This is a genomic window from Embleya sp. NPDC020630 (assembly GCF_044334985.1).
In the GTDB taxonomy this organism is placed as follows: Bacteria; Actinomycetota; Actinomycetes; order Streptomycetales; family Streptomycetaceae; genus Embleya.
In genome coordinates this window covers 1-95,567 of sequence record NZ_JBIRUB010000028.1, presented here as the reverse complement: position 1 = coordinate 95,567, position 95,567 = coordinate 1, and the positions used below count along the sequence as shown (strand labels likewise).

The 95,567-nt window shown below is 70.4% G+C and carries 71 protein-coding genes and 2 pseudogenes; 39 read left to right on the top strand and 34 right to left on the bottom strand.

What is annotated here, in order from left to right; translation table 11 throughout:
- Positions 1-8,418 (top strand): SDR family NAD(P)-dependent oxidoreductase (locus tag ACH4XV_RS43525; protein WP_395799273.1); only part of this gene is annotated, 8,418 nt, incomplete at its 5' end.
- A gap of 75 nt (positions 8,419-8,493) precedes the next feature.
- On the opposite strand, the gene ACH4XV_RS43520 is transcribed toward ACH4XV_RS43525, so the two are convergent.
- Genes ACH4XV_RS43520 through ACH4XV_RS43510 form a run of 3 tightly spaced genes read right to left on the bottom strand, consistent with a single transcriptional unit; the run spans position 8,494 to position 11,426 of the window.
- On the bottom strand, positions 8,494-8,718 hold the full coding sequence (locus ACH4XV_RS43520) for an acyl carrier protein (RefSeq protein WP_395799271.1): 225 nt from the start codon (positions 8,716-8,718) through the stop codon (positions 8,494-8,496).
- Complete coding sequence (locus tag ACH4XV_RS43515) at positions 8,718-10,622, bottom strand: HAD-IIIC family phosphatase (protein WP_395799269.1); 1,905 nt, start codon at positions 10,620-10,622, stop codon at positions 8,718-8,720. Before ACH4XV_RS43515 ends, ACH4XV_RS43520 begins: the two co-directional genes overlap by 1 nt.
- A gap of 33 nt (positions 10,623-10,655) precedes the next feature.
- The gene (locus ACH4XV_RS43510; protein ID WP_380001889.1) at positions 10,656-11,426 is read right to left on the bottom strand and encodes a BTAD domain-containing putative transcriptional regulator; all 771 of its coding nucleotides are present in this window, start codon (positions 11,424-11,426) and stop codon (positions 10,656-10,658) included.
- Positions 11,427-12,017: 591 nt separating this feature from the next.
- Between ACH4XV_RS43510 and ACH4XV_RS43505 the strand changes: the two genes are divergently transcribed.
- The 4 genes from ACH4XV_RS43505 (at position 12,018) to ACH4XV_RS43490 (ending at position 15,533) form a co-directional block, all read left to right on the top strand.
- On the top strand, positions 12,018-12,560 hold the full coding sequence (locus tag ACH4XV_RS43505) for a hypothetical protein (RefSeq protein WP_395799267.1): 543 nt from the start codon (positions 12,018-12,020) through the stop codon (positions 12,558-12,560).
- Between the two features lie 107 nt (positions 12,561-12,667).
- Positions 12,668-13,771, top strand: a complete 1,104-nt coding sequence (locus ACH4XV_RS43500) for a sensor histidine kinase (RefSeq protein ID WP_395799281.1) — start codon at positions 12,668-12,670, stop codon at positions 13,769-13,771.
- Positions 13,768-14,460 (top strand): response regulator, encoded by a 693-nt coding sequence (locus tag ACH4XV_RS43495; protein WP_395799265.1) that lies wholly within the window; start codon positions 13,768-13,770, stop codon positions 14,458-14,460. Before ACH4XV_RS43500 ends, ACH4XV_RS43495 begins: the two co-directional genes overlap by 4 nt.
- A gap of 800 nt (positions 14,461-15,260) precedes the next feature.
- A complete protein-coding gene (locus tag ACH4XV_RS43490) occupies positions 15,261-15,533 on the top strand; it encodes a hypothetical protein (RefSeq protein WP_395799263.1) in 273 nt (90 codons plus the stop codon).
- 247 nt (positions 15,534-15,780) lie between these two features.
- Here the strand turns inward: ACH4XV_RS43490 and ACH4XV_RS43485 are convergent, their stop codons facing one another.
- Entirely contained in the window at positions 15,781-15,996 is a 216-nt protein-coding gene (locus tag ACH4XV_RS43485; protein ID WP_395799261.1) for a hypothetical protein, read from the bottom strand.
- A gap of 397 nt (positions 15,997-16,393) precedes the next feature.
- Between ACH4XV_RS43485 and ACH4XV_RS43480 the strand changes: the two genes are divergently transcribed.
- The 3 genes from ACH4XV_RS43480 (at position 16,394) to ACH4XV_RS43470 (ending at position 19,062) form a co-directional block, all read left to right on the top strand.
- Positions 16,394-16,561: a hypothetical protein gene (locus tag ACH4XV_RS43480; protein ID WP_395799259.1), complete on the top strand. Its 168-nt coding sequence runs from the start codon at positions 16,394-16,396 to the stop codon at positions 16,559-16,561.
- 185 nt (positions 16,562-16,746) lie between these two features.
- Entirely contained in the window at positions 16,747-17,976 is a 1,230-nt protein-coding gene (locus ACH4XV_RS43475; protein WP_395799257.1) for an FxsB family cyclophane-forming radical SAM/SPASM peptide maturase, read from the top strand.
- Between the two features lie 180 nt (positions 17,977-18,156).
- Positions 18,157-19,062 (top strand): aminoglycoside N(3)-acetyltransferase, encoded by a 906-nt coding sequence (locus ACH4XV_RS43470; RefSeq protein ID WP_395799255.1) that lies wholly within the window; start codon positions 18,157-18,159, stop codon positions 19,060-19,062.
- A gap of 91 nt (positions 19,063-19,153) precedes the next feature.
- Here the strand turns inward: ACH4XV_RS43470 and ACH4XV_RS43465 are convergent, their stop codons facing one another.
- Together ACH4XV_RS43465 and ACH4XV_RS43460 are read right to left on the bottom strand one after the other, a co-directional pair.
- Positions 19,154-20,857 carry a type IV secretory system conjugative DNA transfer family protein gene (locus ACH4XV_RS43465; RefSeq protein WP_395799253.1) on the bottom strand — a complete coding sequence of 568 codons (1,704 nt, stop codon included), beginning with the start codon at positions 20,855-20,857 and terminating at the stop codon, positions 19,154-19,156.
- Positions 20,858-21,924: 1,067 nt separating this feature from the next.
- Positions 21,925-23,292: a hypothetical protein gene (locus ACH4XV_RS43460; RefSeq protein ID WP_395799251.1), complete on the bottom strand. Its 1,368-nt coding sequence runs from the start codon at positions 23,290-23,292 to the stop codon at positions 21,925-21,927.
- 47 nt (positions 23,293-23,339) lie between these two features.
- Here ACH4XV_RS43460 and ACH4XV_RS43455 point away from each other — a divergent pair, with 47 nt between their 5' ends.
- From ACH4XV_RS43455 to ACH4XV_RS43440, 4 genes are all read left to right on the top strand, one after another.
- A complete protein-coding gene (locus tag ACH4XV_RS43455) occupies positions 23,340-23,753 on the top strand; it encodes a hypothetical protein (protein ID WP_395799249.1) in 414 nt (137 codons plus the stop codon).
- Positions 23,754-24,208: 455 nt separating this feature from the next.
- Positions 24,209-24,889 (top strand): DedA family protein, encoded by a 681-nt coding sequence (locus ACH4XV_RS43450; RefSeq protein ID WP_395799247.1) that lies wholly within the window; start codon positions 24,209-24,211, stop codon positions 24,887-24,889.
- A complete protein-coding gene (locus ACH4XV_RS43445) occupies positions 24,886-25,497 on the top strand; it encodes a phosphatase PAP2 family protein (RefSeq protein ID WP_395799245.1) in 612 nt (203 codons plus the stop codon). Before ACH4XV_RS43450 ends, ACH4XV_RS43445 begins: the two co-directional genes overlap by 4 nt.
- Complete coding sequence (locus ACH4XV_RS43440) at positions 25,476-26,927, top strand: sensor histidine kinase (RefSeq protein WP_395799243.1); 1,452 nt, start codon at positions 25,476-25,478, stop codon at positions 26,925-26,927. Before ACH4XV_RS43445 ends, ACH4XV_RS43440 begins: the two co-directional genes overlap by 22 nt.
- Positions 26,928-27,041: 114 nt before the next feature.
- Here ACH4XV_RS43440 and ACH4XV_RS43435 read toward each other — a convergent pair whose 3' ends face one another.
- Positions 27,042-27,263 (bottom strand): hypothetical protein, encoded by a 222-nt coding sequence (locus ACH4XV_RS43435; protein ID WP_395799241.1) that lies wholly within the window; start codon positions 27,261-27,263, stop codon positions 27,042-27,044.
- 269 nt (positions 27,264-27,532) lie between these two features.
- Between ACH4XV_RS43435 and ACH4XV_RS43430 the strand changes: the two genes are divergently transcribed.
- From ACH4XV_RS43430 to ACH4XV_RS43415, 4 genes are all read left to right on the top strand, one after another.
- A complete protein-coding gene (locus tag ACH4XV_RS43430) occupies positions 27,533-28,261 on the top strand; it encodes a response regulator transcription factor (protein WP_395799239.1) in 729 nt (242 codons plus the stop codon).
- 6 nt (positions 28,262-28,267) lie between these two features.
- Positions 28,268-28,429 carry a hypothetical protein gene (locus tag ACH4XV_RS43425; RefSeq protein ID WP_395799237.1) on the top strand — a complete coding sequence of 54 codons (162 nt, stop codon included), beginning with the start codon at positions 28,268-28,270 and terminating at the stop codon, positions 28,427-28,429.
- Positions 28,430-29,585: 1,156 nt separating this feature from the next.
- Positions 29,586-30,536 (top strand): alpha/beta hydrolase, encoded by a 951-nt coding sequence (locus ACH4XV_RS43420; RefSeq protein ID WP_395799235.1) that lies wholly within the window; start codon positions 29,586-29,588, stop codon positions 30,534-30,536.
- 554 nt (positions 30,537-31,090) lie between these two features.
- Positions 31,091-31,585: a TetR-like C-terminal domain-containing protein gene (locus ACH4XV_RS43415; protein ID WP_395799233.1), complete on the top strand. Its 495-nt coding sequence runs from the start codon at positions 31,091-31,093 to the stop codon at positions 31,583-31,585.
- Between the two features lie 1,170 nt (positions 31,586-32,755).
- Here ACH4XV_RS43415 and ACH4XV_RS43410 read toward each other — a convergent pair.
- Entirely contained in the window at positions 32,756-34,000 is a 1,245-nt protein-coding gene (locus tag ACH4XV_RS43410; RefSeq protein WP_395799231.1) for an alpha/beta hydrolase family protein, read from the bottom strand.
- Positions 34,001-34,166: 166 nt separating this feature from the next.
- On the opposite strand from ACH4XV_RS43410, the gene ACH4XV_RS43405 reads away from it, so the two are divergent.
- From ACH4XV_RS43405 to ACH4XV_RS43395, 3 genes are all read left to right on the top strand, one after another.
- Complete coding sequence (locus tag ACH4XV_RS43405; RefSeq protein ID WP_395799229.1) at positions 34,167-35,306, top strand: sensor histidine kinase; 1,140 nt, start codon at positions 34,167-34,169, stop codon at positions 35,304-35,306.
- Positions 35,303-36,055 (top strand): response regulator, encoded by a 753-nt coding sequence (locus ACH4XV_RS43400; protein ID WP_395799227.1) that lies wholly within the window; start codon positions 35,303-35,305, stop codon positions 36,053-36,055. Before ACH4XV_RS43405 ends, ACH4XV_RS43400 begins: the two co-directional genes overlap by 4 nt.
- Before the next feature lie 426 nt (positions 36,056-36,481).
- On the top strand, positions 36,482-36,835 hold the full coding sequence (locus tag ACH4XV_RS43395) for a beta/gamma crystallin domain-containing protein (protein WP_395799225.1): 354 nt from the start codon (positions 36,482-36,484) through the stop codon (positions 36,833-36,835).
- 790 nt (positions 36,836-37,625) lie between these two features.
- On the opposite strand, the gene ACH4XV_RS43390 is transcribed toward ACH4XV_RS43395, so the two are convergent.
- The gene (locus tag ACH4XV_RS43390) at positions 37,626-37,955 is read right to left on the bottom strand and encodes an ATP-binding protein (RefSeq protein WP_395799223.1); all 330 of its coding nucleotides are present in this window, start codon (positions 37,953-37,955) and stop codon (positions 37,626-37,628) included.
- A pseudogene (locus ACH4XV_RS43385) lies at positions 37,946-38,464 on the bottom strand (CHASE3 domain-containing protein); the annotation flags it as partial. The gene ACH4XV_RS43390 and the pseudogene ACH4XV_RS43385, both read right to left, overlap by 10 nt.
- 18 nt (positions 38,465-38,482) lie before the next feature.
- Here ACH4XV_RS43385 and ACH4XV_RS43380 point away from each other — a divergent pair.
- The 3 genes and pseudogenes from ACH4XV_RS43380 to ACH4XV_RS43370 all read left to right on the top strand — a co-directional run bounded on the left by ACH4XV_RS43380 (position 38,483) and on the right by ACH4XV_RS43370 (position 40,030).
- A complete protein-coding gene (locus ACH4XV_RS43380; protein WP_395799221.1) occupies positions 38,483-39,229 on the top strand; it encodes a phosphotransferase family protein in 747 nt (248 codons plus the stop codon).
- An 82-nt stretch (positions 39,230-39,311) separates the two neighbouring features.
- Positions 39,312-39,539: pseudogene (locus tag ACH4XV_RS43375) on the top strand (arginase family protein); the annotation flags it as partial.
- 59 nt (positions 39,540-39,598) lie between these two features.
- On the top strand, positions 39,599-40,030 hold the full coding sequence (locus ACH4XV_RS43370) for a MarR family winged helix-turn-helix transcriptional regulator (protein ID WP_395799279.1): 432 nt from the start codon (positions 39,599-39,601) through the stop codon (positions 40,028-40,030).
- 629 nt (positions 40,031-40,659) lie between these two features.
- Here the strand turns inward: ACH4XV_RS43370 and ACH4XV_RS43365 are convergent.
- Positions 40,660-41,349, bottom strand: coding sequence for a response regulator (locus ACH4XV_RS43365; protein ID WP_395799219.1), 690 nt, complete (start codon positions 41,347-41,349; stop codon positions 40,660-40,662).
- Positions 41,346-42,542, bottom strand: coding sequence for a sensor histidine kinase (locus ACH4XV_RS43360; protein WP_395799217.1), 1,197 nt, complete (start codon positions 42,540-42,542; stop codon positions 41,346-41,348). Before ACH4XV_RS43360 ends, ACH4XV_RS43365 begins: the two co-directional genes overlap by 4 nt.
- 141 nt (positions 42,543-42,683) lie before the next feature.
- On the opposite strand from ACH4XV_RS43360, the gene ACH4XV_RS43355 reads away from it, so the two are divergent.
- Complete coding sequence (locus ACH4XV_RS43355; protein ID WP_395799277.1) at positions 42,684-43,430, top strand: ABC transporter ATP-binding protein; 747 nt, start codon at positions 42,684-42,686, stop codon at positions 43,428-43,430.
- An 82-nt stretch (positions 43,431-43,512) separates the two neighbouring features.
- Positions 43,513-45,921 carry an ABC transporter permease gene (locus tag ACH4XV_RS43350; protein WP_395799215.1) on the top strand — a complete coding sequence of 803 codons (2,409 nt, stop codon included), beginning with the start codon at positions 43,513-43,515 and terminating at the stop codon, positions 45,919-45,921.
- Between the two features lie 240 nt (positions 45,922-46,161).
- Here the strand turns inward: ACH4XV_RS43350 and ACH4XV_RS43345 are convergent, their stop codons facing one another.
- Positions 46,162-46,338: a LuxR C-terminal-related transcriptional regulator gene (locus ACH4XV_RS43345; RefSeq protein WP_395799213.1), complete on the bottom strand. Its 177-nt coding sequence runs from the start codon at positions 46,336-46,338 to the stop codon at positions 46,162-46,164.
- A gap of 963 nt (positions 46,339-47,301) precedes the next feature.
- On the opposite strand from ACH4XV_RS43345, the gene ACH4XV_RS43340 reads away from it, so the two are divergent.
- The 3 genes from ACH4XV_RS43340 to ACH4XV_RS43330 all read left to right on the top strand — a co-directional run bounded on the left by ACH4XV_RS43340 (position 47,302) and on the right by ACH4XV_RS43330 (position 49,491).
- Complete coding sequence (locus tag ACH4XV_RS43340) at positions 47,302-47,454, top strand: hypothetical protein (protein WP_395799211.1); 153 nt, start codon at positions 47,302-47,304, stop codon at positions 47,452-47,454.
- Positions 47,455-47,998: 544 nt separating this feature from the next.
- A complete protein-coding gene (locus ACH4XV_RS43335) occupies positions 47,999-48,733 on the top strand; it encodes a hypothetical protein (protein WP_395799210.1) in 735 nt (244 codons plus the stop codon).
- Positions 48,734-49,107: 374 nt separating this feature from the next.
- Entirely contained in the window at positions 49,108-49,491 is a 384-nt protein-coding gene (locus ACH4XV_RS43330) for a DUF2716 domain-containing protein (RefSeq protein WP_395799208.1), read from the top strand.
- On the opposite strand, the gene ACH4XV_RS43325 is transcribed toward ACH4XV_RS43330, so the two are convergent.
- The 5 genes from ACH4XV_RS43325 to ACH4XV_RS43305 all read right to left on the bottom strand — a co-directional run bounded on the left by ACH4XV_RS43325 (position 49,380) and on the right by ACH4XV_RS43305 (position 53,162).
- Positions 49,380-49,979, bottom strand: coding sequence for a hypothetical protein (locus ACH4XV_RS43325; protein ID WP_395799206.1), 600 nt, complete (start codon positions 49,977-49,979; stop codon positions 49,380-49,382). The two genes, ACH4XV_RS43330 and ACH4XV_RS43325, sit on opposite strands and share 112 nt — an antisense overlap.
- 400 nt (positions 49,980-50,379) lie before the next feature.
- A complete protein-coding gene (locus tag ACH4XV_RS43320) occupies positions 50,380-50,604 on the bottom strand; it encodes a hypothetical protein (protein ID WP_395799204.1) in 225 nt (74 codons plus the stop codon).
- A 203-nt stretch (positions 50,605-50,807) separates the two neighbouring features.
- Complete coding sequence (locus ACH4XV_RS43315; RefSeq protein ID WP_395799202.1) at positions 50,808-51,212, bottom strand: hypothetical protein; 405 nt, start codon at positions 51,210-51,212, stop codon at positions 50,808-50,810.
- On the bottom strand, positions 51,209-52,057 hold the full coding sequence (locus ACH4XV_RS43310; protein WP_395799200.1) for an IS5 family transposase: 849 nt from the start codon (positions 52,055-52,057) through the stop codon (positions 51,209-51,211). Before ACH4XV_RS43310 ends, ACH4XV_RS43315 begins: the two co-directional genes overlap by 4 nt.
- Positions 52,058-53,030: 973 nt before the next feature.
- A complete protein-coding gene (locus ACH4XV_RS43305) occupies positions 53,031-53,162 on the bottom strand; it encodes a hypothetical protein (protein WP_380014690.1) in 132 nt (43 codons plus the stop codon).
- 577 nt (positions 53,163-53,739) lie between these two features.
- On the opposite strand from ACH4XV_RS43305, the gene ACH4XV_RS43300 reads away from it, so the two are divergent.
- Positions 53,740-54,312 (top strand): DUF2716 domain-containing protein, encoded by a 573-nt coding sequence (locus ACH4XV_RS43300; RefSeq protein WP_395799198.1) that lies wholly within the window; start codon positions 53,740-53,742, stop codon positions 54,310-54,312.
- A 57-nt stretch (positions 54,313-54,369) separates the two neighbouring features.
- Here ACH4XV_RS43300 and ACH4XV_RS43295 read toward each other — a convergent pair whose 3' ends face one another.
- Positions 54,370-54,804: a hypothetical protein gene (locus tag ACH4XV_RS43295; protein WP_395799196.1), complete on the bottom strand. Its 435-nt coding sequence runs from the start codon at positions 54,802-54,804 to the stop codon at positions 54,370-54,372.
- Between the two features lie 351 nt (positions 54,805-55,155).
- Between ACH4XV_RS43295 and ACH4XV_RS43290 the strand changes: the two genes are divergently transcribed.
- Positions 55,156-56,199, top strand: coding sequence for a hypothetical protein (locus ACH4XV_RS43290; RefSeq protein ID WP_395799194.1), 1,044 nt, complete (start codon positions 55,156-55,158; stop codon positions 56,197-56,199).
- A gap of 442 nt (positions 56,200-56,641) precedes the next feature.
- On the opposite strand, the gene ACH4XV_RS43285 is transcribed toward ACH4XV_RS43290, so the two are convergent.
- The 5 genes from ACH4XV_RS43285 to ACH4XV_RS43265 form a co-directional block, all read right to left on the bottom strand.
- Positions 56,642-56,950 (bottom strand): immunity 53 family protein, encoded by a 309-nt coding sequence (locus ACH4XV_RS43285; protein WP_395799193.1) that lies wholly within the window; start codon positions 56,948-56,950, stop codon positions 56,642-56,644.
- Positions 56,947-59,013 (bottom strand): helix-turn-helix domain-containing protein, encoded by a 2,067-nt coding sequence (locus ACH4XV_RS43280; protein ID WP_395799191.1) that lies wholly within the window; start codon positions 59,011-59,013, stop codon positions 56,947-56,949. The genes ACH4XV_RS43285 and ACH4XV_RS43280 overlap by 4 nt, the downstream gene beginning before the upstream one ends.
- The gene (locus ACH4XV_RS43275; protein ID WP_395799189.1) at positions 59,010-60,269 is read right to left on the bottom strand and encodes an MFS transporter; all 1,260 of its coding nucleotides are present in this window, start codon (positions 60,267-60,269) and stop codon (positions 59,010-59,012) included. The genes ACH4XV_RS43280 and ACH4XV_RS43275 overlap by 4 nt, the downstream gene beginning before the upstream one ends.
- Positions 60,270-60,297: 28 nt before the next feature.
- Positions 60,298-61,086, bottom strand: coding sequence for a PIG-L deacetylase family protein (locus tag ACH4XV_RS43270; protein WP_395799187.1), 789 nt, complete (start codon positions 61,084-61,086; stop codon positions 60,298-60,300).
- 69 nt (positions 61,087-61,155) lie between these two features.
- Positions 61,156-62,508 carry a glycosyltransferase gene (locus tag ACH4XV_RS43265; protein ID WP_395799185.1) on the bottom strand — a complete coding sequence of 451 codons (1,353 nt, stop codon included), beginning with the start codon at positions 62,506-62,508 and terminating at the stop codon, positions 61,156-61,158.
- Between the two features lie 701 nt (positions 62,509-63,209).
- On the opposite strand from ACH4XV_RS43265, the gene ACH4XV_RS43260 reads away from it, so the two are divergent.
- The 6 genes from ACH4XV_RS43260 to ACH4XV_RS43235 all read left to right on the top strand — a co-directional run bounded on the left by ACH4XV_RS43260 (position 63,210) and on the right by ACH4XV_RS43235 (position 67,514).
- The gene (locus tag ACH4XV_RS43260; protein WP_380013937.1) at positions 63,210-63,338 is read left to right on the top strand and encodes a hypothetical protein; all 129 of its coding nucleotides are present in this window, start codon (positions 63,210-63,212) and stop codon (positions 63,336-63,338) included.
- A gap of 881 nt (positions 63,339-64,219) precedes the next feature.
- Positions 64,220-65,359 (top strand): acyl-CoA dehydrogenase family protein, encoded by a 1,140-nt coding sequence (locus ACH4XV_RS43255; RefSeq protein ID WP_395799183.1) that lies wholly within the window; start codon positions 64,220-64,222, stop codon positions 65,357-65,359.
- Positions 65,360-65,882: 523 nt separating this feature from the next.
- Positions 65,883-66,044 carry a hypothetical protein gene (locus ACH4XV_RS43250; protein WP_395799181.1) on the top strand — a complete coding sequence of 54 codons (162 nt, stop codon included), beginning with the start codon at positions 65,883-65,885 and terminating at the stop codon, positions 66,042-66,044.
- Between the two features lie 117 nt (positions 66,045-66,161).
- On the top strand, positions 66,162-66,323 hold the full coding sequence (locus tag ACH4XV_RS43245; protein ID WP_395799179.1) for a hypothetical protein: 162 nt from the start codon (positions 66,162-66,164) through the stop codon (positions 66,321-66,323).
- Between the two features lie 547 nt (positions 66,324-66,870).
- Complete coding sequence (locus ACH4XV_RS43240) at positions 66,871-66,999, top strand: hypothetical protein (protein WP_395799177.1); 129 nt, start codon at positions 66,871-66,873, stop codon at positions 66,997-66,999.
- 317 nt (positions 67,000-67,316) lie between these two features.
- Positions 67,317-67,514, top strand: coding sequence for a hypothetical protein (locus tag ACH4XV_RS43235; protein WP_395799175.1), 198 nt, complete (start codon positions 67,317-67,319; stop codon positions 67,512-67,514).
- 268 nt (positions 67,515-67,782) lie between these two features.
- On the opposite strand, the gene ACH4XV_RS43230 is transcribed toward ACH4XV_RS43235, so the two are convergent.
- Positions 67,783-68,181 (bottom strand): hypothetical protein, encoded by a 399-nt coding sequence (locus ACH4XV_RS43230; RefSeq protein ID WP_395799173.1) that lies wholly within the window; start codon positions 68,179-68,181, stop codon positions 67,783-67,785.
- A gap of 852 nt (positions 68,182-69,033) precedes the next feature.
- Between ACH4XV_RS43230 and ACH4XV_RS43225 the strand changes: the two genes are divergently transcribed.
- A complete protein-coding gene (locus tag ACH4XV_RS43225; RefSeq protein WP_395799171.1) occupies positions 69,034-69,393 on the top strand; it encodes a hypothetical protein in 360 nt (119 codons plus the stop codon).
- 690 nt (positions 69,394-70,083) lie between these two features.
- Here the strand turns inward: ACH4XV_RS43225 and ACH4XV_RS43220 are convergent.
- Entirely contained in the window at positions 70,084-75,108 is a 5,025-nt protein-coding gene (locus tag ACH4XV_RS43220) for an FG-GAP-like repeat-containing protein (RefSeq protein WP_395799169.1), read from the bottom strand.
- A 428-nt stretch (positions 75,109-75,536) separates the two neighbouring features.
- Here ACH4XV_RS43220 and ACH4XV_RS43215 point away from each other — a divergent pair, with 428 nt between their 5' ends.
- The 3 genes from ACH4XV_RS43215 (at position 75,537) to ACH4XV_RS43205 (ending at position 83,825) form a co-directional block, all read left to right on the top strand.
- The gene (locus tag ACH4XV_RS43215; protein ID WP_395799167.1) at positions 75,537-82,070 is read left to right on the top strand and encodes an RHS repeat domain-containing protein; all 6,534 of its coding nucleotides are present in this window, start codon (positions 75,537-75,539) and stop codon (positions 82,068-82,070) included.
- Positions 82,071-82,776: 706 nt separating this feature from the next.
- Positions 82,777-83,181 (top strand): hypothetical protein, encoded by a 405-nt coding sequence (locus tag ACH4XV_RS43210; protein WP_395799165.1) that lies wholly within the window; start codon positions 82,777-82,779, stop codon positions 83,179-83,181.
- A gap of 419 nt (positions 83,182-83,600) precedes the next feature.
- A complete protein-coding gene (locus ACH4XV_RS43205; RefSeq protein WP_395799275.1) occupies positions 83,601-83,825 on the top strand; it encodes a hypothetical protein in 225 nt (74 codons plus the stop codon).
- A gap of 47 nt (positions 83,826-83,872) precedes the next feature.
- On the opposite strand, the gene ACH4XV_RS43200 is transcribed toward ACH4XV_RS43205, so the two are convergent.
- From ACH4XV_RS43200 to ACH4XV_RS43165, 8 genes are all read right to left on the bottom strand, one after another.
- The gene (locus ACH4XV_RS43200; RefSeq protein WP_395799163.1) at positions 83,873-84,553 is read right to left on the bottom strand and encodes an ATP-binding protein; all 681 of its coding nucleotides are present in this window, start codon (positions 84,551-84,553) and stop codon (positions 83,873-83,875) included.
- Positions 84,550-85,947, bottom strand: a complete 1,398-nt coding sequence (locus ACH4XV_RS43195) for a TniQ family protein (protein ID WP_395799161.1) — start codon at positions 85,945-85,947, stop codon at positions 84,550-84,552. Before ACH4XV_RS43195 ends, ACH4XV_RS43200 begins: the two co-directional genes overlap by 4 nt.
- Before the next feature lie 140 nt (positions 85,948-86,087).
- Positions 86,088-86,762, bottom strand: a complete 675-nt coding sequence (locus ACH4XV_RS43190) for an ATP-binding protein (RefSeq protein ID WP_395799159.1) — start codon at positions 86,760-86,762, stop codon at positions 86,088-86,090.
- Positions 86,763-87,125: 363 nt separating this feature from the next.
- Positions 87,126-89,330, bottom strand: a complete 2,205-nt coding sequence (locus tag ACH4XV_RS43185; protein WP_395799157.1) for a transposase — start codon at positions 89,328-89,330, stop codon at positions 87,126-87,128.
- The gene (locus ACH4XV_RS43180) at positions 89,324-90,130 is read right to left on the bottom strand and encodes a TnsA-like heteromeric transposase endonuclease subunit (protein WP_395799155.1); all 807 of its coding nucleotides are present in this window, start codon (positions 90,128-90,130) and stop codon (positions 89,324-89,326) included. The genes ACH4XV_RS43185 and ACH4XV_RS43180 overlap by 7 nt, the downstream gene beginning before the upstream one ends.
- Before the next feature lie 219 nt (positions 90,131-90,349).
- Positions 90,350-91,477, bottom strand: coding sequence for a DNA-binding protein (locus tag ACH4XV_RS43175; protein ID WP_395799153.1), 1,128 nt, complete (start codon positions 91,475-91,477; stop codon positions 90,350-90,352).
- A 73-nt stretch (positions 91,478-91,550) separates the two neighbouring features.
- The gene (locus tag ACH4XV_RS43170) at positions 91,551-94,550 is read right to left on the bottom strand and encodes a Helicase associated domain protein (RefSeq protein WP_395799151.1); all 3,000 of its coding nucleotides are present in this window, start codon (positions 94,548-94,550) and stop codon (positions 91,551-91,553) included.
- A gap of 207 nt (positions 94,551-94,757) precedes the next feature.
- On the bottom strand, positions 94,758-95,213 hold the full coding sequence (locus ACH4XV_RS43165; RefSeq protein ID WP_395799149.1) for a hypothetical protein: 456 nt from the start codon (positions 95,211-95,213) through the stop codon (positions 94,758-94,760).
- Positions 95,214-95,567 lie beyond the last annotated feature (354 nt).

Genomic DNA, 95,567 nt, shown 5'->3' with positions numbered 1-95,567 from the left:
ACCGCCTGCACCCCCGAACACTGGTACACCAACCTCCGCACCACCGTCCGCTTCCAGGAGACCGTCGAAGCCCTCCTCACCGACGGACACACCCTTTTCATCGAGACCAGCCCGCACCCGGGGTTGACGGCCGCAGTCGACGAAACCATCGAGGCGCGCACTCCGAGCGTCCGGGCCGCCACCGTCGCCACCCTGCGCCGAGGGCAGGGTGATCTGCGCCAATGGCACATCGCCCTCGCGCACGCCCACGTACTCGGCGCCGATGCGATCGCGCCGACCTCCGCCGTGCCGGACGGCGACCTGCCCACCTACCCGTTTCGGCGGGACACCTTCTGGCTCACCGCGCCCCGGCGGCGGGACGCGGCCGGATCGGGCCGGAGCACGACGAGTCACCCGTTCCTCGACGCCGCCGTGCACGTCGCCGACACTGGCGCGCTCGTGCTCACCGGGCAGCTGTCCACGGCCGACCATCCTTGGCTCGCCGACCACGCCGTACACGAGACCGTCCTGCTTCCGGGGACGGCTTTCGTCGAGATGGCCGTCTTCGCCGGTGCCGGGGTCGGGTGTGATCGGGTGGCCGAGCTGACCCTGGAGGCGCCGTTGCCGCTGCCCGGCGCCGGGGCGGTGCAGCTGCAACTCGTGGTCGAGCCGCCGCTCGAGGAGGACGAGCGGCGGGTCGTGAGTGTGTACTCCCGGTCCGAGCCGGGTGAGCGCGACGCAGCGACCGACGTGCCCTGGACCCGGCATGCCACGGCGATCGTGGAGCCGGAATCCGCCGACGACCCCGGCCCGGCCGCGGCGCCGGTCGATGCCTGGCCCCCGGCGGACGCGCGGGTGCTCGACGTCGACGCGCTCTACCGCGACCTCACCGCGACGGGCTACGGCTACGGGCCCGTCTTCCAGGGGGTCCGGGCTGCCTGGCGGCTCGGAGACCGCGTGTTCGCGGAGATCGAGCGGACCGAGGAGGACGCCGACGCCGATCCGGCCTTCGTACTTCACCCGGCGCTGTTCGACGCGGCCCTGCACGCCGGGCTCGTGCCGGCGGACGACGCCCCGGCCCGACCGGGATCACCCCGGTTGCCCTTCGTGTGGAGCGGGGTGCGCCTGCACGGTTCGACGGCCACGGCCTTGCGGGTGCGGCTGAGTCCGACGGGTACCGACGCACTGCGGGTGGACGTCTTCGACACCGACGGCACACCCGTCGCCACGGTGGCCTCGCTCGCGCTGCGGCCTTTGCCGGCGGGGCAGTTGGCGGCGGCATCGGTCGGTGACGACCTGTATGCCCTGGACTGGCCGGCCCGGTCCGGCGGCGGAGGCCGACCGCCCGAGTCCTGGGCGGTGCTCGGGGACGACGAGCCGCGAACGGCCGCGCTCGCGGCGGCGGTGACCGAAGCGGGCCCGCCCGGGCGGTACCCGGATGTCGCCGCACTGGCCGAGTCCGTCGGTGCGGGAGCCACGCTCCCGGCGGCGGTGTTGTTCGCGGTGCCCGAGGGTGACCCGCGCCTCGATGTCCCGGCGCGCGTGGGCGCGGTCGTGCGGCAGGTGTTGGCGCAGACGCAGGCGTGGCTGCGCGAACCCGTCTTCGCCGAGACCCGGTTGGTCGTCGTGACGCGGGGCGCGGTGGCCACCGGCGCCGACGACCGCGTGCGCGACCTCGCCGGCGCGGCGGTGTGGGGCCTGCTCCGCTCCGCGCAGGCCGAGCAGCCGGGCAGGTTCGTACTGCTGGATCTGGACGACCACGAGGCGTCCGCCGCCGGCCCGGCCGGCGCGCTCACCGACCTCGACGAGCCGCAACTGGCCCTGCGCGCGGGGACGATCCGGGTGCCCCGGCTGGTCCGGGCCACCACGTCCGGGCCGGAGCCGGAGCGGCCCCCGGTGCGCTTCGACCCGGCCGGCACGGTACTGATCACCGGCGGCTCCGGCACCCTCGCCGCACTGACCGCACGGCATCTGGTCGCCGAACACGGCGTACGTCGATTGGTGTTGGCCGCCCGGCGCGGTGGGCAGGCGCCCGGCGTGGGTGAGTTGGTGTCGGAGCTCGCCGAAGCGGGCGCCGAGGTCGACGTCGTGGCCTGCGACGTGGCCGACCGAACGCAACTCGCCGCGCTGCTCGCGGGGATCCCGACCGAGCAGCCGCTGAGCGCCGTCGTACACGTCGCGGGCATCCTGGACGACGCCACGATCGACGCGCTCACCCCGGAGCGGGTCGACACGGTGCTGCGGCCCAAGGTCGACGCCGGGTGGTGGCTGTACGAGGCGACCCGCCGTCTCGACGGTGTGCCGCTCGTGCTGTTCTCCTCCGTCACCGCGACGCTCGGCAGCGCCGGGCAGGGCAACTACACCGCCGCGAACGCGTTCCTGGACGCGCTCGCCCAGCACGACGGGGCAGGCGGCCCGGTGCTGTCCATCGCGTGGGGCCTGTGGGCGCAGGCCGGCGGCATGACCGCCCACCTGGATCGGGTGGACACGGCCAGGATGGCCAGGAACGGCATCGCCCCGCTGCCCGCCGACCGGGGCCTGGCACTGTTCGACGCGGCGCTGCGCGGCGACCGGCCCGCACCGGTGGCGGCCGTGCTGGATCGGTCGGCGCTGCGTGCCCAGGCCGTCGCCGGGCTGCTTCCGGCCGTACTGCGCGAGATGGTGCGCATCCCCGCGCGGCGGGCCGCCCGAGCGGGCGCCGAGGGTACCTGGGCCAGCCGCGTCGCCGCGTTGGCGCCCGCCGATCGGCTCGCCGAGATCGGTGAGTTGGTCCGCGCGAACGTGGCCACGGTGCTCGGGCACACCGACGCCGGTCGCGTCGACGGCGCACGGGCGTTCAAGGAGGCCGGTTTCGACTCGCTGACGTCGGTGGAACTGCGCAACCGCCTCGCCGCCGCGACCGGACTGCGGCTGTCCGCGACGCTGGTCTTCGACCACCCCACCCCGGACGCGGTGGCCCGCCACCTGGCGGAGTCGGTCGTCGACGCGCAGCCGGTCCCGGCCGAGGCGACGCCGTCGATACGGCCCGCCGAGTGGGCCGACGAACCCATCGCGATCGTCGCGATGTCGTGCCGCTACCCAGGCGGCGTCGCCTCCCCCGAGGACCTGTGGGCGCTCGTGGCCGGCGGCGTGGACGCCATCGGCGAATGGCCGCGCGGACGCGGCTGGGACGCGACCGACCTGTTCGACCCGGACCCCGACCGGGCGGGCAAGAGCTACTCCACCCGAGGCGGCTTCCTGCACGACGCGGACCGATTCGACGCCGACCTGTTCGGGATCAGCCCGCGCGAGGCACTGGCCACCGACCCCCAGCAACGCCTGCTCCTGGAAACCGGCTGGGAGGCGTTCGAACGCGCCGGCATCCCGCACGCATCGCTGCGCGGCAGCCGTACCGGGGTGTTCGTCGGCGTGATGTACAACGACTACGGCTCACGGATCAGGCAGGCGCCTGCCGGCTTCGAGGGATACCTGGGCAACGGCAGCGCGCACAGCGTCGCCTCCGGCCGCGTCGCGTACACCTTCGGCCTCGAAGGGCCGGCGGTCAGCGTCGACACCGCGTGCTCGTCCTCGCTGGTCGCGCTGCACCTGGCGGTACAGGCACTGCGGCAGGGGGAGTGCTCGCTCGCGCTCGCCGGCGGGGTGACGGTGATGGCGACGCCGAGCGTGTTCATCGAATTCAGTCGCCAGCGCGGGATGGCGCCCGACGGCCGCTGCAAATCGTTCTCGGCGGACGCCGACGGCGCCGGCTGGTCGGAGGGTGTCGGCATGCTGCTGGTCGAACGCCTCTCGGACGCCCGGCGCAACGGACACCCCGTGCTCGCCGTGGTACGCGGCACGGCGGTCAACCAGGACGGCGCCAGCAACGGCTTGACGGCGCCCAACGGCCCCTCGCAGCAGCGGGTGATCGGGCAGGCGCTGGCCGCGGCCGGGCTCAGCGGCGCCGACGTCGACGCGGTCGAGGCGCACGGTACCGGCACCACACTCGGCGACCCGATCGAGGCCCAGGCGATCCTGGCCACCTACGGCCGCGAGCACACCGATGCCCGGCCGCTGTGGCTGGGTTCGCTCAAGTCCAACATCGGTCACGCGCAGGCCGCCGCCGGCGTCGGCGGGGTGATCAAGATGGTGTCGGCGATGCAGCACGGCGTGCTGCCCCGCACGCTGCACGCGGGCCGGCCGTCGCCGCACGTCGACTGGTCCGACGGGACGGTCCGCCTGCTCACCGAGGAACAGCCGTGGCCCGCCGCGGACCGCCCGCGCCGTGCGGCGGTGTCCTCGTTCGGGATCAGCGGCACCAACGCCCACGTGATCCTGGAGCAGGCCACGCGGGACCCGCGACCGGCCCCGCCGCGCGCGGACCCCGACCCCGCGACGTCGGCGTGGATCCTGTCCGCCCGCACCGCCGAGGCGCTGCCGGCCCAGGCCGAACGGCTGCTGGAGTGGCTGGCCGAGGAACCCGAGCCGCACCCGGCCGACATCGCGCTGTCGTTGACCACCACTCGCTCGCTTCTGGAACACCGCGCGGCCGTCGTCGGCACCGACCACGCGCAGCTGCTCCGGGGCCTGAGCGCCTTGGCCCGCGGCGAACGCTCGCCCGACGTAGTGCGGGCCGTGGCCGGGCCGCCCGGTCGCACCGCCGTGCTGTTCACCGGCCAGGGCAGCCAGCGCCCGGGCATGGGACGGGAACTGTACGAGAGCGAACCGGTGTTCGCCGCGGCGTTCGACGCGGTCCGCGCCGAACTCGACCCGCTCCTGGACCACCCCCTACGCGAGGTGGTGTTCGCCGAACCCGGCACCCCACAGGCGGCCCTGCTCGAATCGACCCGCTACGCCCAGCCCGCGCTGTTCGCCCTGGAGACCGCGCTGTACCGGCTGGTGGAACACTTCGGCTTCACCCCCGACGCGGTGATCGGCCACTCGCTCGGCGAACTGACCGCCGCGCACGTCGCGGGGGTGCTGTCGCTGCGGGACGCGTGCGTCCTGGTCGAGGCGCGCGGACGGCTGATGCACAGCGCGACCGAGGGCGGTGCCATGCTCGCCATCGGCGCCGCCGAACACCTCGTGCGCCCCCACCTGGACGCGTACGCCGGGGCGCTGAGCCTGGCCGCGGTGAACGGCCCCGAGGCGGTGGTGGTCTCCGGCGACGCCGAGGCCGCCGACGCCCTGGCCCGGACGTTCCGGGCGCAGGGGACGCGGACCAAGCGGCTGCGGGTCGGCCGCGCGTTCCACTCGCCGCACATGGACCCGATCATGGCGGCGTTTCGCCGCGTCGCCGAGGGTGTGGACTACCGCACCCCGGCCATCCCCGTGGTCTCCAACCTCACCGGCCGGATCGCGACCCCGCAGGAACTCGCCTCCCCCGAACACTGGGTGCGGCACGTTCGGGAAACGGTCCGCTTCCACGACGGACTGCATGCCCTGCGCGAGCACGGCGTCGACTCGTGCCTGGAGTTGGGCCCGGACCCGGTGCTCACGGCGATGGTCCGGGACACGTTCGACGAGCAGGGGCCCACATCCGTGGCGGTGCTGGGCGCCGGTCGGCCGGAAGGGGACACCCTGACCCGGGCGCTGGCCGCGGTACACCTGCGCGGGAGCGCCGTCGACTGGGCCGTGCCGCTCGCCCGGCGGGGCGCCCGGCCGATCCCGCTGCCGACCTACGCGTTCCGGCGCACGCGGTACTGGCTCGACCAGCCCGCCGCCGCCGACGCGGCCGCGGCCGGGCAGGACACCCCCGACCACCCGCTGCTCGGCGCGGCGATCGAGGTCGCCGACGGCGGCGAACTCCTGCTGACCGGTCGGCTCTCGCTCGCGGACCGGCCCTGGCTGGGCGACCACCGGTTGCACGGCCTCGCGCTGCTGCCCGCCTCCGCACTGGTCGATCTGGCGACGCGTGCCGCGGAGCGGGTGGGCTGCGCCCTGGTCGAGGAACTCACCCTGCACACACCGCTGATCCTTCCGGACGAGGGCACCGTGCGGCTGCAGGTGGTGGTTCGGGCCCTGGAGGCGGGTCGGCACTCGATCACCGTGCACAGCCGCCCCGAGGGCGCGTCGGTCGGACCCGACGCGCCGGCCTGGACGCGGCACGCCGACGGCGTACTCGCCCCGCGCCCCGTCACAGGCACGGCGGCGCAGCCACACACGACGCTCACCGCCGCGTGGCCCCCGCCGGGAGTGACACCGCTTGACCTCCGGGACCTGGACGAGCGGTTGGTCGAAGCGGGTGTGGACTACGGGCCCGCCTTCCAGGGGGTACGGGGCGTGTGGCGGCACCCGGACGGAAGTACCTACGCCGAGGTTCGGCTGCCCGCCGAGACCGCGCCGGAGGCCCGGACGTTCGGGATCCACCCCGCGCTTTTGGACGCCGCGCTGCGACCGCTCGCGCTCGGCGATCCGCAATCCGGGCCGGCGCAGGCCGACCGGGTACGCCTGCCCTTCGCGTGGAGCGGGGTGGAACTGTACGCGAGTGGTGCCGTCGAGGCCCGTGTGCGGATCGCGCCCGGCGTCGCGGAGGACTCCGTGGGCGTCGAACTGGCCGACGGGCAGGGCGCCTTGATCGCACGAGCCGAAGCGCTGGTGCTGCGCGCGCTGCCCGCCGACGGACTCGGCCCGGCCCACGCGGACGGCGCCGGGCTGTACCGGGTCGAGTGGAGTCCGGTGGCGGGCTTCGCCGGACGCGGAGACCGGCCCGCCACCGTCGTGGACCTGCGGTCCGAGGCTGCGGCCGGTCGGGGCGCACCGCCCGAGCGGACCCGCGCCGCGGCGTTGGTCGCGGTCGAGCGGTTGACGCGGTGGCTCGGTGACGACGCCGCATCCGACGTACCCCTGGTCCTGCTGACGTCCGGGGGAGTGGCGGTGCATCCCGGTGAGGTGGCGGATCCGGTCGTCGCCGCCGTGTGGGGACTGGTGCGCAGCGCGCAGGCCGAACACCCCGGCCGGATCACCCTGCTCGACCTCGAAGCGGGAGCCGAGACCGCGGACGGCATCGAAGCGGCCGCTGCGTCGCCGGAGCCACAGATCGCGGTGCGCGGCGGGGTGCCGTACGCGCCCCGCCTGGTGGCGCGGCGTCCCGAACCGGCCCGGGGCGAGGCGGTGTCGTTCCCGAGCGCGGGCACCGTCCTGGTCACCGGCGCCACCGGGCTCCTGGGCGGACTGCTCACCCGACACCTGGTGCACGCGCACGGCGTGCGTCATCTGCTGCTCGTCGGCCGTCGAGGGCCGCAGGCCCCGGGTGCGCGGGAGCTGCTCGCCGAACTCGCCGAGGCGGGGGCCGAGGTCACGATGGCGGCGTGCGACGTGAGCGACGCCGAGGCGTTGGCAGGGCTGCTCGACACCTTGCCGGCCGCGCATCCGCTGACGGCCGTCGTACATCTGGCCGGTGTCCTGGACGACGGCGTACTCACCGGCGTGACCGGGCCCCGGCTCGACGCGGTGCTGCGGCCGAAGGCGGACGCCGCCTGGAACCTGCACCGGCTGACCGAGGGACGGGACCTGTCGGCCTTCGTGCTCTTCTCCTCGATCGCGGCCACCGTGGGCACGCCGGGGCAGGCCAACTACGCCGCCGCCAACGCGTTTTTGGACGCGTTGGCCGGACAACGCGCCGCCGAGGGGCTGCCCGCGTTGTCGATCGGCTGGGGCCTGTGGGACGAGGGCGGGATGGCGGGTGCGCTCGGGGACGTCGACCGGGCCCGGTTGGCGCGCTCCGGCATCGCGCCGATGTCCGCGGCCGCCGGGCTGGCGCTGTTCGACGCCGCCCTGGGCGCGGGTGAGCCCACGCTGGTCGCGGCGCGGCTGGACACCTCCGGCGGCGCGGACGAGTCCGGGTTCCCGGGGTTGCCCATGATCCTGCGCCGGGCCGTGCGTACGCCGGTGCGAGGCCGTGCGGCGGACGCCGGCGAGGCGGCCGGGCCGGCGGGGCCGGTGCTCGCGGGTCTGGACGGCGAGCAGCGCGAGTCGGTGCTGATCGACATGGTCCGGCAGGAGGTCGCCGACGTGCTCGGGCATCCGGACCCCGGCACCGTGGACACGCGACGCGGACTCCAGGACCTCGGGCTCGACTCACTGACGGCGGTGGAGTTGCGCAATCGGCTCTCCGCGCGGGTGGGACTGCGGCTGCCGACCACGATCGTCTTCGACCACCCGAACGTGGCGGCGCTGGCGGCCAGGGTGGGCCTGCTGCTGACCCCCGAGGCCGGGCCCGGCGAGGCGGAGGTGTTGGCGGAGGAACTGCGCCGCCTGGAGGCGCTGTTGGCGCGGACCGGCGTGGACCGGCAGGAGCATGCCCGGATCGGGTCCCGGTTGCGGAGTCTGCTGCGCGTGTGGGACCGCACGATACCGGTCGGCGAGGCGGACACGGACGACGAGAGCGCGTTGGCCGACGTCGGCGACGACGAGTTGTTCCGGGCGCTGGACGACGAGCTGGGCGTGTCGACGCGGGACTGAGGAGGGGGCGCACGAAGCCGGGCCGCACCCGTGAACGCGGGTGCGGCCCGGCGAGTCATGCTCGCTGCCGTCGGTTCAGCCGACGACAGCGAGGTCGTAGATGTCCTTCAGCGTTCGCGCCTCCAGGGCGTCCGGGAGGGAAACCTGGCGACCGGTTTCCCGCTCCAACACGGTGACCAGGGCCAGCAGGTGTACCGAGTCCCAGCCCGGCACTTGGTCGAAGTCCTCCCGTACCACCTCGGCGGTGACCGGCAGGCCGAGCGAGTCGCGGAGCACCAGGACGAAGTCGTCGAGGGTCATCACAGTTGCGTCCTCCCGATGTTTCCGCTCAGCCGCAGGTGTCGCGGCCGCTCGGGGACGTGGATCAGGTCGTGCCGGAATCGGATCGTGCCGTCGTCGTCGACACTCTCCGTCTCGAAGCCGTTGCGCGGGTAGAAGTCCCGCACCTTGTCGTTCTTCGCGGACGGCCGGTAGGTCGCCAGCACCTGTCGCGCGCCCTCGGCGCGGGCGTGTTCGAGCAGGGCGGCCAGGCACGCCGACTCGATGCCCCGCGAGAACACCCGGCAACTGAGCAGGAAGTTCTCGATGCGCCAGACGCTTTCGTCCCGGTCCACGAACACCGCGCCGACCAGCCCGTTGTCGCCGAACCGGTCGGCGGATCGGATGCCGAGCACCAGTGCCCGCGCCGCCGCCGCACGCTCTTCCACGTCGGACTGTCCCAGACGTTCGGTCGTGAGGTTGAACTGGTTGGTGCGCAGCGTCAGTTGCGCGACGCGTGCCACCTGTGTGGGCGTCACCCGGGCGAATTCCACTTCGATGCCCAGGCCCGCCAGGTAGTCGTCGATCGAGGCGAAGCTGTCGAGGAAGTCCTTGCGCTGCGACTCCTCGCGATATCTGGCCGGGCGGGCGACGTCCTCGACGGTGACCTCGCGGACATCGAACCAGCCGTCCGCGAGCAGGCGTTGCACGTGCGTCGCCGGATCGCCGTCGAGCCGGACGACCGCCACCTCGGGCAACTCCCGGGCGACCAACCCGCATTCGTAGGGGCTGTCGTCGGCGAAGACGAGGCTGTCCAGGCCGATGTTGAGATCGGCGGCCAGGGAGCGCAGATTGTCGTGCTTGGGTGCCCAGTCGGCCACGATCCGAACGAAGTCCTCCTCGCCGAGGGTCATCTCGGGGTGCTCGCGCAGCACCTCCCGGACCGGTTCGAGATCGTTCTTGCTGACGGCGGCGAGCAGCACGCCCTGGGCGGACAGTTGCAGCGCGGTGCGCTGCACGGCGCGAAACGCCTCGCCCCGATAGCTCCCGGCGACCTCGATTCCCTCGGGTCCGTCGTCACCGAGCACACCTCCCCACACGGTGTTGTCCAGGTCGAGAACCAGACACTTGCGGGCGCGTCCGGACAGGCCGCGGGCCAGGTGGGCGAGTTCCCGGGTGTAGCCGGCGGTCAACTCGGGGGAGAGGTGCGTCCCGGTGTACGTGCTCAGCCGAACGTCCCGGCCGGGCAGCCCCGAGCCGATCAACGGTTCCAGATCGAGCACGATCAGCCGCGGATGGTCCTCCATCAGGCGCAACACCCGCGCGTTGGTCTCGCGCCACACCGCGCCCAGCCGGGCCCGTGAGCGGTGGTCCACCAACTGCGCGACGTACTCCCGGGGAAGCGGCAGCGTGTTGTACACGAGCGTGCCGTGCCCCACGGCCTCGAACGTGTCGGCCAGCGTGGTCAACCGGCGTTCGGTGGCCGCCAGCGCCGATTCCACGTGCTCCGGTCCCCAGGGCACCGGCACCTCGTCGAACACGACCGTGTGGTCGAGCAGACAGGCCACCAGGTCGGGGCGGGCCGCGTACAGCGCGCTGTTCGGATCGGACAGTTCGAAGACGTAGGCGTCGAAATCGGTGACGTGAGGACGCAACAGCAGTCCGTGTCGGGCCAGTTCGGCGGTGAGCGACGGGGTGACCCCGGTGACGGTGCCGTGGCCGGTGACCGCGACCGACACCACCGGAGTCCGTGGATGCAGCTCCACCACCTCGTCCACCGAAAGCCGGGACAACACCCGGCCCGCGTCGACGAGTTCGGGCGGCGGCAAGTCACGCAGCAGGCCGGGTATCCGGGGATACTCGGCGGCCAATCGGTGCTGTCGATGCAGGTCTCGGAAGGTGTATTCGAGCGGATCGCCCACCGGCGCGGCCGCGGTGCGGTTCATGTGAGAGACAACCCTTCGATCGTGCGACCGCGATCAGCTGGCCACCGGCTCGTCGAGGACATCGTCGGAGACGAGGATCGCCTGGTGCAGATTGCGCAGCGACCGGCACGGCTCCAACCCCAACTGCGAATGCAGCACCCCACGGGCCAACTGGTAGACCTGCAGGGCTTCGGCCTGCCGCTCGGAGCGGTACAGCACCAGCATCAACTGCCGGTAGAACGCCTCACGCAGGGGATGGTGCGCGGTCAGCCTGGAGAGCCGACTGAGGATCTCGCGGTGGCGGCCCAGCGCGATGTACGCGTCGATGCACATCTCCTCGCAGTCCAGCCGCTCCTGCTCGGCCCAGGTGGCGAATCCACTGACGATGGGACCCTCGCCCACACCGTCCAGGACCGGTCCCCGGTACAGCGCCAACGCCTTCTCCAGATCGACCACGGCATCGGCGAAGCGTCCCGCCCGGTGATGCGCGCGTCCGCTGTCGGCGGCGCGTTGGAAGTCGTGCAGGTCCGACTCGCCGTCCTCGACCCGCAGCAGATACCCCGGGATCCGAGTGGCGATGGCATCCGCGCGCCCACCCACGGCGGTGAGCAACTTGCGGAGCTGGCACACATAGACGTGCAGGGCGGGAGTCGCCCGCCGCGGTGGGTTCTCCCGCCACAATTCGTTGATGAGTTGGTCCTTGGTCACCACGCGCCCGGCTCCGATGAGCAGGGCGGCCAGCAACACCTCGGTCTTGGGCGCGCTGAGGATCGATTGGCCGCGCTCACCCGAGACGCGCAAGGGGCCGAGCAGTTCATAACGCATGGGCATTCTCCCCGTAAGAGACCACATTGCGAATGCCCTTCGAGTCTTCGGGAGTCGCCCACCGGGCGCATCGGTGAAACTACTTAGAGCCCCCCGTCGACCGAAAACCACCGTCCCGAAAGCCCTCGGCGCGGTCTCGATCATGCTCACGACCAGCGGTTGTCCCGCGTAGACCCCGGAAAGATGCCCGCTGCGGCGCTCCCGCGAAACCCCCGAAGATTAACCGCCGCGAAACAATCCGCGACACCACGTACGAGATTACGACGCGGGGAATCGAACGCTCCGCTTCCCGATACATCCCCTGAAACCCGGACACGGTCGGATCCGCCGCGCCGCCGAACCATTCCACCCCGAAAACATCCGCGCCGGGACCGTGCAGGTGCACATCATCGTGGAGGACGCCGCCGGCAGTGCCTGCGTCACACTGACGGCAGGCTCCACCTCGAACCGGAACGCCGCAAGAGGTCGGTACGTCCGCACGGCCGTCTGCCGACCCACACCGGGGTCCACCCGCGTCTGCACCCGCGTCTCCACCCGTGTTTCCACCCGTGGGTCCAGGTGCGGAACGGGCGACGGCGGCAGCCTGGGGACATGAACACCACAGACTGGATCACCGACATCCTTCTTGTTCTCATCGTCTTTCGGCAGTTGCGGGAAGACCGGCTGGACCGCAAGACCTTCCTCATCCCGTTGGGGATCGTGGCCTTCGTGGCGTGGAGGTACCTGGACACGATTCCCACCGCGGGCAACGACACGGTGTTGATCGGCGCCCTGATGGCGATCGGCGCGGCGCTCGGCGTGGCGGGCGGCATCTTCACCCGGATCCGCTCCGCCGGCGGGTATCTGCTGATCAAGGCCGGTGTGGTCTCCGCGGTGTTGTGGGTGGTGGGCATGGGCGCGCGCATGGGGTTCCAGGTGTGGGTCGACCACGGCGGTGCGGACGACGTCGCCCGCTTCAGCCTCGCCCACCACATCACCACCGCGCAGGCGTGGGTCGCGGCGTTCGTGCTGATGGCGCTCACCGAGGTCGTCACCCGGGTGGCCACAATCTTCGTACGGAGCCGGATGGTGGGCTCCGGGCGGCCGGCGAACACGGCGGCGCGTACGGCGTCGTCCCTGGACCGGGTGGCCTGACGGTGGGATATGGTCGCGCCGTGCCCGTATCCGAGAGCGTTCCCGTAGCCGGGTCGTCCTCGGGGCGCGGTCCCGGTCCGCGAGCGATGGTCCGGCACGACCCCCGGGTGCAATGGGCCTTCACCCTGGGCGTGATCGTCGTGGGAATCGCGACGATCCGCCCGATGGGCTTCAGCGGTCGCGGCCTGGCCGTCGTCGTCCTCGTCGCGTTGAACTCGCTGTTCCTGTTGGGCCGCAACGTCCCCCAGGACCGGGTCCCCGCACGGGTGGTCGTCGTATGGGCGTCGCTGGGCATCGTCGCGGCGGCCTCCCTGATCGGCGCCGCCCGTACCGGGACCGGTTACCTGTTCGCGTTCTTTCTCGTCGGCCACATCGGTTACCGGCTCCCGCCCGTATGGGCCGTCCCGCTCGCGGCGCTGGCCGGCGGGCTCTGCGGGGGAGTGCTGTATCTGCACCTGGGCCCGGGGCACGAGTCGTTGTCCTGGGGGGTCGGGTTGTGCGCCGCCCTGCCGGTGGTGGTGGGCATCGTCAGCCGCAGCCGGCAGCGGGCGATCGACGCCGCGATCGAATCCGCGGAATCCGCCGAACGCGCCGCCCGCGCCGAGGCCCGCACGGCCGCACTGGCCGAGCGCAGCCGCATCGCCCGGGACGTGCACGACGTCCTCGCGCACTCCCTGGCCGGCATCAACATGCAACTCGAACTGGTGGACGCCCTCCTCGACACGGGCGACCTGACCAGGATCCGCGAAGCCAACGACCGGGCGCACAGCCTGGTCAAGGAGAGCCTGAAGCAGGCCCAGTGGACCGTGCACGCGCTGCGCGAGGCCACGCTGCCGCTGCTGGGGAGCCTGACCGCGATGATCGAGTCGTCGGGCCACCGGGACGCGCTCACCGTCGACGGCACCGTTCGCGAACCACCGGCCCGCGTGGTCCAGCACCTGCTGCGGATCGCCCAGGAGGCGCTGACCAATGCCGCTCGGCACGCCCCCGGAGGCGACGTACGGGTGGAGGTGACGTTCGCCGCCGCATCCACGACACTGAGGATCCGCAACGGCCCCGCCACCCGGGAGGCGGCCGGGGCCGGCAGCGGCATGGGACTGATCGGGATGCGCGAACGCATCGCCATGGTGGACGGAACCCTGACCGCCGGACCGATCACCGAGGGACCGGACCGAGGCGGCTGGCAGGTGGAGGCGGTGATCCCGGAATGAGCGACACAGGCGACACCACGCGGCACGACGCGCCGTCGGCCGATGCGCCCCGGCGGCTGCGGGTGGTCGTGGCCGACGACCAGGCCGCCGTGCGCGAACCGCTCGCGGCCGTACTCGCGCTCTCCGAGGACATCGACGTCGTCGCTGCCGCCGAGGACGGGGACCAGGTGCTCGCCGCGGCTGCCACGGGCCCGGTGGACGTGGTGCTCATGGACCTGCGCATGCCCCGGACCGACGGCATCGAGGCGACCCGCCGACTCACCGACGAACACCCAGAGGTGGCCGTCGTCGTCCTGACCACCTTCGCCGACGACGACTCGATCCTGGCCGCGCTGAGCGCGGGCGCCCGCGGCTACCTCACCAAGAACGCCGGACGCCGCGACATCGTGCGCGCGATCCGAGCCGCCGCCGCGGGCCAGTCCGTCCTCGACCGCGAGGTCCAGGACCGCCTGCTGGCCACCGTCCGCACCCGGGCCGCGACGCCGAGCCACAACCTCCCCGACGACATCACACCCCGCGAACGCGAAGTCCTCGCCCTCATCGGCCAGGGCCTGCCCAACCGGGCCATCGCCGAAAAACTCTTCATCAGCGAGGCCACCGTCAAAACCCACATCAACAACCTGTTCGCCAAGGCCGGCATCCGCGACCGCGCCGACGCGGTACGCCGAGCCATCGCGGCCGGCCTGTAACACCGAAGCCGGACGACTGCTCCCGCCTCCGGCCGTCGCGAGGTGAGTCGGCGAGAGGCCGCCACCCGAGCCGTGGGTGGTGGGTGTGTATGCCGGGCGTGTGGGTCGGACCGCACGGTTGCAGGCCCGTCCCTCGAACCCACGACGCCCGACGATTACCCCCGGGCGTCGGGATCCGGCGGTGGTGACGCGTGTGTGGCGGGACCCGGATCGCGGAGGCGGCCACCGGCGACGAGGCGTGGAAGACGGTCCGAGCCCGGCGCCGCGTCCCGGCGATGAGCCTCGCACCCTCCTGGACGGCGGCCCTCGATCGCAGCCGCGCGCCCGCACTCGCCATCGAGCGGGAGCGTCAGACACCACCTGCCCACGCAGCAACGTCAGTTCGCCGCGGAAGCCTGCGCGTAACCACTGGCTCCGGACCACCTCACTCAAGGCCCGACGCGCAGCCGAAACAACGAGCTGAAAGCTCAGCAGGGAATGGCCCCGAAGACGAAGAAGTCGTCGTGCGGCCGGATGCCATCCCGGGCCCGAACTTCCCGCCGTATGTGGGCAATCCGGTGCTCGGTCGGAGTGAAAGCGAATTCGGGGGACGACGGTGCGGAACACACTCGGGCAGTTCCCGAACGGCTGTGCCTGGTACGCGGTGCCGGACCCGGCGGCCGCCCCTCGCGTGCTTGTCCCCGGCCGGCGCGACGGCCTACCGTGACGGGTGGGCCGCTGTGGGGTCGGCCCATTCGGCCGCCCGAACGCAGCGGCGGCACCGCTTTGTTCGCGTCCATAACCGAAAGAGCAGGTGACCCATGCGCCTGTCCCATCGCATCGCCGCCACAACCGGCATCCTGGCGCTCACCCTCGGCGGCCTCGCCGCCGCCGCACCCACCGCACAGGCCACTCCAACCCAGTGCGTCTCCTACCTCGCCGTCCGGGGATACACCTCGCCGATCAACGCGAGCGCCTGCGCGCTCGGCGCCAACGGCGCACCCGGCACGTACAACTGCGCGACCCTGCTCATCGCCGCGCAGACCATCCCCCGCGAGACCGCCTTGTGGGCCTGCACGATCGCGGGATGGTAGATTCCGCCGAGCCCGCGAGACGCCCGACGGCGCCGATCGCGCACCTCACGCGGTCGGCGCCGTTGTACGTCGCCGCGCCAGGACAACCCGTCGCCCTCGACGGCCGCTCACCCCTGTGGACGCGCAGTACCACCTCGGTCGGGGGCGACCACCCGAGGTACGACTACCCCACGGAATCGGGCCGTTGCCGATCGACGCCGGCGCACCACCAGGCCACGGGCGCCCAGCACCAGCACACCGGCCGCACTCACGCGCAGCGCGATATCGCCGGCCGGGTAGCCGTCCTCGTACTTCGCGCCTGTGCCGAGAACCCGCCCGGCTTGCCCGCCCGCAGGTAGGCCGAACCCGGCAACTTGTCGGCATACCAGCCGAACCCGCCGGCATCGACGACCTCCACGGGCGCCTGCGCCCGGTACGTCCCCACGGCGACGAACTCCGGGACCTCGTCCGGGCCATCAGTCACCGAAAGCCCTGGTGGCCACCCGGCGGCGAGCATCCGGGCCAGGCACTCGCGGATGCCATCGATGCCCCGGTCCGTCCCGGACGGGCCGCCGAAGGTGGCCTCGTCCTCTAGAGGCGGACGAGCCCGTCGAGGTCGCTCTCGCGGACGCGGGCTTCGTATTCCGGCATTCGACAGCCCCGGCCCCGTTCCGCCGTTCGCCGCCACCGCCACCGCCCCAATCAAGGGTCGGCCCGAGCGGGAGCCAGGAACACCGACCGGATCGGGATCTCGACGCGCGAGCGGGGTATGGGAGCGCGGAGGCGGGTCCGATCGCGCGAGTTCCGTTCGCGAAAGAGCCGGCGAAGTTCGGTTCTCCTAGGCTGTGTTCGCCCCACCGGATCGAACACAGGAGCCATTCGTGAACCCCGTGAACTCGACGCCCACCGTCACCGAAACCCCCGCCGTCCCCGCCGCGTTCGACCGCGCCGGCGAGTCCCCGCTGGCCATGGCGCTGCGTCGGGTCGCCGCCGAGTCCGAGGCGGGCGGTCCGCGCATCGGCTACAACAGCTTCGTCGGCGGCGAGTAGCGGCGAGCAGCGGCGAGTAAGCAGCCACCCCTCGATCGACCGGCACACGACGCCGGGAGATCGACGAAACGGCTGATGCCCCGGCGGTCCTCGGGCACATCGAGGACCGCCGTACCCGACCGGGTACACGCCCACCCGCACGGATCGCGCCGGTGCCATCCTCGGAACCACCCGGAGCAGACACTGTGGTCAACCTCGAAACTCCCGTACGCAGGTCGGCGGAATGGCCGGCCGACCTGCTCGATCCCGACAGTCCGGGTACGACGTGGCAGCCGGTGCCCTTCACCCACTTCGTGGTCAAGATGCACAGCCGCTGCAATCTCGCGTGCGACTACTGCTACCTGTACGAGATGGGCGACGAATCCTGGCGGTCGAGCGCCAAGACGATGTCGACGGCGGTCGTGGACCGTACCGCCGCCCGTATCGGCGAACACGTGCGCGCCCACGGGCAGGAGCGCGTGCAGTTGATCGTGCACGGCGGCGAGCCGCTGCTCGCGGGACCGGCCCTGATCACGCGGATGGCCGAGGCCGTACGCCGCGAGGTGCCGGCGAGTACACACGTGTCCTTCGGTGTGCAGACCAACGGTCTGCTCCTGAACGACCGCATGCTCGACGCCTTGCACGCACTGGACTTCCGGGTCGGCGTGAGTGTCGACGGCGGCGAACTCGCCAACGACCGCCATCGGCGCTTCGCCGACGGGCGCGGAAGCCACGCGGCGGTGACCGAGGCGGTCGCCAGGCTGCGCGATCCGTCGCGGCCGGGACTGTTCGGCGGGCTGCTGTGCGTCATCGACGTGGCGAACGATCCGGTCGAGGTGTACGAGTCGCTCCTGACGCACGCGCCGCCGATGCTCGACTTCGTGCTGCCGCACGGGAACTGGACGTCTCCGCCGCCACTGCGCGAGGAGGGGTCGAGTCGCACACCCTACGGCGATTGGATCGTGCGGGCCTTCGACCGCTGGTACGACGCACCGCGCCAGGAGACCCGGGTCAAGCTGTTCGAGGATCTGCTGAGTCTGGTGCTCGGCGGCCACACCCGGTCCGAACAGGTGGGGATCGGTCCCGCCACCACCGTGACGATCGACACCGACGGTGGGATCGAGCAGGTGGACACGATCAAGTCGGCGTACGACGGCGCGGCTTCCACCGGATTGTCGGTGCTCACCGACCCCCTGGACGCGGCGCTGCGGCACCCGGCGGTGGTGGCTCGCCAGATCGGGATCGAGGGCCTGTCGCCGACGTGTCGCTCGTGTGCGATCCGCGATGTCTGCGGTGGCGGCTTCTTCATCCACCGCTATCGCGCGGGCAGCGGATTCCTCAATCCCACGGTGTACTGCCCGGACATGAAGCGAGTCATCGCGCACGTGCGGACCAGGGTCGCCCAGGACCTGGCGAGCGCACCGCCAAGCGGGTGACGACACGCCTTCACTCACCGAGCGGACGCAGCAGCCCCGCCGTGGGTGGTTCGGATCGCGAGGCAGAGGTACGTGCCGTCCGGACCGCGCCCGACCGGCCCGTTCGCGTGGTCCGACGCAGTCGAATCGCGCACGCCACGAACAGGCGACGGGCCGAGCCGATTCCCCCATGAGGCAGCAGTGTTCGCGACACCCAGCTCCGACCCGTCCCGGTACACCGACTCGACACCGCGCCGCGCCGAGTCGGCCCGGGCCATCGAATTCGCCCGAGAACTGTCCCGGTTGGGTCTGCGAGCAGGCGACACGGTGATGGTGCACAGCTCCATGCGCGCCGTGCGCGGTCGAGGCCGACCCGGAGCCGAGTCGCGGGATCTCCGCTCGGCGTTCCGGTGCGTGCTCGGCGGCGACGGAACCCTGGTGGTACCCGCGTACACGCCGGAGCACTCGATCACCTCCCAGGCGTTCGCCGACGCGACCGCCGGCCGCACGGTCGAGGAGTTGGCCGAGTATCTGCACCGGCCACGGGACCCGCACGCGTCGGTGGCGGCGGCGATGGGCGCGTTCGCCGAGTCGATTCGTGCCGACGACGGTGCGCTGCGCAGCGACCATCCGCTGGCTGCGGTCGTGGCCTTGGGCGGCCGGGCGGAAGAGGTCACCCGAGGCCACGGAAGGACGCATTTCGGCCCGGACTCACCGATGGGCCGGTTGTACGACGCGCGGGCCACAGTGCTCGCGATCGGCGTCGGGTGGGGCGTCGTTTCCGTGGCCCACCTGGCGGAATACCGACACCCTCATCGGTCGCGCCGCCACTACACCTGCAAAGTCGCCGCTTCGGAAGGGAGTTCGTGGTTCTCCTTCCTCGACGTGGCACTGAGCGACCACGACTTTCCGGAGCTGGGGCGCGACTTCGAGGAGCGGCATCCCGAGGCGATCACTCGCGGTCGGGTGGGCGCGGCGCACGCGTTCTTGCTGCCGGTCCGGCCGTACGTGGATTTCGCGACCGCCTGGATGGGCGTCCATCGCGCACCGGCAGCGCCCTTCCGGTCGGCGTGCGATGAGACGCCCGACAGATCCGGGTCGGGCTGAGAGCACACGACAGGAGCGCCACCTTCCCGCGAGAGGGACGTCCACCACGCGCCCGCGTCCGTGCCCGTCGGTTGTCCGCGGCGCGGCGCTGTCACCGGCCGTGGAGCGCGATCGAGGCCCGGATCACGTCGGCGTACGGACCCTCCCACCACGGTACGGAGCGCACAAGCAGCGGCCTCCCGCCGCTGATCTGCACCAGCATGCGATCACGTGGCAACGCGGCCAGGTCCGCCACGTCGAGCACGACCTCGGGCCGGGTGGCCCTGGTCACCGTCGAGCCCCACCAGGTCGAGGACGCATACGTGAGCGCGGTGGTACGCGCCTCGAATCGGCCGGAGAACACCGACTGGGCCCGGAGCATCTCGCTCTCCGAGCCGCCGGCCCCGTAGACCCGCACCGAGCACGAGTTCCAGATCTTCGCCATGCCGGCCTCGCCCCACACGCGTACGCCCTGTGCCCAGGACTGGAGCATCATCATCACCACCACGCCCCGGGACCCATAGTGGGAGAGCCGATCGGGCAGGATCGGCAGCGGCGCGGTGTTGGCGGCCTCGTCCATCACCACCAGGAGGGGGACGGGCAGCCGCCCGCCCGAGCACGCCGCCGCACGATACTCGGCGGCGACCAACATGGCCCCGGTCAGCAGCGTGGCGGCGGGATTCGCCCTCGCGTCGTCCATGCCGGAAAGAATGTAGAGCGTGTCGGTGCCGGCGGCGAACTCCACGAAATCGAACTCCTCCCGCCCCTCGCCCGGAGTGATCCAGGGCAGCACCTCGGGAGCCGCCAACCAGGACACGAGCTGCGCGGCCCCTCCGTAGACGCCCGCCCGCTGGTCCGCCGGGAGCGCGCGGGTCGCCGCACACGCCTCGGCGGCCAGAAGGTGCCCCGCGCCGCGCAGGATGGTCTCCGGCTCGTCGTCGTCGGAACGCAACAACCAACGTCGCACCGCCGTGATCGGCTGCTTGTCCACATCGGCGGCGAGCAGGAACATCGCCAGCAGATTCTGCGCCGCCGGCTGGAAGTACCCGTCCGATCGCGCGTGCGTGTCGCGCTGGGTGAACGCGATCAGACCCGCGACACCGACCGCGTCCTTCAGGCTGCCGGCCACCATGCCCAGTGGATTCCAGAACCACGTGGGAGGTTCGCGTACGACCTCGTGTGGATCGAAGACCCACACCCGACCGTTGCGCCGACGCACCTCGCGGGTGGCGTCGACCACGTCCCGCTTACACGATGTGACCACCAACGCGCCCGGGGCGGAGACGATGTTGGGGATGACCCGGCAGGTGGTCTTGCCGGTGCGCGGACCGCAGATGTCCACCTGGACCTCCTCCCACGAGCCCCACACATCGCGCCCGTCGCGCACGCTGCGGCCGACGTACACCCCGGGCGTCGAGACGGGATACGCGATCCGTGCCGCCGCGGCGCGCACGCTTTGGGTGCCGACACGCCGAACATCGGCACGACGAGTCCACAGCCGAGCGGTCGAGTCCACGTGCCGCCGCCGATCGCGGCCGCGCAGGTATGCGAGCAAGGGCACGTCGATCGCGGCGAGCAGCAGCACAAGGCCGATCGAGAGCACGATCACGCCCGGCGGCGGAAAGCGGGAGTCGGCGGGGTCCCCATAGGAGCGAAGCAGTTCGGCTCCGGTCGGTTGTCGGCCGGCGAGGGAGGCCACGAGTAGCTCGGCCAAGGGCGGGAGCAGGAGCACCGTGACCAGGTTGCCGATGAGAAGAAGCGCCGCCAACCACGTGCCGGTGAGATCCGGGCCGCGGCGTCGGATGGTGCCGGTCATCTTTCTCCTTGTCCGGACGATGGCAAGGCCAGGGCCAGGGGATCCGGCCGGGGCGGCCGGAGCGATCTCGACGACGGGCCTTGGCCCCGCCCGCGAACCGAGTCGCGCGGCGAGCCCCACAAACCCGGTGTGAGCGAGGCGCGTGGACACACGGCGCAGCAAGACGGTCCCGCGAAGGGCCGCGTCGCGGCAGTATTTCGCGCGAACCGGTACCCCACCGCGCTTTCATACCTCCCCGACCACAGGAACCACACCGGTCACCGCCGGCGACCACGAGAATCGTCCGACACCCACCCCGCCGGCACCCGCACCGACGGCCCGGACACCGCCGAACCCGCCGACGCCGACCACATCGCCTTCGACACCCGAGCCCGAACTCCGCCGACCCGTGACCGAGTACTCGAGTCGTCGGACGCCTGACACGCGCCACACTCTCCCCACCGGTGTTGTCGGCAGCGAACTTGTCAGGGGATCTCGCCGCAGTGGGATTGTCGGTGACCAGGTCGACGCGCTGACCTGGCTGGGCCTGGACACCCGTAGAGTCTCCATGCTCGCGCTGCATCTCATCCAGGCCGAGTTGGTCCATGTCGATACCCTGCTGATCCAAAGGGTTTCCGGCCGAGCCGAAGTGGGCGGACACCCTGGACGAGGCCGACCGGCGGGCCCTTTCACCGTTGTTCTGGACGCATGTGAACCCGTACGGAGGGTTCGGGCTCGATATGAACACGCGCCTGGACCCGGCCGACGAACCGGCGGCTGCGGTGCCCGCTTCGCACGCACCGGCCGATGACGCGGAACCCGCGCGGGACTGGCACGACCGGCCCCGATCGAGGAGGCGACGGCGGTCCGGACCACCGGATGCCGGGGCACAGCCCGCACGGCCGACCACGAACGATACGACGTGTGGACCCCGGCACCGGTGGCCCGTGATCCCACCATCGCACCGGACGCCCCGCCCGTGCGTCGCGTCCGTGCAGGTTCGCAGAACTGACGCAACCGGGACTCGGCGGGTTCCCTGGTGCCGGCCCGACGGGTCGACGGCTCGGGCGGCGGACCGGGGCGGGAGGTCAGGCTTCCCGGGCACGCTCGGCGATTCGTCCCGCACGCGCGTCGGGAGGGCCACCGCGCTGATCGGTGCCGGGCGCGAGCGAGGGCAGCACGACCCGCGTCCAGTCCGAACTGCCGTTGACCGGTTCCGTGTCGCCGGGGCGCAGCGGCGCCGCCTGCTTGGACGCGCCGAAGCCCTTGGCCGCCAGGTGTGTCAGTCTGCCCGGCGCCGAGAGATCACCGTCCCGGATGTAATCGTGGGCGCGCCAGAAGGCTTCCCGAAGCCCCGCGTTGTAGGCGGCGATGCTTCGTCGTTCGTCGCCCGCCCGATCGTCCTCCCGGTAGCCGGCGTTGTCCCGGGTCAGCTTGTCCAGCGCTGCCGTGCGGGAGGCCTTGGTCGCCTCTCGCCATGATCGATGCAGTTCGGGATCGGTACGTGCCTGGGACAGATGGCGCGGCCCGGTGCTGCCGACCGTCATGCGTGCCACCTCGTATGCCCGCATCGGCGTCATACCGGCGACCACGGACGGCACCGGGAGGTAGACCGGCGGAACCGTGACCTCCGGCGCCGTTTTCGCCGTTCTCGGATCGCCGGGCTCGCGGGGCACGTGTCCGGCGGCCGTGAAGTGCGCGCCCAGTTGCGCTCGGAGGTCGGCTGCCGAGCCGAAGGCGTGCGTTCGGCTGTGCGCGGCGATGGCATTGATCCTGGGGTCCTGGTGTCCGCCGCCGTTCTCCTTCGCCGCGATGATGTCGTCGGCAGCGCGTCCGGAGCCTCGGTAGGCCAGCAGGATCGCGTCCTGGACGGGCCTGCCGTTCTCGGTCATGTCGTGGACGCGATGCGTCGCGTCCTGGACGGTGATCCCGCCGCCGTTGATCAGCACGGTGGCCGATCCCTGTCCCTGGGACAGGATCCGACCGGCCTGGGCAAGCGCCCAGGACTCGTCCCCGAAGTCCTGGCCCGGCACCACGAGGACCAAGTCCTGGTCGGGTTGCAGCGGTGCCTTCTTGTTCGGGTCGTAGCGCGATCCGGGAGGGGCCACCGTGCCCTCGGCCACGACACCGATCAGCGGGGCGTCCGCCATCGCCAGTCGCCCCTCGGCGAGCAACCGGCGCTTGGCCTCGCCGACTTCCTTGAGGCAGCCGGAATCGGTGCCTCCGAAGAACACCGCGGCCGAGAACCTCGCGGCGGTCAGCAGGATTTCCTCGTACATCTCCTGGTCCGCGGCCGTCGCCGCGCCGGCTCCCGCCGCCCCGCCGACGACGGTGATCACGGGCATCGAATCGGCCACCATGTCGTGCAGCGCGACACTCAGGTCGGCGTAGGAATCGACCTTGCGGACCGGGAACCATCGATGGTTTTCCCACCGGTCGGTGGGCGCGGTGAGCAACTCGCCAAGAACGAGACCGATCGTCCGCCCGCCGCTTCCCCGGCACGGTGAGCGCCCGGACCCACGCGGCGGACCACGTCGACACCGAGTCCGATGTGGTGCGCCGCGCCGTCGATCCCGACGCCCTCGACGTGTTCGCGCGGCACGACCGGCCCGCGCCCGTGCGCGAGGTCGACCCGGCCCTGGTTCCCGACCCGGCCCATCTCCGAACCGCCGCGTTCTCGGCCGAGTTCGCGGCGGTTGCCGCGACGGGGAACCCGTTGGGCGTGCGGTGGTGCAAGGCGCACCGGGACACCCGCCTGGTCACGGTGACCCACCAGGACTGGACCCTGATCGCCCGCCGGCCCGGCGGACCGTACATCGCGCTCGTGCGCGACGTCCCGCAACCTCTGGACGTCACGGGCCTGGACGCGCTGTCCGACCACCTCACCCGCCTCGCCGAGGACCGGACTCGACCGTGATCCGCCGCGTAGGGCATTCGTCCCGGGCGGCATGGCGCCGCACCTCGATCGCCTCGTCGACGCGACCCGACTCCTCCAACCGTTGCGCCAAGGACGACAAAGCCCAGCGGGCGTGCGGGCCGGCGGTGAGCAGCAGCAGCCGGAGTCGGGCAGGTCACTCGGTGCAGCCCACGTGCGGTGGCCGCAGCGACGGCCGGCTTCACGCACACGGCCCACGTCACGCCGCGGGCGCCCGGATCGCCCGGGGATCCACGACACGGAGCACGGCGTCTCGATCATGGTCCTCCACGCGGAGGCCACCGGGCCGGCCCACGCCGCCCCGCACCGAGCCGCCGGCGTCCTTGCTCTCAGCGTTCTCTCAGGCGTGATCCGCGATGGTTTCGGGGACAGAGCACCGGTGCGTCGATACGTGGTCGAAACGACGTCGGATCGGCGACATGTGAGAGGGGAGCGCTATGGCGCCGTCGGCCGTGTCCGGCCTGGCCGTGAACGTCCTGGACGCGAGTTCGTTGTTGTCCGCGTTCGGGGCGATCGGAATCGCCGTGGTGTTGTTCGCGGAGACCGGTCTGCTGATCGGCTTCTTCCTTCCCGGTGACTCGTTGCTGTTCACCGCCGGTCTGCTGTGTGTGTCGAGCTCCTCCGGGGTCCACCTGACGCTGTGGCAGGTCCTGCTCGCCGCCGTGGCCGGCGCCCTGATCGGCGCGCAGGTCGGGTACGTCCTGGGTCGCCGCGGCGGACGCGCGCTGCTCGCCCGGTACAGGAACAAGCGCCTGCACGAGGGTGTGCAGCGGGCCGAGGAGCTGCTGGCCCGGTACGGACACGCCAAGGCGGTGGTGTTGGCCCGCTTCGTACCGATCGTGCGTACCGTGCTGAACCCGCTCGCCGGCGTGCTGGAGATGCCGGTGCGCACCTTCACGCTGTGGCAGACCCTCGGCGGGGCGGTCTGGGCGATCGGACTGGTCATGGCGGGCTACGGCCTGGGTTCGTCGGTGCCCAACGTGGACACCTACCTGCTGCCGATCGTCGCGCTGGTGGTCCTGGTATCGCTGACTCCCATCGCCCTCGAAGTACTCAAGGCGCGACGGCGGAAGCCGAACACCGTACCTCGGCACGCCGGACACCGGGAGGAATCATGACCGAGTCGGCCCTCTCCGGCTCGTCCGTCGACGGCGGGCTGTACACGCGGGTGACCGAATGGGCCCGGCACGCGCCGGATTTCGTCAACCGGGTGATCGACGACTGGACCGCGTACGGCCTAGTCGTCTTCGCGGCGCTGATGGTGCTCGCGTGGTGGTCGGCGCGCGGGCAGGACACGGTACGGATGGCGCGGGCGCTGAGCGCGCCGCTGGTGGTGTCCCTGGTGTACGTGCTGGACACCGGGCTCAAGAGCCTGGTCCACGAGCAGCGGCCCTGCCAGACCATGGCGAACTCGTTCACCGTCGAGAGCTGCCCTGCTCCCGGCGACTGGTCGTTCCCGAGCAACCATGCGGTGATCGCGGCCGCGGCGGCGACCGTGATCTGGCTGCTGAACCGCGTCCTGGGCATTCTCGCGGCGGTCGCGGCACTGGCGATGGCGGCTTCCCGGGTGTGGGTGGGAGTGCACTATCCGCACGACGTGCTCGTCGGTCTCCTGGTCGGGGTGCTGTTCGCGTGGCCGCTGACCCTGGCGGCGGGTCGGGCCGCGCCCTTGGTGGAGCGAATGCGGGACTCGCGGATGCGTCCGTGGGTCGCCGCCGGGCGATGATCGGGCGCGGCCGCGCCGTGTTGGCGGGCCGGTGGGCGCAGGTACGTGGGTGGTACCGGCGGCACGCGGGCGTGCGCACCCGGTCGGCGCTGGCCGCCGCCGTGGTGGTGGCGCTGGTCCTGGCCGTCGCGATCGCCGCGTTCGTCCTGCTCTACCGGCGGTCCCTGGAACGCACGATCGACGCCGACGCGAGCCGGCAGGCCCGGACGGTCGCCGCGGACCTTGCCCGCACCGGCGTGCCGGAAGGCGAGTTCCCCACCGAGCGAGGTGGGTCGGCTCTGGTCCAGGTGCTGCGTCCGGACGGCACGGTGCTCGCGTGGTCGGGCGCGCTGAGGGGACGGCCGCCGATGTCGGCCGCCCGGCCGGCGGCGGGCCGGCTGGTGAACGAGGGCCGGCGCGGGATCATCGGCCACGAGGACCGATACCGGGTGGCCGCGATCGGCGTGGGCCTGACGGGCGGGACGTACACCGTGGTGGTCGGCGAGTCCCTGGAGCCGATCCGGGACAGCGTCGAGGACGCCGCCGCGCTGTTGATCGTCGGGTATCCGGTGCTCGTGGTCGTGGTCGCCGGCGCCACGTATGCCTTCGTGGGGCGATCGCTCGGACCGGTGGAGGCGATCCGGCGCAAGGTGGCCGGCATCGGCGCGGCCCGACTCGGCGATCGGGTCCCGGTGCCCGAGGCGCGGGACGAGGTGGCCCGGCTCGCCGAGACGATGAACGAGATGCTCGACCGCTTGGAGAAGCAGGTCGACGCGCGGCGCCGGTTCGTCGCGGACGCCGGGCACGAGTTGCGCAGCCCGCTGACCACGCTGCGCACGGGCCTGGAGGTGCTGGGCACGCACCCGCTCGCGGATCGGGACACGGCCGTGGTCGAACTGTTGACCGCGGAGACCGCGCGCCTGGAGCGCCTGGTCGACGACTTGATCCTGCTCGCCCGCGCCGATGAGCGCGAACTGCGACCGCGCTTGGCCGACGTGGATCTGGACGACCTGCTCGAAGCCGAGCGGCACCGGCTCGCCGCCCAGCATCCCGGCCTGGCCGTGACCGCGGCGATCACTCCGGTGCGGATGCGCGGCGACGCCCATCGACTCGGCCGAGTACTGCGCAACCTCGCCGACAACGCCGCCACGCACGCCGAGCAAAGCGTGCGGCTCACCCTGCGCGAAGTCGACGGCAACGCGATCGTCGAGGTGGTCGACGACGGGCCCGGCATCCCGGTCGAGGAGCGGGAGCGGGTGTTCGAGCGGTTCGTCCGATTGGACGAGAGCCGGCGCCGCGATTCGGGCGGCACCGGATTGGGGTTGGCGATCACCCGTGAGGTGGTCACCGCGCATGGGGGGACGGTGGAGGTGTTCGCCTCGGCGCGGGGTGGGGCGCTGTTCCGGGTGGTCCTGCCGGTGGATGCGGGTGACGAGGCCACCGGCCGCTGATTCGCCGGGGGTGGGCGACGGTCGATGCGGGCCGGGCTCGCGAAATGTGCACCGAGCCCTGGGCCCGCGGGGCCTTGGGGAGCCTGCGGAGCCTTTGGCGAGTCCGGCTTCGAGTCAGCAGGTGTTCATCGGCGTGGGGTGCGCATCGTGCGTGTGTCGGAGCTTGTCGACCAGGTTGTCCGCATGTTCGGCGGCCAGGTGCAGCGCGTGCGGTGCGTGCTCAGCGTCGGCCGTGCTGTCGCAGGGGCGCGGATTCGGCTCCTGAGCCGCAGTCGGCGGCAGCATCAAAATGGCCACCACAGCCGCAGCCAGAACCGCCGGCGCGATGAGTCGCATCCGCCCGCCACGCCGAGCACGCGGCGAACTCGAACGGGTGATCACTGCCTTTTCTCTCTCCGACGTCACACACCGGCGGCCCGGTCCGGCCACCCTCACCGGCAGCCAACCACCCGGCGGCTGAGAAGATGCTGAGAAGGCAAACGCCCCGGGGCGACACGGACGCGCGCACCGTTGCCCTGTCTCAGCGTCTTCTTGGGTTCGAGATGATGTGCTCGCTGCACGGTCGGCGGTCCCGGCGGCCGGTGCGCGGGCGGCGGAGGTGTCGGGTGCGGGTGCTGTTGGTGGAAGACGAGGTGCGGTTGGCGGAGACCGTGCGGCTGGGGCTGGTCGACGCGGGCTTCAACGTCGAGGTGGTCCACACGGGGACGGACGGCCTGTGGGCCGCGACCGAGAACACCTACGACGTGATCGTGCTCGACATCATGCTGCCGGGCATGAGCGGCTACCGGGTGTGTGAACGGCTGCGCGCGGCGGGCGTGTGGACCCCGGTACTGATGCTGACCGCGAAGGACGGCGAATACGACCAGGCGGACGCGTTCGACCTCGGGGCGGACGACTACCTCACCAAGCCGTTCAGCTTCGTGGTCCTCATCGCGCGCCTGCGCGCGCTGGTACGCCGAGGAGCGCCGGTGCGACCGGCCGTGCTCGAAGTGGGCGGCCTGACCCTGGACCCCGCGCGCCGCCGCGTCGAAATCGAGGGCGAGGAGGCACAGCTGACCCCACGGGAGTTCGCGCTGCTGGAGTTCCTGATGCGTCGGGCCGGCGACGCGCTGTCGAAGACGGAGATCCTGGCGAACGTGTGGGACGCGCACTACGAGGGGCCCGCGAACGTGGTCGAGGTGTATGTCGGCTACCTCCGGCGCAAGATCGGTGGCGAAGGTCGCGACCCGGGCGCGGGTTCCGCCGGCGCGTCGGGCGCGTCGGGCGCGCCCGGCCGGCGGCCCGTGATCGAGACGGTGCGCGGGGTCGGGTACAGGCTGGTCGTTACCGATTGACGCGCGGTGGCGGCCACGATCGTCCAGGGACAGGCCGATGCCCTGGCCGGTGCCGGTGACGCCCCGGTCGAACAGGCCGGCCGGATCGAGGGTGAACGTTCCCTCGCCGCGGATGTCGACGGCCACCGCGGCACCGAGTCGAGGATCTGCCGAGCCGCGCGTACGTAGATCAACCCGTCGTCGGTGATCCACCGCCGGTGCCACCCCATGCCGGCCAGGATCAGCACCGGAAGGGCCATGGCGAGATGGTCGAGGAACTGTGTCCCGGGGCGGATCGGATCATGGAAGTGCCGCTTGCCCAGGGAGGCTTCCGGCCCTGCGGCGGTATCCGGAAGCGCGTCGGGCGCGAGTGTGGGCGTGGTGGTGCCGGTCGTGTCCTCCTTGCGTTCCGGTGCGGTCGATGATCGCGTGTCCCGTTGCTCCTGTGGCTCTCCGCGCGGTTGCGCGAGCGCCGTCACGATCGAGGCTTCGGGGCGATCGAGAACGTGTGCGAACCGTTGATCCCGGCCGTCGGGTCTGCGGGCATGGTGTCGATGATGTCGCGTCTGAGTACGGTTGATGTCCACGCGACCGTCCCGATCGAGCGGTTCTCGTCGGGGCGAGTCAGCACCCCGCGTGAGCCGAGGAGGAGGCGACTTGGGGTCGCGGACAGCCGAACCTTCGTGCCGAACTCCGTCCCACCTGTGGAGGGTTCGAGCCCAGCACCACGAGCACATCGGGTCGATTCCGGGCTGCATGCGCCCGAATCCGCCGACCGCGCCTCGCGGCCGGAACCGGTACTCGACGTCGCCGACCTGACGGCTGGGCAGGCTTCTCGCGGTGCCGATGCCGATGCCGGTGCGGTCCTGGGTCCGGCAGCCCGGCCCCACTGCGACGACGCACCGCCTGGGTGCCCTGTGCCGCACTGGGGAGTGGGCGGGAACCTCGAGACTACTAATACGAGAGAACTAGCGTTAGTGTGGGCGCCGGGCCGGAAGTGCGTGCCACGCCGTACCCCGAAACTTCGCGAACGCACACGTCTCGAGCGAGGTTGGGCCCTTCGACGCCCGGGATGATCGTGTTCACACCTGGCACACCGATGCACGACAAGACACACGCGGGGCTCAAGGGTGTGGACGGTGCGGTCTCATTCAGTGATTCTTCACGGCTCCCGAGTTCTTCCGAGGGTTCGTCCACGGCTACGACACGCGGCACGCGCCGTGGCTGGATCGACGCTCGGAGCACGCGGATATCCCGGCCCCGGGGCCCGTACTGCCACCAACGCCCGGAGCTGTCCGACCAATCGCACGTTGATCACGGTCACGACTGTCGAAAGGAAGCGCGGATGCGCCAGGACATCGAGTTCGACTCCGACGGCACGACCCTTCGGGGCTGGCTCTACATTCCCGAATCCGGAGCGGCTCCGCACCCCGCGGTCGTGGTGACGCACGGATTGGGCGCGGTAAAAGAGCAGTACACCGACACCATCGCCGAGCATCTGGCGAGTGCCGGCATCGCGGTGATTCTGTACGACCACCCGTCGTTCGGGGCCAGTGACGGACTGCCGCGCCAGGAGGCGGACCCGGCCGCGCAGATACAGGGATACCGAAACGCCATCACCTTCCTGCAGTCCCGATCCGAGATCGACTCGGACCGGATCGGTGTGTTCGGCTCCAGCTTCTCCGGTGGCCATGTCCTGGTCGTCGGTGCCATCGACCGTCGGGTGAAGTGCGTGTACGCGCAGGTCCCGGTCATCAGCGGTGGGACGACCCTGTCCCGATTCATCAACTCCGAGGCCATGCGCGAGATTCGGCGCATGTTCGACCAGGACCGCCTGGCACGCTTCCAAGGCGCGGAGCCCGGTGTCATCCCGCTGATCACCGAGGATCCGACCGCGATGGCCGCGCTGGCGGACCGCGAAACCTGCGCGTGGTACCAGTCCATCGAACCCGAACGCCTCGCCACGTGGCGCAACGAGATCACCGTGCGCTCGATCGAACTGCTGTCGGGATACGAACCGGGGGACTACATCCGGCGCATCTCGCCCACGCCGCTGCTCATGGTCGTCGCACAGCAGGATATTCTCACGCACAGCGACCTCGCGTTCGCGGCGTACGAACGTGCGTTGCACCCCAAGCGGCTCGCCATCCTGCCCGGTGGCCACTTCGTGGTCTACAACGAGCAGTTCGCGGAGTCGCTGAAACTCATGACGTCGTTCTTCGAGGAACACCTCGCGGCAGGACCCGCATCTGTTCCCGCGCAATGGATGGCCGAGAGCGGCAGTCACTCCCGGTAGGTTCGCACCGCCTGACGCCGGCGCCTCGGAGGAATCACGAAAGCCACGCGTTGCGAGGGGCCCACCCGAGAGCGAACGTCTTCTCATCCGCGGAAGGACCGGAAGCCGTACGTGGCCACCGGTATCGGGCCCCTCCCAACCTCGGTGTCCGGGTAGCCGGGACCGGGCGCCGCCCCGATCCCGCGTCCGGCCGACGCGTGAAGTCGGCCGGACGCGCGGACCCAGCCGAAGTCGCCCGCAGATCGACCATCCGGCCCGCCGACGATGGACCGCGATCCGAGCGGCTAGGGTCACACGACCGAGTGGACGGCGGCCGCGGGGGTGGCCACCGTCGAACGCGGGTATCCCGCCCGTGTTCTGCCGGCGAGACCGTTCGACCGTTGTGGGGTCCAGTGTCAGCGAATGAGTCGACGCACACGCCCGGATCCGTGCGCCCCGGTGGACGCACGGCGCGCACCCGTGCCGAGGTATTGAGCGCCGTATTGGCGGAACTCGGTGAGCCCGACCAGGGCGGACTCACCATGGAGAACGTGGCTCGTCGCTCCGGTGTGCACGTGGCCACCATCTATCGGCGTTGGCGCACGGTCGAGGGCTTGATCGTGGATCTTCTGACGTGGATCAGTTTCAACGAGATCCCCTTCCCCGACACCGGATCGCTGGAAGGAGACCTTCGGACACTGTCGCGGTCGATCGTGGCCCTGTACCGGGACGACATCCGTTTCCGCACCATGATCGAGACCATCGTCGCGGGTGCCACCAGGGATTCGGCGGCAGAGCGTGCCTTGCACGACTTCTTCGCCGAGCGCAACGCCGGCGCCGCCGTGATCGTGGAACGTGCGATCGCACGCGGCGAGTTGCCCCCCGAAACCGACGGCATCGAACTCATCGCCGCGCTGGGGGCGCCGATCTACTACCGGATGCTCGTCATACGCCGATCACTCGACACCGCGCTCGCCGACCGCGCCGCGGCCGCCGCCCACGCCGCCGCCCTCGCCGGCGCCTTCGCAATTACCGACCAGACCGGCGCCACGCGCCCTTGGTCAGGCTGACCGCGTGCGTATGACGGCAGGACTGCGACGGTGAGATCGTGTTCGTCGACCACCGTCTCGGCGCTTCGTACGGTTGTGTATACGTGTTCGGGGTCGAGTGGCCGGCCTCCCGCGAAGTGGGCTCACAACCTCACAGCGCTGTAGGGCCGCCTTGCAGGTTCACTCGAAAACGATGAGCCCTTCCATGGCCTGTGGGCCGGAAGTTACGAAGACCCTTCGGGTCGGCGCGCCGTTCTCTGGGAGGCTCGGATCCGTCGTATCTCGGCCCCTTCGGGTCAGGGGCTGGTGCTTTGGCCTGTGGTGGAGGTGTGGTGGATTCGCTGCGCGATGTGCGTTTCGACGATGCGAGCGGCGCGATGATCGCGCTCGTCGGCGGAGTGATCCTCACCGCGCTGCGCACCGACGCAGCCTCGGCCGTCGCTCGAACCGTCAAGAGCCGATCCGACCTTCGCCCTTCGCGAAGGCGCCGAAGGGCACGATGTACCAGGGCTGCACTATCCATCTCTCGAACGCGGGAGAGGGCGCTCCGTCCAGGATCGACTGGGTGCCGAAGAAGGACGCCGTCGTCGCCTGGAAGTAGCCGCCACGGGCGCCACCCTTGCGCCGCCGGCGAAGACGGGACGGCGGGAGGTTCGCCCACGTGTCCGTGTCGAGCCCGGCACGAGCGGCAGGTTCGGCATCCCTATTCCGGGGGGCGCCGGCCGCACCCATTCGAGCCCATCCGCGAACGCACCATCGTGGGACGGCCGACAAGAGACCGACAGACGTCCGTCCCACCCGCCTCGCTCCCGGAACGCTGCGGCGGAGCGAGGCATTCGCGGACCGGGTGACACGGACGACGTCTCGTACGCAGCCGTCGACTGCTCCCGCCGCCTCCCGGCCTGGCCCACCTGCAAATCGAACATCACCCGCTACCGCGGCATCGATCGCGTGGAGGGCGAGTGGATCATGAGGATCTGCGGTCGCGCCGGCGTCAATACCGGCAAGTGGGTTCGGATCGGTGGCGGTTCCGGAACCCATGTCACGTACACCTCCCCCGATCAGGGCACCGTCTCGTGCGCCCAGGCCGAGCCTCCCCGGCGCCTTGTCCCTCAGCGTCGGCCCCCGTGTATGCGTGGGACCGGCCTGGTGTCCGAGGAATGCGGGGGAGGCAGTGGCAGCTGTCCTCGCTCAGTGGCATGCGGTGGGGCAGGTGTTCGTGGTGGGTGGGGGCGGTGAGTCGGTGCGGTTGTAGGTGACTTCCGGGAAGCGGGGCGAGGGGCCGTTCAGGAGTTCGCCTGGGTCGCCGCGCAGGTGGAGGTCGAAGAACGCGCGTGGAAAGGCCCGTTGGAAGGCCAGAGCGCGGGCTGTGGGAATCGTGCCGACCATGTCGATCAGGTCCCCGGGAGGCGTGCCGAGGATCGGGGCCAGCAGCGGGAGTAGTTGCGCGTCGTCGCCGAACGAATGATGCGCGGCGCCGGCCACGGTGAGTTCGAGCCGCCACCCGCGCAGGTTCGACCAGAAGGCGCGCAGCGCCGGATTGCTCGCCATGCCGCCCTTGGACGGCGTGTCCACCACGAGATACGGGCGATCCAGGCCCGCGGTGACGACCGGGCCGAGCGCCGCGCCGTCCAAGCCCGCACCGGCCTTGATGCGCGCATCGGCGAGCATCGCGGACGATGTGGCGGCACCGCCGAGCGAATGGCCGAACATGCCGATCCGGGTCATGTCGACGGCGCCGGCCAGGCCGCCCGGCAGGGGCCGCCGCTCGGCGTCGGGATTGTCGCCGGCGGCGATCGCGGCCAAGCGATCGAGCACGAACGTGGTGTCCGCCGCGCGTACTCGGACCGCCTTGGCGAAGTCGGTGACGCCTGCGGGTGGGCCCACCGCGAGGCGTTTGCCCGGGAATTCCACCACTGCGGCATCGTAGGTGTGGTCGATGGTGACCACCAGGTACCCGTGACTGGCCAGGTCCTCGGCCGTGCCGGTGCCGAACGCGCGGCTGGCGTTGGCGCCGGGCGAGTACAGCACCACCGGCAACGGGCCGCCCGAGCCCCGGTCCACCGGCGCGCCCTCGCGCCCGTGCGTGCGGCCCAACGAGACCCGACGCGGCGAGGCGCCGTTGTCGCGCAAATATCGCTTGGCCGCCGTGGCGGGCAACCAGGGTGCGCGCGGATGCCGATCGGCCTTGATGGTCGGGTACCACAGGCTGATCATCAACTCCCGATTCGCCGCGGTGGGTACCCACGGGTCCGGGCGGGCGTGATCGACCATGTGCAGCGTCACGGTGCCGATCGGGTGCGGACCCGACGGCGCGGGCAGGGTCAGCGTGGGGATCGGCGGGGATGTGGCAGCGGCGGGAGGGACGCCGCCGGCCATGGCGACCAGGGTGCCGATGAGCACGACGAGCGTGGTCGGAAATCGTGTTCGAGTCATGGATGCCACGGTGCCGGCGCAGGGGTTGGCGATCGTCCTGCGCGAGGACCGGTCGCGAGTCGGCCCACCGGTCGTGTTCGGGCTCCTGCGGGCGACGGAGTAGGTCCGTGGGATGACGTTCTCAGGGCGGATCTCGACGACTTCGCGTTTGAATACGGTGGTTCCCGTGAACGATCGAGACCGACGTCCCCTGGTGGTTCGGCGGCTGCAGCCCGGTCACTGGGTGTTTGTCGATGTCGCCCTGGCCTTCGGAATGTCCGCCGTCTGCGTTGGCGTCGACCTCGTCCTGCGCGGGTCGTGGCTCACGGGCACGGTTGCCGTGCTGTTGTGGTCGCCGATCGCGGTCCGCCGCTTGTGGCCGCTTCCGGTCTTGGCGGCGATGCTGGTGGCGACCGTTTGCGCGGCGGCCCTGGCCCTGCCGGAGACCTCCTACGCGATCGGCTTCGCGCTGTTCACCGTCGGGCGCCTGGAGCCGTGTCGACGCGCGGTCGCGGGCCTTTGCGCGGCGGTACCCACGGTCGCGGTGTCCGTGTTCATCGCCGCGGCGGCGCCTTGGTGGCAGCGCGCGATGGAGGCCGGCACCGCAGCCGTGTTCGCGGCGCTGACCTGGGTCTGCGGTCGCGCGCTGCGCGAGACGGGGGAACTGGCCCGACTCACCGCCGCACAGGCGGCGGCGCACGCGGTGACCGAGGAACGGTTGCGGATCGCCCGCGATCTGCACGACGTGGTCGCGCACGGCATGAGTGTGATCACCCTCCGGGCGGCCGTCGCGGCCGTGGTGTGCCAGACCCGCCCGGAGGAGGCCCCTGCGGCACTGCGGCTGATCGAACACACCGGCCGGAGCACGATGGTCGAACTACGCAACCTGCTGGGCGCGCTGCGCACCGGGACCACGACCGATCATCCCGAGACCGAACCCGTGCCCGGGCTGCGCGATCTGCCCCGACTCGCGGCCCGCGCGCAGGTGTTCGTCGACCTGCGCATCCCGCCGGACGTGCGGCTGCCCGAAGGCTTGGAACTGACGGTGTATCGAATCGTCCAGGAGGCCCTGACCAACGTGGCCAAGCACTCCTCGGCCACGTCCTGTCAGGTGACCGTCCGTGCACCGGCCCCGGGCGTCATCGAGGTCGAGGTGCTGGACGCAGGCCCCGGCAAGGTCGCCGTACTCACCGGCGGCGGATACGGCCTGGTCGGTATGGCGGAGCGAGTCCGCACCCACGGTGGCGTCCTGAACGCCGGGCCGCGCCCGGACGGAGGCTTTCGGGTGCGCGCGCGGTTGACCCACGACGGGGCGGTCCCGCGGTGAACGTGTCCCCGATCCGGGTACTGGTCGCAGACGATCAGGAACTGCTGCGGGTGGGCCTGCGGATGCTCATGGAGACCACCGCGGACCTGCGTGTGGTCGCCGAGGTCGCGACCGGCCACGACGCGGTCGAGGCCACTCGACGAACGGGCCCCGACGTGGTGTTGATGGACGTCCGGATGCCCGGCATGGATGGCCTGGAGGCGACCCGGCGGATCTGCGGGGGGCAGAGCACGCGTCACGCCCAACCGCGCACGCGAGACGGTGAACAGCACGCGCGGGGTACCGAGCGGCGACCCCGGGTGCTGATCCTGACGACGTTCGATCTGGACGAGTATGTGTACGCGGCGCTCCGGGCGGGGGCGAGCGGTTTTCTGCTCAAGGACATGCCGCCGCTCGATGTGTTGTCCGCGATTCGGGTGGTCGCCGCCGGCGAGGCGTTGCTCGCACCCACGGTGACCCGGCGGCTGATCGCCGCGTTCGCCGACCGTCTCGCCTTCGACCCGCCACTCGCCCGGGAGTTGACGGGGTTGACCGAACGCGAGCGGGAGGTCCTGGTCCTGATCGCACACGGCCTGAGCAACCCGAGGATCGCGCATCGATTGGACCTGAGCATGTCCACGGTCAAGACGCACGTGCGACGCCTGCTGGCCAAGCTGGAGGTACAGGATCGCACCCAATTGGTCATCATCGCCTACGAGACGGGCCTGATCCCACGCCCGAACGCCGCCCCAGAGCAACGCCCGCTCTGACCGCCGCCTCCGAACCGGCCGCACCCACACGCTCCGCAACCGGATCCGCCCGGCCGACACGACTGTGTGCGCTGTCGGGACGATCGGCCCGGTCGCGTGGCGTCGTCGAACGGTTTCCCCCGCGTGCTCGCGCTCGTCGACGACGGGGGCCGCGGACCGGGCTCGCTGCGCCCGTTCCCGGACATGCCGGCCGCGGGTCCGGTGCGGGCAGGTGTTCCATCGTGCGCCCCGCGCCGTGCCGTCCTTGTCGAGCGGGCGTGTCACTCGATCGGGTCGACCTTCGAGGATACGGACGCGCCCTGCCACGGACCGGCAGGAGGATCGTCCTTGGGCCGGCCTACGGCTCGTCGAAGCGCCGGATCCGTCCCGGTGCGACGTCACCATCACCGCCGGGCCGTCTGTGCCGGGCTCGTACGGAGGACAACCATGATCTCGAAAGCCAAGAAGGCCGTCGGCTCCCTGGCCATGGTGCTCGCCGCGGCCGCGTCCTTCACCGTCGCCGGACCGACCGGTAGCGCCTTCGCCATCGACCACGTCGAATGCGTCGGTGGCGAGAGCTTCCTGAAACTGTGGTCGCACCTCGACGGCCGGGACAGCGTCGACTGCTACGCGAACGCCGGCAGGACCGACTTCGGCGGATGGTGGGTCGACCGGATCTCGACCGGCAACAACGACCTGATCTACTACGACGTCAACGGCGACTCGGTCAGGATCAACAGGTGGACCGACATCACCTTCCCCAACCACCCCCCGCGCGTGAAGTCCATCCAGATCCTCTGAACACCTCGAGCCACCGGGTCGCCGCCGGATGGTGTCGAGGATTGTGCGGTACGTTGCCCCGTCGACTTCCAGCCTGTGGGCAGCGACGTCGCGGTCGGCCTGTGCGCTGGTCGTGAACAGCCACAGGGCGCAGGCCGGTTGGTGCGCCGGGGTCGGGTGGAGTCTCGTCGGGATTCTCGACGGCCACTCGTACGCGGTCCGTCCACGACCGAGCCTGCACCCCCAGCCCCAGGGCGTCCCGGAAGTGCTCGTCGAGCCACTGCATCAGGTCGGCGAAGTCACTGCTGCGCCGGCGGCTCACGGCGGTGGGATCCGAGTTCGACGCGCCGTACCTCCGGCCCAGCCAGGGTTCGGGGGTGCGGCCGGCGATCGCACCGCGCTGCGGCCACCGCGGCGACCCAGGACGTACCCGACCTGCGCGCCGATCAGGGCGACTGGAACCATACCTTCGGGTCGGTCCAAGGCAGGGACTCGATCAACCCGAGCATTCCGTCGAGACCGAGCCGCGCGATGTCGCTTCTTGTGCGTCCTTCGGTGAGGCCGTCGGTGTACAGGGTGGCTGCTCCGCGGTCCGGGAGCGGGGCGACGGCGGCCGGCCACCTGGGGGCCCCGGGTGCGATGCCCAGCGCGATGCCGTGTGCCCGCGGGCAGTTCCCGGCTGCCCTCGTCGGTGGTCGGCAGGGGTTCGTGGTGGGGCCGTGTCAGCTGACGTCGCCGACGACGGCGTTGAGGAAGTCCCCGCCGAGCAGGGCCTGCGTCGTGGCGCCGGGCAGACAGCGGGAGGTCACCGTCACCGTGGATGTGTCCGGCAGCGGTTGGGGCAGCAGGCCACGTACGAGGCGGGCCTCGACCTCCGTGCCCGCGCGACCGCCTGCGGCATGGCGGACGGGTCGGGATCCTGGGGCGGTTCGGCGGCGAGGGTGAAGGTGATGCGCGCGCCGTCGTGGTGATGCGGGTCGACGGCGATCGTGCCGCCGTGGAACTCGACGATCTTCTTGCACATCGCGAGGCCGATGTCGCTGCCGGGGTAGCCGCCTTGCCCTCGGCGGCGCGTTCCGAGGCGAGAGGGGGGTGCTCCGGGTGGGGAGGCGGCGATGGGCGGGCGATGCGATCCTGCCATCCCGCGACGGCCTCGCGCACCCTCTGCAAGTCGTCCGCGCCGGTGGCGTCGTCGCGCAGCAGTCTCGTCAGTTCTCGGGCGTCGGCTTCCTGTTGCACGAGCCCTTGTTCCCAGGGGCCCGTGGAGTCCGGGGAGCCGGTGAGTCCGTATCCGCGGATTCCGGTCTCCTGGTTGAGAATGGCCGATTCCAGATGCAACGCGACGGACACCGCGGGGGATCGCACGTCCGCGAGCTCGTTGCTGAGCGTCGCGGTCCGCCCCAGGACCCATGCTGCCGCCGCCCCGAGCAGGGTCAGGATCGTCAGCGACACGGCCACCCCCACGCGTAGCCATCGCCGGGTCGTCCAGGCGCGAGCCCGCGGGCGGACGGTTGCTCGTGCTCGTGCTCGCGGGCCGGAGGCGGGCAACTGGGCGAGGATGTCGGAACGGGAGGACAGGGGACGGAGCGGCGCCAGTCGTGAAAATGGCGCACTACAGTAGCGATCCGCGTCTGTGGGGTCGTCGGCCATCCGGGGATACTGGCCGCCATGGATGAGGTCGAGGTCGTCGTCGCCCATTCGGAGCGTGCGACCCTGCGCGTCGGCGATGTGTTCCTGAAGGTGGACGCCGATCAGGCCCGCATCGACGTCGAGGTCGAGGCGATGGCCCTGGCACCGGTCCCCACCCCGAAGGTCCTGTGGCGCAAGCCGCCCGTGCTCGCGATCGCCGCGCTGCCGGGGACGACGCTCGGGCGCCTGGGAGGGCCGTCGACCGGGTCGCCGAGGGCGTGGGCCGCCGCGGGCGCCGCGATCCGGAGGCTGCACGACGCGCCGGTGCCGTCCCGGCCGGGCCGCGCCGGCCGAAGCATCGTCGCGCTGGAGGCGGAACTCGACGACGAATGCGAGTCGCTCGTGACGAACGGCGTGCTGCCCGCCGACCTGGTCACCCGCAACCGCCGGGTCGCCGAGGCCGCACTCAGGCCGTGGACCCCGGCGTTCACGCACGGCGACCTGCAGATCGCGCACGTCTTCGTCGACGGCGACGAGGTCACGGGCATCATCGACTGGTCCGAGGCGGGCCGGGGTGATGCCCTGTACGACCTCGCCACCTTCACGCTCGGACACGAGGAGCACCTCGACGACGTCATCGCCGGCTACGGCACGGACATCGACCTCGACATGATCCACGCATGGTGGTCGTTGCGAAGCCTGCTGGCGGTTCGCTGGCTGATCGAGCACGGCTTCGACCCCTTCTCACCGGGCTGTGAGGTCGACGTGCTGAAATCCCGGATGTGAGGCTGCGGCCCTACCCCACTGCGATGACCCACGCTCGCGAGAAATCTCGTCCACGAGCCTTGCCTGATGGGCTCGCACGTTGGTGTGTCGCGTATTCGGTGGGAGTCCGGTTGCTGGCCGGCTCGTCCTCGCCGGAGTGCGCGCCCTCGACCCGGGCGAGCGTGCGTACGTCGACCGGCACGCCGTCGCCGAGCTGCCCGCGGCTCGACTCGCCGACCCGACGAACCTGGTCGACGCAACCGCCGCGACCGGCGCCGACCACGTGCACATCCACATCGACCTCGACGTGCTCGACCCCGCCGTGTTCTCTTCGGTCGGCACGCTCGAACCGGGCGGCCTGACCCCGCAGACCCTGCTCGCCGCCGTCACCTGCCGTGCGCACCCGGTCGGCCGCCATGCCGCCCGGAACGAAAGGCAGTTCCGGGCGTTCATGCCACCGGTCTCGACGAACGTCTCCCCGGTGAACGCAACGTCGACCACCACCTGTTTCGCGGGGACGGCGCCACGGTGCCCGACATTGCCCGAAGGCTCGGCCTGCAACGCCAGGGCATCCAGCGCATCGCCGACGAACTCGCCGCGGCGGGACTCGGCAGGTACGCGGACAATCCACGGCACCGCGTGTCCAAGCTGTTCTGCCCCACCGACGACGGACGGGCAGTGCTCGCGGAGATGCACCGGACGCATGCGGCGTGGCTGGACCTTCTGATCACCCGAAGCCCGGAGATCGACCGGGAGCGCCTGCACGGCGAACTCGAACTGCTCGTACAAACGCTGAAGTCGCTTGACGGAACCGCCCCTTGAAGCGAGGAGCGGGCCTCCCTGCGCATAACCCGGCCCCTCCCGTCGGCGTCCTTCCTGCGGCGGTTGTGCAGCCGGGCGAGGGGAAGGCGGGCGAAGTGCCTGGGGGAGGTCACGGGCCGGTCGTCCTCGGCTCGACCCTGGGTGATGTAGCGGCAGAGGAGGTTGAAGCTGCCGGTGCAACCGGGTTCCTTGATCTCGCGGAAGAACTGGGGCACGGGCACGGCCGGGGCGACTGCGCGGCGTGTACGCAGGCGGTCCCGGTAGGGGTCCACCACCGTCGGCCGGTGGCGCGGCGTGTGGAGCGTTTGACGGTGTTCAGGACGGTTGCCACCGACGTACCCGTGCGCCACGGTGCCCGCGGCAACCTGTACATGGCGACCTGCTGCGACTGGATGACGCCGATGTAGCGGGCGCATTCGGCGGCACTGCCTGGGCAGTCATGCTCGGTGGCGCGAGGAAAGGGGTCGGTGTGGAGAGGGAGCGGAGTGCGGCGCGCGGGGCTTCGGGGCCGGGGTGTGCTGGAACGGATCGCCGCTCGTCGTGCCGAACTGAACGTCTTGGCAGAACAGTTGGTGAAGCAGTGGGCCGAGTGGGACGAGTTGGTGTGGCCGAGCGTGTCGTACAGCGGATCAGCGGGCGGATCTACGCGGCACAAGTCCGGTCTCGTAGGCGATGATCGCCAGGTGGACGCGGTCTCGGGCCGCGAGCTTGGCGAACAGACGCGCGACATGGGTCTTCGCCGTCGCCGCGCTGATCACCAACCGCTCGGCTATCTCGGTGTTCGACAGTCCCTGTCCGACCAGTGCCAGCACCTCGCGCTCCCGGTCGGTGATCCCCGCGATGAGACGCGAGTCCGTGGCGGGCTCGGCGTCCGGTTCGGGGGCCGCCGGGCCGGACGTTCCGGCGAAGTCCGCGATCAGCCGCCGGGTCACGCTCGGCGCGATCAACGCGTCGCCGGCCGCCACCACGCGGATCGCGTCCAGGATCGCGTCCAAGGCCATGCTCTTGAGCAGGAATCCGCCGGCCCCGGCACGCAGTGCGCCGTAGACGTACTCGTCGTCGTCGAACGTCGTCAGCACCAGCACCTTGGGCGGGTCCGGCTCGGCGGTCGCCTGCCGGGTCGCCTCGATCCCGTCCATGCCCGGCATCCGGATGTCCATCACCACGACGTCCGGCCGCAGCTCACGCACCAGGCGCACCGCCTCGCGGCCGTCGCCGGCCTGTCCGACCACCTCCAGGTCGTCGGTGTCGCCGATCAGGATCCCGAGCCCGACCAGCATCAGCGGCTGGTCGTCGACCAGCAGCACTCGCACGCTCATGCCGGAAGCCTCGCCGCGACCCGGAATCCGCCCTCCGGACGCCGGCCGGCGCTGAACTGGCCGGACAGCAACGTCACTCGCTCGCGCATACCGAGCAGGCCGAAGCCGCTCCCACCGGTCGCGGAGTGCCTCGGACGGCCCGGCCCGCCGAGACCGTCGTCCCCGTCGTCAACCACCTCTATGCTCACTCCTTCCGGCTCGTAACCGACCGCGACCCGGCACATCCGCGCGCCGGAATGCCGCACCACGTTCGTCACCGACTCCTGGATGATCCGGAACGCCGACAGTTCGATCTCCTGCGGCAGTGGACGCTTCTCGCCCCGCCAGGTCACGTGGACCCGCACTCCGGCGTGGGCCGTGCGTTCGGCCAGCTGCGGGACGTCGGCCAGGCTGCCGGCCGGCGCCAGCGGGGCGGCCTGCGGCATGGCGTCGTCCGGCTCGGCGCGCCGTAGCGCCCCGAGCATGCGCTGCAGCCCGAGCAGCGTCTCCCGGCTGGTGGTTTCGATGCCGATCAGCGCCTGCCGCGTCTGCTCGGGCTTGGTCTCCACGACCCGCGCCGCCGCTCCCGACAGCACCGTGATGATCCCGATGCTGTGCGCGACGCTGTCGTGCAGTTCACGGGCGATCCGCAGCCGCTCGGCCATGACGGCGTGGGCCGCGGTCTGTTCGTCCAGGACTCCGAGGTATTCACGGCGTTTGCGATACACGCCCCCGAAGACCCACGCGACCGTGAACCACAACGCGAGCCACCCGGCCCACTGGAGCGCGTCGCCGACGGACTGCCCGCTGATGGGGAGGTCGTTGACGAACGCGGCCACGACGCCCGCGACGGAGCCGATGGCGGCAGCCTTCGGCCGCCGGGCGGCGATGTACCCGTTCAAGGCGACGAGCAGGATGAACACGGCCAAGGGCCGCGCGCCGAAGATGTCGCCGAGGGCCGACTCGCCCAGGACCGCCGCGAAGACGGCCACCGGCATACGGCGCACCAGCAGGACGGGGAGGGCGAGCACGACGCAGAGACCCGTCGTCTCGTAGCGCCCGAGGTCGGGGAATCGGAACAGGCCGTCGTCAGGGCTCGGCGTCGTCAAGGCGAGCATCAGCATGTAGATGCCGGCAATCGCCAGCACCACGCCCTGCGACATCAGCCAGGTCACGCGCTTCGATGTCGACAGACGCCGGAGAAGCTCTTCCACGCGGAGATCATATTCAGCGGCGCCGGCTCCGCGCGTCGCCCCGGGGATGTACGCGGGTACACCGCCGGGCCGATGACCTCGGGAGAGGTGACATCCGTCGGCCGACGCGAGGCGTCCCGGTCCGTTCCTAGGTTCATGGCCATGACGAATCCGCCGATGATCGCTCTCCAAGACGCGATGAAGAAGTACGACGACGGCCCGCCCGCGCTGGCCGGTGTGACCTTGTCCGTGGCGTCCGGTGAGTGCGTGGCGATCCTCGGCCATTCCGGCAGCGGGAAGTCCACGCTGCTGAATCTGATCGCCGGTCTGGACAAGCCGTCCAGTGGCACCGTGACCGTTGACGGCATCCGCGTCGACCGGCTCGGTGAGGCCGGTTCGGCGAAGTACCGCCGGGCTTCCATCGGCATGATCTTCCAGTTCTTCAATCTGCTCGACGACCTGACCGTGTCGGACAACGTCATGGTTCCGGCGCAGCTGGCCGGGATGGGCAAGGGCGAAGCGAAGCGGAGGGCAGTCGAGCTGCTCGGTTCGCTGGGCATCGACCGGCATGCCGAGGCCTACCCGCAGCGGCTGTCCGGCGGGCAACGGCAGCGGGTGGCGGTGGCCAGGGCGCTGATGAACCGGCCGGCTCTGCTGCTGGCCGACGAGCCGACCGGCGCGCTGGACTCGCGCTCGGCCGAGGACGTGCGCCGGCTGCTGATGGACCTGAACGACGAGGGACAGACGATCTTGTTGGTTACCCACGATGTGCAGCTGGCCGCCGCCACCGCGCACCGCACCATCGAGTTGGTGGACGGTGCGGTCGCGCGGGACGTCGTCAACAACGGCAGCGGCGCCGGCCCGGCCGCCCACACGTCGCCGACCCGTCCGGCGGGAGCGGTCGGATGACGCTGCGCAAGCCGCCGATGCCCCGGCGCCTCTTCGAGGCCGGATTCCACGCCATGGCCCGCATGCTGCCGGCGGTGAGCCGGTGAGCGCGCTCGGCAAGGTCGTACGCTCCGGCGTCGGCCGGCGTCGGCTCCAGTCCCTCGTCATGGCTCTGACGACGTTCGCCACGGTGACGTCGTCAGTGCTTTGCCTCGGTCTGCTGACCGTCGTGCAGGCCCCGTTCGAGCACGCCTTCAAGGCCCGGAACGGGGCGCACCTGGCGGTCCAGTTCGACAGTTCGAAGGCCACGGCCGCGCAGGTCGCCGCCACCGTGCACACCACCGGCGTCACCGAGGCGGCCGGACCGTACCCGGTCGTCGCCGCCCTGGACACGATCGTCGGCACGGACTGCCCCAAGAAGGATTTCGCCGGTCGCGACAACCATCCGATCACCGTAACCACCCGGCCCGACCCGGGGAGCGCCTCCGGGATGGACCAACTCGTGCTGACCCGGGGGCGCTGGCCGGCCGGCCCGGACGAGATCGCCCTGCCGGCGCAGAACTATGCCTACGCCTGCTTCGGCTCCTCGGTGGTGTTCTCCTCCCTGCCGGGCAAGCCGTCGTTCAAGGTCGTCGGCTTCGGCGGCTCGGTGACCAGCAGCGCGACCGCCTTCGCCACCGCCGACGGTTTCGCGCGGCTCACCGCCGCCGGTGCCAAGTCCGACGAGCAGATGCTCTACCGGTTCGCCAAGGCCGGGACCGACGCCGACATCGCCGCCGACAAGCAGGCGATCGCCGCCGCCGCGCCGGCCGGCTCGGTCGAAGCCGGACAGTCGTACCTGACCGCGGAGCAGCAGGCGACCGGCAACGCCAAGGCCTACGTGCCGTTCCTGATCGCCTTCGGGATCCTCGGGATGTCGATGTCGGTGCTGATCATCTCGATCGTGGTCAGCGGGGCTGTGGCCTCGGGAATCCGGCGCATCGGGATTTTGAAGTCGCTGGGCTTCAGCCCTTCGCAGGTGGCCCGCGCCTACACCGCGCAGGCCATGATTCCCGCGATACTCGGCGTGGTGCTCGGCACGGTGTTCGGCAATTTCCTGGCTGTACCGATCCTGGACGGGGCCGGCAAGCAGCTCGGCGGGGCCGGTGCCACGATCCCGTTGTGGGTCAGCGCCGTGGTGCCGCTGGGCACGCTGCTGATCGTCGGCGTCACGGCTTTGGTCCCGGCGCTGCGGGCCGGCCGGATGCCGGCGGTGCGGGCTCTGGTGGTCGGCCGCGCCCCCAAGGCCGGGCGCGGCCGGGCGGCGCATCGTCTGGCCTCGCGGCTGCCGCTGCCCCGGGCCGTGTCGCTGGGGCTGGCCCAGCCGTTCGCCCGGCCGGCCCGGGCCGTACTGGTCGGTGCGGCGGTGCTGTTCGGCGTGGTGAGTGTCACGTTCGCGGTGGGGCTGGAGTCCGCATTCAACAAGTATCTGGACAGCAGCACCGCCGGCTTCAACGTCGGGTCGAAGGTCGTGGAACCCGCCGCCGACGTAGACGTGCCCCGGGGTCTCTACGGTCCCAACGACCCGCGCAGACCGCACCTGGATGCCCCCAAGGTGGCCGCCGCGCTCGCCGGGATCCCGGGCACGAAGGCCGCGTTCGGCTGGGGTGAGAGCGGCGCGACCATCGTCGGCGCCCCGCCCGGCGGCGAACCGCCGACGGTGTTCACGGTCACCGGCGACTTCTCCTGGACGGGCATGGAACTGCTGTCCGGCCGCTGGTTCTCGGCGCCCGGCGAGGCCGTGGTCGGCGACAAGCTGGCCACGACGGCGGGGATCCACGTCGGTGACAACGTCGCCGTGGTGCAGCAGAGCCGGCAACTGCCGCTGAAGGTCGTCGGCATCAACTTCGACACCAACGTGGGCGACTATACGGTCATGACGGATGCGGCCACCTTCACCGCCGCCGGCCTGGACCCGCACATCGAGCAGTTCAACGTCGAGTTGGCCTCGAACGTCAGCGGATCGCACTGGTCCGCCTCGGCCGCCGCAGCGCTGACCCCGCTGAACGCCTCGGTCCGGCCGATCTCGAACGGGGGCAAGGCCGTCGTGGTGCTCATCATGGGCACCCTGGTGGCCATGCTCACGCTGATGATGGTGGCGGTCGCCGCGCTCGGGGTGCTGAGCACGGTTGTGCAGGACACCCGGGAGCGGGTTCATGACCTGGGGATTTTCAAGGCCCTCGGGATGACGCCCAAGCAGACCATTGCGATGGTGCTGACCTCGGTGTCCGTCACCGGCCTGATCGCCGGGCTGATCGGGGTCCCGCTCGGCGTCGCGGTGGAGAAGGCGACGCTGACCGCGATGGGGCACGCGATCGGCCGGCACCTGCCGCCGAGCGTGTCCCACGTCTACACCGCAGGGCTGCTCATCCCCCTGCTCGCCGGCGGGATCGTCATCGCCCTGCTCGGCGCACTGCTGCCGGCCGGCTGGGCGGCGAAGACCCGGACCGCCACTGCGCTGCGGACCGAGTAGGACCGAGCAGAGCTGCCTGTCCCGGCATCGGCCCGTCGAGGTCACCGATCCGGATGCTGCGCCTGGTCGACGATCCGAGGAGCCGGGGGCCGACGTTCCACGACGGGCCACGCGGTTCGGCGGCGCCGTAGGCGGTGCCATGGTCGGTCGGGTCGCGCGGGCCGCGACGGGTGGGGGTCGGTGCGGCCTACCCCCACCCGCCCCGGCGCGTTGTGGCGAAGGCGCCTTCGTATGCCGCGATCACCGCCTGGGTGCGGTCGCGGACACCGAGCCTGTGAGGATGCGGGCCACGTGGGTCTTGACCGTTTCCGGGCCCAGTCCGGTGCGTTCGGCGATCTCGGTGATGGCCAGGCCGGCGGTGATCAGGCGCACGACCTCCTGCTCGCGCGGGGTGAGCCGGGCGATGCGGGTGCGCAACCACCCGGCATGTTCCCGCCCGACCCGTGGACAGGCTCGCAAACTCCGTGCCGTCCTGACCACATCGGGACTCGACGCCGGACATCTCTGCCCAGCCCACGCGCAAGCCGTCACGGCAGCCGTGGACAGAGCCGAAATCGCGCTCCGCAGGCAACTGTGACCCGCCGTACGGTCGACCCTTCGCACGACCCCGCGATCCCGGACGACATCACCTGATGACTGTCTGCAGGAAGCCATACACTCCAAGTGATGACATCGAACCCATCCCTCCCGGCGCAGCACCCCCGATGACCTGATCACGAGACCCCGGGCCGAACCCGGAGCCCCCGGCGGTCGGGAGTGTCCCGATCAGCGGTGAGGAAGCCGTCTCGGTCCCGAACCGGCGCGTCGCGTCCGGTACGCGGGGCGTCCTGAACGTCGTCGGCGTCCACCTGTACGCACAGGATTCCCGGGGGCGGGTTCTGCTCGTGCTGGGACGGGGTGGTCGATGTCGAGGCCGTACCGGGCGGCGAACGCGGGTCGGCGGGGGTCGCCGCGTTTGCCCTCGGTGGCGGGCAGCCGGTATGCCCTGCGCTGTTCGTCGGCGAGCAGCACCCGCTCCACGGCCCAACACCGCGTCCGCGCCACCCGGTTCCGCTCGACGTCCTCGCCCGGCAGTCGAAATCACCGACGTTTCTCCGGGGCGTCGCGAGCGTGCGGTGTGAGTCACGCAGCCTGGAGGCGGGTCGAGACGACCATGGCCCGTGCAACAGGTGTGGTGCACGAGGCCGGCCGACAGGTTCACCCGTCCCGAGAGAATCGATCATGCGCCTCGGGTAGCGGGCGGGCGGCAGGTGGCTGCCCGGAGCTGGCGATCGGTTCTGCGGATACACCGGTCCGTGTCGGAGTCCGGTTCTCCGGAGCGTTGGTGCCCGACAGGTTGTCCGCCGTATCCGGGTCGGTTCCCACGGCCTGGTCTGTCGGATGATGTTCGCCGGTGGGACGAGCAGCAGGGTCGGCGGCGAGTCGCATCAACGCGGCGGCCACGAGTGCCGGCGCGTCGTCGGCCGGGGAAGCGGGATCCACGTCCGGGCCGAGGCGTTCACCGCGCGGGGCAAGTTCGACCTCGGCGGCTGATGCCCCGCATGGGATGGGTCGTTGCGGCCGGGTCGCCGCCGTCCGCCATCCCTGCACACCTACTTCGTGCGGGTCGCGGCCCAGCCGGTCCTCGTCCACAACCGGCGGCTACGCGATCGAGGCGATGCTCGCCGAGAAGCGCGCCTGGGAACTGCACATGTTGTGGAAGGGCACAGAGGAGGGCCAGGCGCAACGGGACCGTGGCCGTCATCGGCGTTCGCAACCTCAAGACGGGCGAGATCGAGAACCGCATCGTCATGAGGGCGGACCAACTGACGCCTCCGAAGAAGTGGGATCCGCTGCGCTCGAACGAGAAGTTCGTGCCTCGGCCCAAGACGCCTGTGGGAAAGCGCAATATCCACGCGGAGGAGACGATCTTCAAGTCGTACAACCCGCAAGAGGAAGAGATCGCTTACGGTGGAACGTCGCGAAACGTGTGCCAGGGCATCTGCGCGCTGCTCCTGCGTCAACTCGGCCTGATACTGAGCGGGCCCTTGTTCGGGGGTGGGGACTCGGCCACCGGGTTCCGAAGGCTTTGGCTACCGTGGAGAAACCAGGGGCGATCGTGCGCATCAAGGGCTATCCGCAGCGCTTCGTCGATGCCGAAACGGGCGTGCGGCCGCTCACGTTTCGCGGGATGGACTGGGAGGAGATCGACCTGGAGTTCTGCCTGGGGCTGCTCCAGGTCCAGGAACTGGACGACGAGGACATGTTGGAGAAAGCCCTCGGTTTCCACCGACCGGCGGGGCAGGTCCGGGCGCCCGGGCTCTACGACGAGTCGTACGACGAGTGGGCGGTTTTGCGAATACCGTCCGCCCAGGGCGAGTTGTGCATCGTCTTCCGCGACCTCGAATACGACGCCGGCATCGACTACTTCGTCCGGGAGGACGCCGACAGCGAGGTGATCCACCTCGGGTACCACGCGAACGAGCCGACGTTCGCCGGGTTGAGCTGGGGGGAGACGTCGGCGCTCTTGGACGCGGCCGACAACGCACGCGAACGCGCGGCCCGCACCGTCATGCTCATGCCGATGTGCCACGACGTCGAAGCCGTGGGCCCCTCCCGCCCGGCCTACGAGTCCGCGCTGCGCCACTTCGGCGCACCGGGCCCCCTGGACGAGATCCTGGACGCACTGACCGCCAACGACCCGACGTATCAGCCGACCTGGCGGGAACACGACGGTATGCGCGTCTGCGACCATCCCGACAGTCACCGCAACCCCGACACGAAGCACCTGACGCCGGAACAACACCGCCGCATCCGCCACATCCTCGGTTGACCCCACAACCGTCGGGGTGTGCTTCCGAGCGGTGATTGGTATTCGGGTGGGGTGTGGATCGGGGTGTCGCAGCGTGTGTGGGAACGGTTTGCGGCCGGCGGGGACCTGGGCCGGCGGATGGGGATCGCCGTCGAACGTTGCGGCGACGCCCCAGGCCTGTACCGGTTCACCACGCTGGAACTCGCGTGCCGGACGGTCGAAAGCCGACCCGTTCCCGAAGCCTCCGGCGCCGGCCGCGCTCCCGTGCCAGGACGGCGACGTGCGCGCCGACCGCTCCTGCGGCGCCGGTGACGACAGGCGGCCGTCTTCGGCAGGAACGTCGCCGAGCAGATCGACGGCGACCGCGGCGACCGAGCCGTTGATCGGGACAGTGGTTGCGGCCGGCAGGTTCAGACCTCCGATTCGGCACCTTCGGACACCCCTGGGAACACACCCTCTGCGTATTCGGCACCGAACTCCTCGACACGATCGAACACGACGTCCACCGCATCCTCGGACAACCACGACACCGGCCCCACCTCGTTCGCCAGGCCGGTGAGCCATCCGCGGTGACGCGGGGTGGTCGGGGCGGCACGGATCCCATGCTCCCGTGTCCGGCTCTCGAAGGGTTGTTCCGTAACTGTCGGGGCGTCTGCGGGAATCGGGCTCAGGCTCTTTCGCGGTCCGCTGTCGCTGCCCAGCGGCGGATGTGTGGATCGGGGTGGGCTCGGGCGGATGCGAGTGTGTGTTCGCGTAGTTCGTGCAGGGACGGCGGGTAGGCCGTGGGGGACGTGGGCAGGTTCGGCAGGACACGGTGGTGCATCCGCAGGTCGGTGGTGTCCGCGAACACCCGCATGGATGCCTCGAGCCATGCGGTCCGGGCCTCCTGTGCCTCGTCCGGGGCGGGGTCGCGTACCCCGTCGGGTCCGTAGGCCGGAGAGTGATCCGCGCGCAGGGGAACATGGGCCGTGTACCAGGCCCGCACGGCACCGGCCCGCTCGGCATCCGTGCCATCCCGCAGGTAGTCGACCAGTGCCGCCGTGACGCGGCGGCGCCCGAACGCGTACACGGCCGGCTCGACGAACCAGCGGCAGAAGCTGGGGTCGGGGTCGTGGACGGCAGCCGCCATCAGCGGAGCGAACAATTCGTCGGGCAGACTCGCGCGTTCGAGCAGGGGCTTGCGCACCGCGAGGGCGAGGCGACGGGCCTGATCGTTCGACGTCGTCGCGACGTCTGCGACGCCCAGCAGCCGAGCCACCTCCCTCACGCATGTCGGGAAGGAACGCGGTTGTGTGCCACTGTGCTCGTCTTCGGCCACGACCGCATTGTGGACCGGCCACGTCGGCAGGAGCGGCGCCGGTCCATCGATGTTCGCGCGAGGACATCCACTCGACCCCGGCCGCGATGCCGATGCGCGCCCGGGCGCACCGGACCCGAGGGTACGGAACCGCCGCAGGGGGCACGCTCCGGCGGCGGTTCGGCTTGTGGCGGGTCGCCGTCTGCCGCCTGCCCCCGCTGCCTGGTCGAGGCGCTGCCGTCGGCGACTTCACCCCGTTCGCCGACCCGGTGCCGTACCCGACGGCGCGCGTGGCACCGTGTCGGACGTCGATGCGCGACCGCGGGGGCCGGCAGTCGCGCCGGCCGGGTATGGAGCCTGCGCGGGTGTTCTACGAGGTCACGGGCCGGCCGTCGAGTTCGACGAGCCGGAGTTTTCCGGGCCGGTCCCCGTCGGGGAGTGCGACCAGTTGGTAGACCCAGGTGTGGTGTGCGGTGGTGACTGGGTTGAGCGAGCCGAGTTCGTCGGTGGTGTAGGGGTTGGTCCGGCCGGCCATCGGGCCGTCGAGGAAGACGGCCGTGCAAATATGGAATCGGGGTGTGGGCAGGCGCTCCACCTTGTCCAGGCCGTGACGGGCGGCGAGTTCGACGAGGTCTTCCTAGGTCGGCGCCGGGTCCACGAACACCGCGTCGTGTTCGGGCCGGGTCAACGCGTGACGGCCGTCCGCGCAGACGGGGGTTGCGCTGAGAGGGCGGTTCGTGAATTGATGTCCGTTTCTCGGTAGGGGCAGAACGGGTTGCGGGTCCCGGGGGTTGGGGGTTACGGGGCCTTGGCGAAACTGCCGGAGCCGGCGTCGGTGAGGAGGCCGAGTTTGACGAGGCGTTTCAGCTTGGTGCGGGTGCGTTCGATGTTCTTCGGCAGCGGTTCGTGGTCGAGGGCTTCGCAGACGTCACGGGCCCGGAGCGCGCCGGTGGCCTCGTTGAACACCGCCAGGACGCGGGGATAATCCGGGTGTTCCGGCAGGTCGGGTGAGGTCGGCCGCGTAGGGAGCCGGTCGGCGAGGGCGGTGACGGTCTCGCGTGTGATCGCCAGGTGCTCGATGTGGGCCTCGGTTTCCCGCAGCCGAGTCTGCAGTGCGTCGACCTGGGTGCGGAGGTCGTCGGCCAGGGTTCGTGCGGCGTCTTCTTGGAGACCGAGCGCGTCGAGCAGGGGTCGAATGTTCACGCCGCCGCCACCCGCGGGTCGCGCCAGGTGGGAGTGGTGGTGTCGGTGAGCCGGCGAACCATGACGTGCGTCATCGCCCAATAGACGCGGGAGGCCGAGGACATCGGGCGGTGTTCGTAGTCGCGGACCAGGCGTCGGTGCAGTATCAGGATTCCGTAGGTCTGCTCGACCCGCCACCGTTTCGGCTGCGGAACGAACCCCTTGTCCTGGGGATTGCGTGCGACGATCTCGACGTCGATGCCGAGCTGGGCGCCGTGCGTGACGACCTCGTTCTTGAAGCCCTGATCGACCAGTGCCTTGGTGACGGTGCCGCCGGCATGGTCGGCGACCCGGTCCAACAGGTCGATGCCCGCGGCGTTGTCGTGTGTGTTCGCGGCGAGGACCGTAACGGCGATGACCAGGCCCAATACGTCCACGGCCAGTCCCCGCTTGCGGCCCGGCACCCGCTTCGCGGGATCGTTGCCCGTCGTGGACGCGGGAGCCCCGGCGGCCGCATGGACACTCTGGGTGTCCAGGACCACCAGGGTCGGGTCCTCTAATCGTCGGTCCCCCTCCCTGACCTGGCAGCGCAGGAGTTCGTGGACGATCCGGTCGGTCCCGTCGTCGCGCCACGCGGCGAAGTAGTAGTACGTCGCGCTCTTTTGCGGCAGATCGTGCGGGAGGTACGCCCACTGGCAACCCGTCCGGCCCTGATAGAGGATCGCGTTCACGATCTCTCGCATCGAGTAGTTCCCCCGATGGCCGCTGACGGAACGGTGCCGGGCCTTCCAAGCCGTGATCACCGGCTCGATCAACGACCACTGCTCGTCCGACAAGTCACTCGGGTACGGCTTGCGTTCACTCACTCGATCACATCATCAGATCAACGCCTGTGCACCGGAGGATTCCACTCAACCCCACCCCATCAGGTGACAGAAGAAACACTCAAAAGCGCACGAACCGCCCTCTGAGATCTCCGATGGGTGGGGGCATGGTCCATTCTCCCGCCCGACGGCGCGAACCCGAAGCGAACCGTGACGAGATTTCCCCCGCCCTCGTACGGTTTGCGGTTCCTCGAAGGACAGGTCCGGTGGGCGCCCACCGATGCCCGCATCCGGGTGTCGAACCCCTTTGACGAGCAGGGGAAAAGACTCCTGTTCGTGTGTGTCGCGGCCGTTGAGAAGGTCCCGCAGTCGATCGATGACGAGACCGACGCGATCGAGCACTACGAGCGCCTGCGGGAGATGGCCGCGTTGGCGGTCGGAATCGGGGGCGGTGGAACGCCCGGCCGCGTACACCCGACCCGACCGACCAGCGGTCCGGGTCGTCCCCGCGCACCGCGCCCACCGCCCGCGCCGGCTCGTCCCGACTCGCCGGCCGGGGCAACGCCTCGGCGTCTTCCGGGCCGGCCACATCCACCGCCCGTCCGAGACCTCGGCCGCGACTCGCTCGGCCGCCCATGCCACCGCCGCGGTGTCGTCGGTCGTCCCGGGCGAGGCGATGCCGCGCCACTCGCCCGGATCCGGTTTGCTCGATTCGCCACGGCGCCGACTTCCGCGACCCGCCATGGCCTTGGCACACGATCGTCGCCGGGACGTGGAGCGGCAGAGTCACGGGCCGGGCAAGGGCGGCGCCGGACAATGACCGTCGGCCGGCGGGTGTCGCCGTCACCTGGCCACCTGTCGCAGAACCGGCCACCCCCGCCCGGCTCGAAGCCGGCCAGGACACCGTGATGCACGGATTCTCGAATCCCTCGGGATCGTTTCGACGGCGTGGTCCGGCCGTGGTCGGCGGCGGGCGGCGGCGTCGGTCGGCGCGGGCGTGCGTGGCGGGCGGGCGTCACACGCATGCGAGGTCGCGATCTCGCAGGCCTTCGGTGTGGATGCGGTAGACGCCTTCGTCGATGGCGTGGGAGTACTCGCGGACGACGTCGCGGGCGGCGGGGTGCCATCGGGTGCCGTCGGTCCACACGACGTTCTCCAGGACCTCACGCCTGCGCCCGTCCCCTGTGGCCTGCGCGTCCGCGTGGTCGGGGGCGCGTGAGAGTGTGGATTCGTCGGTGACGGACGGGAGTTCGGGGGAACGGATGCACAGTCGGGCGAGACGAGTGGGTGCGGCGGTGATCGCTCTGGCCTCGGTCGGGGCCGCGGCGGGGTGCTCCTCGGGGGGGCGGGTCGGGCAGGCCGGCCGTGCCCAGCGCGTCGGTCGTGGCGCCGGTACCCGATCCTGCGGTGATCTCCGAGGCCGAGGCCCGAGCGGTCCTGGAGCGCTACGACACCGAGAACAACACGGCGAACGCGACACTCGACGGCGACCGCCTCGCCGGGGTCGAGGGCGGCGAACTGCTGGAAGGGTCACTGGCGTCGTACCGCGCCGACCGGGCACGCCCGGACCGGGAACCGTACAAGCCGTTCACCCACCTGGCCCCGCAGTTCTGGATACCCCGGGCGAGCGGCCATCCCCGCACGTTCGTCGCCATCGCCGCCACCGGTGCCGACAGCGAGGACAAGGCCGTCGTCCACTTCGTCCAGGACACGCCCGGCGCGCCGTGGAAGGCCGTGTTCACCGCCCACGCCCGGGTGGGCGACCCACCCGCCACCGCCCCGAATACACCGATGTCTGGGACCGTTTCGACGCCCGCTTCGCCTTCCGGCCCTGCGTATGCGAGTTTCCAGGGATCACGGAGCCCGCGCCGTCGATCACGTGGAGCCTGGACGCGCTGCGCGACGACCCCGGCGAACGCAACCTCGACCGCCTGGTGGACGTCGTCCAGGACGGGCTCGCCGCCTGCTGCGCGCCGGGGGAGTCGCTGTGGCTCCTGGACTGGCAGCACACCTGCCACCGGCTGCGCCCGGACGTCCCGGAGACCGACATGTTCCTGCCGCGCGTCCTCGAGGGGCGCTCGCGCGAGGGTTGGCCGTTCGGCCCGTATCCGGACGGGGACTATCACGTCTTCCTCGCGCAGGACCTGCGATTCGGCACCTTCGGACACCCCTGGGAACACACCTTCTGCGTATTCGGTGCACAACTCCTGGACGCGATCGAACAGGACATGCAACGCCTGCTGGGACGACCCCTGCGCCGGGACGGGGCACCCGCCGACCGACCCGCCCCGCGGTGACGATCATGTTCTCCAAAGCGCATGCGAGCCCACGGGATCCGCCTCGTTCCCGCCGGTTCAGCGGGTGTCGATTCGCCGCCCGGTGGCCGGTGCGGGGAGGAGATGATCGAGCGATCGGGCGTCGTCGGGGGTCCCGCTGGGAGGAGTCGAGTTGGTGATCCCGATGTGGACCGGACCGCGTGTGGTGCGTGTCGCCGGCGCGGTCCACTGATCGAGTTCGTGTTCGGCGTACGCGTGGACCAGGACGGCGAGTCGGATCTCGTGAGCGGGGGTGAACCGGTTCTCCCGGGCGCCGAGCCGCGGCAGCAAAGCATCGATCGAGTGGAAGCAGCCGTCGGTGGTGCCCGGAGGGAACGTACGGAACATCTCGAGGTACACGTGCCCGTACTTCGTCCGCACCCGCAGCAGGGCCGACTCGTCCAGGACGTGTTCGGCATACTCGTGCAACACCAGGGCGAGTTGCCGTCGGTCGGTGTCGTCGAACCCGGTCATCGCCCCAACATGTCGATGCGCCCCGGGAGCCCGACCCGGGCGGGGTCCGGTTCCCGGCCCGCGCGATACACGGTCGGCGTGCCGCATGGATTGGAGGTCCACTGGGAAGGGCGGGTCCGGTCGCTTCCGGGGGTCGCGGGTGTACGCCGCCGACGCGGGGCGAGCGGTCCGGGCCGGCCCGGCGTGGGGAGGACTTCGGGGCGGCGGTCGGTTCTGTCGAGGGGGCTCGGGCGACTGTGCCGTGGTGGTGTCCTGTCCCCGGTGTGCGGATCGCGTTTGCGCGAGGCGGTGTCGGTGTCCGGTGATACGCATGAGTGCTTGGGTCGGTGACATTCGTGGGAGGCGGCGATCGTGACGCCGGAGGAGCTCGTGTTCGATTACCGGCGGGCGTGTGTGGACGGGGTCGAGGTGTACCAGGGGACCGCGCTGGATGTGCGGGTCGTGGTCGCGGGCCTGCCCAGGGCGGTTCGGGACGGGTTCCTCCTCGGGGAGGTGCCCTGGGGCCGGTTCTCCCACGCGTACGGCTCGGGCGAGGACGTGCCCGACCTCCTGGAGTCGATGCGTCCCGCGGACGCGGACGGGGCGATGCACGCGTGCTCGCTGTTGTGGGGTTCGGTGTGTCATCAGGGCACGATCGGTTCGGTGGCGCCGCTCGCGGTGCCGTTCCTGCTGCGGATCGCCGCGAACCCTCTCGGGCATGTACGGGCGGACGCGTTGGGTCTGGTCGCCGCGGTGGCGTGCCGCAATCACTGGGGCGACGGGTCCCGCGAGCATCTGTTGCGGGTCGCCGACCCCGACGACGAGCCGCGCTTCGACGGGGGCGGCTACCCGCAGAACTGGTCGGTGCGGGCCGGGCGGGACGCGATCGCGGCCGACGCGCACATCCCGATCGCCCTCCTGGACGACCCGGATCAGCAGGTACGGCAGGAGGCGGCATGCGTGGCGGCGGCGTCGTCGGGCCGCGCCGGGGAGTTCTCCGCCGCCCTGCACGAGCGCCTGCGCGTCGAGAAGATCCCCCGTGTGAGGCCGGGTCTGGTCCTGGCGATCGCGCAGTTGGCGCGGGAGCACCGTCACGAGGACGCGGCCGGTTTCACGCATGCATGCTGGACGGACCCCGAACGCCCCGCCGAGGTCCGCGTCGCCGCGGCGCTGGGGTGGCTGTGCCTGGTCGACGACCCGCCCCCCGCCGAGCTGCGTGCGGTCCTGGACGATCTCGTCACGCCCGAACTCGGCCGCCTGATGGCCGAGGTGCCCTGGATAGGGCAGGTCGACCACTACAGAGGCGCCGGACTGACGCGCACCCTTGAGCACATGCTCGGCCCCGCCCGACGCCGCACCGCCTTCCCCGACTCCTGGGGAGGGACCGGGTGGTTCGTCGACGAGCCGCCCTTTTGACCAGTGCACGGGTGACGAGGGTGTCGCGCGCCCGCTGCGTGTCGGGGAAGAACCCCCGGGCCCGCCGAGCCGATGTCTCCGCTCGGCATGAAGTCGACTCCCACGCGGTGTTGTTCCGGGCGCGACGAAGGTCGGCCGCTACCTCGCAGGGCGGGCGATCGATGAGCGGGATCCCGTCCGGCACCACCTGCGGGCCACCGCGGGCGGTGAGGACGACGCAGGTCGGACCGGTCGTGGCGACGAGGTACGCGAGGGCGATCCTTTGCCGGCGGGCGGGGCCTCGTCTCGGCGTCGGACGGCGGGCGCGCCGTTGCGGGTGACATCACGGATGGTCACCGATGTGCCCCTGGGCCCTCGACGCGTGTGTCGTCTCGGAACGCGCGGCACATTTGCCACATGCGTGTTGCCGATGCGGTGGGGCGGTTCGGTGTGGTGTCGCCGGCTACGGGGTGGTCTTGCTCGCCCAGTCTCGGAACAGGGTGAGACCCTCGACGAGGTTTCGGGAACCGCAGTCGACGTGGAACTTCCCGTCGGCCGTCCAGGCCCTGACCCAGTCCCGCGGGTCGCGATCGACGATCCTGCGGGGGTAGGCGCATCCCTCCAGGGCCGTTTCCTCGAGATCGATCTCGATGGTCCAGCCGGGGTTGTCGAGCGTGGCGATCCGCACGCCCCACTCGTGTTCCCAGTCTCCGTCGCACTGGCGGGCGTACCAGTCCTGCAGCCAGTCGAGAAGCGCCTGCGCGTCACTCACGACACGAGACGATAGACGAAGCGCGCGCCGAGCCCGACTGGTCCTTGCCGCAGCGGGGCCGGGTAAACGGCCTCGCACTGAAGGTGCCGTGCCCGCGCAGGACCGGCGTCTCGCGCGGCGGATGGCGTCTCCTCGGCCATTGCGGGGTGCCGAATCGGACAGTTCGGATGAACGGCCGTGTGTAGCGCGGCGTCCGGGTCCATGATCTGCCGCAGCGGGCCTGGATCCGCGGGCCCGGCGGCAGAGGGAAGTATCCGGTGGCGGTGACGGAGTTGTTGGTCGCGGAAGACATCATGACTCGGCTGTCGGACGAGGCCCGCCGAGAGGTGGCGTTCAACCTGCACAAGCGGGATTGCCAGACGTGTGGTGCGCCGCTGCGGGAACAGGTGCCGGAGCTCGTCGTCGACGACTGCGGTCCGTTCCTGAGCGCGACGCTCAACCACCGGGGCTGCCGTCCCTCGGGCTGGTACGAGCTCCGCGCGGTCGTGGTCGGTGCGCACCTGTCGTGGACCAGCCGGTTCTTCACGCTGCCGATGGACGAGGACAACGACCGTCCCGCGCGGCCGACGTTCATCGTCTGTCCACACCTGGAGGCGGTCCTCCTGGACCAGGACGGCGACAACGGCTGGAGCGTGAACACCGAACGGCACTGGCGGGCCCGAGGGCTGCGCCCCATGGGCCGCGGCCAGGGCGTGGCCGGCCGCGACCAGGCGCGGCAGACGCTCCGCGAGCGCGCCGTAGCGCCCGGCGTGATAGTCGCCCATGGCCACGGCCAAAGCGCCGCGCACCCGCGCCGTAGTAGTGGTCGGCGGCGCGTCGTCAAGACCGAGCATCGCATCGCGCACCCGCGCGACCAGGCCATCGCCCGACGCCGGCGTCCGCGCGCCTCCGGCCCCGACGAGGGGGAGGGACGCGGTGGCCGCCAGGTTCGCCAACAGGCGTCGTCTGCGCACGTTCTCGCCCTCTCGTGGTTCCTCGCGCACCACAGTAGGACCCGGCAGCCCCGGAAACGGTCCATGCGCGGCCGGACGCGCTCCCGGTATCGGCGGCGTCGGCGCGAGCCCGAAGTCCTCGACCGGCAACTCCAGCGCGGGGGTGAACCGCCGGATGACCGTGACGTGCGTCAACGGCGCGAGACCGCGTTCGTACCGCGAGACCTGCGCGGCCGAGTACCCGGCACGCCGACCGAGTTCGGCGAGCGTCCACGCCCGCGCCACCCGGGCCTGGCGCACCCGCATGCCCGAACCCGCACGCTGCCGCTGTTGCCTGACGCCGGCCACGGACGACCTCCTCGCCTGCCGGTGCGGGAACTCCCGGTGATAGCAACCGCACACCCCCACGATGAACCGCTTGCACAACACGCAAAGGGATTGCGCCATGCGTTCCCGGCCGGGACGCGACGACCCCGTCCGAGGCGTGATGGGACCACGCGGCCCACTTTCCAGTCCGCGTCCGGCGTCGGAGTGGCCGCGGTCGCGGCCGCGGCGCTCCTGGTCGTCGCGGCTTGCGGCGGCAAGAACTCCTCGAGCAAGGCCGGCGGCCCGCAGAACAACGACGCCAAGGCGACCGGCACCAAAAGCAACGTCACCATCAGCTTGTTCAACCCGACCATCGGCCTGTTCGCGGCGCTCGGCACCGACGTCGACGCCGGCTTCGACGCGGCTGTGCGGGCAATGACATACGGATTCACCCGGGGCGGATCGCGCCGCGCTGCTCACCGCGTTCGGCGTGCCGGCCACCCACATGACGAACCGCTCGGCACGACGCGCTTGCGGGCATGGTCGGTGCACGCGTCGAGCGCGGCCTCGGCGACGCCGATCGACAACCACGGCGGGCCGAGCGCGATGACGTTCGGCGCGGTCGGGTCGACGATGTGGCACCGGTGCTCGCGCGCAGCAGCGTTTCGCGAACTCCACCAACCGGCTGCGGGTGCCGCGCAGTCCCATCGAGTCCCGGATCGAGACCCGCTCGATGGTGTCGTCCCGGCCGACCCCGAAGAACGCCGGTCCGTCATCGAGCAGCGCGTTGACCAGGAAGTGGTCCGCCCTGTCGATCTGTGTCACGCACCGGCACACGGTTGTGGCCGGCGTGGGTGTGGGTCGATGCTCGGTTCGCGGGACAGGAGTCCGGCGAGGGACGCGGCGGCGAGGGCGAGGAGGGGCAGCACGAGCAGGGCCGCGCGGAGGGCGAGGTGGGCGGCGAGGAAGCCGACGAGTGGCGGTCCGGCGAGGAAGGCCAGGTAGCCGGTGCTGGAGACGGCGGCGACCGCCGGGCCCGGCGCATCGGGGAACTGCCGGCCGACACCGCCGAGCACGAGCGGGAACGAGGACGCGATACCCAGGCCGACGGCCGCGAACGCCGGTACCACCACCCACGGGGTGGGCGCCGCGATCGCGATCGCGGCGGCGGAGCCGGCCGTCAGCGCGCCGAAGCGCACGACGCGAACCGGGCCGAATCGCGCCGCCGCACGGTCACCGGCGAGCCGCCCGAGCGTCATGGCCAGCGCGAACGCCGCATAGCCCGTGCCCGACACGCCGGGCCGCGCGTGCACCGAATCCGCGAGGTATACCGTGCCCCAGTCGGTGATCACCCCTTCGATGAGCAGCACGGACAGCCCGAGCAGGCTCAGCCACAGCAGGCGCCGGCGCGATCCGGGCCCGACCCGGGAGCGGGGCCGCGTCCGCGACCGGTGCATGGCGTGTACGGCCGGCCCCAGCACCGCGGCGGCCGGCGCCGAGGCGAGCAGGGCCACGGCGGCGGTGACGAGGAACTGGGTGTCCGGACGCACTCCGGCCGCCGCCGCGGCCGTACCGATCAGCGCGCCGGCGAGCGCGCCCGCGCTGTAGAGGCCGTGGAACGAGGAGATGCCGGAGCGCCGCGAGCCGCGTTCGCCGTCGACGGCGTGGGTGTTCATGGCCACGTCCAGGGTGCCCACCGCGGCGCCCAGGACCGCGAGGGCGAGGGTCAGGGAGAGCAGTCCGTCGGCCGGTGCGAGCAGGGCGATCGCCGACGCGTACACCGGCAGTGCGGCGCGGGTGACGATCCGGCTGCCGAATCGGTCCACCAAGATGCCGGCCGCCGGCATCGCCGGAACCGAACCGAGCGCGACGCCGAGCAGGGCGATGCCCAGTTGCCCCTCCGACAGGTGGAGGTCGGCCTTGACCTGCGGAATGCGCGGCGCCCAACTGGCGAGGATCGATCCGTTGAGGAAGAACACGGTGTACAACCCGCGACGGCCGACGCGCGATCGGCGCTGCTCGGCGCCGCGTCGGGGCCCTTCGGGCCGGGTGGCGGGCGCCGCGTCGGCTCGGATACGCATGCGGTTCCGTTCCTTCCCGTCCCGGGTCTCATGCCCCGGCTCGGCGGTGTTCGCGCGTCGTGTCGAGGGACTCGGACGCGTTGCCCACCTCTGGCGCGGCACGGGCGATCCACGGCAGTTCGAGGGCGGTGGGGGTCGTCGGCGGATGGGCCCGGGCGCCCGTGAACGCCTCCGCGTGGGCGACGCCCACCTCGGCGCCGCGCACGGTGGACTGCCGCCGGGCGAGATCCACGAAGTCCCGGCCGGCGCGCCGGCGGCGGCGATCGTTCTGGCTCTCGTGGCGCGCCAGCATGGCCTCCTTCGTCGGCATCGTGTCGGTGATGTCCACCCACAGGTCCGGTGTACCCGCGTTCGCGCCGGTCAGGGTGTCCATGTGGAACATCCCCGGCACCGCGCCGAGCGCGGGGTGGTCGGTTTCGATGCCCGGTTCGCGGGCCAGCAGCCGCGCGGCGCCCGCGAGGGCGCTCGCGGCCCGGTGGTCGGGGTGGTAGTCGTCGGGGTGGTGCGCGAAGACCAGGTCGGGGCGGGTACGGCGGAGCAGGTCCACGACGAGCAGTCGGGTCTCGGGGGTGTCGTAGAGGAAGCCGTCGGGGAGGCCGAGGAGGATCGGATCGACTCCCAGTACCGACGCGGCTTCGCGAGCCTCGCGCGCGCGGACGCCGATCGTGGCAACGAGAGGGGCGACTCGCGCGGTGGGCGCGCCGTTGGTCAGGATGGCGATGTCCACGTGGGCGCCTCGTGCCCGGTAGTACGCGAGGGTGCCCGCGCACAAAAGTTCGACGTCGTCGGGATGGGCGCCGAGGGCGAGAATGCGCATGGTGATCGGTTCTCCTTGGTGTCGTGGTGGACGGGGCCGCTGCCGCGTCCAGCCGTCTCCGGCCGTCTCCTACGCGACATCGGAGAGAATCCGGGCGAGCCCCAGCACGCCGCTGTCGGTGAGGAAGCGCCCGCGCACGTGTCGTCGTCCGTTCTCGCCCAGTTCCCGGGCGTACGTCGGGTCGGCGAGCAATCGCCCGACCGCGGCGCCGAGCCCGGACAGATCACGCGCGTGCGCCAACAGCAGCCCGGACCGGCCGTGTTCGATCTGCTGCCGGATGCCGCCCACCGGTGAGGCGACGACGGGCCGCCCCTTCCAGGCGGCCTCCGACACGGTCAACCCGAATCCCTCCGCGAGACTCTTCTGGATCACCACGGTCGAGCACCTCTGGATGGCGTTGATCGTCAGCGCGTGCTCGGTGGGCTGGTCGGTGGGGATCTGCACCAGATGCACCCGATCCCGCTGGTTCGGGCGACGCTCGCGGGCTTCGCGGCACTCCGCGAGTACCCGTTCGGCCTGCGGATCGCCGGCCGCCCGGGGCCCCACGAGGAGCAGGTGCGCGCCGAACCCCGGATCGACGTGGTCGGTGAACGCCTCGATCACGCCCGGAATGTCCTTCACCCGGTCCCATCGACTCACCTGCGTCACCAGCGGGGTACCCACCGGCAACGATCCGGTGTCCCGGTCGATCCGGGCCATCAGCCGCGACGCCTCTGCGGCGGGCCGCAGGAGGAGGTTCTTCGGTGCCAGCGGATTGATGGAGGGCGTCAGGATACGAATCGGCACATCGGGTGGCCCTGCGGACAACGCTCCGTCGTAGGACGCGATGAAGCCGTGTGCGGCGGACAGGTATCGACGCAGGAAGTCCCATGCGGGACCCGCCCGTTCGGCGTCGAGAGGGGCGCCGATGTGGCATTGCCACAAGACGACGCACCCGGCCTCGCGCAGGTACGGGATCAGGCCGGCCGTCTGGTGATCGTGCAGGACGACCACGCTGCTCCGACGCACGACGCCGAGCAGTCGCCGCGCGGCGGCGCGACTCACCTGCTCGTACAGGTCCCGTCCGCTTTCCGGGTCCGGCACGTCCTCGTGGTCGCGGGCGGCCACCCCGCACAACCGGTAGTAGAGCGCCTTGGTGAAGGCGCGGAACTCCCTGCTGCCCTCGATCGTGGCCCATCGGGTATCGATACCCTCGCCACGCAGGTGGGGCAGGGTGGTGCGCAGGAGTTCGGCGACGCCGCCGCGCGTCGGATTGTCGCTGACGTGCCAGACCTCGCGGCCGGCGAGGCGCGTCCGGGCCGCACGCAGCGCGTCGCGCACCTCGGCCAACCGGCGTGCCCCGACGAGGTGTTCGAGCCGGGACAGGGGCGTCGCCGGCAGCAGCACCTCCGGGAGCGGAGCGGTCGGCCCGGGGGGCGGCATGGGCGGGTATCGAACACGGCGCCGGCTCGGGTCCGGACTCGAACTCGGGTTCGGATTGGGGTAGGGGTCCGGGTTCGGGCGGTTCTCCGGAGTGACGGTATCCCTGGCGCGGGCGCCGAAGCGGGGACGGGGTGGCCCGTGCGGGCATCCGGTGTGGTTCATCGTGCTGCCTTGCTGTGCGTGGACGGGGGCGGCGGCGGGCCGGGGTGCGACCCGGCTCGCGGCCATCCGGTCCCGGTCGAGGTCCCGGATCCGGCACCGGACCCGATCCCGGCGCCTGCGCTTCACCATCGGCCCCCCGTTGTCCCGGGTGCCTGAGTCCGCCGTCCCTGACCGGTCCCACCCTCGCCGCGCCGAGATGGGCGCCTCCGGGATGTACCCCCTCGTGCATACCGCCGCCCACGTTCGCGCCGCCCACGTTCGCGCCGACGACGCGAGCACGGACGACGGGGGAACGAGGGCCCACGCATGTTCGACGACGCATCGGCAGACGAGACCGCTTCCGAGTCACCGAGACCGCGCTGCTCGTGGCCATCGGGCGGGCAGCAGACCACGAACCCGATCTCGACCGAGAGTTCGCCCTGTTCACCCGGCCTCTGACACGGAGAGTTCCGCCGCGCAGCCTGGTGGACGCCGTCTTCGCGTCCCACCGGTCACCCGGACCCGAACTCGTCCGCGCCCAGATCGACGCCCTCATGGCAATGACGACCAGGATCAGCAACCACGGCCAAAAACTCGAACACGCCTCCCAAGGCGACATCACCACCGCTCGCACCTTCGTCTGCACGGTCGAGTCACTGCTCATGTCGCTGTTCCTGGAGCGTCTGTGACCCCCGGCCATCACGAGCGCCGCAGCACGGAGCGAGCGAAACCGATCACGTGAGCCCCGGAGCGGCCAAGGGCTCGGCACGCCGACGAAGCCGCACGGCGCACCCGGCCCGGCGCCATGCCGGCCCTGCCCACGACCCAGAACGCGCCAACCATACGGGGCGGACGACGACCTTCCGAACGTCGGCACCCGTTCCTCGTGAAGGCGCCCGGTCGGATGTACCGCCCGCCCGCACCGCTCGCCATCCGGGTCCACCGGCTCCGGCGGACACCTCGGTGAGCTGCGCAGATCCCAAGTCCGGTGTCACAGGTCAGGTTTGCCCGATTCGCCACGGCGCCGTCGTTCGCGACCGGCGTCGGCGTCACGAACAGACGTCACGCGGTGACCTCTGTCTGCGGCTCCGAATTTGGCCTGTCGGGTAAAAGCACCGGTACTCCGTCGTTGCGTGCCGGCATGCGCGGGTCTTCGACATTCCGCGAGCCCTCGCCGGGTCCACGCGACCTCACGGAACGCGCTGTAGTGGGTCTTTCCGTCGACTTCGAGGCTGAATTTCGCGAGCGGGCCCCTCCGGGTCGTCCCCCCGCCGAAGACAACCGCCGCTACGGCGCCTGCCGTAGCCCCCGGCGGCGCGCTACTGCCCACGAGGTACGAACCCTCCTCCACACGGCCGAGTCATCCAGGAGCCGGCGCCTCGTGCGGACCCGACCGGCATCCACTCGACAACCCCATCGTCCGCGACCCCGATGGATGCCCAACTCCGCACGCGGAGCCACTCGAAGCCGTCCGGGAGCAGGTCGACCCTTGCGATCCGGGGTTCGCGGGTGCGGTCCGCGTGACGGGAAACGCACTCCGACGTCCGCACGGGACTTCTAGGCTGAGCCGGTGACTTCACCCTTTGTGATTCCCCGGGAAGAACGGCGCTTCGTCGACGCGGCACGGGATCTGGCCCCGCGGTTCGCGGCGGCGGCGGACAAGCATGATCACGAGGCCACTCTGCCGGTGGCCAACCTGACCGCGCTGCACGAGGCCGGCCTGGACATGGCCGCGATGCCCCGAGACCGGGGTGGTTCCGGGCTGTCCTACCAGGCACTCGGCGAGATCCTCCGTATCGTCGGCAGGGCGTGTCCGTCCACGGCCTGCGTCTGGACGATGCATCTGGGCGCGGCACAGGCGCTGGTCGGTTACGGACCGCCGGTCTATGCGGAGGAGTTGGCGGCGGGCAAACGATTCGCGAACGCGCTGTCGGAGCCGACCGGTGGGAACCTGTTCCTGATGCCGCTCCAACGAGCCGAACCGGTGAGCGGCGGATTCGAACTGGACGGCGCGAAGCGGTTCGTGTCCGGATGTGAGATCGCGGACCACTTCCTGGTCAACGCGCTGCTGGACGACGGACCGGCGTTCTTCGGGGTGAACCGTGACGACAGCATCGAGATGGTCTCGATCTGGGACTCGATGGGACTACGCGGCACCCGCAGCCAGTTGGTGAACTTCCGCAACACCGTGCTGCGTCACGAGAATCGATGCCACATCGTCGACCCGACGGCGCCGAACATTATCGCGCTCGGCCTGCCCTGGTTGTCGATCGGCGTCGCCGAAGCCGCGCTCGAGGTGTCCATCGTCCACGCCCGCAAACGTGTCGTGCCGAGCACCGGCAAACCGGTCGGCGACATGCAGTGGGTCCATTTCGACGCCGCCGACGCGCACGTGAAGCTCCTTGCCGCACGCGTCCTCGCGGAACGATCCATGTGGCTCGCCGACCGGAACGCGCCCGGGGCCCTCGACGCCGCCGTGGAGGCGAAACTCTGCGCCAACCAGGTGGCCAAGGAGATCGCCGAGTTCGCGCTGCGCATCGGAGGCGGCTCGGGCTTTCTGCGATCCTCCCCGATCCAGCGGCACTTCCGGGACGCCCAGGCCGGCGCACTGATGGCCTTCTCGGTCGAGGTCTGCCGGGACATGATCGGCAAACGCCTGACCGGCAGCGAACGCAATCCGGGTACCCCATCGGAGCACCCGGTGCCCTGACCCGTACCCGGAAGATCTCGCCCTCGACGGCCGAGGGTCGGCACGCGGGCTCCGGGGCCGCAACCCTGCGCATGGGTGGATGAGGCCACGGTGGACGCGAAGTTGCCGTGTCGAGGAGCGCATGACCGTGACGCGCCGTCGGAGGCGTGCGTTTTACTGCGGCCATGGATGACGAAGAACTGCCGGCCACCGTGCAGCATTTGGTCCGACACGGTGCGGCAGGCGCGTCGAAGCGCCGACAGGAGGGGCACCAGACGGGGCACGTCTGCCTGCCGGCGTCCGGCGAGGAACCGGTCGAGCCGGAGGCGTGGGCCCACGCCGACACATGGATCCGATGCCGCGCGACGAGCATCGACGACGGCCTGCAATCGGCCGTGGTCGTCGCCGAACGGCCCGACCGGCGGCGGACGCAGTCCCCGAGGGCGCCTCCTGGGTGGACCGGGTCGTCGCGGTCGCGGGATGAGAGCCTCAACGACCCCGTGCCGTCGACTGGACCGCCGTCGAGCGGCGGTTGGGGACCGCATTGCCCGGCGACTACAAGCAAATCGCCGAGATCTTCGGCCACGGAGCCTTCGACGGCTATCTCCAGTTCTCCGTACCCGACGCCGGTTCCGCCCATGGCGATCTCGTGCGGAACACCGAGTGGCTGTCGGAGTTCGCACGAACGCGAGGCAACAGCCTGTGAGAGCCCTACGCGCTGTTCCCGACTCCCGGCGGACTGCTCCAATGGGCCGAGTCCGAGCAGGCGGACCAGTTCTACTGGCTCACCGACGGCCCCGACCCGAACAGGTGGCCCATCGTCATGTCGGAGGAGATCCCCAACTCGTGGGAGCGGTACGACGGCTCGACCGCCGAGTTCACCCACCGCATGCTCACCGACCGGCAGCACCCGTTCTCGATCGCACACCACTTCGACGTCCACTGGTTCGAGAGCTACGAGCAGGACGAAAACGCCGACGAGTGAGCCGTACAGCGGACTCGCCGCACTCGGTCTGCACGCGCATCGCCTGTCGGCGGGTTCATCCGACGTCGGCCTGCCAAGCGATCAAAACAGGATGAAACGCCGCGTTCGCCAGATCTTCGCGCCCGAGGCCGCATTGCGTGAGGGAGAGCATCGGCACCCGATGACCGGCGCCCGCGGCCCACGCTCAGGAAGCGTTGTGGCGCGCGCCCGGCCACGATCGGCCCGCCCGGTGGCGTGCTGCGATCACCGCGACCGGGCACGGCGCCGGGGGCGCCTGGCCGGCGCGGGGAGTTCGCCGACCCGACCACGCGGATGATCGACCTCGCCGCCGTCGTCGCCGTCCTGCCGCTCCCGCCCCACGCGCCGTGCAGTCGCCTGCACGCGGGCCGGGACGACTTCGCCTCCTCGCCGTCGTGCCTGCAACCCCGCCTCCAGGCCCCACCCGACCCCGCGCTCGAACCCGTCAACCGCCTGCTGAACACCAACCTGGACGCGTTCGTCCTCGAACGCCTCGAAAACCTCCACACCCCCGGCAGAAAACGTCGGCATGAACGACCTCCTCCCGGGCCTGCTGCGCCCGGACATCGACCCGCAGCTGCTCGCGACGATCGACCGGCTCCTCGACCACGAGATCGAGGCCCTCGCCGACCGCATCCACCGCGGCACACCGCGATAGACCCGTCCGCGGGCAACCGGCCCTCCCCTCCTCCGGGGGTCCGCGCGACGCACAAGAGCGGCCCCGAAACCGCACGAGACGATTCCGGGGCCGCTCCCATGTCATCCCCCGCGGGGCACAGCCCGCACACCACGCCGCGAGACGAATGTGTGGACCCCACGAAGGGCACCCGCCCACCCTGCGGCAACCCGCCCACCCCCGCACACGATTCACCCGAACAACACCCCACGCGCTCGGGATCCGCAAGCGTTCCCGATCCACGCGGGCGCATGCCGGAGCGATGTCGGAGCAGGGCGCCGCGCAGGTCGACCCGGGCCGTGCCCGCAACCGTCCCGGGCCCGCTGCCTGCGACCAAGCGTGCGGTGGACCTGGGGGAGCGGGCGCCGGCCGGCGAGCGTTGGCACGTTCGGCCACGCACACCCGACCCGCCCGACCATCGCCGCGCCCACGAGCGAGCCGAGCAGCACGTGATCGACCGGACTGCCGCCGCCGGCGTCTCCGGCGGCATGCCGTAGCCGCGGTGCTCGTGGGTCTCCTGCGACCCGGGCATGTCCTGGCTCGTCGGGGGTCCCCTGGTGGTGGAACCCGCCCGAGCAACTTCTTCGCGTGGGCCCTGCGCCGGGGACGTTGACCCCTAACCGGGGCCAACTTGCTGTCGTTGTACTCGATCCTCGGTTACGGTGCCTTCACCGAACGAACGGCATCCTGCGGTCCCGGCCCGGCACGGGCCGGGCCAAGACTGCGGGCGACTTCACGTGCGGGCGTCGAGTTCGCCGAAGGTGATCACCAGTTCTTGCAGTACGGCGGGCCGGACAGCACGTTCCCGCCGGACCAGTAGGCGGTCACCTCGGTGCACCAGTTCTGCGAACCGGACCGGTTGGTGGCAAGGGCGGTATCCGACAGGTAGGAGATGTTGCTGCCGCTCTTTTCTGTCGAACCGACCCGCAAGCCGTCCCTGGTGACGTCGACAACGAGCGTCATGCCGGCTACCTTCGAGGGACATGAGACGGATCCCGTGGCGATGATGTTCCCCGTGGAGGAGTTGTACTTCGGTTCGTTCGTGTAGACGACACAGTTGACGGAAGCGGATTCCGTCGCCGCCTGTGCCGGGGAGCCGACCGTGCAGATGGCGGCTCCGAGCGCCGAGACGGCAACGGCTGTGTGCAAACGGCTGAAACGCATGAGAATGTCTCCTCGTGTGGAAGAACCTCGCGTGATGTGCGACGCCCGAAAGGGAGGACGACTGGTGAACGGGTCGCTCCGTCGCCTGGTGTGATCGTGGCGACGACGCGGCGCCCGGATGGTGCGCGCGGCGATCGACAACGATCCGATCCAGCGTGCTGCGGACTCCGATGACCTCTCCATCGGCTTGAATCCGGCATGAACACGGCCATGGCGGAGGCGGAGGTTCGCCCCCGATGATTCCCGTTTGCGGGCTCTGTTCCCGCCCGCGGCCGATTCCGCTGAGGAATTCAGGATGTCGAGAGCAATGGCATCCGGACCAGTCGTTCCGCGCTTGGTTCTTGCCTATTCGCGCATGCCGCAGGTACCGGGTTGCGGAAGTGTGCTTCCGGGGGTGGTGGTTGATGTGTGGACGGTGGGGTGGGCCGGGGTGTTGCAGGTTGGGTGAGAACGCTTGAGGGCAGTCCGAGCGGGGCTCGTGGGGTGTGGCCCGGGGGTATGGCGGTTTCGTTGTGAATGCTCGGGTGTGTTGCACAAAGCCTGTGCGGGTAAAGGTCCGAACCAGGCTTGTGCTGGTCACGGGCTTTTGCCCTGGTCGCAGGGGTGGGTGGCGCACTGCCCGCGCGTGTGTGGCCGGGGGATGGGGTGTTGGTGTGTCTCGGCGAGGGCGTCGAGGTACCGCGTCGGGGCCGGTTGCGGTAATGCGTTCGGTGCCATGGACGATCGCGGTGATGGCGGCTCGGCGCGTTGGGCGGGGGCTGCCGATCCGTCCGGCGATGACCTGAACTCCCGGCGAAACGATTGATGACCTCGAGCCTGGAATCTCAAAGTGCATCTCCCGAGGAGTCATTCGTGAACGCGGACCTGGTAGCTCGAAAACTGCTGATCGAAGGTCTCGACGACTGGCTTCCCATTGACCGGATTCTCGATGTTGTGAGAGATGGTGCGCCCGAGGCAGAGGATTTTCACGAAAACGTGATGTCCATCCTCGAAAAGCTATTGATGGAGGGGTTGATGCAGGCAGGGGATCTTGGGGAGGCTGGATTTGAGGCATGGGCGGGTACGGCGGAATCCATGCTGCCGAGGTTGCACACCGGTCTCGACCGGTTCGACTGGGCCCCATTCGGCGGGTTCTGCTGCATCGCAAACACATCCCAACGAAAGAGCAGCGCGCACATGAGTGCACACACGTTGCCGCGATGCGTTCGGTGAGGTCTTTGAGCAAATCGGCGGTCTCGCTGTTGGTGACGCGGGGCTCGAGGACGGCGGGTTCTCGTCGTTGACGGCCGGGCGGACGCCGGCCAGGTCATAGGTGTGGCAGACGGCTTCGGTGGTCTGTGCCGGTGTCATCCGGGCCGTGATGGGATGCCGAGGTAGCCGGCGGATTCGGCGACGGGGGCCTTCCCGGTCGTGCCTGGTGGTACGAAGACGTACGCCACCGGCATCCGCCTCTCCATCCCCTGCGCCGTGTTGGGCGGCATCGGCGAGATGGCAGGCGCGTCCGACGCGGGTACAGCGCGGTGGTTTTCCCGGTGGCGGACCGGTGACGATCAATGCCGGTCGGGCGGAGGTCTGTTGCCGGCGTCCCGGGTCCGGGGGCATCGGCGTGCGTATGTTCGTGGTGGGGTGTCGATGGTCGGGGTGCGGATGCCCGTGAACTCGGGGTGGTGGGCTTGACGTTCTTCGGCCGCGTGGCGTCGCATCGGGCTCGGGCGTGTTGCCTGGGGTGTGGTGGCGACGTCCCGCCGACTCTGCCGGGTGGTGACCGGCCGGGACCGTTGCGTCGTGTCCGCGGGCTGTGTCGCACCGCGTCCTTCCCTGTTTTCGGGCATGTTCGCGTGTGCCGTGGGATGGGTGGGGCCCGGCACGCTGGTGCGTGCCGGGCCCGTTCGGTGTTTCCTGTTACCAGGTTCCGGGTGCGGCTCTCCAAGCCTGGATGGGTGGGTTGAGGGTGCCGTCGGTTTTGGCCGAGAGTGTGTTGAGTGTGGTGGAGCCGTCGTTCCATTCGTACATGGCTGCGACGTCGGTGCGTCCGTCGCCGTTGGTGTCGCCGGTGACGGGGTAGGCGGAGCCGGTGTCCCAGGTGCCGGGTGCGGAGTGCCAGGCGACGGCAGGGTTGGTGAACCCTCCCGTGGTCGTGGTCGGGAAGACGCGGAATTCGGCGGTGCCTGCCCCGAGGTCGTACATCGCTCCGATCTCCACGCGGTGGTTGCCGTCGAAGTCGCCGGTGGTCAGCTGCGTCTTGCCCCAGTCCCACGTCCCGGGTGCGGCGCGCCACGACTGCACGGGTGCGGCGAGGGTGCCGTCCGGTTGGGCGAGGAGGGTGTGGAGGGTGACGCTGCCGTCGGACCAGCCGTACAGGGCGGCGACGTCGGTGCGTCCGTCGCCGTTGTAGTCGCCGACTGCGTATTTGGCGGAGGCGGCGTTCCAGGTGCCGGGTGCGGATTGCCAGCCGGGGAGGGGGGTGTCGAAGGTGCCGTCGCTGCGGACGACCCAGGTGTGCACGGTCGTGGTCCCGTTCGCGGGGTCGGCGACTTGGGCGTAGATCATGGCGACGTCGTCCTTGCCGTCGCCGTTGTAGTCGCCGGCCATGACCATGGCCCGGTTCCAGTCCCATTGCCCGGCCGGTGTCACGTACCCGGGGGTCGGGTCGGAGAAGATGCCGCCGGGGTGGGAGATGAACTTGAACAGCGAGGTGCTGCCGTCGTTCCACACGTGGAGTGCGGCGATGTCGGTGCGTCCGTCGCCGTCGAAGTCCCCGACGGTGTACTTGACGCGGGTGGTGTCCCAGTGTCCGGCCAGGCTCGCCCACACCTGCCGCGGCGCGGTGAACGTGCCGTCCGCGTTTCCGGACGAGAGGAAGAACGCGGTGGTGGACTGCCCGTAGTCGTAGACGGTCAGCACGTCGGCGCGGTGGTCGCCGTCGAAGTCCCCGGCGTATTCGTTGCGTCGGTCTCGGGTGGAGTCGCCCGGGAGGTGGTCGACGGTGGCGCCGGTGACGGAGTTCCAGCGGACGTATCCGCCCTGGAAGTCGGATCGTCGCCCGCCCGCGACGTCGTACTCGTCACTGGTGGGGAACCCGAGGTAGCCCTGTTCCCAGCCGAGTGCGGCCCATCGGGCGCGGATGCTGCCGTAGACGGCCTGGGCGCCGCCGGTGGGGCTGGTGTAGACGGATCCGTTGTCGCCGGTGGCGCCGGGGGTGCGGAAGTGGGTGTAGGTGCCGGGCCTGGTGGGGGTGTTCGCCTCGTCGGTGGCGGGGAACCCGAGGGTTCCGCGGGGCCCGCCGGTGGCCTGCCACCGGTTGTACGTCTGCCCGCTGATCACACGCGCCCCGGTGTCCGCGGTCCAGGTCACGGCGCCGGCCCCGGCGTCGGGGGTGCCGGCGTAGCGGGTGATGCGGCCGATGTCGGTTCCCGCGCCGTCGCGTACGACGTCCTCGTCGGAGACGGGGTAGCCCAGCGGCCCGTTCAGTCCGCCGCTTTGCAGCCACCGAGCGCGGGTGCCCCCGCGCTGGAACCAGGCCCCGGTGGTGGGCGACCAGTTGATGTGCGCGTCGGTGGCCCCGCCGTTCAGGATGCCCTGGAAGTCGGCGAACTTCCCGACACCGCCGTCGCTTTGCACCCCACCCGTCGGCAACCGCAACGGCCCGCTCGGCCCGCCGGTGGCCTTGTACTTGGCCAGGATCGGCCCGCACAGGTCTATCTTGACGTTCGCGTCACCCGCCGAGGCGAACTTCTCACAGGTCGTCCACGGCGTCTGGTTGTCCGCGATCAGCCGCATCGGCCCGAACGCGTTCCCGTCCGCCCCGGGGGTGATCCCCAACGACACGTACAACCGTCCGTCGGCGGCCTGCCCCCACAGGTCGGCCTTGCCGTCCCCGTCGAGGTCGCCGTCCGAGGTGAGCTTGGGGTAGGCGGCCGCGTCGAATCCGGTCCCGATCAGCGTGCGGGCCGCGGTGTTGCCGAGCGCGGTCATGTCGACGCTGCCGTCGGTGTTCTTGCGCGACGCGTATTGGTAGAGCTGTCCGGTGACGCGATTTCGGGCCCACAGGTCGGGAAGCCCGTCTCCGGTGGCGTCGCCGGGGGCGATGAGGTCGAGGTTGGTCCAGTCGGCGGTGCCCAGGGGGAGGGCCTTGTCGAAGGCGCCGGCGCTGGTGTCGCCGTGGAAGAGCCACAGGCTGGTGGTGCCGTTGCCGTTGTCCTCGAGGGTGAGCAGGTCCAGGCGGGCGGCGCGGGTGGGGCTGAGGTCGTTGTCGACGTTGCCGGGGGCGAGGATCTGCTTGACCCGGGTCCAGTCGGGTGTGTACGCGGCGCAGGTGCCGTTGGGGCGGGTGGGGTCGGTGCACAGGTTGGGTCGGGTGACGTTGAGGCGTTTGCTGCTGGTGAAGTATTGGCCGCGGGCTCCGGCGCCGCCGCTGCGGTAGAGATAGAGCTGTCCGTCGGCGTGGGCGTAGAGGTCGTCGTAGGTGATGCCTGCGCCGCCGCGGTGGGTGATCAGCGCCCCTGTCCAGGTGGGCTTGTTGTTGCTGTTCGGAGGTCCCTGGATGACGTTGGAGGCGATGGTGCCGCCGGCGGCGGGGTCGGTGTCGGCGGCGTACATGCGCAGTGCGCCGGTGTCGTCGACGGTGAGCAGGTCGATGCGGCCGTCGCCGGTGATGTCGCCGAGGGTGGTCTTGGCGTTGGGGTTGGAGGGTGCGTAGAACTTGTAGATCGTGGGTTGTGAGCGGTTGCCGGCCTTGTCGACGGTCTGTGCGTAGAGGGTGTTGGTGCCCCAGTTGACCACCGGCAGTGGTTCGGTTCGCCAGGTTTTGGTGACATCGTCCCAGGTGGCGCGGGTGGCGCCGCCGACGGGGATGACGGCGTTGAGCGCGTATTCGACGGTGTCGACGCCGGAGGCGTTGTCGGTGGCGGTGAAGGTGAAGGTGCCCTTGTCGCCTGCGGTCCTGCCGCCGCCGCCCGTGGGGTAGTCGACGCTGGTGGTCGTGGGCGTGGTCGGTGGGGTGGCGTCGACGGTGAAGGTGGTGTCGGGTGCCCAGTCGCCGGACATGCCCTCGTCGTCGGCGCGCACGGACCACCGGTAGCTCTTGCCGTCGACCAGGATTCCGGCGGGCAGGTCGGCGCGGGCCTCGTGGCCGTTGGCGCCCCAGGAGACCCAGCCGCTGTCGTACACCAGCGGATCACCGTTGCCGACCTCGCGCACGTTGAATTGCGCCTTGACGTTCTGGGGTCCGTCGGGGTCGGAAACGGTGGCGTAGAGGCTGACTCCGCCCACGGCAGGGTTGACGGCGCCGATGTATCCGGCGTTGCCGGAGGCGGCGCCGTTGACGGGGACGGGCGTCATCCGAACGTTCGAGGGAGTGTTCGGCTTGGTGTTGTACTTGACGGTCAGGTAGGCGTCGGCGGGGTTGTTGGAGAAGCGTTTGAACGCGTAGCGGTCGCTCTCGTCACCGAAGAGTCCGAAGGTGAGGATCTTGGCGGCGGCGCGGTCCCGTACCTGGTCGGTGATGCCGAAGTCGGCGAGACGCGGGCCGCATGCGCCGTTGAGTTCGGAGTTGGGGACCTGGATCGTGGACCACAGGCCGCGGTCCGCCGGTCGGGTTGCCCACGTCGTGTTCCGGTCGAGGGTGTCGGCGACCTGGTGGAGTTCGACGGGGTAGGTGCTGGTGTTCGCGCACGAGGCCGACGAGGAGGAGACCTGGGTGGCGTAGAACCTGGCGTCGACGATCTGCTTGCCGGGCAGGTCGAGGGCGACGCTGTAGTAGGTCTTCTCGATGCCCTTGTCGGGCTCCCAGCCCTGGTATCCGACGCCGGGCTTGAGCTTGCTTGTCTGGCCGGGGGTATCGGGGTAGGCGCTCCAGACCCAGTTCCACTCGCCTGCCGTGGTCTTTTGCGTCGGGTCCCACGAGGGGTCGATGTAGAGGGGGAACACCGTGTCGGCCGAGGCGAGTACGCCTTGGTCCGCGGTCAGGGTCAGCGACGTCGACGTCACGGCCGTGCCCAGGGGCGTGGTGGTCGCGAGCGGGCCCGGGGCCCGGGACGTGGAGGCGAGTTCGTCCGCACGGGTTGCCGCGGTGCCCGAAGTGTCGGTGGTGGGCGCGGACTTCGTGCGTGTTGCGCCGGCCTTGGGGGTGGTGCGCGAGTCCCACATGACGGGGACGGGCGCGCGGAAGGCGGTGGTGCCGTCGGGTGACTTCGCGGCGAGGGCGCCGTCGGTCTCCTTGGCGACGGTGACGCCCTCGGCGTCGATGCCGAGCCTGAGGGTGGCGAGTCGGGGGTTCCTGGCGGCCTCGGGGGTCTTGACGATCAGGGTGTGCGAGAACCCGCCCCGCGCGGTGGCGGTGACCTCGAGGTCGACGTCCGGCAACACCGAGGCGTACAGGGCGCCGTCGGCGTTCAGGACGGGCGCGGGCAGCGGCGTGGGCCAGGTGAAGGTGACCTTGCGCCTGCCGTCGCCCATGGACGCCAGGAGCGTGCCGCCGCCCCCGCCGAGCACGAGGTCGCCGGTGGTGCTCGCGGGCCGGACGGTTCCGTCGCCGGCGCGGGCGAGGGTGGGGTCGAGATCGCGCCAGGTCCCGGTCTTCTTCGTGCGCGAGGGCTGCACGGTGCGGCGCAGGGTCAGCGAGCCGTCGGGCTCGGCGGTCACCGTGTCCGTCTCGGTCGTCGCCTCCGGCACCGCCACCGGCACTCCGGTACGCGCGGCCCGCGCTGCGGCGGCGGCTTCGGCGGCGGCCTTCGCCTCGCCCGACGGGGCGCCTGCGGCCGCGGTGTTGCCCGCGCCGGCGGGTGTGCCGTTCGCGGCGGGGGGCGCGCTGCGCGGCGCGGCGCCGGCGGCGCCGACGACGCAGGTCATCGACAGGGTGACGAGTCCGCAGACCAGGGCCGACAGTCGTCGCGGGTGGGGGCGTGCGGGGGGAGGCGGGTGCCCCATGAAGGGTGCTCCTCGGTGGGTGGGTGCTGCGATGCCGACGCCGGCGCGCATGGATGCGCGGAACTTACCGGTTGGCCATACGCCTTCACCATGTGGCGCAGATCACGTCGACTCAATGGATGTGTCGACAAGAACGCAAGTCGCCCGGATGCGCCCGCGAATTGCCGAACTATGGTCCCCGGCGGGTGTTTTGGCCGCACCCGAGACTCTCGAACGACCGCTTGGGTTGTAGTGACGAAGCACACATCCATCACCGGGAACTCCCTTTACCCGCACGGGATTTACGGCCTACGGTGCGCTCCGTCTGTGATCTTTCGCCTGTTCGGGGGCGGGATCCGTCCGGGTGGGGGTTGGTCGTCGTGCGTGGTTGGTCGTGGGGATCGAAAAGGTCCCGGCGCGGTCGAGGAGCGGGTGCCGCGCGCCTGTTCGTGACGGGCGCGACGGTGCTGGCGTTGACGGCGAGTGTGGGCCCGGCCCAGGCCGTCGACTGGATCAAGACCACCCCGGACGCGAACACGTGGTCCCCGGGCAAGCTCCCCAAGACGCCCTCCGTGCACGGAAGCAAGGCACCCAAGCCGAACACGCGACCGCTCACCGGTGACGGCCACCGCTCGTGGAAGCCCACCGCGACCACCTGGCCCAAGCCCACCGAGGCCGAGACCGCCCCGGCACCCGCGTCGTCGTTCGTCGCGCGGGGAGGGTCCTTTCTGCTGGCCGCCCCCACCGGCGGCAACGCCCCCGGCACCCCCATATGGATCACCACCCCCGACACCACCACCCCCGGCCCCCTGCGCTCGAACACCCTCGCCGCACCCGCGACCGGAGCGACCACCACCCCGGGCCGGGTCAAGGTCACCGTCGCCGACCACGACGCCGCCCAGAAGGCCGGCGTCGACGGCGTCCTGATCACCGTCCGCCCCACGGACCCCGCCACCGCCCCCGGCAAGGTCACGATCGGCGTCGACTACGCGGGATTCCGCGACGCGTTCGGCGCCGACTGGTCCTCGCGCCTGCGCCTGGTGTCGATGCCGGAGTGCGCGCTGACCACCCCGGACATCGCCGCATGCCGGGTCGGGACCCCGGTGGCCGGCGGACGCAACGACCGCGTCAAGAACCGGGTGAACGCCGACGTCGACCTGGCCGCGGGTTTCGCCGCCGCCCGTTCCGCAACCGCCGGTCCGGGCGCGATGCTGTTCGCGGTCACCGCCGACGCGTCCGGCCCCTCGGGCGACTACAAGGCCACCTCGCTGTCCCCGTCCGGCCAGTGGTCGGCGGGCGGCAACTCCGGCTCGATGAACTGGTCGTACGGCATCGGCGTCCCGCCCGCGATCGGCGGCACCGCCCCGACGGTGAACCTGTCCTACAACTCGGGATCGGTGGACGGCCGCACCACCTCCACGAACAACCAGGCGTCCTGGATCGGTGAGGGCTGGGAGTACTCGCCCGGCTTCGTGGAGCGCTCCTACGACTCCTGCACGCGCGACGGTCAGGACAAGTCCGGCGAGAAGTGCTGGTCGAACCGCAACTCCCTGACCCTGTCCCTGAACGGCAAGTCCTCCACCCTCATCCAGGACGACACCGACAAGACCAAGTGGCGCCTGGAAAACGACGACGACTCCCGCATCGAACCCCTGACCGGCGCGGTCAACGGCGACGACAACGGCGAGTACTGGCGCCTGACCACCGGCGACGGCGTCCAGTACTACTTCGGCGTCGGCCACAAGCCCGGCGGCAACAACACCGACCCCGCCACGAACTCGACCTGGGTCGCTCCCGTCTACGGCAACAACACGAACGAACCCTGCAACAAGGCGTCCGGCTTCGACGCCTCGTGGTGCCAACAGGCGTGGCGCTGGAACCTCGACTACGTCGTCGACCCACGCGGCGGCATGGTCACCTACTGGTACAACGCCGAGACCAACCGCTACACCCGCGGCGCGATCCTCGTCGGCTCCGGCACCCTGACCGAGTACACCCGCGGCGGCACCCTCGCGAAGATCACCTACGGCTCGAAGACCACCGACACCACGCAGCCCACCGCCCAGATCGTCTTCGACACCGCGGAGCGCTGCCTGAAGAAGGACGGCTTCGACTGCGACCCGGCCAAGATGGTCAAGGCCAACGCCGCCAAGTGGCCGGATGTCCCCGTCGACAAGCAGTGCGCGACCACGGGCAAGTGCGAGGAGTACGCCCAGACGTTCTTCTCCACCCGCCGCCTGACGAAGATCACCACGCAGTCCCTGATCGGCTCCACCTACCAGACGGTCGACGAGTACGCCCTCGACCAGGACTACCCGGACCCCTTGGACGGCTCCTCCCCGACGCTGTGGCTGAACTCGATCACCCGCACCGCCTGGGACGGCACCAGGAAGATCGACATCCCCTCCGTCGACTTCACCGGCCAGGGCATGGAGAACAGGGTCGACGCGGCCGGCGACCTCGCCCCGCCCATGAACCGCCGCCGCCTGACCGGCATCACCAACGAGACCGGCGGCCAGACCACCGTCAAGTACAACAACGCCGAATGCACCCCGGCCACGCTGCCGACCCAGGACGCCAACTCCAAGGCGTGCTACCCGATCTGGTGGAACTACGACGAGGACGCCGACCCGGTCCTGCACTGGTTCCACAAGTACACCGTCGCCGAGGTCACCGAACACGACATCGCCACCACGACCCCGGACCGCTCGACGCGCTACGAGTACATCGGCGGCGCGGCCTGGCACCGCGACGACTCCGAGCTCACCGAGGACAAGGAAGCCTCGCGTCCCAAGAGCAAGGACCGCCGCACCTGGAACCAGTACCGCGGCTACGGCCAGGTGATCACCCGCTCCGGCGACCCGTCGAAGGACGCGGTCACCCAGTCCGCGACGTTCTACCTGCGCGGCATGGACGCCGACGTGAAGAAGGACGGCACCAAACGCGCCGTCACCCTCACCGACTCCACCGGCCAAACCATCCTCGACGCGGACCAGCACGCCGGATTCGCCTACGAGACCCAGACGTTCACCGGCGCGGGCGGCACCGTCGCCACCACCACCCTCAACACCCCGTTCTCGTCCGCCGCAACCGCCACGCACAGCCGCGTCCGCGGCCTGCCCCCGCTCGAGGCCCGCCGCACCGCGACCGCGAAAACCCGCACCCGCAGCCTCCTCGCCGACACCACCACCTGGCGCGAGACCTCCAAGACCACCACCTTCGAGCCCGTCCACGGCCTCCCGGAGACGGTGTCGGACAAGGCCGACGGCCTGCCCGAGTACTGCACGAAGACCACGTACGCGCACAACACCGCGGCGTGGATCATCGGCAAGCCCGTCGAGACGATTTCCCTCGTCGGCAACTGCGACAGCACCAGGACCAAGGACACCGTCTACGCCTGGGCCCACACCCTGTACGACAACAAGCCGTACGGCGAGGTCGGCACGATCGGCGACACCACCTCCACTGACGCCGTCATCGACTACAAGCCGGACGGCACCCCCAACTGGGTCACCACCGCCAAGTCCGAGTACGACACCTACGGCCGCGTCACCAAGGCCACCGACGCCGAGAACAAGGCCACCACCACCGCCTACACCCCCACCGCGGGCAGCCTGCCCACCACGGTCGCCGTCACCGGACCCACCGGCTGGACCGCCACGACCACCTACGCCGGGGCCCGCAACCTCCCGGTCAAGGCAGTCGACGCCAACGGTCTGGCGGTGGAGCAGGAGTACGACGTGCTCGGCCGGCTGATCGCGGTGTGGAAACCGGGCCACACCAAGGCGGACAACGCGGACCTGCGGTTCGCGTACGCCCCGAGTAAGACCGGCCCCTCGGTGGTCACCACCAGCACCCTGCAGATGAACAAGAAGTACTCCGTCTCACACAAGATCCTCAACAGCTTCCTGCAGGAGCGCCAGACCCAGTCGAGCACCGCGAACGAGGACGCTGGCCGTCTGATCACCGACACCTTCCACGACAGCCTCGGCCGCCCGGTCAAGACCAACCAGCCCTACCTGAACGAGGACGACGCCCCGAACACCGGCGTGTTCGTCGGCAACGACAACGAGGTTCCCGGGCAGAACGCGGTCGTCTACGACGGCATGGGCCGCACCACCGCCCAGGTGTTCTCCTCCAAGGGCATCGAGCAATGGCGCACCACCACCACCTACGCCGGCGCCGACGAGACCTGGGTCATGCCGCCGCCCGGCGGCGTAGCGACCCTGTCGATCTCCGACGCCCGCGGCAAACCCAAGGAACTGCGCGAGTACAACGGCGGAACCCCCACCGGCACGGACTTCTCGAAGATCACGTACACGTACACCCCGCGCGAGGAACTCAAGACCGTCACCGACGCGGGCGGCAACACGTGGACGTACACCTACGATTTCCTCGGCCGCAAGACCCACGTCGAGGACCCCGACAAGGGCCCGTCCGACACCCGTTACGACCTCGTCGGCCGCGTCATCGGCACCACCGACGCCCGCGGCCAGAAGCTGGCGTACACCTACGACTCCCTCGGCCGAAAGACCGCGAGCTACAAGGACTCCGTCGCCGACGGCAACCTCCTCGCCGAATGGACCTACGACCGCTACGCCAAGGGCCAGGCCGACGGCTCCTCCCGCTACGTCGGCGGCAAGACGGGCGCGAAGTACACCACCGAGATCACCGGCTTCGAACCCGGCACCTACCGCCCCACCGGCACCCGCACCACCATCCCCACCGCAGAGGGCAAACTCGCCGGCACCTACACCACCAACACCACCTACGAACCGGTCCTGGGTCTACCGGTGGCCACCGACTTCCCCGCCCAGGGCGGCCTGCCCGCCGAAACCCTGCGCAGCAGGTACAACAACCTCGGAGCACTGACCACGCTCGGCGGGGAGAGGGGCTACCTGAACTGGGCGGACTACGACGTCTTCGGCAAGAACATCCGCGCCACTCTCGGTGACAGCCCCCTGCAAGCCGCGTTCACCAGCACCTACGACCCCGCCACCGGCCGCCTGCTCAACACCCAGTGGGACAAGCAGACCTCCACCACCACCAGCGTGGACGCCACTACCTACACCTACAAGCCCAGCGGCGACGTCACCTCGATCAGCGCCAAGCGCGACAACAACACCACCGACACCCAGTGCTTCGTTTACGACGGCCACCGCCGCCTGAAGGAAGCCTGGACCGACACCGCCGGCACCACCACCCTCCAGGCCCCCAAGATCCCCGGCATCGGTGGCTGCACGACCCAGGCCCCGGCCCCGTCCACGGTCGGCGGCCCGGACGCGTACTGGCAGTCCTTCACCTACGACGTCGTCGGCAACCGCACCAAACTCGTCGACCACGACCCCACCGACGACCCGACCAAGAACGTCACCACCGAGTACGCCTACCGCGCCGGTGCCCAGCCCACCGACCGCACCCACCGCCTGGACTCGGTCACCGTCAAAACCGGCACACAAACCCCGGTCACCACGAGCCTGACGTACGACCAGTCCGGCAATACCAAGACCCGCCCGGGTACGGACGCCAACCCGCAAACCCTCACCTGGAACGAAGAGGACCAACTCGCCTCGGTCGCCGCCGCCAACGGCACGAGCGAGTACGTTTACGACGCCGACGGCAACCGCATCATCCGCCGCGAGAACGGCAAGACCACCCTCTACCTCGGCCAGGACGAACTCACCACCAACACCAATGGCACCGGCCCGGTGGTCGGCACCCGCTACTACCCCACAGCCGGCGGCGCCACAGTCGTCCGCAACGGCCCCACCACCCTCACCTACATGGCGGCCGACCACCACGGCACCGCCAACAGCACCCTCGACTCCGCCACTCTCACGGCAACCCGCCGCCAGTCCAAGCCCTTCGGCGAACCCCGCGGCCCCCAACCCACCCAGATCAACGGCCAATGGCCCGACGACAAGGGCTTCCTCGGCAAGCCCGTGGACGCCACCGGCCTGACCCACGTCGGCGCCCGCGAATACGACCCCACGTTGGGCCGCTTCATCAGCGTCGACCCGCTCATGGACCTGACCGACTCGGACCAGATGCACGGCTACACCTATAGCAACAACAGTCCGGTGACGCTATCCGATCCGAGCGGGCTGGCGTACTGCGGGAACGTCATGGCATGTGACCCAGACCCGACCTACTGCGGCAACGTCATGGCATGCCCTGGCAGTGGAGAACAGACGACCACCTCGCCGACAGCTCCTGGCGGCACGGCAGGCTGTGATGACTATTGTGCACATGCGCCGGCCAAGCCGTATGGAAATGCAACCAGTAAGCACGGATATAGGCCTATTTCATTTAATAATGAAGTTTACATATCTCCATATGTTAAACTCCCCCAAAGCTTCCCTAAGCTTGACCAGTTCATCAGTAAATACTATCAAGCGCTTGATAGTAGCTGTCATGAACTGAGTACCGGCATGGAATGCATGCCGATGTTTGGAAAGCTGCAGTACGGGCTGAATGCGGAGATAGCTTGCCATGAAATCGGCGGGTGCCCGACTGATTTTGTGACGAGTGAGGATTTCAAGGAAAATTTGCTTCTCGGGATGGCTATGCTCGTTCCTCCCGGAGGGTCTGGTGTTCCACAGAATCCTAAACTGACGGTGAGTTCGGGTGTCACTTATGGGACTGGGTGGTTCCCCCATGGCGCGTCTCGATTGATTCCGAAAACGTGGACTATGGAGGCAAATCGCGAATATCGGAAGACGGGATATCAGTCGAAAGCTGGCTTTAAATGGAGCGGCGCGGATGCAAGAGATGAAATGATTCGAATTGATATGGGCGACCCTCGAAGCCCTCAGGCTTCGCAGAGAGTTGACCATGTTCGAATTACTTATAAAGGTAAGCCAATTGGTCGCAATGGTGAACCAATGTCGCCTAGTAAGGAAATTCCGAATCCAACTATGACTGCAGAGGCTCATATTCCTCTTGACCAATGGTTGAGGTGGAGGCAGTGGTACAGCCCGTGAGTTTCCTAGAATGTACCGGTAGTACCTCGTCAGGTCTTGTCCGTTGGTGCGGGCATGGTGTATCTGTGAACGTGCGACAGTTCGGGGCCTACGGGCGCGATTGGAAGCGTTCATAGCGAATGTGTTCGTGTCGTTGCTGCGGTGGGATCATCGAGGGTAGAGCGGCTGTCGCCCGTGCGGGTGGTGCTGGAAGCGCGCCGGAAGTCGACCGACGCGATGGCGTCAGGGTTTCCGGACAGCAACGCCCAGAACCTGGAGCAGTTCATGAGCGCGTCCACGTGGGATCCGGTGCCGGTGCGGTGGTGGAGTGGGAAAAGGTTGCCCCGCCGGTGCGTCCGGATGCGTGATGATCAACGACGTATCCTTCCCAAGGAAGGCCGGACTCCTGCAGCCTTCGCGCCACAGTACTGTGGTGCGAAGGGGAAATAAGCGAACCGCCAGGTCCCGGTGAGCCTGCCGAGTGCTCGGCTTGGGTGCTACCACCGAGCGCTTACGATCGGAACCTAGTGGGCTGTGGCTAGGTATGCTTGAAGAGCGAGTCGCAGACCAACCCCGGCGCGATACTCCGAGGTATCTAGACTCGATGGGCGGGGTTGCCCTCGTTGGGTTCTACGGGAGCTGTCTTCACCGTAAGTGATCTCGGAAAACATCGCAGATTTGTTGCCGATGAGAAATGTCCTGCGACGTAGGAAAGAAGGAATGTGTTATGGGTTTTGAGTTTGATCCGAGTGATCATTCGAGTGTCATGTGGCGCTACAACATTATTGATATTACTGGAAAGTTGGCTGATCTTGAATGGCAGAACTCGATATGGGGTGACAGTGAAGCCTCTACGCCATACGGGCTTAGATTCGACGATTTTATCACATTTCTTTTTGATGATAGTCAAATTCTCGCATATCCTCTTGAAATGAAGGAATCTCTGCTTCTGGATGATGATGAAGTCTCGGCGGCCATTGAGCTTGGTCGGGCTCTCGATGCTATTATAGATGGGCCGGAAATTCATGAAAATGATCTGATGTCGAGTCCTGGGTGGCCTCATGTAGTAATGGCGGCAAAAGAGCTTTGGGTTGCGATGGCAAGACGGGGGTCGCGTGTGGCGGAGTTGTGAGTGTTGTTGGTTGTGGGTGTGGTTCCGGGGTTGGTGTAGACGGTGGTGGGGTGGGGTGTTGCAGGTTGGTTGGGAACGTTTCGTGGCCGTCCGGGTGAGGGCTGTGGGGGCCTGACCTGGATTATTGCGGTTTCGTTGAGAATTCGCGGGCATGTTTCACATAGCGCCGTGTGTTTAAGAGGGCATCTGATCTAGGTTGCCGGTGGTGTGACCGTTCGTGGTGACCGTTGTGTGCGTGGGTCGTTTGTGAGTGGTTGTTGTGGCTTCGTTCACTTCTGATGACAGCGTTTGTCGACGACTTTGGGCAGCAGTTGCGGGCGCTCACGGTCGCGAATGTTCACGAGAGGACGAGGGGGCCGTGACCGTGCCCGGCGGCTATATTCTGGGCTGTGGAGACCTCGCCGATAACGATCCAGCTCATGCCTGACGAGGCATTGGTGCTCTCGGACTGGCTGGAGCGCGTGCAGATGACCGACTTGGACCGCATGGTCGACGACGCGGCGGTGTGGGCCCCGATCCACAGGATCGCGGGAACGCTGGACAAGGCTCTTCCGGACCTCTTCGCCGCTGACTATGCGGAGCGACTCGAGGCCGCGCGTCGGCGTCTGCGGCCAGCAACCGAGGACGAAGGCGGCATCTCTTGATCGTGGTTGTCCTCCGCCGCCGGAGAGGCGGAGGACGACAAGCCTGGTCAGCTTGCTTTCGATGATTCTTCGGCGATCGTGCCGTTGAAGGTCAGGCGGTCGATGGCGACACTGTTCTTCTCCTCGCGCTCGGTCAAAACCTGGAACAGCAACTCCGCTCCGCGTCGGTCGAGTTCCATGTAGCCGAGTTCGTCGATGCAGAGAAGGTCGACGCGGCCGTATCGGGCGATCGTCTTGTTCAGTTGCTTCTCGTCCGCGGCCTCCACCAGTTCATTCACCAACTTGGTGGCGAGGGTGTAGCGAACGCGGTAGCCCTTCATCGCGGCTTCGGTTCCCAGGGCGATGAGCATGTGGGACTTGCCGGTGCCGGAGTCGCCGATCAGGCAGAGGGGCTGGCTCTTCTTGATCCATTCGCAGTTGGCGAGGGTGTTGATCGTGGCCGGGTCGATGTTGGGGTTGGCGGCGAAGTCGAAGGTCCGAAGGCTCTTTTCCCGGGGGAAGCCGGCGGCTTTGATGCGACGCTCGGAGCGTCGGCGGGCGCGGTCGTCGCACTCGGCCATCAGGAGTTCGGCGAGGAACCCGCGATAGGTCAACTGGTCCTTGACCGCGGCGTTCGCGATTTCCGGGAACTCGGATCGGATCGTCGGCAGCCGCAACATGCGGCAGGCGGTGTCGATGGCGGCGTCCGCCGCCTGTTCGGTCAGGCCACGCTGGCGGGGCAGGGTCATGGCGCTTCTCCCTCGCGGTGATCGCCTCCGCTGACACGGCGACGCTGGAGCAACTGGTCGTAGGGCGCCACCGAGGGCAGCGGCCTGGTGTCCGGCGGCAAGTGGTTCAGCTTCCACTCGTGCAGGAACGTCACCATCGCCGGCGGACGACCGGCCGTCGGCGGAGTGTCGGGCAGGGACGGTCCGGTGGCGGATGTGAGTGGTTGTTGGTGGTGGGTTTGGGTGGTGTGTGTGGGGTGGGGTTTCGCTGTTGTGTCGGAATGTTTTCGGGGGTGTAGGGCTGGCGGGGTGGGTTTCGGGTGCGGGTGTGGGGTGTTCGGGTATGGCCCGGCGGTATGCCTGAGCTGGGGTTTTCTCATTTCCGTCGGGTTTCGCGGGTGTTGTGGGATGCGTTGAGATTTTGTGCGGTTCGGTTGGGGATGCCATAGGCGGCGGCAGGGTTTGGCGGCCCGTTTCGGGTGGTCCGGGCGATCGGGGGCTCGGGGTGGGGTTTTCAGGGTCGGGTGTGGTGGCGGATCCAGGACCGTAAAAGGTCGTCGGGTCCGGGTGTGAGGCGGCCGAGCCCCGAGTGTGTGGGCGGTGTGTTCGAGGAATCCGGTCACGGCCGGGTGCCGGTCGGGGTGGGGTGTCGCGGGTAGGCGCGTACGGGCGAGAGCGCGGGCGAGGGTGACCGTTTCGGGATGGACGATCACGGGCCGGGACGTCAGCGTCCAGGAACTCCCGTCCGTGGTCGTGTGGTCGGGGTTGGCCGCGGCCAGGCGGTGTCCTCGTGCCCGCCATCGTCCGGTGGGATACAGCTCGTGGTCGTACCACCGTGTGACGATGGCCTGTGCCCACGTATAGGCGGTGTTCGCGTTCGGCCGGCGCAGGAGCCTTCGGTGTTCCCGGTGCGTGTGGGCGAGTTCGGGCACACCCCGGGTGTCCAGGAGCCGCGGCCGGGGCCCGCCGGTGCTCCGACACGCGTGCCGCGGGCACCACACGCGGTGGGCGGGCAGGTACGCCCGTGCGCGTGCGGTGGCGCCGAGGGTGTGGCGCAGAGTGCACCACGGACACGCCCACGAGGGTTGTTCGTACGGGCCTGGGCGGTGCCACGCGGCGATGCCGGCCGCGGCCGCCCCGACAGTGTCCGGTGTTCGGGCCGGGTACCCGTCCCGGGGCCGTGCGTGGTGGGGGAGTGCTCGCGCGAGGTGGTGGTGGGGGACTCGGGTGAAGACGGCGAGTCGGTGCCCCGCGGCGTCGTCGAGGTGGATCTCGGTCGTGTCCATCTCGCCGGCGCCCCGCGCGCCGATGGTGGTGATGCCGATGCCGGTCAGCAACTCGGGCACGCTCTGCCGATACGTCGCCGCGACGCGGCCGACCCAGGAGGCGGTCGACTCGTGGGGCAGGGGCGCCACACGGAACGCGCCCGCTCGTGTGCCGGTCCGATCCCGCGGCGCGGGTTCGGCGGCCGGGCCCCGCGGGTTCTTGTCGTCGTGTCGCGCAAGTCCTCCCGACCTCGACCCCGACCTCGACCCCGGGACCGCCTTGGTCGCCTTCACGTGCCGTGTCGGCGTGTGCGGCCACCGGCGCGCGTCCGTCCGCCGGCTCGGGGCCGGTAGTGGTCTTCGGCGGTGTGGTCCAAGACGATCCCCTCGAGGCCGCCTTTGGTGATTTTCTCGGTGCCGTCGAGGATCGCTGCGATCGCGGCCTGGCGGAGCAGGCGGGCGAGGCTGCCGATGCGTCCGCCGGTGCGGGCGTGGAGATACGACGCCGCGCGGGGCAGTGTCCCCGCCCGGTGTGCCCGCAGGTCCAGACACGCCTCCATCGCCGCGACCAGATCCCGGAACGGCGTCCGCCCGCCCCCGCCGCCGAGGGGGACCGGCCCGCAGTCGACGACCGTGGCGCGCCCGGCGAGTTGCGCCCCACGCACACCGCTGAACAAAGCGGTCGCCGTGACGTCGATGCCCGCGAACACGAACGTCGCGCCGATGCGTTCGGTGAGGTCCTTCAACAGGTCGACGGCTTCCGCCCCCGTCGTGGTGCGCGGGTTGAGGCGGTGGATCTCGTCGATCGCGACCAGCCTCACCCCCGCCTCGCGATAGGTGTGGCACACGGCGTCGACGATCCGCGTCTGGGTCATGCGGGCGGTCACCGGAACCCCGAGGAAGCGGGCGAACTCGCCGGCCAAGGCCTTCGCGCTTGCTCCGGGTGGGACCAGGACGTACGCCACCGGCACCCACCCCTGCACCCCCCCGGCCGCGTCGGGCGGCCTCGGCGAGGTGGCACGCCCGACCCACCTGCAGCAGCGCGGTGGTCTTGCCGGTGGTCGGCGGCCCGCCGGCGATCACACAGGGCCGGGCGCCGGTGTCCTGGTGGCGACCGAGGATCATCAGGGTGCGTACCGTCCGCGAGATGGCGTCGATGGTCGGGGTGCGCACGACGGCGAACCGCGAGTGGTACGCCAGCCGTTCCTCCACCCCGCGCTCGCCCTCACCCGCCGCGGGCGGTGTGACGGGCGGCCGGTCGACGAAGTCCCGGAACCCGTCCCACGTCGCCGGCGACGGCCGGCGCTCCTCCTCCGCCTCCGTGCCGGTCACCACAGCTCGGCCTCGGCATGCGCGTCGTACAACCCGAACCCGACCCCGCCACCGGACGCCCCACCCGACCCCGCCTCCGTCTCGGAGTCCGGGTCCTCGTCGAGGAACTCGTCGCCGCCGTCGAGATCGTCCCAACTCTCCACACCAACACCGTCGTGCGTCGCTGCGCCCGGTACGCGTCCCGGGAAGACGAATCCCGCGACGCCCTCCGAGTTCGCGGCCCGCCCGTCGTGCCCGGTGCCCGCCTGCCTCACGACGCGGCGCGCCCCAGGAACCGCCCGACCCGCCGCGATGTCCTCGCGTTCACGACTTCTTCGGCTCCCGCCGCGGGCGGGCCCCACGGCGGGGCGGCCCTCGCGCAGGAGCGCCGCGAGGGCCTCGGCGAGGTCGGCTTCGTGCCGCTCACGGTCCCCGCGTCGCTCCACGCTCTCCCTCACGTGCCTCCACGCGTGGACGTCGAACGGGGCGTTCACGTGGTCGCGGTGGATCCACGGCACCTCGGCGAACTTCCCGCCGGGCAAACGGATCCACACCAGGCGGCCGTCGTGGGGGTTGTGGTGGATCTCCCACTTCCCGCCTCGTGCCGCCACTCCCGAGGACCGTCCCCGACACGCCCCCAGGACCGGATGGTCGTAGGTGCGGTGGTCGATACGGATCCCGCGTTCGGTGACCCGATGCCACCGCACCGGCAGCAACTCCACATAATCCCGCCCCGTGAGCGGCACCGGCACATACCCGCACGCCCCCACCAACGCGCCCCACATCTCGTTCGGCGTCAGCGCCGCCCCGGGCGTCATCGGGTGTCGCAGTCCCTCGTGGGGCCGGCTCTGCCACCCGCAGACGATCCATTCGTCGAGCAACTCCTGCAACTGCGGCACCGTCCAACACGCCTCGTCCTCCACACCGTGCCCGCGCACGGTCGTGTTCGAGCCCGTGTACCCGGCCACATGCTGACAGAACAGCGTGTTGATCGCGCCGAACGTCCGCTCCACCACCCCTTTCGCCGCGGGCCTGCGCGGCGGGGCGGGCTGCACGCTCACTCCCAACGTCTCGCACGCCGCCACAAACGCCTCCGACACGAACACCCGGCCCCGGTCGACCACGATCGTCTCCGGCACGATCACCGGCCTCGCCGCCGCACCCTCCAACCGCCCATCGATCGCCGCCAGTCGTTCGTAGGGCACGCTCGCCCGCGACAGTTCCAACGCCTCGGGCCAGTGCGGGCGCATCGGATGCGGCACGGCCATCTCCGCCAACAGCAGGGCGGCGTCGACCGCCTTGGTACCGGCCGGCCGCAGCACCGCCGCCACGATGCTCCGCGTCGCCACGTCCACCGCGATCGTCAACTCCGGCCGCCCCAACCGCCCGTCGCCCAGGACGGCCATCACGTCCAAGCGGGTGGTGTCGACCTGGACCTGCTCACCCGGTCGCGACGCGACCACCGCAGCGAACGGCGGCGTCGTCGCGCTCGCGGTCCGCGCCGCCCGCCCCGGCAACTCCGCGGGATCGGCCAGAGCGTTCACCAACCGATAGAACGTCGCCCGCGACGGCAAGGCCACCACACCCGGTCCGTGCGCCCGGTCCAGGATCTCCCCGGTCAACCGCCGCAACCCCTCCACCGTGCCCTTCGACCGCCCCCGCTGCCGCCGCAACGCCTCCAACACGGCCACCACCACCCGCTCGTCGCTGCGCCCGGTCGCACTCGCGCCGCGCATGGTGCGCTTGTCGACCAGCCCCCACAGGCCCTGCCGCCGATACCGGCCGCGCATCCGCTGCACCGTCGCCACACTCACCGCCCACCCCGACGCCCGCATCTCCTCGGCCTTGGCCCGCTCCCGCTCCGCCATGGACCGACCCGGGCCGTACTGCGCACGCGCCACCCCCACACCGCCCGGGCCGTCCGGCAACCCGCACTCGATCTCGTGGATGTGCCGCTGCCACGCGAGCGCCCGCTCGCGCTCCCGCAACGGCACCGTCTGGAACAACCCCCACTGCGGCACCCCCGCCACGGGCGCCGCACCCACCAGCGCGAAGTCCGGGGCCGCGCACAGGTACCCGACCAGCATCGACGCGACCACACCCCGCTCGTCCACCAGCCGCACCACCGGACCCTCCAGAGCGACGACCTGCCACGAACGCCCCTCGAACACCACATGCGCGCCCACCGCGACCACCGGCCGCCGACGCCCGCCGCTCACCACGCCACCCCGCCCGCCGCGCCGAGCCCCGGCCCCGCACACGCCGGGACCCGCTCGTGCAACGGCCGCGACAGCACCACCGACAACCGCCCCGACCACAACGCGTGAAAGACCACCGGCCACACCACGATCGGGTCACCCACCGCCCGCACACCCTCGATCAAAGGCCGCGCCCGGGCGAACGCGTCCACCACGGCCGCCTCCACGACAGGCGATCCCCGATGACGAGGATGCCGGTAACCGGCCAACCACCGCACGTTCGCCACGAGAACCGGATCCGGCGGCTCCAACCGCCGATACGACCAGCCGACCGCCTCGCACGCCGCCGCGACCACCCCACCGGCCCGCAACTCCCGCACCCCACCCGCACCGGACGAACCCGGACAGTCGGCCAGCAGCGCCGTGCCGTCCGCGTACCGGGCGAAGAGTTGCGGGACCCACGACCGCACCCGCCCGTCCGCGGCGTCGCGCCACACCAACCGCACCGGCCGCCCCGCCAAACCCACCACCCGCGGATCACGATCCAGGAGCATCAACCGGTCGCGCATCGCGGCCGACCCGTGCACCACATGGCCGCCGGTGGTCGCCGACCACCACCATCCCGGCCCCCACCGGCGTCCAGGCACCACCGGGAACGCCGACACCGGCGACAATCCCTCGAACCGCACCGTCCCTGCGGCTTTTACCCACGGCCGCTGCACCACCCGCCCTACCGCATCGAGGAACTCCGCCTCGACACCGGACACTTCCGCATCCGCCGGAGTCCGAGCCCCCACCCCGCCCACCGCTAATCGCTCACTCATGCCCGTAGTCAAGTACGCGAGAAATCCTCAGAAAGACAGAGAACCCCACCATCACCCGAACGAGCGCACCCCAACCGAACACCCCACGCACACACCGAGCCCGTGATAACCGCCGCGCCGCACCACGCCCCTACGCGCCGACCACCTCGGTCCGACCCAACCCAAGCCGGCCACACGCCTATTCGTCGTTCTCGTCCCGGCCGGCCGTGAGCACGTCCGTCAACTCCGCGGCCGACAGCCCGGCCCATCCGGCCACGTCCTCCAGAGGCACCCGGCGCTCAACGCCGCGACAGCGGTCCGCCACATAGCCTGCTCGAGGAAATCGACACCCCGGGAGAGGTTCCCCAGCAGGTGCCGGGCCGCGTCAGCGGTGCTCCCGGTCTGCGCCCCTCGCAACTGGAGCAACTGTTCCTCCGCTTCCCCCACGAGCTCGCCGATCAGCATGCGTTCCTCCGCGGGCACCGTCGAGCGCCACAGCGTCCCCGAACCGCCCGCCCTCCGCTCCTTGCCCAGCGACCGCAGCAGCGCGGCCGTGGTCGCCGGCCGATCCTCCTGCCGCACCCGCCACGGATCATCCACCCACCCGAACCCCACACCCGCACCCGCGTCCCCACGCCGCCTGCGCACGACGGCGCCCATCCACGCGACCAAGGGCCCGCCGTCCCCACCCGCGACCGCGCGCAGCCGCCGCGGCCAGATCTCCTCCCGCTCCCAGACCGGCGCCGACTCCCACCACCGACACACCACCGCCCACGCGACCCCGAACACCTCCCCGGCATCGACTCCGGCCCGCACCGCCCGCCGCGCCACACCCACCCACCGCCGCCGCGCCTCAACCACCTCCGGCACCTCGCGCAACTCCAGATGTTCCGGAACCCCGTCGGCGTCCGCGTCCAGGCCCCACCGGCCGTGCCGCCCACACACCCGCTCCCACCGCGCCGCGTACCGAACCACCCGCACCGGCCCACCGGCACGCCGCGCCGCACACAGTCGACACCCGAACGCCACCGGCCCCGCGACCGCGCCACCCACCCGCCACATCCCCTGCGGCACTCCGGCCGTCCCCCATCCGGCGGCCTCGTCCTCCTCCCGCCCCCAGGACGGCAACGCCCGCGCGAGCACCTCCTCCCCGACCCCGCACAACCCCACCAACACCCGCCTCCCGGCCGCGTCGAGGACCACCTCCCCGTCCGCCCGCAGCCCTCCACCCCGGTGCCGGGGACGATGGTTGAGCCACCGCCAGTGCCCCGCCAGGGCGTCGGCTTCCAGCCCGTAGCACCCGGCGACCCGGCCCATGAACGACCACGTCGTCTCACCCCCGACCGGAGCGACCCGAAACACCCCCACCGCACCCGCCCCTCGATCTCACTTCGAATCTCACATCCACCGAACACGAGCACCCTCGGCCGACACCGCCCCTTCACCAGCACATGCCGAGTTCGGTGAGCAGCCGCACCCGCTCCTCGCTCAACGAACTCCGCCGCGTGCGCTGGTTGTTGACCCACTTGCCCAGCCGCACCTCGACGGCACCGCCGCCCTCGGACCCGGCCGCAGTCTCCACCGCCACGGTCTCGACATGTGCGCGAGGTACTTCGAGGTCCCCTTCGCGTTCGCGGTAGGCGACGGCCGCGCCGAACGCCGTCTCCCACGCGCCCCGCCCGCGCCTCGGCGCCGGGGCAGCCCCGGCGCCCTCCCCCACGCCGTCGCCGCCCGCCGCACCACCACCATCCGCCGCTGCGCCGCCACCGTCTTCAGGCCGGATGCCGAGCTCCCGGAGCTGTTGGAGTTGTCCGGGCCGGAGTTTGGCTCTCACGGCAGGCTTGGCCTGCCGCTGCGCCCATCGACCGATGTCTTCGCCGCCCGCGACGTGTCCGGGCGCCAGTTCCTCCAAAACCCCGCCTCGTGCCAGGTACAGCCGCACTTCGTTGGCGGCCCTCTGCCATGCGATGGTCCACCCGTCCGGCTTCCACCACGGGTCCAACTCCCGGAGCGCGGCTTCGCGTTCGGGGTGGTTGTCCAGAACGCCGTGGCGTCGTTGGTTGGCGAGCCATTGTCCGATCCTGACGCCGTCCTGGACGGCGCCCTGTGGCGCGGCGAGGTGTCCGACGCGTTCGACATACCGCCTGGCGACGGCGAGTCCGTCGTCGAAGGCGGCGTCGGGGTGGGACCACACCATGCCGAGCATGACGAGTTTCCGCGTGCGCGCGGCGTCGAGCCGCCCAGCGGCGTACTCCCTGCGTTGAACGGCGGCCCATTGCCCGACCGGGTAGTCGTGGTCGTGCTCGTCGCGCGTATCGAGCGGAATCCTGAGGTGGCCCCGCGTCCGGAGGAAGCGGCGTGCGGCAAGATACCCGCGCACCCAGTCGCGTTCGTCGGGGTCGATGACCCGCAGCCGCACGAAGTCCGCCACGACCGCCGGATCCCGAGAGCTGGAGAACCGCAGGAAGGGCCGTGTCTCGCCCCCCGGACCATCTCTACCCGCAGGCCCTGCCACCCCCTCCACCACCCCGCCAGAGCCCTCCGCGACACCACCCACACCATCCCCGCCCTCCACATCGACGGAGCCCTTCCCGACCCCGATGTCGCCGCCTGCTGCGCCCTGTGCTCCCTCGCCGTGGTCCTTGTCGTCCCGGGCCAGGTCGGCTTCGGCGAATGTCCGTGTTGCGCCGTGTGCCTGTGCCTGGGGGACGGCGAGTGCTTCGACCATCTCGGGTGCGTGTGCCCTCAGGGCCTCGAGCACGGTGACGAGGTACCGGTGTCCGTCGGACAGGAGCATGTCGTCGGGCCGTTCGTGGTCGTCGAGGAACACCGGAACGATGATGGCGGCGGTCTTGCCCTGCCCCGGTTTCTGCCGGAGGGCTCTTCCGAGGGCCTGGGTGATGCTGACGATGCTCGAGATCTCGTCGAAGACGGCGACTCCGTCGACGGCGGGGCAGTCGATGCCCTCGCCGAGGATCCGCACGTTCGCCACCACCGACAGGTCGCCCGACACTCCGGGTTCGGCGAACCGGCCGAGAACCCGCCGCCGGTGCTCGGCCGGGTGGTCCCCGTGCAGCCATTCGGCGCGCACGTCCGCGGGTGCCTGGTCCGGGAGTTCGGCGCGCAGGCGCCGGCCGACGTCGGGCAGCCCCAATGCGAAGGCCTTGGCCTCGGCGACGCGGTGGTGGAACGTGATGACGGTCCGCAGCCCGTTCTCCCGCGCGGTCTTCAACAGCGCGGTCTGCAAGGCGGCGAGGCGTTTGCCGCGCCACGCCTCGACGAGCCTCGGTGCCTTGGGGCTCTTCTCGTCCAACGCCTTGCGCGCGTCGCGTCGGGCCTGGTTGAGCTCGGTGTCCCTGATGTCGGCCACCAGCACCACGAACCGCGCGAGGAGCCCGCGCCGGATGCTCTCGGCGAGCCCCAGGTGGAAGATCCTCGGGCCGTAGATGTCGATCGAGTCCATGGACACCGCGAGTTCCTCGGGAAGCGCGGGAACCCGCGGGAGCCGGGCCGGCCGGGTCCGCGCCGTCTCACCGTCGCCGGTGTCGTCGCCCCCATCATGTGATGCCTCGTCAGATGAAATAAACATTTCATCGGTTCCGTCGATTACTCCGACTTGCATTTCCGGCGAGAAATACTCGTCTTCGGAATCGAAATCGAATGCGATGTCGTCGGGGATCGGAGGAAGCTCGATGTGAGGTCCGGTGTGAGGTTCGACGTGGTGCTCCAGGCCGTCGTCCGCGCCGTGCGCCGCGACCCCGTGCCCCACCTCGAAGAGTGCCTCCTGCCCACCCGTGCCGACTCCAAGACCCCCACGCCGCTCGCCGCGCCGCCTCCTGCGCCGTCCTTTGAAGGATTCGTAGATGCGGGGTGTGGCGGTCATGTACAACCGCCGCAGTGCGGGGACGAGGGTGTTGTCGTGGATGTCGGTCCAACTCTTGTCGACGTGTCCGGCCGCGCGATGGGCCTCGTCGCACAGCACCAGCCTCCACGCCGGAAGGGCGGGGATCCCGTAGGGCCCGGTGTGCGCGTGAATCACCGTGCCGAGCGAGGCGTAGGTGGCGAACACCGTGTACCGCACGTGCTGTTGGGCCCACAGGGCGAGGCTGGGCCCGCTGGTGGTGGCGCGCACCCCCGCTGCGCCGAGTGCGTCGTCGCCTTCGAGGGAGCAGACGGCGAGCATGGCCTCTTCGTGTTCGAGGGTGCGCCATGCGGTGACGGTCTGGGTGAGCAGGTCGAGGGTGGGGACCAGGACGAGGGTGCCGCCGGTGGGTGCGAGGCGTCGGGCGGTCTCGGCGGCGATCAGCGTCTTGCCGGTGCCGGTGGCCGAGACCAGGAGTCCGCGGTTGCCGCCCGGGCGTACGGGGCCTTCCAGGCCGCGTACCGCGGCGTCGACGGCCTCGACCTGGTGCGGCCGCGGCCGTGGGGCGAATTCGCGCACCGACCCTCCTCGTCGTCACTTCCGGAACACCCGACGGGGCTCCTGATACACGTCAAAGTCTACCTGAGTCATTCTTGAGTCACATCGCTCTCCAATTCTGTCTCGAAGGAAAACATCAACGACGCACCCGCCTTTCGAGTCGTGCGCCGATCCCCCCGCCACGCCGCGGCTACATGTTCGGGGCGGGGAAGTGGTCCGCACCGTGTTTCACCGCGGTTCGGGTACGCCGAGTTTTCCCAGTCGTGAGCGGATCGCGCTCGGTTGGCGGTCGAAGCGTCGGGCGAGTTCGACCAGGTCGTGGCCGGCGGCGTGGAGTTCGAGGAGCAGTTGCTCGTCTTCGGGGGTCCATCGTTGGTAGGCGTTGGCGTGGCGGGTGCGGATCTCCTCCACGGAGTAGGCCTTGTCCGTGGCCTCGTGCTTGCGTGAGGCCGGTTGTCCCGCACTCGCCTCCCGGGTGGGGATCAGTTCCACCGAGCCGAGTGCGGAGGAGGGGAAGTCGCATACCTCGACTCCCTCGAGCCAGAAGGTGGTGGTGCCGTCCTCGAACGTCAACAGGTCTGCTCGGAGGTCGAGTTCGCGGCACGTGGCATCGGGGTCTGTGGGATCGGCGACGGACTCCTTGAAACGCAGGCGGAGTACCGTTCGGGGCTTCGGTTCGGTCATGACGGAAACGATGCCGGCCGAACCCACCTCCGGAGCCCGCCACTTGTGCCGATCCGCATCGCGGATCGGTTGCTCCCCGCAACGCGGGGAGCCCGCGCCTCTTCCGAAGGGAACTCCCGCAATCCATCACCCACTTCGTGCTACTGGCGGGCCGCAACGCGGCCCTGGTCCGAGCCGCAACGCGGATCGGACGCCTCCCGCAACGCGGGAGGCCCACACTCCTTTTCGATCCGCAACGCGGATCGAGCTCCCCGCAACGCGGGGAGCCTCGGTGGCGCAACGCGCCACCGCGAGCCGCAACGCGGCTCGCTTCACTCGCAAGCCGCGCAGCGGCTTGGGGACCCGCTCCGCGGG

What these genes read in the sequence shown, in the direction of transcription:
- ACH4XV_RS43180 (WP_395799155.1), bottom strand. Translation starts at nt 90,130, where the DNA reads ATGAGTGAGCGATTAGCGGTGGGCGGGGTGGGGGCTCGGACTCCGGCG.
- ACH4XV_RS43515 (WP_395799269.1), bottom strand. Translation starts at nt 10,622, where the DNA reads ATGAACCGCACCGCGGCCGCGCCGGTGGGCGATCCGCTCGAATACACC.
- ACH4XV_RS43165 (WP_395799149.1), bottom strand. Translation starts at nt 95,213, where the DNA reads ATGACCGAACCGAAGCCCCGAACGGTACTCCGCCTGCGTTTCAAGGAG.
- ACH4XV_RS43270 (WP_395799187.1), bottom strand. Translation starts at nt 61,086, where the DNA reads ATGCGCATTCTCGCCCTCGGCGCCCATCCCGACGACGTCGAACTTTTG.
- ACH4XV_RS43230 (WP_395799173.1), bottom strand. Translation starts at nt 68,181, where the DNA reads ATGCGTTTCAGCCGTTTGCACACAGCCGTTGCCGTCTCGGCGCTCGGA.
- ACH4XV_RS43435 (WP_395799241.1), bottom strand. Translation starts at nt 27,263, where the DNA reads ATGCGACTCATCGCGCCGGCGGTTCTGGCTGCGGCTGTGGTGGCCATT.
- ACH4XV_RS43445 (WP_395799245.1), top strand. Translation starts at nt 24,886, where the DNA reads ATGACCGAGTCGGCCCTCTCCGGCTCGTCCGTCGACGGCGGGCTGTAC.
- ACH4XV_RS43275 (WP_395799189.1), bottom strand. Translation starts at nt 60,269, where the DNA reads ATGCGTATCCGAGCCGACGCGGCGCCCGCCACCCGGCCCGAAGGGCCC.
- ACH4XV_RS43450 (WP_395799247.1), top strand. Translation starts at nt 24,209, where the DNA reads ATGGCGCCGTCGGCCGTGTCCGGCCTGGCCGTGAACGTCCTGGACGCG.
- ACH4XV_RS43420 (WP_395799235.1), top strand. Translation starts at nt 29,586, where the DNA reads ATGCGCCAGGACATCGAGTTCGACTCCGACGGCACGACCCTTCGGGGC.
- ACH4XV_RS43240 (WP_395799177.1), top strand. Translation starts at nt 66,871, where the DNA reads ATGAACGACCTCCTCCCGGGCCTGCTGCGCCCGGACATCGACCCGCAG.
- ACH4XV_RS43245 (WP_395799179.1), top strand. Translation starts at nt 66,162, where the DNA reads ATGTCGGAGGAGATCCCCAACTCGTGGGAGCGGTACGACGGCTCGACC.
- ACH4XV_RS43380 (WP_395799221.1), top strand. Translation starts at nt 38,483, where the DNA reads ATGGATGAGGTCGAGGTCGTCGTCGCCCATTCGGAGCGTGCGACCCTG.
- ACH4XV_RS43205 (WP_395799275.1), top strand. Translation starts at nt 83,601, where the DNA reads ATGCCTGACGAGGCATTGGTGCTCTCGGACTGGCTGGAGCGCGTGCAG.
- ACH4XV_RS43355 (WP_395799277.1), top strand. Translation starts at nt 42,684, where the DNA reads ATGACGAATCCGCCGATGATCGCTCTCCAAGACGCGATGAAGAAGTAC.
- ACH4XV_RS43395 (WP_395799225.1), top strand. Translation starts at nt 36,482, where the DNA reads ATGATCTCGAAAGCCAAGAAGGCCGTCGGCTCCCTGGCCATGGTGCTC.
- ACH4XV_RS43510 (WP_380001889.1), bottom strand. Translation starts at nt 11,426, where the DNA reads ATGCGTTATGAACTGCTCGGCCCCTTGCGCGTCTCGGGTGAGCGCGGC.
- ACH4XV_RS43265 (WP_395799185.1), bottom strand. Translation starts at nt 62,508, where the DNA reads ATGCCGCCCCCCGGGCCGACCGCTCCGCTCCCGGAGGTGCTGCTGCCG.
- ACH4XV_RS43220 (WP_395799169.1), bottom strand. Translation starts at nt 75,108, where the DNA reads ATGGGGCACCCGCCTCCCCCCGCACGCCCCCACCCGCGACGACTGTCG.
- ACH4XV_RS43260 (WP_380013937.1), top strand. Translation starts at nt 63,210, where the DNA reads ATGACGACCAGGATCAGCAACCACGGCCAAAAACTCGAACACGCCTCC.
- ACH4XV_RS43490 (WP_395799263.1), top strand. Translation starts at nt 15,261, where the DNA reads ATGCGCCTGTCCCATCGCATCGCCGCCACAACCGGCATCCTGGCGCTC.
- ACH4XV_RS43365 (WP_395799219.1), bottom strand. Translation starts at nt 41,349, where the DNA reads ATGAGCGTGCGAGTGCTGCTGGTCGACGACCAGCCGCTGATGCTGGTC.
- ACH4XV_RS43340 (WP_395799211.1), top strand. Translation starts at nt 47,302, where the DNA reads ATGATGTTCGCCGGTGGGACGAGCAGCAGGGTCGGCGGCGAGTCGCAT.
- ACH4XV_RS43390 (WP_395799223.1), bottom strand. Translation starts at nt 37,955, where the DNA reads ATGGCAGGATCGCATCGCCCGCCCATCGCCGCCTCCCCACCCGGAGCA.
- ACH4XV_RS43210 (WP_395799165.1), top strand. Translation starts at nt 82,777, where the DNA reads ATGGGTTTTGAGTTTGATCCGAGTGATCATTCGAGTGTCATGTGGCGC.
- ACH4XV_RS43505 (WP_395799267.1), top strand. Translation starts at nt 12,018, where the DNA reads ATGAACACCACAGACTGGATCACCGACATCCTTCTTGTTCTCATCGTC.
- ACH4XV_RS43200 (WP_395799163.1), bottom strand. Translation starts at nt 84,553, where the DNA reads ATGACCCTGCCCCGCCAGCGTGGCCTGACCGAACAGGCGGCGGACGCC.
- ACH4XV_RS43295 (WP_395799196.1), bottom strand. Translation starts at nt 54,804, where the DNA reads ATGACCGGGTTCGACGACACCGACCGACGGCAACTCGCCCTGGTGTTG.
- ACH4XV_RS43410 (WP_395799231.1), bottom strand. Translation starts at nt 34,000, where the DNA reads ATGACTCGAACACGATTTCCGACCACGCTCGTCGTGCTCATCGGCACC.
- ACH4XV_RS43520 (WP_395799271.1), bottom strand. Translation starts at nt 8,718, where the DNA reads ATGACCCTCGACGACTTCGTCCTGGTGCTCCGCGACTCGCTCGGCCTG.
- ACH4XV_RS43465 (WP_395799253.1), bottom strand. Translation starts at nt 20,857, where the DNA reads ATGACCGGCACCATCCGACGCCGCGGCCCGGATCTCACCGGCACGTGG.
- ACH4XV_RS43495 (WP_395799265.1), top strand. Translation starts at nt 13,768, where the DNA reads ATGAGCGACACAGGCGACACCACGCGGCACGACGCGCCGTCGGCCGAT.